Raw genomic sequence first — 115,343 nt, forward strand, 5'->3', positions numbered from 1 at the left:
GAAGGTGCGGCTGGATCACCTCCTTTCTATGGAGAATTGATGAACGCTGTTCATCAATATAAGTTTCCGTGTTTCGTTTTGTTCAGTTTTGAGAGAACTATCTCTCAGAAATAAATGTATGTTCTTTGAAAACTAGATAACAGTGTAGCTCATATTTTTTAATTTTAGTTTGGTTAAGTTAGAAAGGGCGCACGGTGGATGCCTTGACACTAGGAGTCGATGAAGGACGGGACTAACGCCGATATGCTTCGGGGAGCTGTAAGTAAGCTTTGATCCGAAGATTTCCGAATGGGGAAACCCACCATACGTAATGGTATGGTATCCTTATCTGAATACATAGGGTAAGGAAGACAGACCCAGGGAACTGAAACATCTAAGTACCTGGAGGAAGAGAAAGCAAATGCGATTTCCTGAGTAGCGGCGAGCGAAACGGAATCTAGCCCAAACCAAGAGGCTTGCCTCTTGGGGTTGTAGGACATTCTATACGGAGTTACAAAGGAACGAGGTAGACGAAGCAGTCTGGAAAGGCTCGTCACAGAGGGTAACAACCCCGTAGTCGAAACTTCGTTCTCTCTTGAATGTATCCTGAGTACGGCGGAACACGTGAAATTCCGTCGGAATCCGGGAGGACCATCTCCCAAGGCTAAATACTCCCTAGTGATCGATAGTGAACCAGTACCGTGAGGGAAAGGTGAAAAGCACCCCGGAAGGGGAGTGAAAGAGATCCTGAAACCGTGTGCCTACAAATAGTCAGAGCCCGTTAACGGGTGATGGCGTGCCTTTTGTAGAATGAACCGGCGAGTTACGATCCCGTGCGAGGTTAAGCTGAAGAGGCGGAGCCGTAGCGAAAGCGAGTCTGAATAGGGCGTTTAGTACGTGGTCGTAGACCCGAAACCAGGTGATCTACCCATGTCCAGGGTGAAGTTCAGGTAACACTGAATGGAGGCCCGAACCCACGCACGTTGAAAAGTGCGGGGATGAGGTGTGGGTAGCGGAGAAATTCCAATCGAACCTGGAGATAGCTGGTTCTCCCCGAAATAGCTTTAGGGCTAGCCTCAAGTGTTAGAGTCTTGGAGGTAGAGCACTGATTGGACTAGGGGTCCTCATCGGATTACCGAATTCAGTCAAACTCCGAATGCCAATGACTTATCCTTGGGAGTCAGACTGCGAGTGATAAGATCCGTAGTCAAAAGGGAAACAGCCCAGACCGCCAGCTAAGGTCCCAAAGTGTGTATTAAGTGGAAAAGGATGTGGAGTTGCTTAGACAACTAGGATGTTGGCTTAGAAGCAGCCACCATTTAAAGAGTGCGTAATAGCTCACTAGTCGAGTGACTCTGCGCCGAAAATGTACCGGGGCTAAATACACCACCGAAGCTGCGGATTGATACTTACGTATCAGTGGTAGGGGAGCGTTCTAAGGACAGTGAAGTCAGACCGGAAGGACTGGTGGAGTGCTTAGAAGTGAGAATGCCGGTATGAGTAGCGAAAGACGGGTGAGAATCCCGTCCACCGAATGCCTAAGGTTTCCTGAGGAAGGCTCGTCCGCTCAGGGTTAGTCAGGACCTAAGCCGAGGCCGACAGGCGTAGGCGATGGACAACAGGTTGATATTCCTGTACCACCTCTTTATCGTTTGAGCAATGGAGGGACGCAGAAGGATAGAAGAAGCGTGCGATTGGTTGTGCACGTCCAAGCAGTTAGGCTGATAAGTAGGCAAATCCGCTTATCGTGAAGGCTGAGCTGTGATGGGGAAGCTCCTTATGGAGCGAAGTCTTTGATTCCCCGCTGCCAAGAAAAGCTTCTAGCGAGATAAAAGGTGCCTGTACCGCAAACCGACACAGGTAGGCGAGGAGAGAATCCTAAGGTGAGCGAGAGAACTCTGGTTAAGGAACTCGGCAAAATGACCCCGTAACTTCGGGAGAAGGGGTGCTTTCTTAACGGAAAGCCGCAGTGAATAGGCCCAAGCGACTGTTTAGCAAAAACACAGGTCTCTGCGAAGCCGTAAGGCGAAGTATAGGGGCTGACACCTGCCCGGTGCTGGAAGGTTAAGGAGAGGGGTTAGCGCAAGCGAAGCTCTGAACTGAAGCCCCAGTAAACGGCGGCCGTAACTATAACGGTCCTAAGGTAGCGAAATTCCTTGTCGGGTAAGTTCCGACCCGCACGAAAGGTGTAACGATTTGGGCACTGTCTCAACCAGAGACTCGGTGAAATTATAGTACCTGTGAAGATGCAGGTTACCCGCGACAGGACGGAAAGACCCCGTGGAGCTTTACTGTAGCCTGATATTGAATTTTGGTACAGCTTGTACAGGATAGGCGGGAGCCTTTGAAGCCGGAGCGCTAGCTTCGGTGGAGGCGCTGGTGGGATACCGCCCTGGCTGTATTGAAATTCTAACCTACGGGTCTTATCGACCCGGGAGACAGTGTCAGGTGGGCAGTTTGACTGGGGCGGTCGCCTCCTAAAGTGTAACGGAGGCGCCCAAAGGTTCCCTCAGAATGGTTGGAAATCATTCGTAGAGTGCAAAGGCATAAGGGAGCTTGACTGCGAGACCTACAAGTCGAGCAGGGACGAAAGTCGGGCTTAGTGATCCGGTGGTTCCGCATGGAAGGGCCATCGCTCAACGGATAAAAGCTACCCCGGGGATAACAGGCTTATCTCCCCCAAGAGTCCACATCGACGGGGAGGTTTGGCACCTCGATGTCGGCTCATCGCATCCTGGGGCTGTAGTCGGTCCCAAGGGTTGGGCTGTTCGCCCATTAAAGCGGTACGCGAGCTGGGTTCAGAACGTCGTGAGACAGTTCGGTCCCTATCCGTCGTGGGCGTAGGAAATTTGAGAGGAGCTGTCCTTAGTACGAGAGGACCGGGATGGACGCACCGCTGGTGTACCAGTTGTTCTGCCAAGGGCATAGCTGGGTAGCTATGTGCGGAAGGGATAAGTGCTGAAAGCATCTAAGCATGAAGCCCCCCTCAAGATGAGATTTCCCATAGCGTAAGCTAGTAAGATCCCTGAAAGATGATCAGGTTGATAGGTTCGAGGTGGAAGCATGGTGACATGTGGAGCTGACGAATACTAATAGATCGAGGACTTAACCATATAATATGAAGCAAATGTTATCTAGTTTTGAAGGAATATATATTTGAAATTCCTGTTGACATTCTGAAAAGAATGTGTATAATAATAAAAGTCTGGTAATGATGGCAGAGAGGTCACACCCGTTCCCATACCGAACACGGAAGTTAAGCTCTCTAGCGCCGATGGTAGTTGGGGCCTTGCCCCTGTGAGAGTAGGACGTTGCCAGGCAAATGGAGGATTAGCTCAGCTGGGAGAGCACCTGCCTTACAAGCAGGGGGTCGGCGGTTCGATCCCGTCATCCTCCACCATATACGCCGGCTTAGCTCAATTGGTAGAGCAACTGACTTGTAATCAGTAGGTTGGGGGTTCAAGTCCTCTAGCCGGCACCAGTTTTTATTGTACGAGCCATTAGCTCAGTTGGTAGAGCATCTGACTTTTAATCAGAGGGTCGAAGGTTCGAGTCCTTCATGGCTCACCATTTATAATGTTTTGCGGGTGTGGCGGAATTGGCAGACGCACCAGACTTAGGATCTGGCGCCTTTGGCGTGGGGGTTCGACTCCCTTCACCCGCACTTTATAAACAAAATGAATTTCATATCGAGCGGAAGTAGTTCAGTGGTAGAATACAACCTTGCCAAGGTTGGGGTCGCGGGTTCGAATCCCGTCTTCCGCTCCAATTTACAATATGATATGCCGGGGTGGCGGAACAGGCAGACGCACAGGACTTAAAATCCTGCGGTGGGTGACCACCGTGCGGGTTCGACCCCCGCCCTCGGCACCATATGCGCCCGTAGCTCAATTGGATAGAGCGTTTGACTACGGATCAAAAGGTTAGGGGTTCGAGTCCTCTCGGGCGCGTTTTTCCTTCGGGAAGTGGCTCAGCTTGGTAGAGCACCTGGTTTGGGACCAGGGGGTCGCAGGTTCAAATCCTGTCTTCCCGATATTTTAAATATGGGGCCTTAGCTCAGCTGGGAGAGCGCCTGCCTTGCACGCAGGAGGTCAGCGGTTCGATCCCGCTAGGCTCCACCAAAAGTTCTTTGAAAACTGAACGAAACAAACAACGTGAAACGTCAATTTTTATTTTAGATGCTAGACAAACTAACTTTATTGGAGAGTTTGATCCTGGCTCAGGATGAACGCTGGCGGCGTGCCTAATACATGCAAGTCGAGCGAATGGATTAAGAGCTTGCTCTTATGAAGTTAGCGGCGGACGGGTGAGTAACACGTGGGTAACCTGCCCATAAGACTGGGATAACTCCGGGAAACCGGGGCTAATACCGGATAACATTTTGCACCGCATGGTGCGAAATTGAAAGGCGGCTTCGGCTGTCACTTATGGATGGACCCGCGTCGCATTAGCTAGTTGGTGAGGTAACGGCTCACCAAGGCAACGATGCGTAGCCGACCTGAGAGGGTGATCGGCCACACTGGGACTGAGACACGGCCCAGACTCCTACGGGAGGCAGCAGTAGGGAATCTTCCGCAATGGACGAAAGTCTGACGGAGCAACGCCGCGTGAGTGATGAAGGCTTTCGGGTCGTAAAACTCTGTTGTTAGGGAAGAACAAGTGCTAGTTGAATAAGCTGGCACCTTGACGGTACCTAACCAGAAAGCCACGGCTAACTACGTGCCAGCAGCCGCGGTAATACGTAGGTGGCAAGCGTTATCCGGAATTATTGGGCGTAAAGCGCGCGCAGGTGGTTTCTTAAGTCTGATGTGAAAGCCCACGGCTCAACCGTGGAGGGTCATTGGAAACTGGGAGACTTGAGTGCAGAAGAGGAAAGTGGAATTCCATGTGTAGCGGTGAAATGCGTAGAGATATGGAGGAACACCAGTGGCGAAGGCGACTTTCTGGTCTGTAACTGACACTGAGGCGCGAAAGCGTGGGGAGCAAACAGGATTAGATACCCTGGTAGTCCACGCCGTAAACGATGAGTGCTAAGTGTTAGAGGGTTTCCGCCCTTTAGTGCTGAAGTTAACGCATTAAGCACTCCGCCTGGGGAGTACGGCCGCAAGGCTGAAACTCAAAGGAATTGACGGGGGCCCGCACAAGCGGTGGAGCATGTGGTTTAATTCGAAGCAACGCGAAGAACCTTACCAGGTCTTGACATCCTCTGACAACCCTAGAGATAGGGCTTCCCCTTCGGGGGCAGAGTGACAGGTGGTGCATGGTTGTCGTCAGCTCGTGTCGTGAGATGTTGGGTTAAGTCCCGCAACGAGCGCAACCCTTGATCTTAGTTGCCATCATTAAGTTGGGCACTCTAAGGTGACTGCCGGTGACAAACCGGAGGAAGGTGGGGATGACGTCAAATCATCATGCCCCTTATGACCTGGGCTACACACGTGCTACAATGGACGGTACAAAGAGCTGCAAGACCGCGAGGTGGAGCTAATCTCATAAAACCGTTCTCAGTTCGGATTGTAGGCTGCAACTCGCCTACATGAAGCTGGAATCGCTAGTAATCGCGGATCAGCATGCCGCGGTGAATACGTTCCCGGGCCTTGTACACACCGCCCGTCACACCACGAGAGTTTGTAACACCCGAAGTCGGTGGGGTAACCTTTTGGAGCCAGCCGCCTAAGGTGGGACAGATGATTGGGGTGAAGTCGTAACAAGGTAGCCGTATCGGAAGGTGCGGCTGGATCACCTCCTTTCTATGGAGAATTGATGAACGCTGTTCATCAATATAAGTTTCCGTGTTTCGTTTTGTTCAGTTTTGAGAGAACTATCTCTCAGAAATAAATGTATGTTCTTTGAAAACTAGATAACAGTGTAGCTCATATTTTTTAATTTTAGTTTGGTTAAGTTAGAAAGGGCGCACGGTGGATGCCTTGACACTAGGAGTCGATGAAGGACGGGACTAACGCCGATATGCTTCGGGGAGCTGTAAGTAAGCTTTGATCCGAAGATTTCCGAATGGGGAAACCCACCATACGTAATGGTATGGTATCCTTATCTGAATACATAGGGTAAGGAAGACAGACCCAGGGAACTGAAACATCTAAGTACCTGGAGGAAGAGAAAGCAAATGCGATTTCCTGAGTAGCGGCGAGCGAAACGGAATCTAGCCCAAACCAAGAGGCTTGCCTCTTGGGGTTGTAGGACATTCTATACGGAGTTACAAAGGAACGAGGTAGACGAAGCAGTCTGGAAAGGCTCGTCACAGAGGGTAACAACCCCGTAGTCGAAACTTCGTTCTCTCTTGAATGTATCCTGAGTACGGCGGAACACGTGAAATTCCGTCGGAATCCGGGAGGACCATCTCCCAAGGCTAAATACTCCCTAGTGATCGATAGTGAACCAGTACCGTGAGGGAAAGGTGAAAAGCACCCCGGAAGGGGAGTGAAAGAGATCCTGAAACCGTGTGCCTACAAATAGTCAGAGCCCGTTAACGGGTGATGGCGTGCCTTTTGTAGAATGAACCGGCGAGTTACGATCCCGTGCGAGGTTAAGCTGAAGAGGCGGAGCCGTAGCGAAAGCGAGTCTGAATAGGGCGTTTAGTACGTGGTCGTAGACCCGAAACCAGGTGATCTACCCATGTCCAGGGTGAAGTTCAGGTAACACTGAATGGAGGCCCGAACCCACGCACGTTGAAAAGTGCGGGGATGAGGTGTGGGTAGCGGAGAAATTCCAATCGAACCTGGAGATAGCTGGTTCTCCCCGAAATAGCTTTAGGGCTAGCCTCAAGTGTTAGAGTCTTGGAGGTAGAGCACTGATTGGACTAGGGGTCCTCATCGGATTACCGAATTCAGTCAAACTCCGAATGCCAATGACTTATCCTTGGGAGTCAGACTGCGAGTGATAAGATCCGTAGTCAAAAGGGAAACAGCCCAGACCGCCAGCTAAGGTCCCAAAGTGTGTATTAAGTGGAAAAGGATGTGGAGTTGCTTAGACAACTAGGATGTTGGCTTAGAAGCAGCCACCATTTAAAGAGTGCGTAATAGCTCACTAGTCGAGTGACTCTGCGCCGAAAATGTACCGGGGCTAAATACACCACCGAAGCTGCGGATTGATACTTACGTATCAGTGGTAGGGGAGCGTTCTAAGGACAGTGAAGTCAGACCGGAAGGACTGGTGGAGTGCTTAGAAGTGAGAATGCCGGTATGAGTAGCGAAAGACGGGTGAGAATCCCGTCCACCGAATGCCTAAGGTTTCCTGAGGAAGGCTCGTCCGCTCAGGGTTAGTCAGGACCTAAGCCGAGGCCGACAGGCGTAGGCGATGGACAACAGGTTGATATTCCTGTACCACCTCTTTATCGTTTGAGCAATGGAGGGACGCAGAAGGATAGAAGAAGCGTGCGATTGGTTGTGCACGTCCAAGCAGTTAGGCTGATAAGTAGGCAAATCCGCTTATCGTGAAGGCTGAGCTGTGATGGGGAAGCTCCTTATGGAGCGAAGTCTTTGATTCCCCGCTGCCAAGAAAAGCTTCTAGCGAGATAAAAGGTGCCTGTACCGCAAACCGACACAGGTAGGCGAGGAGAGAATCCTAAGGTGAGCGAGAGAACTCTGGTTAAGGAACTCGGCAAAATGACCCCGTAACTTCGGGAGAAGGGGTGCTTTCTTAACGGAAAGCCGCAGTGAATAGGCCCAAGCGACTGTTTAGCAAAAACACAGGTCTCTGCGAAGCCGTAAGGCGAAGTATAGGGGCTGACACCTGCCCGGTGCTGGAAGGTTAAGGAGAGGGGTTAGCGCAAGCGAAGCTCTGAACTGAAGCCCCAGTAAACGGCGGCCGTAACTATAACGGTCCTAAGGTAGCGAAATTCCTTGTCGGGTAAGTTCCGACCCGCACGAAAGGTGTAACGATTTGGGCACTGTCTCAACCAGAGACTCGGTGAAATTATAGTACCTGTGAAGATGCAGGTTACCCGCGACAGGACGGAAAGACCCCGTGGAGCTTTACTGTAGCCTGATATTGAATTTTGGTACAGCTTGTACAGGATAGGCGGGAGCCTTTGAAGCCGGAGCGCTAGCTTCGGTGGAGGCGCTGGTGGGATACCGCCCTGGCTGTATTGAAATTCTAACCTACGGGTCTTATCGACCCGGGAGACAGTGTCAGGTGGGCAGTTTGACTGGGGCGGTCGCCTCCTAAAGTGTAACGGAGGCGCCCAAAGGTTCCCTCAGAATGGTTGGAAATCATTCGTAGAGTGCAAAGGCATAAGGGAGCTTGACTGCGAGACCTACAAGTCGAGCAGGGACGAAAGTCGGGCTTAGTGATCCGGTGGTTCCGCATGGAAGGGCCATCGCTCAACGGATAAAAGCTACCCCGGGGATAACAGGCTTATCTCCCCCAAGAGTCCACATCGACGGGGAGGTTTGGCACCTCGATGTCGGCTCATCGCATCCTGGGGCTGTAGTCGGTCCCAAGGGTTGGGCTGTTCGCCCATTAAAGCGGTACGCGAGCTGGGTTCAGAACGTCGTGAGACAGTTCGGTCCCTATCCGTCGTGGGCGTAGGAAATTTGAGAGGAGCTGTCCTTAGTACGAGAGGACCGGGATGGACGCACCGCTGGTGTACCAGTTGTTCTGCCAAGGGCATAGCTGGGTAGCTATGTGCGGAAGGGATAAGTGCTGAAAGCATCTAAGCATGAAGCCCCCCTCAAGATGAGATTTCCCATAGCGTAAGCTAGTAAGATCCCTGAAAGATGATCAGGTTGATAGGTTCGAGGTGGAAGCATGGTGACATGTGGAGCTGACGAATACTAATAGATCGAGGACTTAACCATATAATATGAAGCAAATGTTATCTAGTTTTGAAGGAATATGCCTTCAATAGTTTGGTGATGATGGCAGAGAGGTCACACCCGTTCCCATACCGAACACGGAAGTTAAGCTCTCTAGCGCCGATGGTAGTTGGGACCTTGTCCCTGTGAGAGTAGGACGTCGCCAAGCAAAAAAAGCACGAGTCAATTGACTCGTGCTTTTTTTGTATTACTATGCAATAAAACTGGGAAATTTATCTTGTTATATAAAATATGAACTCAGTGATTAAAGAACTAAAATTTTGGCTAGGATAGTGAAGAAGCAAAAGAGTTGCAAATTTCTTTAATACGTATATAATTAAAGTCAAAGATAGTCAAAGTCAATAAAGGTGGCGGATAAATGAGAAATATATCTGATATCATTGAGCAACATCTAAAGCAAGTTATTGACTTAAGCAATAATAATGTGATTGAGATTAAGAGAAATGAGATTGCGGACCGATTTGATTGTGTCCCATCTCAAATTAATTATGTAATCAATACTCGCTTTACGTTAGAAAGAGGGTTTGTCGTTGAAAGTAAACGAGGCGGCGGTGGTTACATTCGCATTATCAAAGTCAAATTGCATGACGATGTAGACATTATTGATCAAATGCTTCATATGATTGAGCATAGCATTGCGCAGGGAAATGCGGAAAGTATCATCATACGATTAGTAGAAGAAGATATTGTGACAAATCGGGAAGCAAAACTTATGCTGAGCGTATTAGATCGATCCGTATTATTAATGGATTTGCCTTCGCGGGATCAACTTAGGGCTCGAATATTATGCGCAATGTTGAGGACACTGAAATATAAATAAATACAGCTTTTGTTAAAAATGTTTTTAGCGGTATATCATTTTATCGTGAGGCTTTTTATAGGCGAGATTAAGTGAACAAAATAATCTAGTCACGTATAAAAAGTATCATGAATTAGATTGTTCCTATTGTGAAGGTGGGGATATAAGATGACTTGTCAAAATTGCAATGTAAGACCAGCAGCTTTACATTATACAAAAGTGATAAACGGACAAAAGACGGAAGTTCATCTTTGTGAGCAATGTGCAGAACAAAATGGCTATACGTCTTTCTTTCAATCACCACAACCTAGTTTTTCCTTTCATGACTTACTAGCTGGATTGCTACATGGAGAATCATCAATGTTTGAAAACCAAGAGGATAATTTTTTAGATACAAGGGTGTTACGGTGTTCAACTTGCAATATGACATATGAACAGTTTGCAAAAGTGGGACGCTTTGGATGCGCTTCGTGTTATGAGACATTTAAGGAACAACTAAAGCCCATGTTGAAGCGACTTCATGGTGGTTATACACAACATTGTGGAAAAATTCCAGAGCGTATGGGAGGAAATATTCATCTAAAGAAAGAATTAGATGAACTAAAATTAAAATTAAAGCAATGTGTACAGAAAGAAGAATTTGAGGAAGCAGCTCAAATTCGTGATCAAATTCGAAGTATTATAAATCAACTTAGTGGACATAGAAAGGGGGAATAATTCTATGTCACTAGATCGTATTATGAATGAAGCAATTAGTCCATGGATGAAGGGAGATGGCCCTGATTCTGATATTGTTTTAAGTAGTCGCATTCGCTTGGCTCGTAATTTAAAAGATTATCATTTCCCTACTATGCAGACAAACGAAGAAGCTAAGCAGATTACTAATTTATTTCAAAAGAAACTGGCAAATCGGAAAGTGAAATCTTTTGGGAGTTTTGAACTGTTAAAGATGAACGAACTAAATCCACTTCAGCGAAGAGTTTTAGTAGAAAAACATTTAATCAGTCCTAATCTTGCTGGAACAGAATTTGGTGCTTGTTTACTATCAGAAGATGAACATATAAGTGTGATGCTTAATGAAGAAGATCATGTGCGAATTCAATGTTTGCTCTCAGGATTGCAATTATCAGAGGCGCTACAACGCGCAAACAAAATGGATAATTGGATTGAAGGAGCAGTTGAATATGCTTTTGATGAAGCGCTTGGCTATATGACAAGTTGCCCCACAAATGTTGGAACGGGGTTACGGGCTTCGGTGATGATACATTTACCAGCACTTGTTTTGACGAAACGAATGAGTCGTATTATACAAGCAATTCAACAATTGGGTTTAGTCGTAAGAGGAATATACGGTGAAGGTAGCGAAGCCTTAGGTAATATATTTCAAATTTCTAATCAAATGACATTAGGAAAATCAGAAGAAGATATTCTAGCAGACTTAGAGAGTGTCGTTCATCAGCTTATACAACAAGAAAGAGTAGCTCGAGAATTGATTATGAAAAATTCAAGTATTGAACTTGAAGACCGAGTATATCGTTCTTACGGTATACTGGCCAATAGTCGATTAATTCAATCGGCAGAGGCGGCTACTTGTCTGTCAGATATGCGGCTAGGCATTGATCTTGGTTATATAAAAAATATATCAAGAAATATTTTAACCGAGTTGATGGTACTAACTCAGCCTGGAATTTTACAGCAATACGCGGGTGGCTCTTTGAGTCCAGAAGAAAGGGATTATCGAAGAGCAACATTAATACGTGAACGACTACGAATTGAACAAAATTGAGCGCAAGTAGGAGGCGATTTCTATGATGTTTGGAAGATTTACAGAACGAGCACAGAAAGTATTAGCTTTATCTCAAGAAGAGGCAATTCGCATTGGGCATAATAATATTGGAACAGAACATATTTTACTTGGGCTTGTACGCGAAGGTGAAGGAATTGCAGCTAAAGCGTTAATCGCCCTTGGATTAAGCCCGGAGAAGGTACAAAAAGAGGTAGAGGCATTGATTGGCCGTGGAACAGAGATGTCTCAAACGGTTCATTATACACCGCGTGCAAAAAAAGTAATTGAATTATCAATGGATGAGGCACGTAAACTTGGTCATTCTTATGTCGGAACAGAACATATTTTATTAGGATTGATTCGTGAAGGTGAAGGCGTTGCGGCGCGAGTATTAAATAACTTAGGTGTAAGTTTAAATAAAGCAAGACAGCAAGTATTACAGCTCCTTGGAAGCAATGAAGCTACATCAGGTCATCAAGGTGGTGCATCAGCAAATGCAAATACACCAACGCTTGATAGTCTAGCACGTGATTTAACGGTTGTGGCACGTGAAGGGCGCCTAGATCCTGTTATTGGCCGTAGTAAAGAGATTCAACGTGTTATTGAAGTACTGAGCCGCAGAACTAAGAATAACCCAGTATTGATCGGAGAACCTGGGGTAGGTAAAACGGCAATAGCTGAGGGCCTAGCACAGCAAATTGTAAATAATGAAGTTCCAGAAACATTACGTGATAAGCGTGTTATGACGTTAGATATGGGTACAGTTGTTGCTGGTACGAAGTATCGTGGTGAATTTGAAGACCGCTTAAAGAAAGTGATGGATGAAATTCGACAAGCGGGTAATATTATCTTGTTTATTGACGAACTTCATACATTAATTGGTGCAGGTGGTGCAGAAGGTGCGATTGACGCATCCAATATTTTAAAACCATCATTAGCACGTGGTGAATTGCAATGCATTGGAGCGACAACGTTAGATGAGTATCGTAAATACATTGAAAAAGATGCAGCGCTGGAAAGACGTTTCCAACCAATTCATGTTGATGAACCGAGCTTAGAAGAATCGATTCAAATTTTAAAAGGATTACGTGACCGTTACGAAGCGCATCATCGTGTTTCCATTACGGATGATGCAATTGATGCATCTGTAAAACTTTCAGATCGTTATATTACAGATCGCTTTTTGCCTGATAAAGCAATTGACTTAATCGATGAAGCAGCTTCAAAAGTACGCTTACGTTCTTATACAACACCACCAAATTTAAAAGAACTTGAAGTGAAGCTTGAAGAAATTCGAAAAGAAAAAGATGCAGCTGTACAGAGCCAAGAGTTTGAAAAGGCAGCTTCTTTACGCGATATGGAACAACGTTTACGTGAAAAGTTAGAAGATACAAAACGTCAGTGGAAAGAGCAGCAAGGAAAAGAAAACTCTGAAGTAACAGTAGAGGATATTGCAAATGTTGTTTCTACGTGGACGCGTATTCCAGTTTCTAAACTTGCACAAACAGAAACAAACAAATTATTGAATCTAGAATCCATTTTACATGACCGTGTAATTGGTCAAGATGAAGCTGTTATTGCGGTAGCGAAAGCAGTGCGCCGTGCACGAGCAGGTTTAAAAGATCCAAAACGTCCAATTGGTTCATTTATTTTCTTGGGACCCACTGGGGTAGGTAAAACCGAATTAGCAAGAGCGCTGGCGGAATCCATGTTTGGTGATGAAGATGCGATGATTCGGATTGATATGTCTGAGTACATGGAGAAACATTCTACTTCTCGCTTAGTTGGATCTCCTCCAGGGTATGTTGGGTACGAAGAGGGCGGTCAATTGACGGAAAAAGTTCGTCGTAAACCATATTCTGTCGTTCTATTAGATGAAGTAGAGAAGGCACATCCAGATGTATTTAACATCTTACTGCAGGTGTTAGAAGATGGCCGTTTAACAGATTCTAAAGGACGCACAGTGGATTTCCGTAATACAATTGTTATTATGACTTCTAACGTTGGTGCTGAGGCATTAAAACGTAATAAACATCTTGGTTTTAACGTACAAGATGAGAGCCGTGATTATTCGGATATGAAGGGTAAAGTAATGGATGAATTGAAAAAAGCATTTCGTCCAGAATTCTTAAACCGTATCGATGAAATCATTGTGTTCCATATGCTTGAGAAAAAACACATTCAGGAAATTGTAACGCTCATGGTGAATCAATTGGTGGGCCGTTTAAAAGAACAAGAAATTGAATTAGAGTTAACAAGCGCAGCGATTGAAGCGATTGCTGATCAAGGATTTGATCGTGAGTATGGTGCTCGGCCACTACGCCGAGCAATTCAAAAACATGTGGAAGATCGATTATCAGAAGAGCTTCTAAAAGGAGCAATTGAGAAAGGTCAAAAAGTTGTCTTCGATGCTGAAGGAGAATCATTTGTCATTCGTAGTGCAGAAAAGGTAAAATAAGTATAGACAAACGAAGAGGGCTAAATAATAGCCCTCTTTCTTGTACAAGAAGGATATATGTTTACATATGAAAGTGAAGTGAAGTAAAAAACAAGATGGCTAAAAAGAAAACGAAATTTATATGTCAAGAATGTGGTTATCAGTCACCAAAATATATGGGGAAGTGTCCTGGATGTGGGCAATGGAATACGCTTGTTGAAGAGATGGAACAAGTTGTATCCTCCCGTCGTATCAACTATGCAAATGCGATTCAAACGGAAGTAACGAAGCCAAGGCGTCTTACAGAGGTAGAAACAAAGTCAGAGGCACGAATTGAAACGAAATTTCAAGAATTTAATCGTGTGCTCGGTGGAGGAATTGTTGATGGTTCTCTCGTACTTATTGGAGGAGACCCTGGAATTGGGAAATCAACTTTATTACTACAAATATCATCGCAATTAGCAGATTCTGCGTATGATGTATTGTATATATCTGGTGAAGAATCAGCAAAACAAATTAAACTTCGTGCAGACCGTCTACATGTAAATGGAAATAACTTATTTGTTGTTTCAGAAACAGATTTACAGAGAATTGCAGCACATATCGACGAAATGAATCCTTCCTTTGTTGTCATTGATTCCATTCAAACTATTTATTTACCAGAAGTAACTTCAGCGCCAGGAAGTGTTTCACAAGTACGTGAATGTACAGCAGAACTGATGAAACTTGCAAAAACGAAAGGAATCCCGATTTTTATCGTAGGACATGTGACCAAAGAAGGCGCAATTGCAGGACCACGTATGTTAGAACATATGGTGGATGCGGTTCTTTATTTTGAAGGAGACCGTCATCACACATATCGTATATTGCGGGCGGTTAAAAATCGTTTTGGTTCTACAAATGAGATGGGTATATTTGAAATGAAGGAATTAGGTCTTGCAGAAGTATTAAATCCTTCAGAAATTTTTCTAGAAGAAAGACCAGTTGGAGTCGCTGGTTCTACAGTTGTTGCTTCCATGGAAGGGACAAGGCCAGTTTTAGTAGAAATACAAGCATTAATTTCTCCTACTAGTTTTGGAAATCCAAGAAGAATGGCTACAGGGATTGATCATAATCGTGTATCGCTTATTATGGCGGTACTAGAAAAAAGAGCAGGTTTATTATTACAAAACCAAGATGCGTATTTAAAGGTTGCTGGAGGGTTAAGATTGGATGAACCAGCAATTGATTTGGCGGTCGCTTTAAGTATTGCATCGAGTTTTCGAGATAAGTCAACTGCACCAACCGATGCGGTAATAGGAGAAGTTGGATTAACTGGCGAAATAAGAAGGGTATCGAGAATTGAACAACGAGTACAAGAAGCGGCTAAACTAGGGTTTCAACGTGCCATTATCCCACGAAAAAATTTAGGGGGTTGGACAATTCCGGATGGGATTGAAGTAGTTGGTGTTTCTAATTTAGGAGAGGCGCTTCGTTTGACATTAGGAGGCTAGGCTATGGAAGAAAACAAGCAACGTGTCAAAAAAAGTATGATTAATATTTTACAGCTTGTTGCACCAGGGACACCTTTGCGAGAAGGTATTGATAATGTACTTCGCGCGCAAACAGGTGGTTTAATTGTCCTTGGATATAATGATCAGATTAAAAGCATTGTTGATGGAGGATTTCACATTAATTGTGCATTCTCTCCCGCTAGTTTATACGAATTAGCAAAAATGGATGGAGCTCTTATTTTAAATGAGACGGGAAGTAAAATTTTGATTGCAAATGCACAACTGGTTCCCGAGTCATCTATTGATTCTATTGAAACAGGGATGCGCCATCGTACAGCAGAGCGCGTAGCGAAGCAAACAGGAAGTCTTGTAGTTGCTATTTCACAAAGACGTAACGTAATTACGCTATATCAGGGAAGTTTACGTTATACATTAAAAGATATAGGTGTTATTTTAACAAAGGCAAATCAGGCTATTCAAACTTTAGAAAAATATAAGGCAGTATGGAATGATGGTATTACGAACTTGGGTATTCTAGAATTTGAGGAAGTTGTTACAATGTCTGAAGTAGTCCATGTCCTACATAGCGTTGAGATGGTACTCCGTATTAAGAATGAAATTCTAAGTTATATTCATGAATTAGGAACAGAAGGCAGACTTATTCGTTTGCAGCTTACGGAGCTATTGGCAGATTTAGAAGCAGAAGCAGCACTATTAATTAAAGACTATTATCAAGAAAAGACGCAGGATCACTATCAAATTTTAAAAAAATTACAGGAACTTGCAAACGCGCAGCTTTTAGAAGATAGTGATTTAGTGAAATTACTTGGTTACCCGGGGCAAATGAGTTTAGAGGAAAGTGTTACACCGAGAGGATATAGGATTACAAGTAAAATTTCTAGGGTACCACCTCTTATTATTGAAAACTTGATCAATCGATTTAAAACATTGCAAGGTGTTTGTCGTGCGAGTATTAATGAGTTAGATGATGTAGAAGGAATTGGAGAAGTTCGGGCGAAAAAAATACGAGAAGGTTTAAAACGAATACAAGAGCATTTGTATATGAGTAGACACAATTAAGAATATTACATTGATTTCATAATATAACGACACTAACACATTTTTGGTATATGATATGTTATATTGGTAAATAAAACAATTTATGAAAAGACACGTCCGCTTTTGCATTCGGCGTTTTGATTAGCAAAACAATGGTTAATAATGAGTAGGAGGTGGTTGGATGTTAAGACGGATCGTACAGCTCTTCTTTTTAGTAATTGGAGGGGCGCTCGGGATTTATTTAATCCCGAAAGTTATTAATGTATTGGACATTGGTGCAGTACCTTTGCTTGAAGGTTCGTATGTTCGTGCAATTATTGGTGCAATTATTTTATTTTTAACAACATTTTGGCTCGTAGATTATATTGTTCAGCTTATTAAACATATTGAAGAAGCCCTTGTAAAGGCGCCAGTAACAGATGTTTTATTTGGTACGCTTGGATTAATTTCGGGTCTTATTGTTGCATATTTAATTTTGATACCAATTCGGGAGTTTACAATCCCGGTCATTAGCACTGTATTACAAATCTTCTTTACACTTTTACTTGGTTACTTAGGATTCCAAGTAGGATTTAAAAAGAGAAATGAATTGTTAGGGTTATTTACATTACCACAGCGCGGTGGTAAGAAGAAAAATAACAATAGTGGGAATGAAGAGGCTGAAGCAGAAACAGGGGTCGAAGAATCTTCTTCTCATTGGAAGATTCTTGATACAAGTGTAATTATCGATGGACGTATTGCGGATATTTGTCAAACAAAGTTTCTAGAAGGAACAATTGTGATTCCTCAATTTGTATTAGAAGAGTTACAACATATTGCCGATTCTTCTGATGCATTAAAGCGTAATCGAGGACGTAGAGGATTAGATATCTTAAATCGTATTCAAAAAGAGATGCCAATTCCAGTAGAGATTTATGAAGGTGATTTCGAAGACATTCAAGAAGTCGATAGCAAACTTGTGAAATTAGCGAAGATAACTGGTGGTACTGTTGTCACAAATGATTTTAATTTAAATAAAGTTTCTGAACTACAAGGAGTAACCGTTCTGAACATTAATGATTTAGCAAATGCAATCAAACCGGTTGTACTTCCAGGTGAAGAACTAAGCGTTTATGTTGTTAAAGATGGAAAAGAACAAAATCAAGGTGTTGCTTATTTAGATGATGGTACAATGATTGTAGTAGAAGATGGACGAGAATATGTTGGTTCACAACTTGATGTACTCGTTACGAGTGTACTACAAACATCTGCTGGTCGAATGATTTTTGCAAAGCGTAAGTTATTAGAAAAAGCATTATAAGTAGAGGATTATTAGCATGTATACATTAATTATTCCGGCTGCGGGCCAAGGAAAGCGAATGGGTGCTGGTAAAAATAAATTATTTTTGCTTATTAATGAAGTGCCTATTATTGTGCATACATTACGTGCCTTTGAAAAAGATGAGGCATGTAAAAATATTATTATGGCAATTAATAAAGAAGAACGCCCTTATTTTGAAGAGCTAATGCAGAGATATCCGATTCAGAAACGCGTACAGTTTATTCAAGGCGGGGCTGAAAGACAAGATAGTGTGTATAATGCACTTCAATATGTAGAAGAAGTCAAATATGTTCTTGTTCATGATGGAGCACGTCCGTTTGTAACAGAACAAATGATTCATGATGTATTGACTGAGGCAAAAGAGAAAGGTGCTTCCATTTGTGCAGTGCCTGTTAAGGATACAGTAAAGAGAGTAGAACAAGATAGCGTTGTTGAAACGGTTGAACGTTCTCAGCTTAGAGCAGTTCAAACACCACAAGGATTTGCTGTTCCACTTTTACTAGAAGCGCATCAAAGTGCAAAGCAAGGATGTTTTCTTGGTACCGACGATGCAAGTCTTGTAGAACGCATAGGAAAAGAAGTAGGCGTAGTAGAGGGGAGTTATTACAATATTAAAGTGACAACTCCAGAAGATTTATTAATTGCTGAAAGTTTCTTGCGTGTTCAGAAGGAACGATAGTGATGGTATAATATTAAGAAAAGCTCGGTAGCTACCGGGCTTTTCTTAATAGATTCATCGACATATGGTCATGAATTTCAGTAGTTTAGTTTGAGGAGGATGTAAAATGTTTCGAATTGGACAAGGCTTTGATGTACACGAATTTGCAGAAGGTAGACCGTTAATTATCGGTGGAATTACGATTCCTCATGAAAAAGGATTATTAGGTCACTCAGATGCAGATGTACTTTTACATACAATTGCTGATGCATGTTTAGGAGCAATTGCTGCAGGTGATATTGGGAAACATTTCCCAGATACAGATCCTGCTTTTAAAGATGCAGATTCAGCTGTGTTATTGCAAAAGGTTTGGGAGTTTGTGCGTGAGCAAGGGTATGAATTAGGTAATTTAGATTGTACAATTATCGCTCAGAAGCCAAAAATGGCACCATATATTGAAAGTATGCGGAAGCGTATTAGTAAATTGTTAGAAACTTCTATAGACAATGTTAATGTGAAGGCGACAACAACTGAAAAATTAGGATTCACAGGAAGAGAAGAAGGGATTGCTTCTCAAGCAGTTGTACTATTACAGAAAAAATAGTTGTTTTTAATTCGTAAGATGGATAATCATATTTTTTTGGTGTACAATTATAGAATGTGTTGACATTAGGAATGGAAGGTGTACCAATTATGGAAAAGCAAGTGAGAGTGCGCTATGCGCCAAGTCCAACAGGACACTTACATATCGGAAATGCGCGTACGGCATTATTTAATTATTTATTTGCTCGTCATCAAGATGGCAAGTTTATCATTCGTATTGAGGATACTGATGTAAAACGTAATGTTGCTGGCGGTGAAGAAAGCCAATTAAAATACTTGAAATGGCTCGGTATGGACTGGGATGAAGGTGTTGATGTTGGTGGTGAATATGGACCATATCGTCAAACAGAACGTTTAGATATTTATAAAAAGTTATATGAAGATTTACTAGAGCGTGGTTTGGCTTATAAATGCTATATGACAGAAGAAGAATTGGAAGCAGAGCGTGAAGGACAAATTGCTCGTGGTGAAACACCTCGTTATGCAGGTAATCACCGTGATTTAACAGAAGAAAAAATTAAACAATTTGAAGCAGAAGGTCGTATTCCAAGTATTCGTTTCCGTGTACCAGCTGACCGCGACTACACATTTAAGGATATCGTAAAAGATGAGGTTGCTTTCCACTCAAATGACTTTGGTGATTTCGTTATTGTGAAAAAAGATGGAATTCCAACTTATAATTTTGCGGTAGCAGTAGACGATCATTTAATGGAGATTACACACGTACTTCGTGGTGATGACCATATTTCTAACACCCCAAAGCAAATGATGATCTATGAAGCTTTCGGTTGGGATGTCCCTCAGTTCGGTCATATGACTTTAATTGTAAATGAAAGTCGTAAAAAGTTAAGTAAACGCGATGAATCTATTATTCAATTTATTGAGCAATATAAAGAGCTGGGATATCTTCCAGAAGCAATCTTTAACTTTATCGCATTGTTAGGTTGGTCACCAGTTGGTGAAGAGGAAATCTTCTCTAAAGATGAATTTATTGAAATGTTTGATGCAGCTCGTTTATCAAAATCACCTGCATTATTTGATTCTCAGAAACTAAAATGGATGAACAACCAGTACATGAAAAAGCAAGATTTAGATACTGTTGTTGCATTAAGTTTACCTCATTTAGTAAAAGCTGGTCGCGTAAGTGAAAACTTAAGTGAGCAAGAGCAAGCTTGGATTCGTGATGTAATTGCTTTATATCATGAGCAAATGAGTTTTGGTGCTGAAATTGTAGAGCTGTCTGAGATGTTCTTTAAAGATCATGTAGATTATGAGGAAGAAGGACAAGAAGTGTTGAAAGGCGAACAAGTACCTGAAGTACTTCGTGCTTTCGCTGCGGAATTAGAAGCTTTAGATGAAATGGAGCCAGCGGCGATTAAGAAGGCTATTAAAGCGGTCCAAAAAGAAACAGGACATAAAGGTAAAAACTTATTTATGCCAATTCGTGTTGCGACTACTGGTCAAACACATGGTCCAGAACTTCCAAATGCAATTGCACTTCTTGGGAAAGAAAAAGTTTTAAACCGTATTCTTAAAGTAATTGGTTAACATTTGACGAATTTAGAAATATAATAAGAATACATTAAAACCTAATATGGAAAAGCGACGAGAAGGAGAAGTAGACAATCAGGCTTTTTACAGAGAGAACCACCTTTTGGCTGGAAGTGGTTTATAAGCGGATTTTTGAAATGCCCCTTCGAGTCTTCTGCTGAACAACGAATAGTTTCGGGAAACGTAAGTAAGCAGGAGCGGTATAAACCGTTATCATGGATGAGTTTGAGGTTATATTTTAGCCTAAACAGAGTGGAACCGCGCTTGTAAGGCGTCTCTGTCAATTTGACAGAGGCGTCTTTTTTATACCATGTAAATAGGTATGGTATAAGTTTTTGTAGAGATGGATAAAGACTAGATAACAAGTAAGGGAATTCGTGGTAAATCGGTTCACTCGGAAAAGTAGCCCATAAAGGGGAGGGGACATCGATGTTTAAGAGGCTTCGAGAAGATATTGAAGTCGTTTTTGAACAAGATCCAGCGGCACGAAGTTATTTCGAAGTCATTTTAACTTACTCTGGATTACATGCAGTTTGGGCACACCGAATTGCACATGCTTTTTATAAGCGGAATTTTTTCTTCCTTGCACGTTGGATTTCACAAGTTAGTCGTTTTTTTACTGGGATTGAGATTCATCCAGGAGCCACAATTGGTCGCCGCTTTTTCATTGATCACGGTATGGGAGTTGTCATTGGGGAGACATGTGAAATTGGAGACAATGTAACAATTTATCAAGGAGTTACATTAGGGGGTACAGGGAAAGAAAAAGGAAAAAGGCATCCAACAATTCAAGATAATGTACTGATTGCAACTGGTGCAAAAGTACTCGGATCTATTACAGTTGGAGAGAATTCTAAAATTGGTGCAGGGTCTGTTGTATTGAAAGAAGTTCCTGCACATTCGACAGTTGTAGGTATACCTGGTCGTGTCGTAATTCAGAATGGAGTAAAGATAGGCCAGGAATTAAATCATTCAGATCTTCCGGATCCGATTTTCGATAAATTGAAAGTAATGGAAGCTGAACTCGAGAAATTAAAAAAGCAACTTGAAGTGAAAGTGGAAAGGAAGGATGAAAATGACTATTCACATTTATAATACGTTAACGCGTGAGAAAGAAGAGTTTGTTCCTTTAGAAGAAAATAAAGTGAAGATGTATGTATGCGGACCGACAGTATACAACTATATTCATATTGGAAATGCAAGACCACCTATGGTATTTGATACAGTGCGCCGCTACTTAGAGTACAAAGGGTATGATGTACAATATGTTTCTAACTTTACAGATGTAGATGATAAATTAATTAAAGCAGCAAATGAACTAGGAGAGGACGTTCCAACAATTGCAGATCGCTTTGTTGAAGCGTACTTTGAAGATGTAACTGCATTGGGTTGCAAACACGCTACGGTTCATCCTCGTGTAACAGAAAATATGGATATCATTATTGAATTTATTGAGGAACTTGTGAAAAAAGGATATGCATATGAATCTGAAGGCGATGTTTATTACAAAACGAAAGAATTTGAAGGTTACGGCAAATTGTCTCATCAACCAATTGCAGATTTACGTCATGGTGCACGTATTGAAGTTGGAGAAAAGAAACAAGATCCACTTGACTTTGCATTATGGAAAGCTGCGAAAGAAGGAGAAATCTTCTGGGAGAGCCCTTGGGGGAAAGGTCGTCCGGGATGGCACATTGAATGCTCTGCAATGGCAAGAAAATATTTAGGTGATACAATCGATATTCATGCTGGTGGTCAAGATTTAGCGTTCCCACACCATGAAAATGAGATTGCACAATCAGAAGCGTTGACGGGAAAAACATTTGCACGTTACTGGATGCATAATGGATATATTAATATTAACAATGAAAAAATGTCTAAATCATTAGGGAACTTCATTTTAGTTCATGACATTATTAAGCAATACGACCCGCAGTTAATTCGTTTCTTTATGCTATCTGTACATTATCGTCATCCAATCAACTTTAGTGAAGAGTTATTACACAGTACAAATAATGGATTAGAGCGAATTAAAACAGCATATGGTAACTTAAAGCACCGTATGGAAAGTAGCACAGATTTAACAGACCATAATGAAAAATGGTTAGTTGAAATAGAGAAATTCCAGTTAACGTTTGAAGAAGCAATGAACGATGATTTTAATACAGCAAATGCAATAACTGAATTGTATAATTTAGCAAATCATGCAAATCAATATCTATTGGAAGAACATACATCAAAAGCTGTAATTGAGGCGTATGTAAAACAGTTCGAAACGTTATTTGGTATTTTAGGATTAGAGTTAACAAAAGAAGAATTGCTTGATGAAGAAATTGAGGCATTAATTCAAAAACGTATTGAGGCTCGTCAAAACCGCGATTTTGCACTGTCTGATCAAATTCGTGATGATTTAAAAGAGCGTAATATTATTTTAGAAGATACCGCTCAAGGTACAAGATGGAAAAGAGGATAAACATGATTGATGCAAAGCAATTAAACAGCTTAGCGTTAGCATATATGGGTGATGCGGTGTATGAACAATATATCCGCTATCACCTCCTTCAAAAAGGAACGGTTCGTCCTAACCAATTACATCGTTTAGGGACAAGCTTTGTTTCGGCGAAAGCACAAGCGAAAGTTGTTTATCATTTACTAGAAACAGCATTTTTGACAGATGAAGAAGAAGCGGTCTTAAGAAGAGGACGTAATGCAAATTCGGGTTCTGTTCCTAAAAATACAGATGTGCAAACATATCGCTATAGCACTGCTTTTGAGGCATTGCTTGGATACCATTACTTATTGAACAATAGCGAAAGATTAGAAGAACTTGTATATAAAGCAATTGATGTTTTAGAAGCGAAGGAAGGGGGCGCATCAATATGAGTAGTGAATATATTATCGGACGTAACCCTGTAATTGAAGCGTTACGATCAGGAAGAGATATTAATAAGATTTGGATTGCAGAAGGTGCAGCTAAAGGACAAGTGCAAATTGTATTAGCATTAGCGAAAGAAAATAAAATTATTTTGCAACATGCACCAAAGAAAAAGTTAGACCAACTTGTTGAAGGGAACCATCAGGGAGTAATTGCACAAGTAGCTGCATATCAATATGCGGAATTAGAGGATTTATTTGAAGCAGCTGCTAAGCGTAATGAAGATCCATTCTTCTTAATCCTAGATGAAATTGAAGATCCGCATAATTTAGGTTCTATTATGCGTACGGCAGATGCAACAGGTGCTCACGGCATTATTATTCCGAAAAGAAGAGCTGTTGGGCTTACAGCATCAGTTGCGAAAGCTTCAACAGGAGCAATTGAATATATTCCTGTTGCTCGCGTGACAAACTTATCTCGAACAATTGATGATTTAAAAGAGCGCGGTCTTTGGATTGCGGGTACAGATGCAAGAGGGAAAACGGATTATCGTAATTTAGATGGTAATATGCCGGTTGGATTGGTAATTGGTAGTGAAGGAAAAGGGATGAGCCGTATTATTGGTGAAAAATGTGATTTCTTAATCAACTTGCCGATGGTTGGTAAAGTTACATCCTTAAATGCTTCAGTAGCTGCTAGTCTGTTAATGTACGAGGTATATCGCAAACGTCACCAGATTGGTGAGTAAAAATGAACGAGATTTTAATCGTCGATGGATACAACATTATTGGGGCTTGGGGAGATTTAAAACAATTACGGGATGTAGATTTGCAAGCATCAAGAGACGCGCTTATCGATAAGATGGCAGACTATCAGGGGTATACAGGAACAAGAGTGATGATCGTATTTGATGCTTATACGGTTCAAGGTATTGAAAAGAAGATGAAGCAATCACGTGTTGAAGTCATTTTCACAAGAAAAAATCAAACCGCGGATGAAAAAATCGAACAGCTTGCGATTGAACTTCGCAATATTAATACACAAATTTATGTTGCGACTTCTGATTATACAGAGCAGTGGGTTATTTTTGGACAAGGTGCACTGCGGAAATCAGCGCGTGAGCTGGAGTTAGAAGTAAAGATGATGGAACAACAAGTGCGCCATCAAACGCAAAAGGTAAAAGAGAAACAACCAGCTATGCGAACGATATTTAGTAAGGATATTACAGAAAAGTTAGAAAAATTAAGGCGAGGAGAGCGTTGAAGCATTGACGCTCTTCAAACGCTTACTGTATAATATTTCTAAATAAATAGCGGTCGGAGGGATCAGAGTGGAAACAGGCTTCGTAAGTACCAACAACGTTACGTTTCGCGATTTAGAGGATGAGGCAATAGTTGAGTTAGTTCGAAAAGGTAATATTGATGCTCTTGAGTATTTAATTCACAAGTACAAGAACTTTGTTCGTGCAAAATCAAGATCTTATTTTTTAGTAGGTGCCGATCGGGAAGATATTGTTCAAGAAGGTATGATCGGTTTATTTAAAGCTATTCGTGATTACAAAGAGGACAAGCTATCTTCTTTTAAAGCATTTGCTGAATTATGTATTACTCGTCAAATTATTACTGCTATTAAGACAGCAACGAGACAAAAGCATATTCCTTTAAATTCGTATGTTTCTTTGGATAAACCGATTTACGATGAGGAATCTGATCGTACGCTATTAGATGTTATTTCAGAAGCAAAGGTGACTGATCCTGAAGAGATGATTATTAGTCAGGAAGAATATACCGACATAGAACTAAAAATATCTGAATTATTAAGCGATTTAGAAAGAAAAGTTCTTTCTTTATACTTAGATGGTCGTTCTTATCAGGAAATTTCAGAGCAGTTAAATAGGCATGTAAAGTCTATTGATAATGCTCTACAGCGCGTGAAAAGAAAGCTTGAACGATATATGGAGATGAGAGAAAATACAACTCTAAATTCGTAGTGTATATTGCAGGAGTAAAATCATTCTCCTGCTTTCTTTTTGTGAGGTAGTAAGCGGCATGTCATTGACATTGTCTTTTATTGTATGATACATTTTTAGGGACATAATGTTACAAGGTTGGTGTAACAAATGAGGAAAAAAGTTGTACTCTCATGTGAAGAGTGTAAGAACCGAAACTACTCTACAATGAAAGATACGAGCTCAGTAGAGCGGCTTGAGATAAAGAAATTTTGTAAAACATGCAATATGCATACAGTTCATAAGGAAACAAAATAAATAATCGAAATAATAAACTGGAGGTCCCGTAAATGCGTTTGACGAACTTTTTCGGCGATGTAGGTCGCGAAATGAAAAAAGTAAGTTGGCCTAAGAAAGATGAATTACTCCGTTCAACAGCTACTGTTATTGCGACAGTTGTCTTTTTTGCAGTTTTCTTCGCAGTAGTTGACATGGGTATTTCTTCTTTAATTCGGTTAATTCTTGAATAAGAAGCACTTATCCATGATATAATGTTATTTATACGAACTGTGTAAAAGCCCGATGAACGGGTTTTTTCATTTGCGCAAAAAAATGTACGTCAGGGAGGGAAGGACGCTCGTCCTAAATGAATGGAAAAAAGTTGGTATGTTGTCCATACTTATTCTGGATATGAAAATAAAGTAAAAGCAAACCTAGAAAAACGTGTAGAATCAATGGGAATGCAGGATAAAATTTTCCGTGTTGTTGTTCCGGAAGAAGTAGAAGTAGAAATGAAAAACGGAAAAGAAAAATTAACAAAACGAAAAGTATTCCCGGGTTATGTATTAGTTGAACTAATTATGACTGATGATTCTTGGTATGTTGTTCGTAATACGCCAGGTGTAACAGGTTTTGTTGGATCTTCTGGATCAGGTTCAAAACCATCTCCTTTGTTAGAAGAGGAAGTTGTTACCATTATGAAGCATATGGGAATGGACAATGAAGTGGTTGATTTCGACTTTGAACTTCATGAAACAGTACGGGTTAATGAAGGACCATTCGCGAATTATACAGGTGCAATCGAAGAGATTGATATGGAAAAACAAAAAGTGAGAGTGCTTGTAGATATGTTTGGTCGTGAAACACCGGTCGAGCTCGATTTCCATCAAATTGAAAAATTATAAAATGAAACTTGAAATGAACTGTAAAAAGTGATAATATCTTTTAAGTCAGTACGTCTTCGGTAACGGAGACGTTTTTTGAAAAGATTTTATCGTTACAGATAAAATAGAAGTGGGAGGGCAAATCACTGCCCAATTGACCACATCACGGACTTAAGGAGGTGTGTCTCGTGGCTAAAAAGGTAATTAAAATGGTAAAACTTCAAATTCCTGCAGGTAAAGCTAACCCAGCTCCACCAGTTGGTCCAGCATTAGGACAAGCGGGTGTTAACATCATGGGCTTCTGTAAAGAGTTCAACGCTCGTACAGCAGATCAAGCTGGTCTTATCATTCCTGTTGAAATTACGGTATTCGAAGACCGTTCATTCACTTTCATTACTAAAACTCCTCCTGCTGCTGTTCTTCTTAAGAAAGTAGCTGGTATTGAGTCTGGTTCTGGTGAACCAAACCGTAATAAAGTGGCAACTGTTAAGCGTGATAAAGTACGCGAAATCGCTGAAACTAAAATGCCTGACTTAAACGCTGCTAGCGTAGAAGCTGCAATGCGTATGGTTGAAGGTACTGCACGCAGTATGGGTATCGTTATCGAAGACTAATTCGATTTGTTTTTTTGTAAAAAAGGTTGCGGGTCTGGAATTCCAATTCGCAACCTTTATTATCGTAAATGAGTATCGTTTTTAAATAAATGGATGGGCGCACATCCTCAGGGGATTCCCGAAACGAAGGCGTAAACGTGGGAGGTTATTCCGCTAAAACCACATTCAAGGAGGAAATAAACATGGCTAAAAGAGGTAAAAAGTACGTAGAAGCTGCAAAGCTTGTTGATCGTGCAACTGCTTACTCTGCAACAGAAGCAGTAGAATTAGTAAAGAAAACAAACACAGCTAAATTTGATGCAACTGTAGAAGCTGCATTCCGTTTAGGTGTTGACCCTAAGAAAGCTGACCAACAAATTCGTGGCGCAGTTGTTCTTCCACACGGTACTGGTAAAGTACAACGTGTATTAGTATTCGCTAAAGGCGAAAAAGCAAAAGAAGCTGAAGCTGCTGGCGCTGACTTCGTAGGCGATACTGATTACATCGGTAAAATCCAACAAGGTTGGTTCGATTTCGATGTAGTAGTAGCAACTCCTGACATGATGGGTGAAGTTGGTAAACTTGGTCGCGTATTAGGACCTAAAGGTTTAATGCCAAACCCTAAAACTGGAACAGTTACTTTCGATGTAACTAAAGCTGTTAACGAAATCAAAGCTGGTAAAGTTGAATACCGCGTTGATAAAGCTGGTAACATCCACGTTCCAATCGGTAAAGTATCTTTCGAAGATGCTAAATTAGTAGAAAACTTCAAAACAATTGCTGATACGCTAGTAAAAGCTAAACCAGCTGCTGCAAAAGGTACTTACATGAAGAATGCAACTGTTGCTTCTACAATGGGACCTGGCGTACGTGTAGACGTTTCTACAATCGCGTAAAAATTGGAAGTTGACTTCATAAAGAAGTTTTAATATAATCATTTATGTTGTGAATTTAAATAGTGTACCGTAGACAGTAGGTGCCAATTTGGCTTAATTTCCTACCTAGGTGTTAATATACGAAACGGAATTTTTTTCTGTGACTATATGCCTCCATGTCTACAACTGGGCATGGAGGTTTTTAGTGCACTTTCGGTACATCTTCTATATAATCTACAGGAGGTGTAATAACATGAGCAAAGCAATCGAAACTAAACAACAAGTTGTAACTGAAATCGCTGATAAACTTCGCGAAAGTAAATCTACAATCGTTGTTGACTACCGTGGTTTAACAGTATCTGAAGCAACTGAATTACGTAAAAACTTACGTGAAGCTGGCGTTGAGTTCAAAGTTTACAAAAACTCTTTAACTCGTCGTGCTGCAGAATCTGTTGAAATGGCTGAGTTAAACGAATTCTTAACAGGACCAAACGCAATCGCGTTCAGTAACGAGGATGTAGTTGCTCCTGCAAAAGTATTAAACGACTTCGCTAAAGATCATGAAGCTTTAGAAATTAAAGCGGGCGTAATCGAAGGTAAACTTGTATCACTTGATGAGGTTAAAGCTATCGCTACTCTTCCATCACGTGAAGGCTTACTTTCTATGCTTCTTAGCGTTCTTCAAGCTCCAATCCGTAACCTTGCACTTGCTACTAAAGCAGTTGCAGATCAAAAGGAAGAGCAAGGCGCTTAATTTTTTAAAAGATAATTACGTGTTATCGATAAAACAATACAAACCTATTTAAGGGAGGATATTTACAATGACTAAAGAACAAATCATTGAAGCAGTTAAATCTATGACTGTATTAGAACTTAACGACTTAGTAAAAGCTATCGAGGAAGAATTCGGCGTAACTGCTGCTGCTCCTGTAGCTGTTGTTGGTGGCGCTGGTGAAGCTGCTGCTGAGAAAACTGAATTTGACGTAGTACTTGAAAGTGCTGGAGCTCAAAAAATCAAAGTTATCAAAGTTGTTCGTGAAATCACTGGTCTTGGCTTAAAAGAAGCTAAAGAATTAGTTGACAACACTCCAAAAGCAATCAAAGAAGGCGCTTCTAAAGAAGAAGCTGAAGAAATGAAAGCTAAACTTGAAGAAGTTGGCGCTGCTGTAGAAGTTAAGTAATTAACTTTTGAAGCTTAAAAAAAGCTCGCTCTTATGCGGGCTTTTTTTTTAACTGTAAAGAAAAGAGGTGGCCATATGGCAGACCATTATTTTTCTAACGACCCTTCGAGCAAAAGTGATCGTAAACGATGGGAATATACATTGCGAGGATCTCGATTTGTTTTTTTATCTGACCATGGGGTGTTTTCGAAAAACGAGGTAGACTTTGGTTCTCGTCTTTTAATTGAAGCGTTTCAAATGCCAGATGTTCAAGGTGATGTGTTGGATGTTGGGTGTGGGTACGGTCCAATCGGTTTATCATTAGCGAAAGAGTGGCAAGGTCGTAACGTTCATATGGTGGATGTGAATGAAAGGGCGCTTGGGCTTGCGGAAGAAAACGCCGCTAATAACAAAATTGAAAATGTTCATATTTTCCAAAGTAGCGTCTATGAAAATGTGAACGGACAGTATGCTGCTATTCTATCTAATCCTCCGATTCGTGCTGGTAAGCATATCGTGCATGAAATTTTAGAAAAAGCTGTGGATCATCTAGTACCAGGTGGGGAGCTTTGGATTGTTATTCAAAAGAAACAAGGAGCACCATCCGCGCTAAAAAAACTAGAAGAATCATTTTCTGAAGTTGAGGTTGTAGAAAAGAAAAAAGGATATTATATCATAAAATCAAAAAAACGTTGACGGTTATTTTTGGCTATGTTAACATTATACAATGCCAATATATGATTTTCTGCGTTGAGAAAAATGTATATTTTTGTTTCTCTTGGAAAAGATAGTAAAATCAGCAGATTATGAAACAGAATGATGGTTTTCTTATAGAAGCCATTTTTCTTTTTTGAGCAGGTAGAAAGACTCAACGTATCTATCTTTGAGAGAAAAAGCTACGCTAATGGCGTTAGCTGTATTTATTTGTGATTTTGCACAAATTTTTTTGTGCATTTATAATACTCATGATTTGAGGGGTGAAGCAGTTGACAGGTCAACTAGTTCAATACGGACGCCACCGCCAACGAAGAAGTTATGCCCGTATTAGTGAAGTATTAGAGTTACCAAATCTTATCGAAATTCAAACCTCTTCTTATCAGTGGTTTCTTGATGAGGGTTTGCGAGAAATGTTCCAAGACATTTCTCCGATTGAAGACTTTACGGGAAATCTATCGCTTGAATTTATCGACTACAGCTTAGGTGAACCTAAATACTCTGTAGAAGAGTGTAAAGAGCGTGATGTGACGTATGCAGCACCACTTCGTGTGAAAGTTCGTCTAATCAATAAGGAAACTGGTGAAGTAAAAGAACAGGATGTGTTCATGGGAGATTTCCCACTCATGACAGAGACAGGAACATTCGTAATTAACGGTGCAGAACGTGTTATCGTTTCCCAGTTAGTTCGCTCTCCAAGCGTATACTATAGTGGCAAAGTGGATAAAAACGGAAAACGTGGTTTTACTGCTACTGTAATTCCAAACCGCGGAGCTTGGTTAGAGTATGAAACAGATGCTAAGGATGTTGTATATGTACGTATTGACCGTACGCGTAAACTTCCTGTAACTGTTTTGTTACGCGCATTAGGGTTTGGCTCTGATCAAGAAATCACCGAGCTTTTAGGTGATAACGAATACTTAAGCAATACGCTAGAAAAAGACAACACAGATAGCACAGAAAAAGCATTGCTTGAAATTTATGAGCGTCTACGTCCAGGTGAACCACCGACAGTAGAAAATGCGAAAAGCTTGCTTGTTTCTCGCTTCTTTGATCCAAAGCGCTACGATTTAGCAAATGTAGGCCGCTACAAGATCAACAAAAAGTTACACATTAAAAATAGATTGTTTAACCAACGTTTAGCTGAAACATTAGTGGATCCAGAAACTGGTGAAATTTTAGCGGCTGAAGGAACAATCTTAGATCGTCGTACATTAGATCGCATTTTACCTTACTTAGAGAAAAACATTGGATTCAAAACAGCGAAACCAATGGGTGGAGTGGTAGAAGGCGATGTTGAGCTGCAATCTATTAAGATCTATGCTCCAGAGTCAGATGGCGAACGTTCTATCAACGTAATTGGAAATGCAAATATCACTCGTGACGTAAAACATATCACACCAGGTGATATCCTTGCTTCTATTAGCTACTTCTTTAACCTACTATACAAAGTAGGAGATACAGATGATATTGACCATTTAGGAAATCGTCGTCTGCGTTCTGTAGGGGAGTTATTACAAAACCAATTCCGTATCGGTCTTTCTCGTATGGAACGTGTTGTTCGTGAGAGAATGTCGATTCAAGATACAAATGCAATTACACCGCAGGCGTTAATTAACATTCGTCCAGTTATTGCATCTATTAAAGAGTTCTTCGGAAGTTCTCAGTTATCTCAGTTCATGGACCAAACAAACCCATTAGCAGAGTTAACGCACAAACGAAGACTATCAGCATTAGGACCTGGTGGTTTAACACGTGAGCGTGCAGGCTTTGAAGTACGTGACGTTCACTACTCTCACTATGGTCGTATGTGTCCAATTGAAACACCAGAGGGACCAAACATCGGTTTGATCAACTCATTATCTTCATTCGCGAAAGTAAATGAGTTTGGTTTCATTGAAACTCCATACCGTCGTGTTGATCCGGAGACTGGTCGTGTAACGGGTCATGTTGATTACTTAACAGCAGACGAAGAAGATAACTATGTTGTAGCCCAAGCGAATATGAAATTATCTGAAGAAGGGGAATTCCTTGATGAAGATATCGTAGCTCGTTTCCGTGGTGAAAACATTGTCACAAATAGAGAACGCATCGACTACATGGATGTATCTCCAAAACAAGTAGTGTCGGCAGCGACAGCTTGTATTCCGTTCTTAGAAAACGATGACTCCAACCGTGCACTTATGGGTGCGAACATGCAACGTCAGGCGGTTCCGTTAATGAATCCGGAATCTCCGATTGTAGGTACAGGTATGGAGTACGTATCAGCAAAAGACTCAGGTGCTGCAGTAATCTGTAAACACCCAGGTGTTGTTGAACGCGTAGAAGCACGTGAAGTTTGGGTACGCCGTTATGTAGAAGTTGACGGTCAAAAAGTAAAAGGCGACTTAGATCGCTACAAAATGTTGAAATTCATTCGTTCTAACCAAGGAACTTGCTATAACCAACGTCCAATCGTAAGTGTTGGCGATCAAGTTGTAAAAGGTGAAATCCTTGCGGATGGTCCTTCTATGGAAAAAGGTGAACTAGCACTTGGACGTAACGTGCTTGTTGGCTTCATGACATGGGACGGTTATAACTACGAGGATGCGATCATTATGAGTGAGCGCCTTGTAAAAGACGATGTGTACACTTCGATCCATATTGAAGAATATGAATCAGAAGCTCGTGATACGAAGCTTGGACCAGAAGAAATTACACGTGATATCCCGAACGTTGGGGAGGATGCGCTTCGCAACCTTGACGAACGTGGTATTATTCGCATCGGTGCTGAAGTAAAAGACGGAGATCTACTTGTTGGTAAAGTAACACCAAAAGGTGTAACAGAATTAACAGCAGAGGAACGTTTATTACATGCAATCTTCGGTGAGAAAGCACGTGAAGTACGTGATACATCACTTCGTGTACCACACGGTGGTGGCGGTATTATCTTAGACGTAAAAGTATTTAACCGTGAAGATGGCGATGAATTGCCACCAGGTGTAAACCAACTTGTACGTGCATATATCGTTCAAAAACGTAAGATTTCTGAAGGTGACAAGATGGCCGGCCGTCACGGTAACAAAGGTGTTATCTCCCGTATTTTACCGGAAGAAGATATGCCATATTTACCAGACGGTACACCAATCGATATCATGTTGAACCCATTAGGGGTACCATCTCGTATGAATATCGGTCAGGTATTAGAGCTTCATCTTGGTATGGCAGCAAGATACCTTGGTATCCACGTTGCAACACCAGTATTCGATGGTGCTCGTGAGGAAGATGTATGGGGTACAATCGAAGAAGCTGGTATGGCAAATGACGCGAAAACAATCCTGTATGATGGACGTACTGGTGAACCATTCGACAACCGCGTGTCTGTTGGTGTCATGTATATGATCAAACTTGCGCACATGGTTGACGATAAACTTCATGCTCGTTCTACTGGACCATACTCACTTGTAACGCAGCAGCCTCTTGGAGGTAAAGCTCAGTTCGGTGGACAGCGTTTCGGTGAGATGGAGGTTTGGGCACTTGAAGCTTACGGTGCTGCTTATACTCTTCAAGAAATCTTAACCGTGAAGTCTGATGATGTTGTCGGTCGCGTTAAGACATATGAAGCAATTGTTAAAGGTGAAAATGTTCCAGAACCAGGCGTTCCAGAATCATTCAAAGTATTGATTAAAGAACTGCAAAGTTTAGGTATGGACGTTAAAATGATGTCTAGCGACGATACAGAAATTGAAATGCGTGATACGGAAGATGATGATGATCATCAATCAGCAGACAAATTGAATATCGAAGTTGAGACAACTAAGGAATAATTGGGATAACCTGTAGACTAAAAGGGAGGTAGGCCCCTTGATAGATGTAAATAACTTTGAATATATGAAGATTGGACTTGCTTCACCTGACAAGATTCGTTCTTGGTCATACGGTGAAGTTAAGAAACCAGAAACAATTAACTATCGTACGTTAAAGCCAGAAAAAGACGGCTTGTTCTGTGAGCGTATTTTCGGACCACAAAAGGACTGGGAATGTCATTGCGGAAAATATAAGCGTGTACGTTATAAAGGTGTAGTTTGTGATCGATGTGGCGTTGAAGTAACGCGTGCGAAAGTACGTCGTGAACGTATGGGTCATATTGAATTGGCTGCTCCTGTATCTCATATTTGGTATTTCAAAGGTATCCCGAGCCGCATGGGACTTGTCTTAGACATGTCCCCTCGCGCGCTTGAAGAAGTAATTTATTTCGCTTCTTATGTTGTAACAGAAAGTGGAGATACACCACTTGATAAGAAGCAATTGCTTTCTGAAAAAGAATACCGTGCATATCGTGATCGATATGGCAGCACATTCCAAGCTGCTATGGGCGCAGAAGCGATTAAGAAGCTATTACAAGACATCGATTTAGATAAAGAAGTAGACTTCTTAAAAGAAGAATTAAAAACAGCACAAGGACAACGTCGTACTCGTGCTATTAAACGTCTAGAAGTATTAGAAGCATTCCGTAACTCTGGCAATGAACCTTCTTGGATGATCTTAGATGTTCTACCAGTTATCCCACCAGAACTACGCCCAATGGTACAGTTAGATGGTGGACGTTTTGCAACTTCTGACTTAAATGACTTATACCGTCGTGTAATTAACCGTAACAACCGTTTAAAACGTCTATTGGACTTAGGTGCACCAAGCATCATCGTTCAAAACGAAAAACGTATGTTACAAGAAGCTGTAGACGCATTAATCGATAATGGTCGTCGTGGCCGTCCAGTTACTGGTCCGGGTAACCGTCCATTAAAATCGCTATCTCACATGCTAAAAGGTAAACAAGGACGTTTCCGTCAAAACTTATTAGGTAAACGTGTTGATTACTCTGGTCGTTCCGTTATCGTTGTAGGACCGAATTTAAAGATGTATCAATGTGGATTACCGAAAGAAATGGCGCTTGAACTGTTCAAACCTTTTGTTATGAAAGATTTAGTGGAAAAAGGATTAGCGCACAATATTAAGAGTGCAAAACGTAAAATCGAGCGTGTACAACCTGAAGTTTGGGATGTTTTAGAATCTGTAATTAAAGAGCACCCAGTACTTCTAAACCGTGCTCCAACGCTTCACCGTCTTGGTATCCAAGCGTTCGAACCTACATTAGTAGAAGGACGCGCAATCCGTCTTCATCCACTTGTATGTACTGCATACAATGCGGACTTTGATGGTGACCAAATGGCGGTTCACGTTCCGTTATCATCAGAAGCACAAGCGGAAGCTCGTCTTCTTATGTTAGCAGCACAAAACATCTTGAACCCGAAAGATGGAAAACCAGTTGTTACACCATCTCAGGATATGGTATTAGGTAACTATTACTTAACACTTGAGCGTGAGGGTGCAATTGGTGAAGGTATGGTGTTCAAAGATGCAAATGAAGCATTACTTGCATATCAAAATGGATATGTACATCTGCACACTCGTGTTGCAGTTGCAGCGAATTCAGTAAATAACAACGAAACATTTACTGAAGAGCAAAAGAGTAAGCTTCTATTAACAACAGTTGGTAAATTAATATTTAACGAAATCTTACCGAAGTCGTTCCCTTATATTAACGAACCGACAAATTCAAACCTTGAAAAAGAAACACCAGCGAAATATTTCGTTGAAAAAGGTGCGAACATTAAAGAAATTATTGCTAGTCGCGAAGAAGTGGCACCATTTAGCAAGAAAATTCTTGGTAACATCATTGCGGAAGTGTTTAAACGTTTCCAAATTACAGAAACGTCTCGCATGCTTGACCGTATGAAAAACTTAGGATTTAGATATTCTACAAAAGCTGGTATTACAGTTGGGGTAGCAGATATCCTTGTATTAGGTGAAAAAGATGAAATCCTCCACGAAGCACAAGCAAAAGTAGATAAAGTAATTAAACAATTCCGTCGCGGTTTAATCACGGAAGAAGAACGTTACGATCGCGTTATCTCCATTTGGAGTAATGCGAAAGATGTTATCCAAGGAAAGCTGATGAAATCCTTGAATAAACGCAACCCAATCTTCATGATGAGTGACTCTGGTGCCCGTGGTAACGCATCGAACTTCACTCAGCTTGCTGGTATGCGTGGTTTGATGGCCAACCCATCTGGACGTATCATCGAACTTCCAATCAAGTCAAGTTTCCGTGAAGGTTTAACAGTACTTGAGTACTTCATCTCTACGCACGGTGCGCGTAAAGGTCTTGCCGATACAGCACTTAAGACTGCCGATTCTGGTTACTTAACACGTCGTCTTGTAGACGTTGCACAAGATGTTATCGTTCGTGAAGACGATTGTGGAACAGATCGCGGCTTATTAATCGGTGCGATTAAAGAGGGTAATGAAGTAATTGAGTCATTATATGATCGTCTTGTAGGACGTTTTGCAAGAAAAACTGTAAAACATCCTGAAACAGGTGAAGTATTAGTTCGTGAAAATGAATTAATCACTGAAGATATCGCTCATATCGTTGAAAACTCAGGTGTTGAAACAGTACACATCCGTTCAGCGTTTACATGTAACACTCGCCACGGTGTATGTAAGAAATGTTACGGTCGTAACTTAGCTACTGGCACAGACGTAGAAGTAGGAGAAGCGGTAGGTATTATCGCAGCTCAATCTATCGGTGAACCAGGTACACAGTTAACGATGCGTACGTTCCATACAGGTGGGGTTGCCGGAGATGATATCACACAAGGTTTACCTCGTATCCAAGAGATCTTCGAAGCTCGTAATCCGAAAGGTCAGGCAGTTATCAGTGAAATCGACGGTGTTATCGCGGCGATTAACGATGTTAAAGATCGTCAAGAGGTAGTTGTACAGGGTGAGGTTGAAGCTCGCACATATGCAATTCCTTATGGTGCTCGTCTAAAAGTAGTCCTAGGACAACAAATTGGTCACGGAAAAGAGTTAACAGAAGGTTCTATTGATCCGAAAGAATTACTAAAAGTAACGGACATTACAGCAGTTCAAGAATACTTGTTACGTGAAGTTCAAAAAGTATACCGTATGCAAGGGGTAGAAATTGGTGACAAGCACGTAGAGGTAATGGTTCGCCAAATGCTTCGTAAAGTTCGTGTCATCGATGCGGGTGAAACAGATGTATTACCAGGAACATTACTGGATATCCACCAGTTTACTGATGCGAATGCAAAAGTGTTGTTAGAAGGTAAACAGCCAGCTACAGCACGACCAGTACTTCTTGGTATTACAAAAGCATCACTTGAAACAGATTCATTCTTATCTGCAGCGTCGTTCCAAGAAACAACTCGCGTTCTAACAGATGCAGCAATTAAAGGCAAACGCGATGAACTTCTAGGATTGAAAGAGAATGTTATTATCGGTAAACTGGTTCCAGCTGGAACTGGTATGAATCGTTATCGTAAAGTGGATCTTGTTAAAACAACACAAGAAGACATGAATGTAGAAAACGATGAAGTTTACGTGGAACAGTAAAATTTTCCGTCGTAAATTTTGTATAAAAACAGATAATCCTAGTTGACATTGTATGAGTCAAAATGTTACTATAAGCAAGGTTGCTCCTGAACGATGCTTTGGAGGATATGTATATGTCTTATCAAAAAGTATCAAATGCGGAAAATGTAATCGTTGGTCATAAACGAACATTGGAAGCAATTAAAAATGGTACAGTTAAAGAAGTTGTTATTGCAGAAGATGCTGACATGCGGTTAACCCATGTTATCGCTCGTACTGCACTGCAACATAACGTGCCCATAACCAAAGTTGAATCGGTTCGTAAGCTTGGTAAAGCTTCGGGGATTCAAGTGGGAGCTTCAGCAATAGGAATAATAAGTTAAAACTGTTTTTGTGAGGAGAGAGCATTTGCTCTCCCTTGCAAAAACTTTGTTTTCAACTAATAATGAACCACCTGGATATGTGGTCATACAAACATGCGAAGGGAGGATAAATCAAATGCCTACTATTAACCAATTAGTGAGAAATGGTCGTACTGATAAAGTATGGAAATCTAAATCACCTGCGTTAAACAAAGGTTTCAACTCTTTAAAGAAAAAATCAACTGATATCTCTGCACCTCAAAAACGTGGTGTATGTACTCGTGTTGGTACAATGACTCCAAAGAAACCGAACTCAGCGTTACGTAAATACGCTCGTGTACGTTTAACAAACGGTATCGAGGTTACTGCTTACATCCCAGGTATCGGTCATAACCTACAAGAGCATAGCGTAGTATTAATTCGCGGTGGTCGTGTAAAGGATTTACCGGGGGTACGTTACCACATCGTTCGTGGTGCGCTTGACACAGCTGGTGTTGACAAACGTATGCAAGGACGTTCTAAATATGGTACTAAGAGACCAAAACCTGCTAAAAAATAATAAATTTACAATGAAAGGAGGAACTCAATATGCCTCGTAAAGGACCTGTTGCGAAACGTGATGTGTTACCAGATCCAATGTACAATTCTAAACTAGTAACACGCCTAATCAACAAAATGATGGTTGACGGTAAAAAAGGTAAATCTCAAACAATTCTTTATAATGCGTTCGATATCGTTAGTGAACGTACTGGTAAAGAGCCAATGGAAGTATTCGAGCAAGCTCTTAAGAACATTATGCCTGTTCTTGAAGTACGCGCTCGTCGTGTTGGTGGTGCTAACTACCAAGTTCCAGTTGAGGTTCGTCCAGAACGCCGTACAACTTTAGGTCTTCGTTGGTTAGTAAACTACGCTCGTCTTCGTGGTGAAAAAACTATGGAAGAGCGTCTTGCTAACGAAATCTTAGATGCAGCTAACAACGCTGGTGCATCTGTTAAGAAACGTGAAGACACTCATAAAATGGCAGAAGCTAACAAAGCATTTGCTCATTACCGTTGGTAGGATTCAACGTAAAATAAATGTAAGCATAGACCGCTTTATTTGTCGCTTATGGAAGTGTGGAGAGGGAGAATGCCTCTCCCTTTCAATGGCGCTCGTTTTACATAATGAGAGCACTGGACATACTGACATGTGTAACAAAATAAAGTGGCTTTTTTTGCTACTTAAAATAAAAAATCCAATCCATATATGGAAGGAGCAAGACACCAAATGGGAAGAGAGTTCTCTTTAGAAAACACTCGTAATATTGGTATCATGGCTCACATCGATGCTGGTAAAACAACAGCAACTGAACGTATCCTGTACTACACAGGTCGTATTCATAAAATCGGTGAAACTCACGAAGGTGCATCTCAGATGGACTGGATGGAGCAAGAGCAAGAGCGTGGTATCACAATTACTTCTGCTGCAACTACAGCTCAATGGAAAGGTCACCGTGTAAACATCATTGACACTCCAGGACACGTAGACTTCACAGTAGAAGTAGAACGTTCTTTACGCGTACTTGATGGCGCAGTAGCAGTACTTGATGCACAATCTGGTGTAGAACCACAAACAGAAACTGTTTGGCGTCAGGCTACTACTTACGGCGTACCTCGTATCGTATTCGTTAACAAAATGGATAAAATCGGTGCTGATTTCTTATACTCTGTAGGAACAATCCATGATCGTTTACAAGCAAACGCACATCCAATTCAGTTACCAATCGGTGCTGAAGATGAGTTCAATGGTATCATTGACCTTGTTGAAGAGTGTGCTTACATGTACGGTAACGATTTAGGAACAGACATTCAACGTGTTGAAATTCCTGAAGAGCACAAAGAATTAGCTGAAGAATACCGTGGAAGACTTATTGAAGCGGTAGCTGAGCTTGATGAAGAAATGATGATGAAGTACCTAGAAGGTGAAGAAATCACTGTAGAAGAGCTTAAAGCTGGTATCCGTAAGGCTACAACTTCTGTAGAATTCTTCCCAGTAATCTGTGGTTCTGCATTCAAAAACAAAGGTGTTCAAATTCTGTTAGACGCAGTTATTGACTACTTACCATCTCCATTAGATGTACCTGCTATTAAAGGTATTCTTCCGGATACAGATGAAGAAGTAGAACGTAAGTCTAGCGATGAAGAACCATTCGCAGCTCTAGCATTCAAAATCATGACTGACCCTTATGTTGGTAAGTTAACGTTCTTCCGTGTGTACTCTGGTGTGTTAAACTCTGGATCATACGTGAAAAACTCAACTAAAGGTAAGCGTGAGCGTGTAGGTCGTATCCTACAAATGCACGCTAACAGCCGTGAAGAGATCTCAACAGTTTACGCTGGTGACATCGCTGCTGCTGTAGGTTTAAAAGATACTACTACTGGTGATACTCTTTGTGACGAGAAGAGCCTTGTTATCCTTGAGTCTATGGAATTCCCAGAGCCAGTTATCTCTGTAGCTATCGAACCAAAATCTAAAGCTGACCAAGATAAAATGGGTACAGCATTAGCTAAGCTTTCTGAAGAAGATCCAACATTCCGTGCTCACACTGACCAAGAAACTGGCCAAACAATCATCGCTGGTATGGGTGAACTTCACCTTGATATCATCGTTGACCGTATGCGCCGTGAATTCAAAGTTGAAGCAAACGTTGGTGCTCCTCAGGTAGCATACCGTGAAACTTTCCGCGCTGCTGCGAAAGTTGAAGGTAAGTTCGCTCGTCAATCTGGTGGTCGTGGACAATTCGGTCACGTTTGGATTGAGTTTGAACCTAACGAAGAAGGTAAAGGATTCGAATTCGAAAACAAGATCGTCGGTGGTGTTGTTCCACGTGAATACATCCCAGCTGTAGGAGCAGGTCTTGAAGATGCACTTAAAAATGGTGTACTTGCTGGATATCCACTAGTAGACATTAAAGCTGCATTAGTTGACGGATCTTACCATGATGTTGACTCCTCTGAGATGGCGTTCAAAATCGCTGCATCTATGGCACTTAAAGCTGCGGTTTCTAAATGTAGCCCAGTAATTCTTGAGCCAATGATGAAAGTTGAAGTTGTAATTCCTGAAGAGTACATGGGAGACATCATGGGTGACGTAACATCTCGTCGTGGACGTGTAGAAGGTATGGAAGCTCGCGGTAACGCACAAGTTGTTCGCGCTATGGTTCCACTTTCTGAAATGTTCGGTTATGCAACGTCATTACGTTCTAACACGCAAGGTCGTGGAACATTCTCTATGGTATTTGATCATTATGAAGAAGTACCAAAGTCTGTTTCAGAAGAAATTATCAAAAAAAATAAAGGTGAATAATTGATTTTTATCGATTGTTCAAGTATAACTACTTATGTAAGCTTAGAAAGTGGGACGCAAGTTTCACTTTCTAGTCTAAATATAAAATAACCTATATAACTTAAGGAGGAATTTAGAATGGCTAAAGCTAAATTCGAACGTTCTAAACCCCATGTTAACATCGGTACAATCGGCCACGTTGACCATGGTAAAACTACATTAACTGCTGCGATCACTACAGTACTTGCAAAAGCTGGTGGTGCTGAAGCACGCGGATACGATCAAATCGACGCTGCTCCAGAAGAAAGAGAGCGCGGTATCACAATCTCAACTGCACACGTTGAGTACGAAACTGAAACTCGTCACTATGCACACGTTGACTGCCCAGGACACGCTGACTATGTTAAAAACATGATCACTGGTGCTGCTCAAATGGACGGCGGTATCTTAGTAGTATCTGCTGCTGATGGTCCAATGCCACAAACTCGTGAGCACATCCTTCTTTCTCGTCAAGTAGGTGTACCTTACATCGTTGTATTCTTAAACAAATGCGACATGGTAGACGACGAAGAATTATTAGAATTAGTAGAAATGGAAGTTCGCGATCTATTATCTGAATACGACTTCCCAGGCGATGATATCCCTGTAGTTAAAGGTTCTGCTCTTAAAGCTCTTGAAGGAGAAGCTGAGTGGGAAGCTAAAATCGTTGAGTTAATGGCTGAAGTTGATGCTTACATCCCAACTCCAGAACGTGACACTGACAAACCATTCTTAATGCCTATCGAGGACGTATTCTCTATCACAGGTCGTGGTACAGTTGCTACTGGTCGTGTAGAGCGTGGAGTAGTTAAAGTTGGTGACGTAGTAGAAATCATCGGTCTTGCTGAAGAGAACGCTTCTACAACTGTAACTGGTGTTGAAATGTTCCGTAAGCTTCTTGACCAAGCTCAAGCTGGTGACAACATCGGTGCTCTACTTCGTGGGGTTGCTCGTGAAGAAATCCAACGTGGACAAGTTCTTGCTAAAACTGGCTCTGTAAAAGCTCACGCTAAATTCAAAGCTGAAGTTTACGTTTTATCTAAAGAAGAAGGTGGACGTCACACTCCATTCTTCGCTAACTACCGTCCACAATTCTACTTCCGTACAACTGACGTAACTGGAATCATCCAATTACCAGAAGGTACTGAAATGGTAATGCCTGGCGACAACATCGAAATGACTGTTGAACTTATCGCTCCAATCGCAGTTGAAGAGGGAACTAAGTTCTCTATCCGTGAAGGCGGACGTACTGTAGGTGCTGGTGTAGTTGCTACAATCATCGCTGAGTAATCTTTAAATAGATTCGAAAAAACCCGAGGGATTCTCCCTTGGGTTTTTTTATATTATTTATAATAGAAGAAAGAGTGTTTTCTAGTTTTTGACGAGTTTCTTCTATAGTATATAAATTAGAAAATAAAGAATCCAAAAACTGTAAAAGTATTTACCGCAGATGAAAACTTGAAATTCTTTAAAGTGCCATGTATAATAGCAAAAGTAGAGAAAAGCAGATGCAAACAAAAAGATGCTTGCATCTAGACGAATAACATTGTATAATAGACAATGTTGGTCTTTGACTGCGATGAAGTGGAAGGTTGCTGACACACCCGGCCGCTTTGCCATGGCATGGTGTGAGGAAATTTCCATGGAGAAGGTCTATTTTAGAAATAGGCGAACGAAGGAGGGAAAATAATGGCAAAAGAAAAAATTCGTATCCGTTTAAAAGCTTACGATCACCGTATTCTTGATCAGTCAGCTGAGAAAATTGTAGAAACAGCTAAGCGTTCTGGGGCAACAGTTTCTGGTCCGATCCCATTACCAACTGAAAAAACTGTTTACACAATTCTTCGTGCTGTTCATAAGTACAAAGATTCTCGTGAGCAATTCGAAATGCGCACGCACAAACGTCTAATTGACATCGTGAGCCCTACTCCACAAACAGTAGACTCATTAATGCGTTTAGACTTACCATCTGGTGTAGATATCGAAATCAAACTATAATTTATATAACTTAAAAATGTAGGAGGTGTAACTCATGACCAAAGGAATCTTAGGAAGAAAGATCGGTATGACTCAAGTATTTGCTGAAAACGGTGAGCTAATTCCTGTAACAGTAATCGCTGCGACTCCAAACGTTGTTCTTCAAAAGAAAACAACTGAAACTGATGGCTATAACGCAATTCAGTTAGGATTCGACGACAAACGTGAAAAATTAGCTAACAAACCTGAACAAGGTCACGTTGCTAAAGCATCTACTGCTCCTAAGCGCTTCATTCGCGAAATCCGCGATGCAGACGTGGACGGATTAGAGGTTGGTCAAGAGGTAAAAGTTGAAGTTTTCACTACAGGTGAAATCGTAGACGTAACAGGAATTTCTAAAGGTAAAGGTTTCCAAGGTGCTATTAAACGCCACGGACAATCTCGCGGACCAATGTCTCACGGTTCTCGTTATCACCGTCGTCCAGGTTCAATGGGCCCAGTTGCTCCGAACCGTGTATTCAAAGGCAAAAAACTTGCTGGACGTATGGGTGGAGACCAAGTTACGGTTCAAAACTTAGAAATCGTTCAAGTTGACGTTGAACGCAACTTATTATTAGTTAAAGGTAACGTTCCAGGTGCTAAGAAATCTCTTGTAGTTGTTCAAGGCGCTGTGAAGGCTAGTAAATAATTCACAATAGGAAGGAGGAATTCCAATGCCAAAAGTTACTGTATATAACCAAACTGGTTCACAGGTTGGTGAAATCGAATTAGCAGAAGCTATTTTCGGTATCGAACCAAATGAAGCTGTACTTTTCGAAGCTGTAATGATGCAACGTGCATCTTTACGTCAAGGTACACACAAAGTAAAAACTCGCTCTGAAGTACGTGGTGGTGGTCGTAAACCATGGCGTCAAAAAGGAACTGGACGTGCTCGTCAAGGTTCTATCCGCTCTCCTCAATGGCGCGGTGGTGGTACGGTATTCGGACCTACACCAAGAAGCTATGCTTACAAACTTCCTAAGAAAGTTCGTCGCTTAGCAATCAAATCTGCATTAGCTACTAAAGTAGTTGAGAACAACATTGTAGTTCTTGAAGACCTAGTGTTAAATGCACCGAAAACAAAAGACATGGTAGCAGTACTTAAAGGATTAGCTGTAGAGAAGAAAGCTCTTATCGTAACTGCTGATGCAAACGAAGCTGTAGAGTTATCTGCTCGCAACATTCCTGGAGTAACAGTAATCACTGCTGATGGCGTAAACGTTTTAGACGTGCTTCATCATGATAAGCTAATCATGACAAAAGCGGCAGTGGAAAAAGTAGAGGAGGTGCTTGCATAATGAGAGATCCTCGTGATATCATTAAGCGCCCAGTTATCACTGAACGTTCTATGGAAATGATGGCTGAAAAAAAATACACGTTCGATGTGGACGTTAAATCTAATAAAACAGAAGTTAAAGATGCTGTAGAAGCGATCTTTGGTGTTAAAGTAGAAAAAGTGAACATCATGAACTACAAGCCGAAAGCAAAACGCGTTGGTCGTCACGCTGGTTTTACTAGCCGTCGTCGTAAAGCAATCGTTAAGCTAACTGCTGACAGCAAAGAAATCGAAATCTTCCAAGGTGTTTAATTCTTACTAAAGAAGGAGGGAAATTGAGATGGCAATTAAAAAGTATAATCCAACTACTAACGGTCGTCGTAACATGACTACGAATGATTTCGCTGAAATCACGACTGACAGACCGGAAAAGTCTTTACTTGCTCCTTTAAGCAAAAAGGCTGGTCGTAATAACCAAGGTAAAATTACTGTACGTCACCAAGGTGGCGGACATAAGCGTCAATACCGTATCATCGACTTTAAGCGTAACAAAGATGGAATTCCAGGACGCGTTGCTACGATCGAATACGATCCAAACCGCTCTGCGAATATCGCATTAATTAACTACGTTGACGGTGAAAAACGTTACATTCTTGCTCCTAAAAACTTAGAAGTAGGTATGGAAATTATGTCTGGCGCTGATGCTGACATTAAAATCGGTAACGCATTACCATTAATCAACATTCCAGTAGGTACTGTTGTTCATAACATCGAGCTTAAACCAGGCCGTGGTGGACAATTAGTTCGTTCTGCTGGTACATCTGCACAAGTACTTGGTAAAGAAGGTAAATACGTTCTTGTACGTTTAACTTCTGGTGAAGTACGCCTAGTATTATCTGCTTGTCGTGCTACTGTAGGTCAAGTAGGTAACGAATCACATGAACTTATCAAAATCGGTAAAGCAGGTCGCTCTCGCTGGTTAGGTAAGCGCCCAACTGTTCGTGGTTCTGTAATGAACCCAGTTGATCACCCACACGGTGGTGGTGAAGGTCGCTCTCCAATCGGACGTAAGTCTCCAATGTCTCCATGGGGTAAACCAACTCTTGGATTCAAGACTCGTAAGAAAAATAAAGCGTCTGATAAATTCATCGTTCGTCGTCGTAAAAAATAATGGGGTTGTAGTACGGTTCACTTTTGGAACCGTACGGCAATCACGAAGGGAGGCACCACAATGGCTCGTAGCTTAAAAAAAGGACCATTTGTTGATGATCACTTAATGAATAAAGTTGCAAAGTTAAACGAAACTGAGCAAAAGCAAGTTGTTAAAACTTGGTCTCGTCGTTCAACAATCTTCCCTCAGTTCATTGGTCACACAATCGCTGTATATGACGGTCGCAAACACGTACCTGTATACATCACTGAGGACATGGTTGGCCACAAGTTAGGTGAATTCGCACCAACTCGTACGTACAAAGGTCATGATGCTGACGATAAGAAAACTAGAAGATAATGAGAGGAGGCACTTCAATGCAAGCTAAAGCAGTAGCGAGAACAGTTCGTATTGCTCCTCGTAAAGTTCGTTTAGTAGTAGACTTAATCCGAGGCAAGCAAGTGGGTGAAGCGATCGCTATCCTTAACCACACACCAAAAACTGCTTCTCCAGTTGTAGAGAAAGTTTTAAAATCTGCAATCGCAAACGCAGAGCATAACTACGAAATGGATGTAAACAACTTAGTTGTTGAAAAAGTTTTCGTTGACGAAGGTCCAACGTTAAAACGTTTCCGTCCACGTGCAATGGGTCGTGCAAGCCAAATTAACAAACGCACAAGCCACATCACAGTTGTGGTATCAGAAAAGAAGGAGGGATAATCGATGGGTCAAAAGGTTAATCCAGTCGGTCTTCGTGTCGGTGTTATTCGTGATTGGGAATCTCGCTGGTTCGCTGAGAAAGATTACGCTACACTTCTTCATGAAGACATCAAAATTCGTGAATACATCGCAGCTCGCTTAAAAGATTCTTCTGTTTCTAAAGTAGAAATCGAGCGTGCAGCAAATCGTGTAAATGTTACAATTCACACTGCAAAACCTGGTATGGTAATTGGTAAAGGTGGTACTGAAGTTGAAGCACTTCGTAAAGCTCTTAACCAATTAACAGGCAAGCGTGTACACATCAACATCTTAGAAGTTAAGAGAGCTGATCTTGACGCTAAATTAGTAGCGGAAAATATCGCTCGTCAATTAGAAAACCGTGTATCTTTCCGTCGTGCACAAAAGCAAGTTATTCAACGTGCTATGCGCGCAGGTGCTAAAGGTATTAAAACACAGGTTTCTGGTCGTCTTGGCGGAGCAGATATCGCTCGTGCAGAATCTTACAGTGAAGGAACTGTTCCACTTCATACACTTCGCGCTGATATTGACTATGCAACAGCTGAAGCTGATACAACATACGGTAAATTAGGCGTAAAAGTATGGATCTACCGTGGAGAAGTCCTTCCTACAAAAAAGAAAGCTTCTGAGGAAGGAGGAAAATAATATGTTAATGCCAAAACGCGTAAAATATCGTAGAGAGCATCGTGGTAAAATGCGTGGTCGTGCTAAAGGTGGTACGGAAATCGCATTTGGTGAGTTCGGTCTTCAAGCACAAGATGCTTCATGGATCACTAACCGTCAAATCGAAGCTGCTCGTCGTGCAATGACTCGTTACATGAAACGTGGCGGTAAAGTTTGGATTAAAATTTTCCCTTCTAAACCTTACACTGCAAAACCTCTTGAAGTACGTATGGGTTCCGGTAAAGGGGCACCAGAAGGCTGGGTAGCAGTAGTAAAACCTGGGAAAATTATGTTTGAAATCGCGGGTGTATCTGAAGAGGTAGCACGCGAAGCATTACGTCTTGCAGCTCACAAATTACCAGTGAAATGTAAATTCGTAAAACGTGAAGAAAATGGTGGTGAATCTAATGAAAACTAATGATATTCGTGAATTAACCACTGCCGAAATCGAAACAAAAGTTAAAGCGTTAAAGGAAGAGTTGTTTAACCTTCGCTTCCAACTTGCTACAGGACAATTAGAGAATCCAACACGCATCCGTGAAGTGCGTAAAGCGATCGCTCGTATGAAAACTGTAGTTCGTGAAAGAGAGATCGGAATTAATCGATAAATTGAGGGGAGGTTTGCAAAGTGAGCGAACGTAACCAACGCAAAGTTTATACTGGTCGTGTTGTATCTGACAAAATGGACAAAACGATTACAGTTTTAGTTGAAACTTACAAAACTCATTCCTTGTACGGAAAGCGCGTTAAGTATTCTAAGAAGTACAAAGCCCATGATGAGCAAAACCAAGCAAAAGTTGGCGATATCGTTAAAATCATGGAAACTCGCCCGCTTTCTGCTACTAAGCGTTTCCGTTTAGTTGAAATCGTTGAAGAAGCGGTTATTATCTAAATAGACGAATCGGAATTTTAAGTCCGAAGGGAGGTTTCATAACATGATCCAACAAGAATCTCGTTTGAAAGTTGCTGACAACTCTGGTGCACGTGAACTTTTAACAATTAAGGTATTAGGCGGCTCTGGTCGTAAATATGCTAACATCGGTGATATTATCGTTGCTACGGTAAAACAAGCAACACCAGGTGGCGTTGTTAAAAAAGGTGACGTTGTTAAAGCAGTAGTAGTACGTACGAAGAGCGGTGCTCGTCGTCCAGATGGTTCTTACATCCGTTTTGATGAAAACGCAGCTGTTATCATTAAAGATGACAAGAGCCCACGCGGTACTCGTATCTTCGGACCAGTAGCTCGTGAACTACGTGATAGCAACTTCATGAAGATCGTTTCTTTAGCTCCAGAAGTTCTATAATTTGAGGTATTGCCTTGCTAAGGAGGTGCAGAATTAAGATGCATGTAAAAAAAGGTGATAAAGTACAGGTAATCACTGGTAAAGACAAAGGAAAACAAGGTGTTATCCTTGTTGCTTTCCCAAAGCAAAACCGTGTTATCGTTGAGGGTGTTAACATCGTTAAGAAGCACTCTAAGCCATCTCAATTAAATCCACAAGGTGGAATCATCACGAAAGAAGCACCTATTCACGTGTCTAATGTTATGCCATTAGATCCGAAAACAGGTGAACCTACTCGTGTAGGTTACAAAGTGGAAGATGGTAAAAAAGTTCGTATTGCAAAAAAATCTGGTGAATTATTAGATAAATAATTTTCTTAAGAAAGGAGGTCACTTCATTGAATCGCCTTAAAGAGAAGTTCCAAAAGGAAATTACTCCTGCTCTAATGAGCAAGTTTAACTATAAATCTGTAATGCAAGTACCGAAGATCGAAAAGATCGTTATCAACACTGGTGTTGGTGATGCGGTAGCAAACTCTAAAGCATTAGACAATGCTGTAGAAGAATTAACTCAAATCGCAGGTCAAAAGCCTGTAATCACTCGTGCTAAAAAATCTATCGCTGGTTTCCGTCTACGTGAAGGTATGCCAATCGGAGCGAAAGTTACTTTACGCGGTGAGCAAATGTATGAGTTCTTCGACAAATTAGTATCTGTTTCTTTACCACGTGTACGTGATTTCCGTGGTGTATCTAAGAAATCTTTCGATGGTCGTGGTAACTATACATTAGGTGTTAAAGAGCAACTTATTTTCCCTGAGATCGATTATGATAAAGTAAGCAAAGTCCGCGGTATGGACATCGTAATCGTTACTACAGCGAACACTGACGAAGAAGCTCGTGAACTTTTAACACAATTCGGTATGCCATTCCAAAAATAATGGAAGCCAACGCTAAGTAGAGGAGGCGAAAACGTGGCTAAAAAATCTATGATTGCGAAACAAAAGCGTACTCCTAAGTTTAAAGTACAAGAGTATACACGTTGCGAGCGCTGCGGTCGTCCGCATTCTGTATACCGCAAATTTAAACTTTGCCGTATTTGTTTCCGTGAACTTGCATATAAAGGTCAAATTCCTGGTGTTAAAAAAGCTAGTTGGTAAAACCCACAAATGGGAAGGAGGTAAAACACATGGTGATGACAGATCCAATTGCAGATATGCTTACTCGCATCCGTAATGCGAACATGGTACGTCATGAGAAATTAGAGGTTCCTGCTTCTAAAATCAAAAAAGAGATCGCTGAACTTTTAAAACGTGAAGGTTTCATTCGTGATGTAGAATACATCGAGGATAACAAACAAGGTATCCTTCGTATTTTCCTGAAATATGGTGCAAACAATGAACGTGTAATCACTGGATTAAAACGTATCAGTAAGCCTGGCTTACGCGTTTACGCTAAAGCTGACGAAGTACCACGTGTACTTAACGGATTAGGTATCGCTCTTGTTTCTACATCTAAGGGAGTAATGACGGACAAAGACGCTCGTCAGTTACAAACAGGTGGAGAAGTAGTAGCATACGTTTGGTAATTAATATTGAAACGAACGGAGGTGTGACAACATGTCTCGTATTGGTAAAAAGATTCTTGAAATCCCTGCAGGTGTTACTATCACAGTAACAGAAAACAATACTGTAACAGTAAAAGGACCTAAAGGTGAATTAACTCGTACATTCAATGCTGATATGTCTATCAAAATTGAAGAAAACATCCTAACAGTAGAGCGTCCATCTGAACAGAAGGAACACCGTGCATTACATGGTACAACTCGTGCTTTACTAGGAAACATGGTTGAAGGTGTAACTACAGGTTTCACTCGTGGACTTGAATTAATCGGGGTTGGTTACCGTGCTCAAAAACAAGGTAACAAACTTGTATTAAGCGTAGGTTACTCTCATCCAGTTGAAATGACTCCTGAAGCGGGTCTTGAAGTTGAAGTTCCTGCTCCAACTAAGATCGTGATTAAAGGTATCGACAAGCAACGTGTTGGCGAATTCGCTGCTAACGTTCGTGCTGTACGTGCTCCAGAACCTTACAAAGGTAAAGGAATTCGTTACGAAGGCGAAGTTGTTCGTCGTAAAGAAGGTAAAACTGCTAAGTAAGCCCGTTAGGTGAAAGAAAGGAGTGACAAGAATGATCACTAAAGCTGATAAAAATGCGACTCGTAAGAAAAGACATGCACGTGTACGTGCTAAACTTACTGGTACTGCAGAACGTCCACGTTTAAACGTATTCCGTTCTAATCAACACATTTACGCTCAAGTTATTGATGATGTGAATGGTGTAACATTAGTAAGTGCATCTACTCTTGATAAAGACCTTGCTCTTAACGGTACAGGCAACACTGAAGCTGCTACGAAAGTTGGCGAATTAGTTGCTAAGCGTGCTGTAGAGAAGGGTGTTAAAGAAGTAGTATTTGATCGCGGTGGTTATTTATACCATGGCCGTGTTAAAGCTCTAGCTGAAGCTGCTCGTGAGGCTGGATTACAATTTTAATGGTCAAAGGAGGGAAAATTGATGCGTCGCATTGACCCAAGTAAATTAGAACTTGAAGAACGTGTAGTTACGATAAACCGTGTTGCGAAAGTTGTTAAGGGTGGTCGTCGTTTCCGCTTTGCTGCACTAGTTGTAGTTGGTGATAAAAACGGTCATGTTGGATTCGGTACTGGTAAAGCTCAAGAGGTACCTGATGCTATTCGCAAAGCTATCGAAGATGCTAAGAAAAACTTAATCGAAGTACCATTAGTTGGTACATCAATTCCACACGAAATCATCGGACATTTCGGAGCTGGTGAAGTATTCCTAAAACCTGCTGCTGAAGGTACTGGAGTAATCGCTGGTGGACCTGTTCGTGCGGTTCTTGAATTAGCTGGTGTACAAGATATTCTTTCGAAATCTCTTGGTTCTAACACACCAATTAACATGATTCGCGCTACTGTGAACGGATTAAGCGAACTTAAGCGTGCTGAAGATGTTGCAAAATTACGCGGTAAATCTGTAGAAGAGCTACTAGGTTAAGAAGGAGGGAAAACAAATGGCGAAAAAGTTAGAAATTACCCTCACTCGTAGTGTAATTGGTCGTCCGCAAGATCAACGTGCGACTGTAGAAGCTTTAGGTCTTAAAAAGTTGAATTCAACTGTAGTTAAGGAAGAAACTCCTGCTATTCTTGGTATGATCAACAAAGTTTCTCACCTTGTAACTGTAAAAGAAGCTTAAGGATAACTCATTAATATAAGGAGGTGCCTGGGAATGAAACTTCATGAATTAAAACCTGCAGAAGGTTCTCGTAAAGTACGTAACCGTGTCGGTCGCGGTATCGGTTCTGGTAACGGTAAAACTGCTGGTAAAGGTCATAAAGGACAAAACGCACGTTCTGGCGGCGGTGTTCGTCTTGGCTTTGAAGGTGGTCAAACTCCATTATTCCGTCGTTTACCAAAACGCGGCTTCACAAACATTAACCGCAAAGAGTTTGCTATCGTAAACTTAGCGACGTTAAATCGTTTTGAAGATGGTACAGAAGTAACACCTGAATTATTGCTGGAAACTGGCGTTATCAGCAAATTAAACGACGGTGTTAAAGTTCTTGCAAGCGGAGCAGTTGAGAAAAAACTAACTGTTAAAGCGCACAAGTTCTCTTCAAGTGCTAAAGAAGCAATTGAAGCAGCTGGCGGAACAGTTGAGGTGATCTAATGTTTCGTACAATCTCCAACTTTATGCGCGTTGCTGAGATAAGACGTAAAATATTATTCACTTTAGCGATGTTAATCGTATTCAGGATTGGCACGTTTATCCCAGTGCCATTTACAAATGGAGACGTACTGAAAGCACAAGATCAGTTAAATGCATTAGGAATCCTTAATACATTTGGCGGTGGCGCTTTGAAAAACTTCTCCATCTTTGCGATGGGAATCATGCCGTATATTACAGCATCCATCATCGTGCAATTATTGCAGATGGATGTTGTTCCTAAATTTTCGGAATGGTCGAAGCAAGGCGAAATGGGCCGTCGTAAATTAACACAATTCACGCGTTACTTTACAATTGTTCTTGCGTTTATTCAGGGGTTTGGTATGTCAATCGGTTTTAACGGTATGGTAGGTGGGCAGTTAATTTTGAATCCAGGTTGGAGCACTTATTTATACATTGCTACGGTACTGACTGCTGGTACTGCATTTTTAATGTGGTTAGGTGAACAGATTACAGCTAAAGGTGTAGGGAATGGTATTTCCATCCTCATCTTTGCTGGTATTGCCGCAGCTATCCCAAGTGTAATATCTCAAGTGTATCAACAACAGTTTCAAAATGTCGGAGATCAACTGTTCATGAGTATCGTTAAAGTTGTATTGATATTACTAGCTGTGCTAGCAGTTGTTGTTGGAGTTATCTTCATTCAACAGGCTGTTAGAAAGATTCCAATTCAATATGCGAAGCGTGTAACAGGAGGAAATGGTAGTTATACTGGAGCACAAAACACACATTTACCTCTTAAGGTAAATAGTGCGGGTGTTATTCCAGTAATTTTTGCTGTTTCATTCTTGATTACGCCTCCAACTATTGCACAGTTCTTCCCGAAACATGATATATCGCAGTGGATTATCCAAAACTTTAACTATTCTCATCCAGTGGGAATGATTATATATGTTGCGCTCATTGTAGCCTTCACATATTTCTATGCATTTGTTCAGGTTAATCCAGAACAAATGTCAGAGAATCTAAACAAACAAGGTGGATATGTTCCTGGTATTCGTCCGGGTAAGAATACAGAGCAATATCTAACAAAAATCTTGTATCGTTTGACCTTTGTAGGATCTATTTTCCTAGCAGCGATTGCAATTCTACCAGTTATCTTTACGAAGCTGGGAAATCTTCCTCCATCTGCACAGATCGGTGGAACGAGTATGTTAATCGTTGTCGGCGTTGCTTTAGAAACAATGAAGCAGCTAGAAAGCCAACTGGTAAAACGCCATTACAAAGGGTTTATCAAGCAGTGAGTAAGTGGGAAGATGTGTCTTCCCTACATGCTCATTATGAGGGGGAACAAAGATGAACTTAATTTTAATGGGGCTTCCTGGTGCTGGTAAAGGTACACAAGCCGAACAGATTGTTGCCAAGTATAACATCCCTCACATCTCAACAGGAGATATGTTCCGTGCAGCGATGAAAGCTGAAACTGAACTTGGTTTACAAGCAAAATCTTTTATTGATAAAGGTGCGCTTGTACCAGATGAGGTTACAATTGGAATCGTTCGTGAACGTTTAAGCCAAGAAGACTGCGTGAAAGGCTTCTTATTAGACGGTTTTCCACGAACAGTTGCACAAGCATCTGCTCTTGAAGAGATTATGAAAGATCTTGGCAAAAAAATCGACTATGTTTTAAACATTAATGTGGATTCAGGATTGCTATTAAAACGTCTTACAGGCCGTCGCATTTGTAAAGAGTGCGGTGCGACTTACCACTTAGAATTCAATCCACCAGCAAAAGCTGATGTGTGCGATAAATGTGGTGGCGAATTATATCAACGCTCTGATGACAACGAAGAAACTGTAGCGAATCGTTTAGAGGTAAATATTAAGCAAACACAACCTTTGCTTGATTTCTATGAAGAGCTTGGTTACTTACAAAGCATTAATGGTGAGCAAGATATCAATAAAGTATTTGCTGATATCGATGTTCTCATCGGAGGCTTAGCGTAATGATCATTTGCAAAACTCCTCGCGAGATAGAAATCATGCGAGAAGCTGGCAGGATCGTTGCTTTAACTCATCAAGAGTTGAAAAAGCATATTACTCCAGGAATTACAACGAAAGAGCTCGATCAAATAGCGGAAAAGACGATTCGAAAATATGGTGCTACGCCATCTTTTAAAGGATACAATGGATTTCCGGGAAGCATCTGTGCTTCTGTAAATGAAGAGCTTGTACATGGGATTCCAGGAAGGCGCAAGCTCCAAGAGGGCGATATCATCAGTATCGATATTGGTGCGAAATACAATGGGTACCATGGAGATTCTGCATGGACGTATCCAGTAGGAAACATTTCTGAATCTGTTCAAAAGCTACTTGATGTCACAGAAAAATCGTTGTATCTTGGTCTAGAACAAATAAAACCAGGCGAGAGATTATCAAATGTCTCACATGCGATTCAAACGTATGTTGAAGATAATGGATTCTCGATCGTTAGGGAGTATGTTGGTCACGGAATCGGGCAAGACTTACATGAAGACCCTCAAATCCCGCACTATGGTCCACCAAATAAAGGTCCTAGATTAAAGCCGGGCATGGTCATCTGTGTTGAGCCGATGGTGAACCAAGGAAGACGATATGTAAAAACACTATCTGATGACTGGACAGTGGTAACGGTAGATGGTAAATGGTGTGCCCATTTTGAGCACACGATTGCTCTTACAGAAGCAGGATACGAAATCCTTACCACTTTATAAGTAGCTGGCTCTCCGGGATTTCAGAGCAGTGTAAAATGTTACTGATTTGAAGAAGGGAGAACTATTGAATGGCTAAAGATGATGTAATTGAAGTCGAAGGTACCGTTCTTGAAACGTTGCCAAATGCTATGTTCAAAGTAGAATTAGAGAATGGGCATGTCGTATTGGCTCACGTTTCTGGTAAAATCCGTATGAACTTCATTCGTATTTTACCAGGAGACAAAGTTACGGTAGAATTATCTCCGTACGATTTAAATCGTGGTCGTATTACGTACCGTTTTAAATAATATAGCACTCCGTAATCTTTAAGGAGGTTCGAGACATGAAAGTAAGACCGTCAGTTAAACCAATCTGCGAAAAATGTAAAGTTATTCGTAGACGTGGAAAAGTAATGGTTATTTGTGAAAACCCTAAACATAAACAAAAACAAGGTTAATCAGAAGGAGGTGCATTCAGAATGGCACGTATCGCAGGTGTAGATATTCCTCGTGACAAACGCGTTGTTATTTCTTTAACTTACGTATTCGGCATTGGTCGCACAACTGCTGAAAAAATTCTTGCTGAAGCTGGTGTTTCTGAAGAAACACGAGTTCGTGATTTAACGGAAGACGAATTAGGACGTATCCGTGATATCATCGATCGTATTAAAGTTGAGGGAGACCTTCGTCGTGAAGTATCACTTAACATTAAACGTCTAATGGAGATCGGTTCTTACCGTGGTCTTCGTCACCGTCGTGGTTTACCAGTTCGTGGTCAAAACTCTAAAAACAATGCTCGTACACGTAAAGGTCCACGTCGTACAGTAGCAAATAAAAAGAAATAATAAGTAAAGGAGGTTGAACTAACAATGGCACGTAAAACAAACACTCGTAAAAAACGTGTGAAAAAGAATATTGAAGCTGGTGTAGCTCATATTCGTTCTACTTTCAACAACACAATCGTAACACTTACAGATACTCACGGTAACGCGCTTTCTTGGTCTAGTGCTGGTGCACTTGGTTTCCGTGGATCTCGTAAATCTACTCCATTCGCTGCGCAAATGGCTGCTGAAACTGCTGCTAAAGTTGCAATGGAGCACGGTTTAAAAACTTTAGAGGTTACTGTAAAAGGTCCTGGTGCTGGTCGTGAAGCTGCAATTCGTGCTCTTCAAGCTGCAGGTCTAGAAGTAACAGCAATCAGAGATGTTACTCCAGTTCCTCATAATGGATGTCGTCCGCCAAAACGTCGTCGTGTTTAATTTTTCTGTATAGAATTTTCCCTTTTGTCTATAATGGATATGATGCATTATCGAGAAATTTCGTACAGAAACATCGCTTGTTGTGCACAATCGGGAACTGCCTAAGGGGGACTTTCGGTTAGACAGAGGTTTTTCCTTTGTTTAGCCGGGGTTTCGACGTTTTGAAGGAGGGTTTAGTTAATGATTGAAATTGAAAAACCGAAAATCGAAACGGTTGAACTTAACGAAGATGCTAAGTATGGTAAATTCGTGATTGAACCGCTTGAGCGTGGATATGGTACTACTTTGGGTAACTCCCTTCGTCGTATTCTTTTATCCTCACTCCCTGGTGCCGCTGTAACTGCTATCCAAATCGATGGCGTATTACACGAATTTTCAACAGTTGAGGGCGTAGTAGAAGACGTTACAACGATCATCTTAAACTTGAAAAAGTTAGCTCTTAAAATCTACTCTGAAGAAGAGAAGACGTTGGAAATCGATGTACAGGGCGAAGGTATTGTCACAGCTGCTGATATTACTCACGATAGTGATGTTGAAATCTTAAATCCAGATTTATACATTGCGACGTTAGCAAAGGATGCGCATTTCCGCGTGCGTTTAACTGCAAAGCGTGGCCGTGGGTATACGCCAGCTGATGCAAATAAAAGCGAAGATCAACCAATAGGAGTTATTCCTATTGATTCTATTTATACTCCAGTATCACGTGTGACTTACCAAGTGGAAAAGACACGTGTCGGACAAGTGGCAAATTATGATAAGCTTACGCTTGATGTATGGACGGATGGAAGCATCGGGCCAAAAGAAGCTATCTCTTTAGGTGCCAAAATCTTAACTGAGCATTTAAACATCTTCGTTGGTTTAACTGATGAAGCGCAAAATGCTGAGATTATGGTCGAGAAGGAAGAAGATCAAAAAGAAAAAGTTCTAGAGATGACTATTGAAGAACTTGATCTTTCTGTTCGTTCTTATAATTGCTTAAAACGTGCAGGAATTAATACTGTACAAGAGCTTGCGAACAAAACAGAAGAAGATATGATGAAAGTTCGTAACTTAGGACGTAAATCCTTAGAAGAAGTTAAGCATAAGCTTGAGGAATTAGGTTTAGGCTTACGTAAAGACGACTGAGGATTTAAACTCATCAACAAAGGAGGGAACTACGAATGGCATACAGAAAATTAGGCCGTACAAGTGCGCAACGTAAAGCTATGTTACGTGACTTAGCTACTGATTTAATTATCAACGAGCGCATCCAAACGACAGAAACTCGTGCAAAAGAACTTCGTTCTGTAGTGGAAAAAATGATCACTTTAGGTAAACGCGGAGATCTTCATGCTCGCCGTCAAGCTGCATCTTTCATCCGCAATGAAGTTGCTAATGCTGAGACTGGTCAAGATGCACTTCAAAAATTATTCGCTGATGTAGCTCCACGCTATGCTGAGCGTCAAGGCGGATACACTCGTATTGCAAAAATTGGTCCACGTCGCGGAGACGCAGCACCAATGGTAATTATCGAGTTAGTATAATGATGATTAAAAGGGCAGGACAGTTCTTTTCAAGTAACTGGTCATGGCCCTTTTTTTTTAAATATAGAAAATGGGCTAACTTGGTAAAGTAATGAGAGAGGGTGCCTTGCATTGAAAAAAGAGAAACTTCGCACGCAAAATATATCATTTCAATATCCCGGGGCAACTTTTTATGCATTAAAAGACGTATCATTCTCTTTATATGAGGGAGAATGGGTTTCTGTAATTGGACAAAATGGTTCAGGAAAGTCTACACTTGCAAAATTATTAAATGGATTATTTTTGCCGGAATCAGGAACGATTGTTGTAAATGATACAATGATTTTATCCGAAGAAACGGTATGGGATATTCGAAAACAAATTGGTATGGTATTTCAAAATCCAGACAATCAATTTGTTGGAACAACAGTGCAAGATGATGTTGTATTTGGTCTTGAGAATATCGGAATGCCTCGAGAGCAAATGGTAGAACGGATGAATCAAGCGCTAGAAATGGTCCGAATGGAAGAGTTTCTGAACGAAGAACCTCATTCATTATCCGGTGGGCAAAAGCAGCGTGTGGCGATTGCAGGTGTGCTAGCATTACAACCGTCTATTTTAATATTGGATGAAGCGACATCAATGTTAGATCCTCAAGGACGGCGTGAAGTAATTGAAACGGTTAGGAAGCTTGTTGATGCAAAAGGTATTACCGTGCTATCAATTACCCATGATTTGGAAGAGGCTGCACAGTCAGACCGTATTATCATTTTGAATCAGGGAGAAATATTAGAGGAAGGTACACCAGAGCAAATCTTTAAATCCTCTCGTATGCTTAGAGAAATCGGGCTAGATGTACCATTCTCAGTAAAAATAGCAGAATTATTAAAAAGAAATGAAATTCCACTGCAAAATACGCATCTTACAATGGAAAGCTTGGTGAACGAACTTTGGAGATTACATTCCAAACAGTAGAGCATCGTTATCAATATAAAACTCCATTTGAAAGACGCGCGCTTTATGATGTAAACGTGTCGTTTCCAAGTGGGGGGTATTATGCCATTATCGGTCATACTGGTTCGGGCAAATCAACGATGATTCAACATTTAAATGGTTTATTGCAGCCGACAAGTGGCACAGTCCAAATTGGAGAGCATTTAATTTCCTCGCAAAAAAAAGAGAAGAAATTAAAACCACTACGAAAAAAAGTAGGAGTTGTCTTTCAATTTCCAGAGCATCAGTTATTTGAAGAAACAGTTGAGAAGGATATTTGTTTTGGGCCCTCAAATTTTGGTGTATCTGAAGAGAAGGCGAAGCAAAGAGCGAGAGATGCGATCGAGCTTGTTGGATTGAACCCAGAATTATTAACTCGTTCTCCGTTTGAGTTAAGTGGTGGACAAATGAGACGTGTTGCGATAGCAGGTGTACTTGCTATGGAACCGGAAGTTCTTGTATTAGATGAACCGACAGCAGGACTTGATCCAAAAGGACAGCAAGAGTTGATGGAAATGTTTTATAAGCTTCATAAAGAGCAAGGGCTCACAGTAATCCTTGTTACCCATAATATGGAGGATGCCGCTAAGTATGCAGAGCAAATTGTAGTTATGCATAAAGGAACGGTCTTTTTGCAAGGAACAGCAGAGGAAGTATTTTCACATGCTGATGAATTAGAACAAATCGGTGTGGATCTTCCAATGTCTTTAAAGTATAAACGTGCAATTGAAGAGAAATTTGGTATTACGATTCCAAAGGCTACCTTATCTTTAGAGGATTTTACTCATGAAGTTGTACAGGTGTTACGAAAAGGTGGTCATGAATCATGCAGCAGTTGATTATTGGGAGATATATTCCAGGCAGGTCGCTCATTCATCAACTTGATCCACGTACGAAGCTGTTGATTGTCTTTTTATATGTATTTGTTGTCTTTTTAGCAAATAATGCGATTTCATATGGATTTTTATTTTTATATGCACTCATTGCTTTATTTTTTGCAAAAGTGCCGATTCGTTATGTACTTTCGGGCTTAAAACCAATCTTATGGATTTTTCTTTTTACATTTTTTCTGCATATTTTTACAAATAAAGAAGGGGATGTACTGCTTCAGCTTGGTTGGTTTTCGGTACATGAAAAAGGATTGGAACAAGGGATATATATTTCCATACGCTTTTTCGTCATTATTTTAATGACGACCTTATTGACGTTAACGACAACACCGATTGAAATTACTGATGGTATGGAGACGTTATTAAAGCCATTAAAGCGTATAAAGGTTCCTGTTCATGAAATCGCATTGATGATGTCTATTTCTCTTCGTTTTATTCCAACATTAATGGATGAAACGAGTAAAATTATGAAAGCACAAGCATCCCGTGGTATTGATTTTTCTAGTGGGCCGATAAAGGATCGATTAAAGGCGGTTATTTCTTTGCTTGTACCGCTTTTTATTAGTGCTTTTAAGCGTGCTGAGGACTTAGCGATTGCAATGGAAGCGCGTGGGTATCAAAGTGGTGAGGGACGTTCTAAATTTAGGCAGCTACGTTGGAAAACAAGTGATACGTTAACGATAGTAAGTTTACTTTGTTTAGCATGTATTCTAGCATGGGTGCGATCGTAATGGAGAATAGAGAAATGGAAAGAATAAAATGTACAGTTGCATATGATGGTATCAATTTTTGCGGTTATCAAATTCAACCGCAGCATCGTACTGTTCAACAAGAAATAGAGAAAGCTCTGCAAAAATTGCATAAAGGAGAGCTCGTTCGTGTTCAGGCATCAGGACGAACAGATTCTACGGTTCATGCAAGAGGACAGGTTATTCATTTTGACACACCGTTGTCTCTTGAAGAATGGCAATGGATGAATGCATTAAATACCATGCTGCCAGATGATATAGTTGCCTTGCAAGTAGAGAAAAAAACAGAAGATTTTCATGCACGCTATGGTGTTGAAAGAAAAGAATATCGCTATCGTGTATTATTATCTAAAAATGCTGATGTATTCCGTAGAAATTACGTATACCAGTATCCATATCCGCTTGAGATAGAATCTATAAGAAAAGCAATTCCTTATTTTATTGGAACACATGATTTCACTTCGTTTTGTTCGGCAAAAACTGACAAAAAGGATAAAGTGCGAACAATTTATGAAATAGATTTAATGGAACAAGATGATGAGTTGATTTTTCGTTTTGTAGGTAATGGATTTTTATATAATATGGTTCGAATTATTGTTGGTACACTACTTAGCGTAGGACAAGGGAAGATGGTTCCTGACAGCATTCCAGAGATTTTAAAAAAACAAGATCGTCGTTTTGCTGGGAAGATGGTGCCAGGGCACGGGCTTTATTTATGGCAGGTAAACTATAACAACTAATCCTGGTGTAACATTTGCTTGACATTAGAAACTCAAAAGGATATCATAACATATGGTATTGTTTCTAAAACCACGATTAGCCCCGGAAGGAAATCGTGTTTAAGATAAACAATAGATTTTTTCTATGGAAAAGATAACGAGGAGGGAAACACATGCGTACGACTTTTATGGCAAAAGCTAACGAAGTTGAGCGTAAATGGTATGTGGTTGACGCTGAAGGTCAAACTTTAGGTCGCCTTGCTAGTGAAGTAGCATCCATTTTACGTGGTAAAAACAAACCAACATTTACACCACACGTTGACACGGGTGATCATGTAATTATTATTAACGCTGAGAAAATTCATTTAACAGGTAATAAATTAAACGATAAAATTTACTACCGTCACACTAACCACCCAGGTGGACTTAAACAAAGAACAGCTCTAGAAATGCGTACAAACTACCCTGTACAAATGTTAGAGCTTGCAATTAAAGGCATGCTTCCAAAAGGACGTTTAGGACGTCAAGTGTCTAAAAAATTAAATGTGTATGCTGGAGCTGAGCATCCACACCAAGCACAAAAACCAGAAGTTTACGAACTTCGCGGATAATTAATTAAAGGAGGGCTTACATTGGCACAGGTACAATACTATGGTACTGGACGTCGTAAGAGTTCAGTAGCACGCGTACGCCTAGTTCCAGGCGAAGGACGCGTTATCATTAACGGTCGTGATTTTGAAAACTATATCCCATTTGCTGCATTACGTGAAGTAGTGAAACAACCTCTAGTTGCAACAGAAACTTTAGGTAACTACGATGTACTTGTAAACGTAAATGGTGGTGGATACACTGGTCAAGCTGGTGCTATTCGTCACGGTATTTCTCGCGCTTTATTAAAAGCTGACCCAGAATACCGTCTAACATTAAAACGTGCAGGTCTATTAACTCGTGACGCACGTATGAAAGAGCGTAAAAAATACGGTCTTAAAGGCGCACGTCGTGCACCTCAGTTCTCAAAACGTTAATTATCGACGTTTCAAAGGCTCTCAAGCTTTTTGCTTGGGGGTCTTTTTTTATGTGGAAAAGGGGTTTTGGTCACATTTTGATCACGAAAATATTTTTGGGTCACTCCTGGTCACCACAAATCATAGTTCAATTATTTTTGGGATTTTTGTGGTCTCTTTTAGGGTATCTGTTACATGTGTATAGATGTTCAACGTCATTTGTATATCAGAGTGACCCAATCGCTCTTGTACCTCCTTTATACCTGCGCCAGCTTTTTAGAGAAAAATTTAATTGTAGACCTTTGCTTCCTACTCAAGGAACTTAACGACTCCCCACCATGTTCCCCAAAAGTCTTGACTAACCACATATTCTTGAACTGTCCAAAATTCCTGATCATTGGAAGGGTCAATGCATGTTGCGCTGTAATCTCCCCATCGGTTCCGTCCCATGCCATCCGTTAAAAAGTAGGTAGCTTGTCCAGCTTGAAGCAAGGTAACTTGTTCTGTTGTGCCAGGTGCATCGCTTGCACGTCTTCCTGTGAAGAAGGCACTTGCAAATAGGTCTGTGGATGATCCGCTAAAACCGATTACCATATGGTTGGAGGAGTTGACGGCGAGAGAAGGATAATAATAGGAGTGTGTGCTGTGTTGAACTCGCCCCTGTTGAATTGGGGTGCTTATCTCCGGATCAATTTGATACCAAGAAACCTCTGCTCTGCTTCCGTCTTGGCTAGGTACAGTATGGGTTGTCCAAATTGTTTCATTACGATAAATAGCTTGCAAAAGGCGAGTATCTCCTGTGTCAATTAATTGAGGGGAGTCCTTTTGAAGAGCGCCTGGTATGACAGAGCCGCTAAGTGAAGCGATATTAATTTGTTGAAGTTGTGTCCAAAAAGGTATCCCGTTAGAAAATGATATTTGGTTTAGCTGCAAACTATCCAGACTGGCTAGTGAGATCAAGTACTGAACTGAAACATTTGGATCAAACACTTGAGTAGGCTGTGTTGTAAAAAATGCACCAGGCGGTTCATAGAACTCATACCAGGTCATGCTATCCATCGAGTACAGCTGACTCTTCTCGAACACCCAGATTTTAGTTGCCTGATAACTTCCCTCATTGTTGAACATGTTGGCAGTTACGTAGACATGAGTATTGTCCAGTCCTAAACTTGGATAGTCAGCCCAAGTATCTAACTGCATATTATTAAATATATCTGCATCAATTGCTCGGAATACCCAGTTAAATGGGTCTTCAGGATTCGACACGCCCACGAGCAGCCAGGAATTAGGAGAGCTTTCCCCCGCGAGCGAAATGATGAAGAACCGATTGGATAAATTGTCATAAAGGATTTTTGGGTCAAAAGCAAAAGTACCTTCTGTAATGACTCCAGTTGGGGTCCAAAAATCATCTAAAGTGGTAGTGGTAAGAACAGCACCATCCTCCTTTTGATTGATCGATATTCCTCCATTTACAACATTTACAACATGATTAAGACCAACTGCGCCCATTGTATCCGGCGGAAACCACCCGTTATAATCTACTCCTTTAAACTGTTTTATGATACTTGGAGCTGTGACATCGTCATTCTGTATAACCTTTTTTGGAAAAGGCGGTGTTTTCTGCCGTGGTAAAAAAGATTGTACACCTGGTGTGGGGAGGCATACTTTACTTCCCATAATAGAATTTGATTTAATATTTCCCAATTACAGAACATTCCTTTCATATTTTTTGCAATTTAAAATCGCTAATTTACTTTATTCATTCTGCAATCAAGCTGAAACGGCAAATATTCTAGAAACGTGTAAGAGATAAGAAAATATGTGTTTGTCCAATAAGTAGATGGACATTAATTAAGGAGTTAAGAGTAGTTAAAGGAGGGGGATATGGGGGAAAATCATTAGCATAGACCAGACTGCTTTTTGGCTGGGGTTTTTTATTATGTTTAATGGAGCTATATCAATCCATTTTGAGTTTTCAACATATAAGGCGCTGCCACAAAGAACAAAAGATAACTTGCACTTGTTTTCTCTTTTTGTTTTAATTCGTCATGGGGCAGAGGGAGGATCTGATCGCTTCTATGCATAGCTGGACGCGCTCTCTCACTTGAAAGGAAAGGTTTTATACCGGTTTTTTAATGTATTATATCTTGGAATATTTTAGTGCTACCTTCCTACGTATGCTTCATCTTTAGAAGTTTAGACTAATACGTATTAGGGAGGTTTATAAGTACTATGAATGTCATTGTTAGCTTACAAGAAAAACAAAAAGAAAAGCAGTTGAAATATGAACGGAAGATGCTTCGTGAATTATCATTAAAAACGCTAAGGTCCAATATTCGTGATGCCTTCGATATGAAAGAGTTGCACAGGCAGTATGAGGATTATTGTATTGAACTTGGAATTGAATCGTATTTATTAGGAGCAAGATATAGTAAATTTGGCTATTATGGTGAATCCTTTTTTGATGTGAAATATAGAGCTTTAGAAGAAGAGCAGCAATTAACGGAAATGTTGTTTCAATTTTTAACAAGCATGACCATGCGGGAGATAGAATCAAACGCTGAGGATTCGCTGTATGAATCCTGTGAACAATTTATTAGTTCATGGTGGCGTGAGGGCTACGAAAAGGGTGAAAGAAGATATCGTTTAAAGCTGCATTAAGAAGAGAAGCATAAACTTTCCTCTTGTCCCATATAAGTAATTAGAGGGACTAGCTGGAGGAGGAAAGGTATGAAGAGAATTCGGATTATCTCTTTTATGCTTGCTGCAGTTGTACTGTTTTTCTTGGTGAAACAAGAATTTCAAATTACAAAATCGTGGCGAGCTTGGAACTTACCCCTATCTGGGAAAGTAATTGTATTGGATGCCGGGCATGGTGGACCAGATGGAGGGGCGGTTGGTGGAAAAGATATTGTAGAAAAAGACATTACGCTTGAAATTACAAAAATGGTACAAGATTATTTACAAGAACAAGGTGCATTAGTTATTTTAACGCGAGAGGGAGATTATGATTTAGCTGACAAAGATACAAAGTCATATAGTAGGCGCAAAGCAGAGGATCTCAAAAAACGTGTAGAAATTATTAATAAGCCCGATGTTGACTTTTTTGCGAGCGTTCATTTAAATGCTTTGCCGAGTAGCGGGTCAAAAGGTGCACAAACGTTTTACTATCGCTCTTTAATTGAAAATGAACGAGCAGCGAAGTTTATACAGGCTGAATTACGAACGAGTCTAGAAAATACAAACCGTTCAGCTAAAACGATTTCTCATGTTTATTTGCTTAAGTATGCGAAAACACCGGGAGCTTTAATTGAGGCTGGATTTTTATCAAATGTGAATGAAAGATATATGTTGAATTCGGAGAAATATCAGCAAAAAGTGGCAGCTGCAATATACCGTGGAATACTACGTTATTTTACGGAAAAAGGAAATCCTCCTGAATAAGGAGGATTTTTTGAATCTCTCTTGTTAACGAAGTTTTCGGAAAATATGTTATACTGGAAATGTAAACGCATTTATTTTGAAAATGAAAATAAACAAACCCAATTTATGTAACATTACTTTATTTTTTCATACAGGGGGCTGGGCTGATTATGGTAACGAAAGAGCAGGTAGTGGAGGCGCTTGAAGGGATTGCGGATCCATTTCTACATAAAACGTTAAAAGAAACAAATGCAATTAAAGAGGTAACTGTAAAGCCTGAGAAAGAGCATGTCAGTGTTAAAATTGCAATTGTAAAAACAGGAACTGCTGAACAAATGCAATTGCAGGCTACTATTGTGAAGCTTGTGAAAGAGCTTGGAGCAGCAACGGTTGGCTTACGTTTTGCCGAATTTACAGAGGACGAATTGGCACAGTTTGCGCCGCCAGTGGAAGAGCAAGAAAGCCAATCTTTATTATCACCGCATTCTAAAACGACATTTTTAGCAGTTGCAAGTGGAAAAGGTGGAGTTGGTAAATCCACAGTTTCTGTAAACTTGGCCATTTCATTAGCTCGTTTAGGAAAGAAAGTTGGTATTATTGACGCTGATATATATGGCTTTAGTGTGCCTGATATGATGGGAATCGAAAAACGTCCAATCGTAAGAGGGGATAAAATTATTCCTGTGGAGCGTTTAGGGGTAAAAGTAATTTCGATGGGCTTCTTTGTAGAAGACAATGCTCCTGTTATTTGGAGAGGACCGATGCTTGGTAAAATGTTAAATCATTTTTTCACAGAGGTGGAATGGGGCGACTTAGACTATTTAGTATTAGATTTGCCACCAGGTACAGGAGATGTAGCTTTAGATGTTCATTCAATGCTACCATCTTGTAAAGAAATTATTGTAACAACGCCTCATCCAACAGCGGCCTTTGTAGCAGCTCGTGCAGGTGCTATGGCGCTCCGTACGGAACATAGTATTCTTGGGGTTGTTGAAAATATGGCTTACTTCGAAAGTAAAGCAACCGGTGAGAAAGAGTATGTGTTTGGAAAAGGCGGAGGAGATAAATTAGCCGCAGAATTACAAACAGATGTATTAGGACGAATTCCACTTCAACAACCAGATTGGAATAAAGAAGATTTTGCACCATCTGTATACGAGGACACACATAAAACAGGTGTCATCTATCGGACGATAGCTGAGCAAGTTATTGATAGAACATCAGTTAAACAAAAATAAACCTCTACGAGTAGAGAATTTCCCCGCCAAATATAGAGGTGGGGAAATTATTATGTGTAGAGATTTGTTTTATTTTTGTTCTTGTGATCCGCCTTTTCCGCCTTCTCCACCACCTTCTTTTTTCTCGGCTCCTCCACCTTTTTCGGCTTTTTCAATGCCTTTACTAATGATGTCAATCATCTTAGCTTGGAAGAGTGGGCTTTCAGCAGTTTCTGTTAATACTTGTTGCAAATATTGACGATACTCTTTGCTTTTCATTGTTTGTAGCATCATTTTCTCTACTTCGGGGTTTTTCATAATTTCTATAACGCCTGCTTGGTATTCTGGGTCTTTTAATAGGGTCTTCATTAAGGCTGTTTGTTCTTTTTCAATGCCTTTAGCAAATTTTGATGAAAACTCAGGATCTTTAAATAGTTTTTCCCAAAGCTGCTGCCCTTTTTCGGATACCATTGCATCTTCAATCGTTTTTTTGACCACAGTTTCATCTAATATAAGTGCTTGTTTCATTTTCTCATCTGTTAATACATCTTGAATTGCTTTCTTCCCTTGATCGGTTTTTAAAATATCGACAATCATTTTTTTGGTTTGGTCGTAATCTAATTCAGATTTCGCTTCTTTTCCTTGTGCACATGCAACAAGTACAGTAAAAAGAAGGGAAGAAACTAAAACGAGCAGCATCCGTTTCATTAGCTGGAGCTCCTTTCAACACAGTTCTCTTTTTTAATATAAATATCTTAGAGGAATTTATACATGTTCATGGCTAGCTTTTTGAAATTGTCATTGATACAATTTAAGTAGAAATATATCAATAATGGGGGATGGGTTGTGAATAGCCGAAAATGGGTACGACTATTTTTAACGACGTTGCTGCTTGGAGGAATCAGTACAATCCTGATTGGTTTTATTCTAGGATGGGACAAGTACGCAAAATTTTTTCAAAATTTTGACGTTAAAGAAATTTTAATGATTTCTTTTTGGTTACTTGGTGTAGGTTTTATTTTTAGTGTAATTAGTCAAATGGGGTTTTTTGCGTATTTAACGGTTCATCGTTTTGGACTAGGAATGTTCCGATCATCTTCTCTTTGGAGTGCAGTTCAGCTCATTTTTATTGCATTTGTACTGTTTGATTTTGTGTACTTAAGATCAGTACTCGTCGCAAATGGGGATGTTTCGTTAGGGAATAATATTCTGGTAGCTGGAATATTATTTATATTCGGAGCGATTGTAGCTTATATAAAGAGTAAAGAGACGAATAAAAAAGCGTTTGTACCTGCTTTATTCTTTATGGTCGTCGTAACAATTCTTGAATGGGTACCGGCGCTTCGTATTAATGATACTGATTGGTTATATTTAATGGTTATCCCACTTTTACTGTGTAATGCATATCAGTTACTCATATTACATCGTTTAATAGGGCAAAGAAGTAAGTCAGCTAGTTAAGAGGATAAGCGTGAAAAATGGTACAACATCTTTTGAGTGAGGTGTTGTACCATTTTTGATAGGGGGGATGTTTATTTCGTTATTTGTAAGCAATAAGAATCTGATTCGAAATTTAGGGAAACGAAAGAAAGTAGAAGATAGAGATTTTATTTTATGTCTTTACTTTTTGCATTTGTGTTAGAAATAAGTTGTGATACAGATACTTGCCCATAGCCATCACTTTTTAATTTCTGCAGGAGCAGCGGTAGAGATCTATTTGTTTGAAGTGCCGAATCCGAAGCATGTAATAAAATGATATCTCCACCTCGTAAATTGTTAGAAACCGTAGATACAATTTTATTTACACCAGGATTTTTCCAGTCGTTTGAATTATTACTCCAGTGTACAACAGTATATCCAAGAGAATCTGCTACTTTGAGAACTGTTTTATTAAATTCCCCGCTAGGAGGACGCAAGAGCTTGATTTGTTTTATTCCAAGTTTTGCAAAAACACCTTGTGAGCGTAAAAGATCTCTTCGTATCTCGTTCGCTTCCAAAGAAGTATAAGAGGTATAGTTATATCCCATACTCCCAATTTCGTGACCATCCTGTATAATTCGTTCAACAATATCGGGATGTCTTTCTGCCCATGCTGCAGAGAGGAAGAAAGTCGCATTTTTAATGTTTCTTTCTTTTAAAGTATCAAGAATAGGAATTGCCTTTTTATCTCCCCAACTAATATCGAATGTTAACGCAACCTGTTTTTTTGCGGTATCACCTTTGTAAATGACTTTTGGACCAGTAGCAGTTGAAAAAGCAGACTGATGAGAATATGTCTTTAGAAAGAGAAGCCATGCTGTAAATAAGGATAGTACAATAATTAAACTAATGTGCTTAAATTTACGTTTACTTGTTATAAAAAAGAAAAACATAATACTCCGCCCCTTTGTCCAATCCTTTTCAGTTACTTATATGCTTAAAAAGTTGAAAAGAGAACTGAAAGATTAACATTATAGGAAATGGATATAATGGACGATATAGTATGAGTTTCGATTTTAGTGGTTATGAGTAATTGTTGAGGTGATAGTTTGTTTGGGATTATGATTACAAAAGAAGAACAGAAAGAAATAGAATATTTATTGAAGAGGGAACTAGATGAGCTTTTATTTGATTTTGCAGACGAGAGAATACATGATGTCGTAAAAAAAACAATGGAAGAAAGATATAAAATTATTTTTTGTTTGTTTCGAAGAGTAGCAAATGCGGAAGAGTGCACACGTTATGTAAGGAAAAGAATTTTTTATTAAAAAGTGTTGACGATATGATTTAATATATGGTAAATTAATAACCGTCGCTGATGCGAGAAACGCAGAAAGCGAAAAAAAGAAATTGAAAAACTTAGTTGACATTGAAATATGAAAGTGTTAACATAAGGAAGTCGCAAATGAGCGACAAACGAGTTCTTTGAAAACTGAACGAAACAAACAACGTGAAACGTCAATTTTTATTTTAGATGCTAGACAAACTAACTTTATTGGAGAGTTTGATCCTGGCTCAGGATGAACGCTGGCGGCGTGCCTAATACATGCAAGTCGAGCGAATGGATTAAGAGCTTGCTCTTATGAAGTTAGCGGCGGACGGGTGAGTAACACGTGGGTAACCTGCCCATAAGACTGGGATAACTCCGGGAAACCGGGGCTAATACCGGATAACATTTTGCGCTGCATGGCGCGAAATTGAAAGGCGGCTTCGGCTGTCACTTATGGATGGACCCGCGTCGCATTAGCTAGTTGGTGAGGTAACGGCTCACCAAGGCAACGATGCGTAGCCGACCTGAGAGGGTGATCGGCCACACTGGGACTGAGACACGGCCCAGACTCCTACGGGAGGCAGCAGTAGGGAATCTTCCGCAATGGACGAAAGTCTGACGGAGCAACGCCGCGTGAGTGATGAAGGCTTTCGGGTCGTAAAACTCTGTTGTTAGGGAAGAACAAGTGCTAGTTGAATAAGCTGGCACCTTGACGGTACCTAACCAGAAAGCCACGGCTAACTACGTGCCAGCAGCCGCGGTAATACGTAGGTGGCAAGCGTTATCCGGAATTATTGGGCGTAAAGCGCGCGCAGGTGGTTTCTTAAGTCTGATGTGAAAGCCCACGGCTCAACCGTGGAGGGTCATTGGAAACTGGGAGACTTGAGTGCAGAAGAGGAAAGTGGAATTCCATGTGTAGCGGTGAAATGCGTAGAGATATGGAGGAACACCAGTGGCGAAGGCGACTTTCTGGTCTGTAACTGACACTGAGGCGCGAAAGCGTGGGGAGCAAACAGGATTAGATACCCTGGTAGTCCACGCCGTAAACGATGAGTGCTAAGTGTTAGAGGGTTTCCGCCCTTTAGTGCTGAAGTTAACGCATTAAGCACTCCGCCTGGGGAGTACGGCCGCAAGGCTGAAACTCAAAGGAATTGACGGGGGCCCGCACAAGCGGTGGAGCATGTGGTTTAATTCGAAGCAACGCGAAGAACCTTACCAGGTCTTGACATCCTCTGACAACCCTAGAGATAGGGCTTCCCCTTCGGGGGCAGAGTGACAGGTGGTGCATGGTTGTCGTCAGCTCGTGTCGTGAGATGTTGGGTTAAGTCCCGCAACGAGCGCAACCCTTGATCTTAGTTGCCATCATTAAGTTGGGCACTCTAAGGTGACTGCCGGTGACAAACCGGAGGAAGGTGGGGATGACGTCAAATCATCATGCCCCTTATGACCTGGGCTACACACGTGCTACAATGGACGGTACAAAGAGCTGCAAGACCGCGAGGTGGAGCTAATCTCATAAAACCGTTCTCAGTTCGGATTGTAGGCTGCAACTCGCCTACATGAAGCTGGAATCGCTAGTAATCGCGGATCAGCATGCCGCGGTGAATACGTTCCCGGGCCTTGTACACACCGCCCGTCACACCACGAGAGTTTGTAACACCCGAAGTCGGTGGGGTAACCTTTTGGAGCCAGCCGCCTAAGGTGGGACAGATGATTGGGGTGAAGTCGTAACAAGGTAGCCGTATCGGAAGGTGCGGCTGGATCACCTCCTTTCTATGGAGAATTGATGAACGCTGTTCATCAATATAAGTTTCCGTGTTTCGTTTTGTTCAGTTTTGAGAGAACTATCTCTCAGAAATAAATGTATGTTCTTTGAAAACTAGATAACAGTGTAGCTCATATTTTTTAATTTTAGTTTGGTTAAGTTAGAAAGGGCGCACGGTGGATGCCTTGACACTAGGAGTCGATGAAGGACGGGACTAACGCCGATATGCTTCGGGGAGCTGTAAGTAAGCTTTGATCCGAAGATTTCCGAATGGGGAAACCCACCATACGTAATGGTATGGTATCCTTATCTGAATACATAGGGTAAGGAAGACAGACCCAGGGAACTGAAACATCTAAGTACCTGGAGGAAGAGAAAGCAAATGCGATTTCCTGAGTAGCGGCGAGCGAAACGGAATCTAGCCCAAACCAAGAGGCTTGCCTCTTGGGGTTGTAGGACATTCTATACGGAGTTACAAAGGAACGAGGTAGACGAAGCAGTCTGGAAAGGCTCGTCACAGAGGGTAACAACCCCGTAGTCGAAACTTCGTTCTCTCTTGAATGTATCCTGAGTACGGCGGAACACGTGAAATTCCGTCGGAATCCGGGAGGACCATCTCCCAAGGCTAAATACTCCCTAGTGATCGATAGTGAACCAGTACCGTGAGGGAAAGGTGAAAAGCACCCCGGAAGGGGAGTGAAAGAGATCCTGAAACCGTGTGCCTACAAATAGTCAGAGCCCGTTAACGGGTGATGGCGTGCCTTTTGTAGAATGAACCGGCGAGTTACGATCCCGTGCGAGGTTAAGCTGAAGAGGCGGAGCCGTAGCGAAAGCGAGTCTGAATAGGGCGTTTAGTACGTGGTCGTAGACCCGAAACCAGGTGATCTACCCATGTCCAGGGTGAAGTTCAGGTAACACTGAATGGAGGCCCGAACCCACGCACGTTGAAAAGTGCGGGGATGAGGTGTGGGTAGCGGAGAAATTCCAATCGAACCTGGAGATAGCTGGTTCTCCCCGAAATAGCTTTAGGGCTAGCCTCAAGTGTTAGAGTCTTGGAGGTAGAGCACTGATTGGACTAGGGGTCCTCATCGGATTACCGAATTCAGTCAAACTCCGAATGCCAATGACTTATCCTTGGGAGTCAGACTGCGAGTGATAAGATCCGTAGTCAAAAGGGAAACAGCCCAGACCGCCAGCTAAGGTCCCAAAGTGTGTATTAAGTGGAAAAGGATGTGGAGTTGCTTAGACAACTAGGATGTTGGCTTAGAAGCAGCCACCATTTAAAGAGTGCGTAATAGCTCACTAGTCGAGTGACTCTGCGCCGAAAATGTACCGGGGCTAAATACACCACCGAAGCTGCGGATTGATACTTACGTATCAGTGGTAGGGGAGCGTTCTAAGGACAGTGAAGTCAGACCGGAAGGACTGGTGGAGTGCTTAGAAGTGAGAATGCCGGTATGAGTAGCGAAAGACGGGTGAGAATCCCGTCCACCGAATGCCTAAGGTTTCCTGAGGAAGGCTCGTCCGCTCAGGGTTAGTCAGGACCTAAGCCGAGGCCGACAGGCGTAGGCGATGGACAACAGGTTGATATTCCTGTACCACCTCTTTATCGTTTGAGCAATGGAGGGACGCAGAAGGATAGAAGAAGCGTGCGATTGGTTGTGCACGTCCAAGCAGTTAGGCTGATAAGTAGGCAAATCCGCTTATCGTGAAGGCTGAGCTGTGATGGGGAAGCTCCTTATGGAGCGAAGTCTTTGATTCCCCGCTGCCAAGAAAAGCTTCTAGCGAGATAAAAGGTGCCTGTACCGCAAACCGACACAGGTAGGCGAGGAGAGAATCCTAAGGTGAGCGAGAGAACTCTGGTTAAGGAACTCGGCAAAATGACCCCGTAACTTCGGGAGAAGGGGTGCTTTCTTAACGGAAAGCCGCAGTGAATAGGCCCAAGCGACTGTTTAGCAAAAACACAGGTCTCTGCGAAGCCGTAAGGCGAAGTATAGGGGCTGACACCTGCCCGGTGCTGGAAGGTTAAGGAGAGGGGTTAGCGCAAGCGAAGCTCTGAACTGAAGCCCCAGTAAACGGCGGCCGTAACTATAACGGTCCTAAGGTAGCGAAATTCCTTGTCGGGTAAGTTCCGACCCGCACGAAAGGTGTAACGATTTGGGCACTGTCTCAACCAGAGACTCGGTGAAATTATAGTACCTGTGAAGATGCAGGTTACCCGCGACAGGACGGAAAGACCCCGTGGAGCTTTACTGTAGCCTGATATTGAATTTTGGTACAGCTTGTACAGGATAGGCGGGAGCCTTTGAAGCCGGAGCGCTAGCTTCGGTGGAGGCGCTGGTGGGATACCGCCCTGGCTGTATTGAAATTCTAACCTACGGGTCTTATCGACCCGGGAGACAGTGTCAGGTGGGCAGTTTGACTGGGGCGGTCGCCTCCTAAAGTGTAACGGAGGCGCCCAAAGGTTCCCTCAGAATGGTTGGAAATCATTCGTAGAGTGCAAAGGCATAAGGGAGCTTGACTGCGAGACCTACAAGTCGAGCAGGGACGAAAGTCGGGCTTAGTGATCCGGTGGTTCCGCATGGAAGGGCCATCGCTCAACGGATAAAAGCTACCCCGGGGATAACAGGCTTATCTCCCCCAAGAGTCCACATCGACGGGGAGGTTTGGCACCTCGATGTCGGCTCATCGCATCCTGGGGCTGTAGTCGGTCCCAAGGGTTGGGCTGTTCGCCCATTAAAGCGGTACGCGAGCTGGGTTCAGAACGTCGTGAGACAGTTCGGTCCCTATCCGTCGTGGGCGTAGGAAATTTGAGAGGAGCTGTCCTTAGTACGAGAGGACCGGGATGGACGCACCGCTGGTGTACCAGTTGTTCTGCCAAGGGCATAGCTGGGTAGCTATGTGCGGAAGGGATAAGTGCTGAAAGCATCTAAGCATGAAGCCCCCCTCAAGATGAGATTTCCCATAGCGTAAGCTAGTAAGATCCCTGAAAGATGATCAGGTTGATAGGTTCGAGGTGGAAGCATGGTGACATGTGGAGCTGACGAATACTAATAGATCGAGGACTTAACCATATAATATGAAGCAAATGTTATCTAGTTTTGAAGGAATATATATTTGAAATTCCTTTTGACATTCTGAAAAGAATGTGTATAATAATAAAAGTCTGGTAATGATGGCAGAGAGGTCACACCCGTTCCCATACCGAACACGGAAGTTAAGCTCTCTAGCGCCGATGGTAGTTGGGACCTTGTCCCTGTGAGAGTAGGACGTTGCCAGGCTAATATTATTCCGCAGTAGCTCAGTGGTAGAGCTATCGGCTGTTAACCGATCGGTCGTAGGTTCGAGTCCTACCTGCGGAGCCATTATGCTTCCATAGCTCAGCTGGTAGAGCACTTCCATGGTAAGGAAGAGGTCACCGGTTCAAGCCCGGTTGGAAGCTTGCGAACAGTATTACAACTTTTTGGCCCGTTGGTCAAGTGGTTAAGACACCGCCCTTTCACGGCGGTAACACGGGTTCGAATCCCGTACGGGTCACCACTTTTGGAGGATTAGCTCAGCTGGGAGAGCACCTGCCTTACAAGCAGGGGGTCGGCGGTTCGATCCCGTCATCCTCCACCATATATAGTTTATAATGTCGGAGGGGTAGCGAAGTGGCTAAACGCGGCGGACTGTAAATCCGCTCCTTCGGGTTCGGCAGTTCGAATCTGCCCCCCTCCACCATTTTAAAAAAACAACCTGATAAAGGTTTATTTTTTTGAAAAGACAAGCATACTAGTAAATATTAATGGGCTATAGCCAAGCGGTAAGGCAACGGACTTTGACTCCGTCATGCGCTGGTTCGAATCCAGCTAGCCCAGCCATTTACGAGCCATTAGCTCAGTTGGTAGAGCATCTGACTTTTAATCAGAGGGTCGAAGGTTCGAGTCCTTCATGGCTCACCATTTTCGCGGAAGTAGTTCAGTGGTAGAATACAACCTTGCCAAGGTTGGGGTCGCGGGTTCGAATCCCGTCTTCCGCTTTTTTACTTCGGGGCCTTAGCTCAGCTGGGAGAGCGCCTGCCTTGCACGCAGGAGGTCAGCGGTTCGATCCCGCTAGGCTCCATTATAAATTAGAAAAAACCTTACATCTTTTGATGTAAGGTTTTTTGTTTATTCTGCTTTAATAAGGACAAGTTTCCATTTATTTCGTTTACAATAGAAAAATAGAGTAAAATATAAGGTTTGAATTAAAGCGTGTGTGGATACGGGGGAAGGGAGGAATAGGTGTTGAAAATTGTTATTGCATCTGATTCATATAAAGAAAGCTTACGAGCGATAGAAGTATGTAAGGCCATTGAAAAAGGGTTTACTAAAGTTTTTCCTGAAGCTGAGTATGTGAAACTTCCAATTGGAGATGGAGGAGAAGGTACCGTTCAATCTCTTGTTGATGCTACAGGAGGAAAGATCATTCAACTTTACGTAACAGGTCCACTTGGTGAACGTGTAGATGCATTCTACGGTATTTCTCAAGATAAAAGAACAGCGTTTATTGAAATGGCAGCAGCGTCGGGGTTGCATCATGTTCCGGTTGAACAGCGAAACCCTCTCATCACCACAACAAAAGGAACGGGGGAGCTTATATTAGATGCCTTAGATAAAGGTGTACAGCATATTATTTTAGGGCTTGGCGGAAGTGCTACGAACGATGGAGGGACAGGCATGCTCTCAGCCCTAGGTGTAAGGTTTTTAAGGAAAGATGGACGAATAATAGAACCTGTCGGTGAAAATTTACATTTTATTGATTCTTTAGACTTAGCTAAGTTGGATTCTCGTTTAGCGCATGTGAAAATAGAAGCGGCATGTGATGTAGACAATCCTTTAACAGGACAAAAAGGAGCATCCTTTGTATTTGCAAAGCAAAAAGGAGCAAATCCAGAAATGATCACGCAGTTAGATGATAATTTAAAGCATTATGCCTATGTATTAAAACGGCATGTACACATTGATGTGGAAGAGATACCGGGTGCAGGAGCTGGGGGAGGATTAGGGGCTGCAGTTGTTGCTGTACTACAAGGTCAATTAAGAAAGGGAATTGAAATTGTATTAGACTATACAAATTTTGATGAACATATAAAAGAAGCAACTCTTGTTCTTACAGGTGAAGGAAGGATAGATGTGCAAACCGCTTATGGAAAAGCACCGGTTGGGGTTGCTAAACGTGCAAAGAGACTACATATACCTGTTATAGCTATTGGGGGTTCTGTACTTTCGAATCACATTTCAGTTTATAAAGAAGGAATAGATGCTGTGTTTGCTGCCACATCAAGTCCAATGACACTAGAGGAAGCATATATAGCAGCAAGAGAAAATATTGAAATGACTGCGCGGAATATCGCATCTGTATGGAAAATAGCTTCAGGAAAACGTCTCTAATTATAGGGGACGTTTTATTTTTCACTATTTATGTGTACATGTGTAATGAGATTTTTTAGAAAACGGTTTATTTTATACATAAAACAGACGAAAAATATAGATTTCTACGTAGATATTAGTGAATGAGGTGTATATACATACAAAAAAATGTCGAGTTGAGTCAGAGTATATAAAAGATTTAAAATATTTAGTGAAGGCATAAAAGGGGGAGACTATCTATGAAGAAAGAAATTTCAATCGTTGGAGTTCCAATGGACTTAGGACAGATGCGTCGTGGAGTTGATATGGGTCCAAGTGCAATTCGTTATGCGGGAGTAATTGAAAGAATTCAAAACATCGGATATGACGTAGAAGATATTGGGGATATTTGTATCAAGAGAGAAAAAGAAGTAGCTGAAAATACAAATTTAAGAAACCTTACACAAGTTGCAAAAGTTTGTGATGAATTAGCAGGTAAGGTTGATCATATTATAGAAGAAGGTCGTTTTCCACTTGTACTAGGTGGCGATCATAGTATTGCAATTGGGACACTTGCAGGAGTAGCAAAGCATTATAAAAATTTAGGTGTAATTTGGTATGATGCACACGGTGATTTAAATACAGAAGAAACGTCACCGTCTGGAAATATTCATGGTATGTCACTTGCAGCAAGCTTAGGTTATGGTCATCCTTCATTAGTGAATTTATACGAGGCGTATCCGAAAGTGAAAAAGGAAAACGTCGTTATCATTGGTGCACGTGCATTAGATGAGGGAGAAAAAGACTTCATCCGCGATGAAGGAATTAAAGTATTTACAATGCATGAAATTGATCGTATGGGTATGACTGCGGTTATGGAAGAAACAATTGCATACTTATCACATACAGATGGTGTTCATTTATCATTAGATTTAGATGGACTAGATCCACATGATGCACCAGGAGTGGGAACACCTGTAATTGGTGGACTATCCTATCGTGAAAGTCATTTAGCAATGGAAATGCTAGCGGAGGCTGATATTATTACATCAGCTGAGTTTGTGGAAGTAAATACGATTTTAGATGAGAAAAACAGAACAGCAACAACAGCGGTAGCTTTAATGGGTTCTTTATTCGGTGAAAAACTAAAATAAATGTAAGACAAACGACGACTAATTATATTTAGATAATAGGTGTTTAAGTTAATAAAATCAAAGGGATGAACAAATTGGATATGTACAATCTGTTCATCCCTTTTTATTGTCTTGTTAAAATATAGTATATGGTATCGGGAGTTTTCTAATGAATACTCCCCCACTTCACTTCGTTTGAAGTAGGGGTACTCTTTCGGTAATATCTGATAGAGAAACGATTGTGTTGTGTCCGTTAAGTTGCCTATTTTTTATGTAATTGTTTTTAAAACTTGTTACACTGTTTATGAAGGTATTTGTTAAATAATGATAGCAGGAACTATGGACTTGGAGGTGATATATGTGAAGAAATATAAAATAGGAGAAGTAGGCAAGGAATTTGGAGTTTCGATAGATGCGTTAAGGTTTTATGAAAAGAAAGGCTTCTTAAAACCACAAAAAGATAAAGATACTGGTTTTAGATTTTATACATATGAAGATTTTGGAATATTTTTAGCCATTAAAAATTTTCGTCAAATGGGGTTTCATGTTAAAGAAATTGGATCTATTTTTAATGGTTTAGAATTAGATGCCATGATAGAAAAATGCAATGACAAAATAACTGAAAAAGAAGAAACAATAAAAAAGTTGGAATTAGAAATAAAACAAATTAATGAGTTTATGGGCTTATTAAAAAAATATAAAAAAGAAGATAGACAATGGTTTATAGAGTCAACTGAAACCTATTATCTTCTAAGACATATTCATTTAGATAAAGGAACATTATGTGTAAATCCTCTGTTAAAAGAATGGCTATCATTTTTGCCAACAGTCTATCCAGCACTATACATTCCACTTGAACAATATAAACTGAAAACGATTTGTAACAGTTATTGGGTAATGGCTATCCCTGAAGTGAAAATGAGGGAATACGAATTGCCTATGGATGAATCAGTTTTACAAGTAGATATGGGAGAGTGTTTGAATTATTTATATGAAAAAGATGCGAACGAACCCTTATCCAACCTAATTTTAGAAGAGCCATTACATATCATAGAGAACCTTGGCTATAATCTTAACGGGGATATTTTATGTCGATACGTTTGTGAGACAAAAGAGCAAGAGAGAATAATTGAACATTATATCATTATGATTCCTATTATAAGTAAAGGTAAAAAGTAAAGTAGGTATAGATTTTCTTGTTTCTATGGGAACTATCTAACTTTTTCCGAGTGAAATTGGCAAATAAGCCTTGATATAACTAGAAAAGGTAGAAATCCACTATTCAAATATGTATTTTAAAGGAATTTGACTAACTGTTGTAAAGAGACAACTCAATATATTCAATGATTAGCACTTAATTTGTTGGTGTGAAAGGTGAGAACATTAAAAAACAGTAGTTCAAACGTAATTGAACTACTGTTTTTTTTGATAACTGAAAAGCATGTACTTTTCAGCTCGCATTCAATTCATTTTATGTATATAGAAAATTTAAGGTAAACAAAATTCCAAAAAGATATTGACCCTGGTCTTAGACCATATTTTATAGTGAACTTGTAATGAAAGCGCTTTTAATAATAGTGAATAATGGAGGTAATAAGTATGAAAAAGATCGTTCTTTTATGTAATGCAGGTATGTCTACGAGTATGTTGATGAACAAAATGAGAGGATATGCAGAAGAAACAAACTATGAATGTGAAATTAATGCTTATCCATTAGCTGAAGCAAAGCATGTTGGACAAACGGCAGACATTATTTTATTAGGACCTCAAGTTCGATATGCCTTAAATACTGTGAAAGGTCAATTACCAGGAAAGCTTATTGAAGTAATTGATATGTCAGCTTATGGCATGTTAGACGGAAAAAAAGTAATGGAGCAGGTGAAAACCATTCTAGGTAATTAAAAGTTTATACACTGGGAGCGTTTAACGAGCTTTATACGATTTATGTCAGTTATGAAAAGTACATATTTTGAGGGAGGTCATTTTCTGAAAAAGATAAGGGAATTTCCAATTTTATGTATGGTAGTAGGGAGCTTGGCAGGTGGCTTGGTGCTTTCAGGATGTTCATCAGAAAGCAAAGATAAGACTTTAAAAGAATCAGATGTAACACTTATAACGAATGTTCTTCCGTATGGGGAAGTAGGCTCTGCCTTCGTTTGTGACTTTGGAGATACAGTAGATAGCTCAAAATTACCAAAAGATAGTTTTGAAGTTGAGGTGGAAGTGAATGGGAAACCTCAAAATAGAACGATAACTAAAGTTTATACAAATAATAAAGCTGAGGTATCAGAGGCTTCAAAAGATGGACAATACGTTGTGATCGAATTAGATGAAAACGATAAAAATGCATCTACCTCAACATTTAATGAAGAAAAATTCTTAAGTACAAGAGATAACTTGGATTATAAGTTAACTCTTACGAAAGAAATTAAAACAAAAGAAGGTGCAACTTTTAAAGCATCCGAACAGAAAAATAAAATTTCAAATGTAGTTACTCCTGTTGTAGACGATTTTAAAAAAGGAGTATACCAAGATGCTTCTGGAAGCAAAATGCAATATAGACTTTTTGAACCTAAAAAAGAACCTAACAAAAAATATCCACTAGTCTTATTTTTACATGGATCAGGTGAACGAGGAAATGACAACTATATGCAAGTAGTAGGAAATGAGGGCGCTGTAGTATGGGCTAATTCAGAACAGCAAAAGAAGAACCCTGCATATGTACTAGCTCCTCAGGTTGAAGCAGCTGAAACTCTTACAGCATATTGGACCGAGGAACCTAACTATACTACTATGTTTAATTTACTGAAAGAAACCATCGATAAATATAATATTGATAAAAATCGCATCTATGTTGTTGGTATGTCCAATGGCGGAATTGGGACATGGAATATTATTAAGAAAAACCCGGATCTTTTCGCAGCTGCTGTTCCGATTTGCGGAATAGGAAATTTGGAGAATACACTTCCTAGTAATTATGAACCGGTAAAAGATACTTCAGTATTCAAGAATATTAAAGATATGCCAATTTGGGTCTTCCATGCAGAAGATGATCCGTTGGTTGATGTGAGATATAGCAGAGATGCTGTACAAGCTATTAAAGAACTGGGTGGTTCTTCAATCAAATATACAGAATATCCAACTGGAATCGTTAAACCAACGGGACACTTCTCTTGGGTACCAGCTTTGCAGGATAAAGAGATGGTCAATTGGTTGTTTAATCAGTCAAAATAATTTTTAAATATCTTCATTATAAAAATATCATTCTACTCATGTGAGTGGTGCATGCCTATTTTTATAAGCCCATAAGGAGATTTCATGATGAGTAAAAAAATATTATCAATTTGCTTGTTAATTTCTTTAACGGTTTCATTATTTGGATGTTCAGCAAATGAAGGCCAAAAAGTGAAAGAGAAAAAAGAAGAAAAACCTGTTGAACTTTATTTGGTAAGGCATGGAGAAACGATGCTGAATACGACTGATAGAGTACAGGGGTGGGCTGACGCACCTCTTACTAAAGATGGAATTGAAGTGGCAGAGTACCTTGGTAAAGGTTTGAAAGGAGTACAATTTGAAAAAGTGTATAGCAGTGATAGTGGACGCGCTGTAGAAACTGCAAAGATCGTGCTAGATCAAAACAAAAATAAAAACATAGATATCGTCCAACGCAAAAACTTGCGGGAAGTATGTTTTGGTGAGTTTGAAGGAGAACTGAATCATACTTTTTACGAGACACTTGCAAAAGCTAATAATATGACATTAGAGGAATTTAGGAATAATTTCGATGTTGATATTATGCTTAATACTGCAGCTAAGATTGATAAAAGTAAACAGGCCGAAAGTGCGGAAGTAGTTTCAAAAAGAGTAAGAAAAGAAATCGATAAAATTGTAGAAGAAGTAGCTAAAGAGGGAGGCGGTAATGCACTTGTTGTATCACATGGAATATCGTTAATGGCGCTGTTATATACAATCTCTCCTGAATCACTTAATAATCTTGATGGTGGTCTAGATAATGCAAGTGTTTCAAAAGTTGTATATAAAGATGGTAAATATACAGTTCAATCTGTAAACGATATGAGCTATGTTGAAAAAGGAAAAGCGAAAACGAATTAAAATCTAAAAATATGGGTGGTAAGCATGAAGTTTTTAGAGATGACGAGAAACGGACTAGAACGAATAATTACACCACTGACAAATTATCTCGGAAATAGCAAAGTCGTCAACGCGATTACATCAGGGATGATGCTGACAATTCCTGTTACTATCGGTGTTACATTATTCGCTATTTTAGGTAACTTGCCGTTTAAATGGTGGAAAGACCTAATTAATCAAGCTGGTCTATATACACATATGCAGGATATGATCAGTGCAACATTGAGCTTGTTAGCGGTTTATATGGTTGTAATTATTGCTTATTCTTATGCGAAAGAAGAAGGCATGAATGGAATGGTAGCTGGCGTAATTGCATTAGGTAGTTTCCTATGCTTAATGCCAATGTCTGTCAAGGTAGGAGAAGAACAGATCCCGGCTATTCTCACTCAATATTTAGGAAGTGACGGAATATTTGTAGCAATGTTTGTTGGTGTTTTGACCAGTAAACTTTACTGTGCATTAACAAGGAAAAATATTGGAGTGAAATTACCGGAATCAGTACCACCTATGGTAGCTGATGCAATTAATCCCGTATTTATTTCCATCATTATCTTTACCATCATTTTCTTTGTCAGAGTGATATTTGGTTATACTCCATATGAAAATATCTTTAATTTTGTTGGGCAAGTTATTTCACTACCTGTAAAAGTAATTGGATCTTCTGTTTGGTCGGTTATTGGTATATTTACGTTTATGAATTTATGTTGGTTCTTTGGTTTACATCCAGCACCAATTATAAATGTATGGTATAGCGCGACTGCTCCTCTATTTACAGCAGCCATTACAGCTTTTGCTTCAGGAACACCTGTTTCTGAAATCCCTTATTTAGCATTTAGCCTTATGCATTTTGCGGTTACGGTTGGTGGAACAGGAAATACATTAGGTTTAGCTATAAATATGTTATTTGCGAAATCAGAACAATATAAATCACTCGGAAAAATCGGTATTGTACCAAATATCTTCAATATCAATGAACCGATTGTCTTTGGATTGCCACTTGTTCTAAATCCAATCTATTTTATTCCATTGGTAACATCTTCATTAGTTGGTGGATTAATCGGCATTATATTCCTAGGTATGACGGGGATGCTGTCTAACTATAATCCACTAATAGAATTACCATGGGTAACACCTGCGCCTTTTGCAGCTTATGTTTCTGGTGGATGGTTACTTCTTTTAATGACCATTACCATCATTATTTCTCAGATTTTATTATATTATCCGTTCTTTAAAATTGGAGATAAGAAAGCTTATGAGGCAGAACAAAAAGCAGCAACAAATAACTAATAATACTAAGTATGAAATGTGTATTTAAAAAATAAAAATGTGTTGGAGGAAGAGTCATGGAACAACATGAATATATTGTATTTCAAATTATATCTGCAGTAGGTAGTGCTCGTTCATCATATATTGAAGCAGTACAAGAAGCGAAAAAGGGTGATTTCGAACGGGCAAAAGAATTGATCGAAGAAGGTGCTGAATCTTTTATTCAAGGGCATAAGGCACATGCTGGACTAATTAGTAAAGAAGCAAGTGGGGAAAAAGTAGAAGTAAGTTTATTATTAGCTCATGCTGAAGATCAACTTATGAGTGCAGAAGGATTTAAGATAATAGCAGAAGAGTTTATTAGTGTTTATGAAAAAATTTCAGAAAAACAATGATTATTAATCTATGGATAAATAAGGTGGATAATTAAATTTGGTAAGGAAAGGTAAGAATATGCTTAAGACTACATTTAAAAAAGACTTTTTATGGGGAGCTTCCACAAGTGCTTACCAAGTAGAGGGTGCCTATAATGAAGATGGAAAAGGGCTTTCTATTCAAGATATGAAAGCTATTCCTGAAGACACATCTGATTTTAAAGTTTGTAGTGACCATTATCATAACTTTAAAGAAGATATAAGGCTTTTTTCCGAACTAGGATTAAAAACTTATCGCTTTTCCATAGCTTGGACACGTATTCTTCCAAGTGGTGTGGGAGAAATAAATGAAAAGGGCGTTATGTTCTATAGTAATTTAATTGATGAATTACTGAAACATAAGATAATACCACTAGTGACGATGTATCATTTTGATTTGCCGTATGAATTGGAGAAAAATGGTGGGTGGAGCAATCGTTCTACCATTGATGCTTTTGTGAATTATTGTGAAATTCTTTTTGAACGTTTTGGTGATCGGGTTAAGCATTGGCTAACAATTAATGAGCAAAATATGATGATTTTACATGGTGGAGCGATTGGTACATCTATATTATCTCAAAAAGAGTTATATCAACAAAATCATCATATGCTCTTAGCAGAGGCTAAAGTTACTAACTTATGTCATCAGATGATACCGGATGCTAAAATTGGGCCGGCACCCAATATTAGCTATGTTTATCCTAAAACATGTAAACCTAATGATATTATTGCAGCTCAAAATTGTAATGCAATTCGAAATTGGCTATATCTAGATATGGCTGTACATGGACGTTATAACAAAACAGCTTGGAATTTTATGAAAAGAAAAAATATCGAACCTGTCATATTAGATGGAGATATGGAGATTTTATCTAGCTCGAAACCGGATTATATTGCTTTTAACTATTACTCTTCAATAACCGTTAGTGAGTATGATGAGAATTTTGTAATTGATAGCGGTGGTGATCAACAAATTGAAGTAGGTGAAGAAGGTTTCTTTATGGGTGATGATAATGAATATCTGGAATTAACAGACTTCGGATGGGAGATTGATCCAATTGGCTTCCGTGTTACATTAAGAGAAGTTAGCGATCGTTATAATCTACCTATTATTGTTACAGAGAATGGAATAGGTGCATATGATCAGGTTAATGAAGACGGCTCAGTTCATGATGATTATCGAATTGAGTACTTAAGTAAACATATAGAACAAATGGAATTGGCGATTGTAGATGGCGTGGATGTCATAGGTTATTGTCCATGGGCAGCAATTGATTTAATTTCTACTCATCAAGGTTTTAGGAAAAGATATGGTTTTATATATGTAAATCGTGGTGAAAATGATTTAAAAGACTTAAGAAGAATAAAGAAAAAGAGTTTTTATTGGTATAAAACAGTTATCTCATCTAATGGTAAAGAACGCTAAAGTATAAAACACCTCTACCACAGTGCTCAGCACTGTGGTAGAGGTGTTTTATATGGAAGTGTATCCTTGCTATTCTTATCAACATCCATCTCTGAAACTTTCATAAGAAGGCTTTCCTTATTATGCATCTTTAATCGTATCTCACCCGAAAATGTTTACAGGTTATTATTGTTGCTTTAAGATCTTCACACGCAGACTCTATCTCTCCATATAAAAACAAATGTACCTATCTGCATTTTATAGTATTTACTACACTCAACTTCTATTTAAATACAAAAGGATAATTAGCTCCTAGAATAGAATGACTCTCCTGTTTTACCTGTTACCTGAATTTAATGAAACGTTTCTTTTTTTATTTTAAAATAAGAGTATAATAATAAGTTATATTATACTGACGTATAATAAAGTTTGATATATTACCAATTTATACCACGATGATACCGTCGTTTGTAATTGTCGTTTCTTTCATGTATGGTATAATTAACTAGTTGTTGTAAATACATACATATAGAGCAGAATAATAATATTTCAGTATATGGATAAAATTGCTCATAAGTAGGAGGAAGGGTTAGCATGCCTTTTGGAGATATGAACTTTTTGAAATATCTCAGTACGATATTAGATATCGCCGTTGTGTGGTTTGTTATATATAAGCTAATTCATGTAATCCGAGGTACAAAAGCTGTTCAACTTTTGAAAGGGATTACAGTTATTATTATCGTCCGTATATTAAGTTATTTATTTGAGTTGCATACGTTGCAGTGGCTCACGGACCAAGCTTTGACATGGGGATTCCTAGCAGTGATTATTATTTTTCAACCTGAGCTTAGAAGAGCGCTTGAACAATTAGGAAGAGGAAGTTTGTTCTCCCGTGCAATTGGTCAGGAAGAAGAAGAGTATGAAATCGTTGCGAATGCTGTGGCAAAGGCAACTGAATATATGGGTAAACGACGCATTGGTGCGCTTATTACATTATCTAGAGAGACTGGGATGGGAGATTATGTAGAAACCGGGATTCCTTTAAATGCTAATGTGTCATCAGAACTGCTTATTAATATCTTTATCCCCAATACACCGCTTCATGATGGAGCGGTTATTATGCAAGGGAATACGATTAAAGCAGCAGCTTGTTACTTACCATTATCGGAAAGTCCGTTCATATCAAAAGAACTAGGAACGCGTCACCGAGCTGCGATGGGAGTTAGTGAAGTAACTGATAGCATTACAGTGGTTGTATCAGAAGAAACAGGTCAAATTTCTTTAACTAAAAATGGGGAATTACATCGTGATTTAAAAGTCGAACAGTTGAAAGAGATGCTTTTAGCAGAGTTCAGTGGGAATGTGAAGACAACTTCTTCATCTTTATGGAATTGGAATTGGAGGAGAAAGCGTCATGGATAAGCTGATGGAGAACCACTGGTTTTTAAAAGGAATTTCATTACTATTGGCGTTAATGCTTTACATGTCAACGAATTTGTCGGATAAAAACATGACAGAGAATAAGAATGCATCACCTTTTCCAACAAGTGATATAACAGAAACAGTGTCTAACATTGTAGTAGCAGTAAACTATGATGAAGATAAATATATTGTAAGTGGTATTCCAAAGTATGTAAAAGTAAAATTGGAAGGACCCAAAAACGTAATTACTGCAGCAAGGTCACAACGTGAGTTTGGTGTATCTGTAGATTTACGTGGATATTCTACAGGAACATACGAAGTGCCTTTAAAGTATACCGGGATGGAAAATAACTTAAAAGTAACGGTTCAACCGGCGAAAGTTAAAGTTACAATCCAAAGTAAGGCGAAGAAGTCATTTCCTGTGGAAGTGAAGTATTCGAATGAGAGTCAAATGCCAGGAGGTAGTATGGTTGAAAAGCCGACTATTAAACCAGGAACTGTTGAGGTTATTGGTACAGAAGAGGAGCTAGCAAAAGTTGCTCTTGTCAGGGCATATGTTGATTTGAAGGGGATAACAAAAACAGTAACAAAGACAGCCGAAATTGTACTATATGATGAAGATGGTAAGAAACTAGACTTACAAACAACACCTTCTAAAGTAAGTGTTACGATCCCAGTTTCAAATCCAACTACGACAAATAATATTGAAAAAACTGTGCCACTAACTTATTCAAAAAAAGGAAGTGTACCTGAAGGGTTAGCTGTTACAAAAATCGGTATCGAACCAAATGAAGTGACAATATCAGGACCAAAAGATGTTTTGGACACTATAAAGTCCTTGGAGGGCGTCGAAGTAGATCTTAGTAAAATTACGGAATCTACAACATTCGATGCCTCTGTTTTATTACCGAAAGGTGTAACAAATGTAAACCCTAGTCAAGTGAAAGTTTCCGTCGAAGTACAAAAGCAAAAAAATACAAAGCATAAGACAATAGAGGGCATTTCTATACGAAAAAATGGATTGTCAGATGAATTCACCTTACAATTGCTTTCTCCACAAGGTGGAAAGATAAGCGTTGATATTTCAGGAGAAGCCAGTATAGTAGATAAAATAACAGCAGAACAAATAACAGCGTCAATTAATCTACAAAATCTATCTTCTGGGACGCACGATATTCCAATTCAGGTTAGCGGCCCTAATAATGTTTCAATAGAGACAAAACAAAAAAATGCAAAGGTAACCCTTGTAAAAAAAGAAAATTCAGAGCAAGAAGTACAAGGAAGGCCAGAACAACCAGAACAACCAGATTCACCAGAAGACAAAGAGAATGAAATAGAAAAACCAAATGAGCAAGACAAGGAACAAGGCAAACAGAATGAAGTAGAAAATCAAAAAGAGCAAGAAAAAGGAGCGAATAGCAATGGGTAAATATTTTGGTACAGATGGTGTGCGCGGTGTCGCGAATGAGGAATTGACGCCTGAACTAGCATTTAAAATTGGACGTTTTGGAGGATATGTATTAACAAAAGATATAGATCGTCCAAAAGTTATTATTGGCCGAGATACACGTGTATCTGGTCACATGTTAGAAGGTGCATTAGTAGCAGGTCTATTATCAACTGGAGCAGAAGTTATGCGTCTTGGTGTTATTTCAACTCCTGGGGTTGCGTATTTAACAAAGGCGCTAGATGCACAAGCGGGTGTTATGATTTCAGCATCTCATAACCCAGTGCAAGATAACGGAATTAAATTTTTTGGCTCAGATGGATTTAAACTAACTGATGAACAAGAAGCAGAAATTGAAGCTTTATTAGATAAAGAAGTAGATGAATTACCACGTCCGACAGGAACAGAGCTTGGACAAGTGAACGATTACTTCGAAGGTGGACAAAAGTATTTACAATACATTAAACAAACTGTAGAAGAAGACTTCTCTGGTTTACATATTGCTTTAGATTGTGCACACGGAGCAACGTCTTCTTTAGCACCATATTTATTCGCAGACTTAGAAGCTGACATCTCCACGATGGGAACATCACCAAACGGTATGAACATTAACGAGGGTGTTGGCTCTACACATCCAGAAGGTTTAGCTGAACTAGTAAAAGAAAAAGGTGCGGATATTGGACTTGCATTTGATGGCGATGGAGACCGTTTAATTGCAGTAGATGAAAAAGGAAACATTGTTGATGGCGATCAAATTATGTACATTTGTGCGAAATATATGAAAGAAACTGGTCAGTTAAAACATAACACAGTTGTTTCAACTGTTATGAGTAACTTAGGATTCTATAAAGCACTAGAAGCAAACGGTATTACAAGTAATAAGACAGCAGTTGGTGATCGCTACGTAATGGAAGAAATGAAGCGCGGCGGTTATAATCTTGGTGGGGAACAATCTGGTCATATTATCTTACTTGATTACATTACAACTGGAGACGGAATGTTAAGTGCGCTTCAACTTGTAAATATTATGAAGATGACGAAAAAGCCATTGTCTGAGCTTGCGAGTGAAATGACAAAGTTCCCTCAACTATTAGTAAACGTTCGTGTAACGGATAAAAAACTAGCATTAGAAAATGAAAAAATTAAAGAAATTATTCGTGTGGTGGAAGAAGAAATGAACGGAGACGGCCGTATTCTTGTTCGTCCTTCTGGAACAGAACCACTTATTCGTGTAATGGCAGAAGCACCAACACAAGAAATTTGTGATGGATATGTACATCGCATTGTAGAAGTTGTGAAAGCTGAAGTTGGAGCTGAATAATTAGCTGATTTTATATGAAAAAGGAGCACGATTTGTGCTCTTTTTTCATATGTTTTATAGACAATGAAAAAATTTCATTGACGGTTTATGTTGTTTGTTATAAGATGGTCTTGTTCTTTTTCTCAAAGTAAATATAAGGAATTATAAAAGCGCCAGAACTACAAGTTGTGTAGTTGACGAGGAGGAGTTTTATCGAGATTTCGGCGGATGACTCCCGGTTGTTCATCACAACCGAAAGCTTTTACTTAAATCACCAAGGTGACTCGGTGGACAAAGGTAAAGGTTTGATGAGAGAAAAGGAACGGATGAATACTAGCTGTATAAGTATATACGGACTGAAACCCAATCGAGAGGAAGGTGAAAGCCGTTACAGACTTACAGGGCTAGCAATATGTAATCCGTTTTTTATATTTAAATAATGAATGGGATCGGACTATGTCGTTACATGTTCGCAGAGCAATGTAAGCATTTGTAACGGCGACTAAACATGTGTGGAATCGTAGGATTTATTGGAGAGCAAGATGCAAAGGAAATTTTATTAAAAGGTTTAGAGAAACTAGAATACCGCGGATATGATTCAGCAGGTATTGCAGTACAGGCAGAGAACGGTATTGTTGTATACAAAGAAAAAGGCCGTATTGCAAAACTTCGTGAAATCGTAGACGAGAACGTGGCAGCAAGCGTGGGAATCGGTCACACACGCTGGGCTACACATGGTGTTCCAAGCACTGTAAACGCACATCCGCATCAAAGTACATCAAAGCGCTTTACGCTAGTTCATAATGGTGTAATTGAAAACTATGAATTAGTGAAAAAAGAATATCTTCAAGATGTAACGTTTGTAAGTGAGACTGATACAGAAGTTATCGTACAGCTTATGGAACAGCAAGTAAGCACAGGGTTAAGTGTAGAAGATGCATTCCGTAAAACGTTATCCATTTTACATGGTTCTTATGCGATTGGATTACTTGATGCTGAAAATCCAAACATGATTTATGTTGCTAAAAACAAAAGCCCGCTATTAGTAGGTGTTGGTGACAACTTTAATGTTGTTGCGAGCGACGCAATGGCGATGTTACAAGTTACAGATCAATTTATCGAATTAATGGATAAAGAAATGGTAATTGTAACACAAGAAAGCATTACAATTAAAAACTTACAAGGTGAAACGATTGAACGTGCACCGTTTACAGCGGAATTAGATGCAAGTGATATTGAAAAAGGAACATATCCTCATTTCATGCTTAAAGAAATTGATGAGCAACCACTTGTAATCCGTAATATCATTCAAAAATATCAAAATGAAAATGGCGAAATCGAATTAGATGGAGACATCCGTAATGCGATTTTAGATAGCGATCGTATTTATATTATTGCATGTGGAACAAGTTACCATGCTGGTCTTGTTGGAAAGCAATTTATCGAGAAGTTTGCAAAAGTACCTGTAGAAGTACACGTAGCAAGTGAATTCTCTTACAATATGCCATTATTAACAGAAAGACCATTCTTCATTTACATTTCACAAAGTGGTGAAACTGCAGATAGCCGTGCAGTACTTGTACAAACAAATGAAATGGGTCATAAAGCATTAACAATTACAAACGTACCAGGTTCTACGCTTTCTCGTGAAGCTGACTATACACTACCTCTATATGCAGGGCCAGAAATCGCAGTTGCTTCTACGAAAGCTTACACAGCTCAACTTGCAGTGCTTTCAATCCTAGCAGCTGATATTGCGAAAGCAAAAGGCGAAGTTCTTGATTTTGATTTAACACACGAACTAGGTCTTGTAGCGAATGCAATGGTAGTACTTTGTGATCAAAAAGAAGAAATGGATGCACTTGCAAAACAATTTTTAGCAACAACACGCAACTGTTTCTTCATTGGACGCAGCGTAGACTTCTTCGTAGGATTAGAAGGTGCGTTAAAGCTAAAAGAAATTTCTTATATCCAAGCAGAAGGATTTGCTGGTGGAGAATTAAAACACGGTACAATCGCGCTAATTGAACAAGGTACACCAGTTATCGCACTTGCTACGCAAGAGCACGTAAACCTTGGAATTCGCGGTAACGTAAAAGAAGTAGTAGCACGTGGAGCAAACCCATGTATCATATCAATGAAAGGCTTAGAAATGGAAGGCGACAGCTTCGTACTACCAGCTGTACATGAAGCATTAGCACCGCTTGTAGCAGTTGTTCCATTACAACTTATCTCATACTACGCAGCGCTTCACCGCGAGTGTGATGTTGATAAGCCTCGTAACTTAGCTAAGTCTGTTACTGTTGAGTAGGAGATTGGGAAATTAATAATTGTATTGTAGATTTGAAATAAAGTTGCACTGTTTTCACCCCTTTAGATATGATTATCTAAAGGGGTGTTTTTATGTCGAAAAGAAAAAGAATATCTGCGATCGAACAGTGGATTAAACAAGGTCGAGGAACCGGTATGGAGTAGATTATAAACCTTGGTTAAAGATTCAAGATGTATCTTCAAAGGGTCGTTCAACTCGTTTAAAAGGAATAAAAACAAACAGACAGCATGAATTTCTGTCGGATTTGGGGAAAAATATATTTATTTAACTGAATAATTGGACAAGTTAGATTACTAGACATTAAGAGGGGGTTTATTAATGAAAATGAATGAAAAAACATATCTAAGTATAGAAGAGATTATTTCATTGCCAACCTTATCAGATACAAACATAAGTGATGATGGCAAAAACGTAGCATTTGTCAAGAAGACAGCTAACTGGAAAGACAATAAATATAGGAATCATGTATGGATATATGAAAAAGATAAGGGGCAGAGTTATCCATTAACAACTAAGGATATAGATAGTACATACCCATTATGGTCTCCAGATTCTAGGAATATCGCATACCTTAGCCCAGTTGGTGACGGGGATAATAAGAAAAATCAGATCTTTGTTAAGTCAATAGATGGTTATAGTGGGGTTCAAATTACTGATGAGAAAGAAGGGGTCAGTAAATTCAAATGGGAGTCTACTGGCAAGGGTTTTTATTATGTTGCACAGTCAAAAGAATCTGAGGTGATAAAGAAACGTAAGGAACTATATGGAAATTTCCATCATATAGGTAAGGAATACCAGAATAATTGTTTATATTACATTGAAATAGAAAAAGTGATACAAAATGATAAATATGAACACGAAAATAGCGTTGTTTATCAACTAACTGATGGGAAGGATTTTCATATCCATGAATTTGATATTTCAAATGATGGGAAAAAGGTTGTATTTATGGCTACACCAAGCTCAGATATGGAAGATTATATTAATGGAGATCTATACATACTAGATATTAAAGCTGGAGAGCTACAAAAGATGAATATAGATAAGTTGTTGGGAGGGAGCGTTTGCTTTTCTCCTGAAGGAAGCAAAATATGTTACTCAGCAAGCATAAGGGAGAAGGATTACTATAAGACCCATATACAAGACAGTACATTAGAGATATATGATATTAATAATGGAGAGCTAATTCAACCTTTAACAGATTTTGATAGTACGGTTATTCCATTACGGTGGACAGCTAGAGGAATTTTAATTAGATGGCAGAATAAAACGAATTATCTTATTGGGTTGCTATCTGAGGATGGCACTGTGGAAATGTTAAACGAAAAAGTAGATAGCTTTATAATGGATGCTTCTATAACAAGAGATGGAAATCATATATCCTATAATAAGGCTATAACAAATGAAACCTTTGAAATCTATTTAGACGATAAAAAAATAACGAATGAAAATAGCTTTTTCAAAGGAAAGCTTAAAAGTAACAGGGAGATAATCTCATGGCAAAGTAGTGATGGTCTTGAAATAGAGGGAGTTTTATCAACCCCAGTAGAGTTTGACGCAAATAAAAAATATCCCTTATTAGTGGTAATCCATGGTGGTCCGGCTTGGGCGTCCTTTCCAATATTTTCAGACTGTTTTAATGAGAAATATCCTATTGAACAGTTTATCGAAAAAGGCTTTATAGTTTTAGAACCAAACTACAGGGGAAGTTCTGGTTATGGTAATGAATTCTTAAAAGCAAACTATAGAAAACTGGGAATTGCTAACTACGATGATGTTATATCTGGAGTGGATAAACTAGTTGACAAAGGGATTGCAGATAAAGATAGAGTAGGGGTTATGGGATGGAGCAACGGGGGATATATATCAGCTTTCTGTTCTACATTTAGTAGTAGATTTAAAGCTATTTCAGTTGGAGGTGGCATTACTAATTGGAGTACCCATTATGTAAATACAGATATACCTTACTTTATTAGGATGTATTTAGGAAATAATCCATGGAATGATCCAGAGATATATACTAAAACATCACCAATGGAATATATTAAATCAGCCTGTACTCCCACCTTAATCCAACATGGTGAAAAGGATGCAAGAGTTCCAACTCCAAATGCATATGAGCTATATCAAGGGTTAAGGGATATGGAAGTTGATACAGAATTAATTATATTTAAAGGAATGGCATATAGTTCTGATCAGCCAGGAATTAATGTGGCTATTATGAAGCAGAATTTGATGTGGTTTTCACACTATATTCTTGGAGAAAGTATGAAAGATTTTAGGGTTTTATGATTAATATTGGATTTATTAATAAGGGGGTTTTTAAATGACGCCAGGACAAATTGTTAGAAAATTTTTTGAAGAAGTACGTTCGGGGAATAATCCTGACTATTCAAATCAATTAATGGCAGAAAAAGTATTGGCACATCAAATTGTATCTGAAGAAGAACAAACAGTTTGCAGAACTCCTAAAGATTATGCTGAACATGTAAGAGAGATGATTGAAGTATATGGTAATTTTTCTTTAGAAATTCAAGAGTTTTTAGTACAAGGAAGTAAAGTATATGTACGTTGGAAACAAGTAGGTACACACCTAGGAGAAATCGATGGATATCAACCTACAGGACTCCCAATAATTCAAATGGCAAGTGCGGTGTATAGAATAGACGATGGGAAAATTTCAGAGTATTGGATTCAAATTGATAGGTCAGGAATTCAAAATCAATTAGAGTTCAATAAAAATATGCAGTAGTTAAATTTTAAGAGTATTAGAAAAATAAAGCACTAAACAAAACTTGTTAACAAAATCTTGTTAAGCGGAGTGCTTCTGTTGAATAAGGGGTACAAAACGATTAAACTTTTTTTAAAAAGAATCATTCAAATTAAAACAAGAAGAGCATGTTTTGATCGATCTTTTTTTTTAATACGCTCTTTTCTTTTGTTCGTTTATTTAAACTTTATTTTAAAGCTACATGTATTGTAGAGTGACAATAAAGTCGTTTAAATATAGAAGTTCAACATCCGTTTGCTTAGTATTAAAACAAGTGAACGGATGCTTTTGTTTTTTAAGAGTGAGAGCAGTGAAAATTACGGTATAATAATTGGAATCTTTTAAAGCAGATTTAAAGTGATATGCTCCCCATTAGGTAGACGGATAAAAAATAAAAATCTGTTTATCTAAGGGGAGTATTTTTACTGTCTACTTGATAGGGGGTAGTTTGCTTTTTTGGTAGATTCTTCTTGTTTATTATGGATTAAAAGCTTATGAGGTGATTTTTATTAACTACTCTTTTACAAAAACTATTTCTCGATCTAAAATGCTCTTTAATTGAATATTGGAATATAACATAATAGTCCTCATCTTAATTTTTTAAAAAGGGAGAATAGAAAGAAAAGTATGATATATTTATGATGTCCAATCATTTTTAAGAGAGATGGGGAGAAGAACAATGGAAAATCAAAGAGTTGAAAATAAGGAACTAACGATTTTTAACCACATTGGAAACACAATTGTAACAGAAGATAGAGAAATCCAAATTATTTCAAGATTAGAAGAGCCTCTTATTGTCGTGTTAGAAAATGTATTAAGTGATGAAGAGTGTGAAACGTTAATTGAAATGTCTAAAAATAAAATGAAACGTTCTAAAATTGGTGTTTCGCGTGAAATAAATAACATTCGGACGAGTAGTGGTACGTTTTTAGAAGAAAGTGAGGTCGTTACTAGAATTGAAAGACGAATCGCTTCAATTATGAATGTTCCTGTTGAAAATGGGGAAGGGTTACATATTTTAAAGTATACAGTTGGTCAAGAATATAAAGCGCATTATGATTTTTTTGCAGAAAACAGTGCGGCAGCAAACAATAATCGTATTAGTACCCTTGTCATGTACTTAAATCATGTAGAAGAAGGCGGAGAGACTGTCTTTCCCAAACTCAATCTTTCTGTATCTCCGAAAAAAGGAATGGCGGTATATTTCGAATATTTTTATCAGGATGCATCATTAAACAAGCTCACTCTACATGGCGGTGAACCTGTTATTAAAGGTGAAAAATGGGTTGCGACGCAATGGATAAGAAAAAGACCTTTGTATTAAGATAGCGCTCAATTACAAGTTTGTTATCGTTTTCTGACTTCTTGTTTAGTTAAGAAAAGGGAGCGATTGTTAGCAACACAGATAGAAACGGAAAAGTAAAGTGATAGAGACTCTATCGCTTTTTTCATTTCGTTATATAGAAAAGTACGATATACTTGACGTACATCAATGCTGTAACTATAATTGTTACAATTTAGAGCTTATAATAGAAAGGGTGAATGATGGAAGTGAATGAAATTAATCACGATGTATATAAACCTGTAAAAGCCAACAGGTTATGGATGATTCTTGTATTAGGGACATTAACAGCAATCGGGCCATTGTCCATTGACATGTACTTGCCTTCGTTGCCAAAATTAACGAATGATTTACAAACAAATGCTTCTCTTGCTCAGCTTACTTTAACAGCATGTTTATTAGGGCTTTCGGTTGGACAATTATTTGTTGGCTCAATTAGTGACATTTATGGACGGCGTAAACCGCTTATTATTGCTCTTATTATGTATGTTGTATCTTCTTTACTTTGTGCGGTTGCGCCATCTATTTGGAGTCTAGTTCTTTTACGTTTCTTACAAGGGGCTTCAGGTTCAGCTGGTATTGTTATATCTCGTGCGATGGTACGTGATATGTACTCAGGTTCTGAGATGACAAAATTTTTCTCACTGCTTATGTTAGTAAACGGAGCAGCACCAATTTTAGCGCCAATTATTGGAGGACAATTGTTACAATTTACCTCGTGGCGTGGAGTTTTTATCGTCCTTGGAACGATAAGTATATTTATGTTAGTATCCGCTACGTTTGTGTTACGTGAGACATTACCTCTTGAAGAGAGGGAAACAGGCGGTTTAGTAGGAACATTAGCGACATATAGGAATTTGCGGAAAGATCGCTTATTTATGGGGTATGCCTTGTCGCAGGGCTTAGTGTCAGCGGCAATGTTTGCTTATATTTCTGGTTCTCCGTTTGTGTTGCAAAATATATACGGGGCATCACCGCAAGAATTTAGCGTATTCTTTGCTATTAATGGTATTGGTATTATTATTGCCAGCCAAATTACCGGCCGTTTGGCAGGGAAGCTAAGTGAGAAAACTTTATTTGTAGCTGGCATTGGAATTGCAGCTGCTGGTGGTATCTCCTTACTTCTCACAATTGTATTAGGAATTGGATTAATTGGTGTTTTATGTTCATTATTCCTTGTTGTATCAAGCGTTGGGGTTGTATCAACGACAGGTTTTTCACTAGCGATGAAAAATCAAAAACAAGCTGCTGGAACAGCTTCAGCGTTGCTTGGATTGTTACAGTTTATTTCTGGAGCGCTTGTTGCGCCTTTAGTAGGGATTGGAGGCAGTAATACAGCACTTCCTATGGGAATTGTGATTGCTTTATGTGAAGTGGGAGCAGTTTTATGTTATATCTTTATGGCAAAGCCTAGTGAAAAGAAGTTTGCACTGCAAGAAAAGCAAGATTTAGAGGGATAAAAAAAGCTGCAACGTATGGTTGCAGCTTTTTTATTGTTTCTGAACGAACAAGTAACCAAATAAAATATGGTTCACCAATAAAGGCTGTAAAGATCTTGGTTGAAATGTGAATATATAGAATCTAAAAAATTGCATTATTCGATAAATTAATTGTTTTTGTTCACTTATTTCCTTATAATGGATATGGAATCTAACTTATGGAATTCTTTGTATTTTATTATTCAATGAAACTATGAAATCCATAAACTAGAACAAAAATGAGATAAGGAGTGTTAGTATGCTGAAGAAAGTAAGTGCCGTAACTCTTGTATCACTTTTAGCTTTTTCTCCTGTTGTGGCGTTGGCGGCACCTGAGGAAGTTGTAAAAGAAGCACAGATGCAAAATCAAGAAAAGGTAACTACAAAGCAAAATGACATCAAGAATCCGACAGTAAACGGTGAGCAAGTACAGCAGAAACAAGGTAATACGGAAGTAAAGAAAGAAGAATCTAAAGATGTACAACAACAAGAGAAGACAGGCTCACAAAAACAACAGCCTGCTCCAGAGAAGAAAGTCGAACCAGTAAAAGAAGCTGAAAAAGAACAAAAGAACGAGTCGAATGTGAAGAGTGAACCAGAAAAAACAGAAGCTGCAAATCAATCAAAACCAGCAAATACACCTCCAGCAGGAGAAGTAAAAAAGAATACTCAGATATCTACTGCTGAATTGAGTGGGAGTGTGGCAGGCAAAGCGAAATGGGATGCAGAAAAAAATCATTATGTATTAGATGTCACTGCAACTGTGACGAATAATTCAAAAGAAAAGGTAAGTGGTGTATATCTTGGTGTTGCTATCCCTAAGGGACTAGATGGAGAATTTAAAGATGTTCGTTTATTAGAACTTGAAGATGGTTCTCAAGCTATCGCACTGCCATTACCAGATATGGAACCGGGACAAACTGTTACAAAAAATGTGAAAATCCCTGTACTTGGAAATGTAGCTGGTAAAGAAGTAAATAAAGATCTCGAACTATATTTAATTGATAAAGAAGGATATGAACCTCTTGGTAAAATTAAAGGAAGTGCGAATATTGATTTTTCCGAGATGAATAAAGATTTACGTTTTGAAGGTAAGGCAAAAGCTACAACTTGTGTGCCGAGTTTAAAGGAAAACCAATTTACATTAGATTTCTTATTAACGACTCAAAATTTAACAATTGATGAGTTAAAGGGCTTTGATGTGCAAATTGATGTTCCACAAGATATTAAATTAACAATTCCAGATCATTATACACAAGGAGAAATTCCAGATTATCTAAAAGATGGTTCTTTGCAAGGTGGAACTGGTAAGGGAACAATGAACTTAGATATTAAATGGAATGGAAATACAGCAACAGTTCCAGTTAAAGCAATGGAAGGTGGAGAAGGATCCGCATTATATTTCCAAGTTGTTGGAGAAACAACTAAAGATTTAAAGGATTTAAAAGTTACATTTACAGCAAAACGTGGAGATCAAACAATTACAAAACAAGTAGCAATTGAGAAAGTAGAACAAAAGGACTGTAAGAAACAAGATAATAAGAATACAGGTGGAAATAATAATGGTGATGGTAAAGGGAATAGTGGCAACAAGCCTGGTACACAAGTACCAAATCCAAATCAGGTAAATAATCAACAAACAAAGGTTACACCAACACCGACACCAACAAATGTTATTACAACAACGAATGTAGATCATACAAAATCTCTTCCAAAAACAGGTGCTTCAAGTAGTGATAACTTATTGACATTACTTGGCGTTGTAATGCTTGCTGGTGGTGCTATTGTATATAAACGCAGTCGTACAACTGTTAATAAATAATAAGCGGTAAAAATACATATCTGATTTTTCCGTTTAAGAGAGCCCGGTATATTACCGGGTTTTTTATTGTTTTTTGAATGCATGATTTAATAGCTCTATATCATATTATTCATTTCTTCCGCTATTTCTGGAGTAATTAAAGTCTCACTTTATGGAGATACTGGCTATATAAAGTGACGATACTGTGACAAAAATGGTGATGTGTGTATAAAAATGGGATCATAAGTGCAAAGTTTGAATGGTTCTCGTTATAATAGCAAGTGGAGATAAGTAGTAGATGTAGATAAAAGGAGAGTAAGAGATGAAGAAAGTGTGGGGTATTGCCTTGCTTGGAAGCATGCTTCTTTTAGCAGGGTGTAATGGAAACAAGGATACAAAAGAACCAAAAGAAAAAGTAGAACAATCGGCAGAGCAGCAAGAAGATATGAAAGTATATCGTGATGTGCATAAGAAGTACGATGAGAAAATGAACAAAGAATTAAATGAAGCGGTAAAACTATGGGAAGAAGCAAAGGAAAAAGGCGGGAAGGCATTAGGGCACGCGCAGTTTAAAGAAGATGTTCAAAGGGTAACGAAAAGTATGCTAGAGGATATTGATCATATGCGTAAAGAAATTCGCGTGCCTAAGTCAAAAGAGCAAGAACATGAGCTATATGTTGGTTTCTTAAATGAGACAGAACAAGCAATGAAAAAGTTAGATAAATTAGCGAAAGATGAGGAATCATCATTAATTCGTGATATAGAAGTTCACTTTTCAACAGCTTCAACGTACTATAAACGTTTTCAAAAAGAAGCACAAAAATAACCTTGCGATGCGCAAGGTTATTTTTTCTTATTTCCATCCCCATCTTCATCCTCAGCTACTAGGATTTTTTGTTCCTCGTGAAATTCTGAAATTGTTTGGCCGGTAATGTTATCAAACGGGGTATAAAAGGAAGTGATATTTTTCTTTTTTACAAATAGTTTATAGAAGCCGATTACAACTAATATTACGATTGTTAATGGTAATCCTATAACTGCCATAAGTAATGGATCCATGGTTAATCTCCTTTCTATTCATTTCAATTATATTCTTATTTGCAAAAATCATCTGTATTTGATCTAGAATATGTTAGTGATTCTAAACCTAATTTACGATATGTGGTGAAAAAATAAAGAAGTAGGCAAAATCGCCTACTTCTTTATTTTACTTCCTTCTTATACTCTTTCTTCGTTCCATCTGAGAAAACAACTTCTAAATCGAATTTTTGGTAATCTTTATCAAGTTGAAATACGTCTACAACTTGATCAATCACTTCTTGGTCAGGTGTATTTTTATCAAATGTTAACTTTTGTAGAAGTGGACTGAGTTTGGCAATAGCTTTGTCACTTGTTAGTTTTACATCAGTCTTGTGATCCTCAATCTTTCCTTCCATCTTTTTGTCGGCACCTTTATTTTTGTACTCCGCTTCATAATCTTTCTTCGTATCTTGGTAGTCAGCATTTAGGTGAAAGTCGTTAAAGTTAAGTTTTAAGTCTTGAGGTGCTTCATTTTTAGCTTCGTCTGTTGTTTTCTTATCAGAAGTTGGAGTTTCCTTTTTTGGTGTAGTACAACCTGTTAACGCAGGTACTAGCATAAGTGCTAATAAAGCCGAAAGTAGAATTCTCATTATATATTCCTCCTTAGTGTATCGTTCCTTCTATATAAGTTTTTCCCATTTTTATGTAATTATGTATGTGTTTTGAATAAATTATTTCCCGTAATATATGCAGCGAGTGGTTATTTCAAAATAGCATTTGGTGATGGGAATTTAAAAAAGGATATTATTTCTCTATTATTTATAATTGTCACCACACAAATTGTAACTTTAATCGCTGTGGGGGGTATTCTTCTGATTAAAGAGACGCATAGTTAAAGAAGCATAAAGAAACAGGGTATCCTTCAAAAGGATACCCTGTTCTCTTATAATTGAAGCTTTACTAATGCGTCATTTTCTACACAGAAGTATGTTCCATAAGGGCTTTTTACAAATTTAGCAGGAACAAATTAGCGGTAAGAATAGCGTCATTATTCAAGATAGTATTTACATACGCTTTTTTGTTCATTGCTTGGTTAATAACATGTTGAGCATTTACGCTTCACTTTATTTTTCAATGTTAGCCCATTTGAAGTTAAGTGGTCCCGCAAAATCAACTTCAACCACTCCTTTTACATAGGAACGTTCTAAGTATGTTGTTCCATTTTGGTAAAGAGGAGAGACAACGGCATCTTTAAATAAGATTTTTTCTGCTTGTTTCAAGGCTTCCCAACGTGCCTTTTCATCACCAGCTAAGTCGGTTTTCACTTTTTGGATTAAGTCATCAAATTCTTTGTTGGAATAGTGATCTAAATTATATGGGTTATCAGTTGTAAATAACTCTAAGAATGTAATTGGATCAGCAAAATCAGGGCTCCAACCATCGATAGCAATATCATAATTTCCTTGTAATAATAATGTGACTTGTTGTTTGCGTGGCTGAGGCTTAATACTTACTGTTAATCCTTCTAAATTTTTCTCTAGCTGTTCTTTTAAATATTCACCAGTTTTTTTCGAAAGGTCATTATCGCTTGTTAATAATTCAATTGAAATTTTATCAGAACCTAATTCTTGTTTTGCTTGCTTCCAGGATTTTTGAGCATCTTTTGTATTTTCTTTCGTTAAATTGCCATTCTCCTCACGAAAATCTTTTCCATTTGGTCCCTTTGCAAAATTCTTTGGAACTAGAGAATAGGCAGGAAGAGAGCCATCATTTAAGAGAATATTTACAAATGCCTTTTTATCTATCGATTTATCAATAGCTTGGCGGACATTTATATTTTGTAACGTTTTATTTTTCTGGTTCATACGTACAAATTGTACCCCAACATCAGGACGTTCTTTAAAGTTACTATCTTTACGATATTTATCAACAAGATCAGATGTTAAAGTAAGTCGATCAATTTGTTTTGATTCATATAAGTTAACGGCTGTTGAATGGTCTTTGACAATATTAAAATTAATTTCTTCAAGTTTCACATTATTCTTATCCCAATAGTTGGTGTTTTTCTTGAATTTAAAGCTTTGTTCATGTTTCCAATCACTTAGTGTAAAGGCTCCATTATAGATAAGCTTATTATCTTCTAATGCATATTTATTACCTTGTGATTTAAAGAATTCTTCATTAATTGGTAAGAATGTTGGGAATGCAGTTAAGCTAATAAAGTATGGGACTGGACGCTCTAATTCAACTTCAAAAGTATGATCATTAATTGCTTTTACACCCAGCTGATCAGCCGGAAGCTCTTTACTATTAATTTTTTTTGCATTTTTTATATCAAAGAATAAAAATGCATATTCAGAAGCTGTTGCCGGGTCAACTGCACGTTGCCAAGCAAAAACGAAATCATTCGCTGTGACAGGTGTGCCATTTGACCATTTTGAATTTCGTAAATGAAATGTATATTTTGTCTTATCAGGACTTACCTCATGAGACTTTGCAACGCCAGGAACAGGCTTATTTCCTTCACCAAGGTTATATAAACCTTCAAATACGTTTCTCATTACTTGACTAGAGTCAGTATCTGTAGCGCGTGCAGTGTCCATTGTACGTATTTCTGTGCCAGTGGCTAAGTTCAATATTTGTTTATCAGGAGCTTTATCTTTTGCGTTTGCTCCGTTGGCCTCTTCTTTATAGCTACCGCATCCTGTTAATAAAATACTTGCTCCTAAAACAGATGCAACAGCAGGTACAAAATTTTTTTTCATGTAAAATTCCTCCCTAAATTGTTTGGGTATTAAAAAATGGTTAATGAACAACTTTGAGGGAAAGAAAAATTCCCTCTTTTCTTATCGAGAAAGAGGGAATTTTGTTTACAAGGCACGTACCTGTATATGAACGAAGTCCCTCATTCTATCTTTCAAGCATAATGCTTGCAGGAAGTGGCACAGTATTCAAAGTGAACCTGTTGCCGAGGTTTCAAAGGGCCAGTCCCTCCACCTCTCTTGATACAATGAGTAAACATAATTGTTCGTATTAATTTTTTGTTTCTTTGATTATTCAAAATCTTACACCTTGATGAATTGACTGTCAACGAAATGGAATATAGTTTAAATTTTCAGTTTTTTAAACAAGGACATAAAAAGGAAGAGCACTGTGGTCATATCCCCGTCAAGTAGACAATAATAAAAAGAGTTTTATGCCACGGCCTTTTCCCGATATTCTATCGGGGAAAGGCCGTGAAGTTTTTCTTGGAATCGCTCTTGATTGTAAAATGTGATATATTCTTGGATTGCTCGATAAGCTGTTTCATATGTTTTTGGACGCACTAAATACAACTTCTCTGTTTTTAAATGAGAGAAGAACGATTCAATACATGCATTGTCAAAACAGTTCCCTCGTCTAGAATGACTTCCCTTTATCTTTAATCGTTCTAACTGTTTTGCGTAACTTTTTGATGTATATTGAAATCCTTGATCAGAATGTAGAAGGGTTTTAGTAGTACGCTTGATTCCTTCTAACTGTTCTAATGTAGATAGTACAAGCGCTAAATCGTTTCGATGTGATAACTTCCATGCCACGATTTCATTGTTATACAAATCTAAGACAGCTGACAAATAAGCAAATTCTTCTCCAATTCTTATGTATGTAATATCTGTTACTAATTTTACATGTCTCTTATCCGCATAAAATTCTCGATTCAGATGGTTTTGAAACACAATCGATGCTTTCCTTCCGTAAAAAGGACGTTTTTTCCGAATCATAGAACGGATTCCTAATTCATGCATCAAACGTCTAACGCGTTTGTGATTCATATACATTCCTTCACGAATCAAAGCGCGGGTCATACGTTTGTATCCATAATACGGGTGTTTCCGATGGATAGATAAAATATGCTCTTTATGCCATGTATCTTTTTGACGGCGCAACGCTACATGGGAGCGGTTTTTTCGCCATTTGTAGTAGCCAGCTTTCGATACCTCGGCAATTTGTAATAACCAACGAAGAGGATATAATGTGCGTAGTCTATCGATAATCGAAAAACGTTCTTTCTTTAAGACCATTCCTTCCCGTGTAGATTTGGATTGCGCTTTTTTAAATATTCCACCTGTGCTTTCAAATAAGCATTTTCTTCTTCTATACTATTAAAATGCTTTCGCTTCCATATGCCACGTTGATCTTCAAACGATTGTCCTTTTTCGTAACGTTTCACCCATTCAACAATTTGAGCGTCACTTTTAATTCCTAACTGTGCTCGAATGAATTGTAATGTTTTTCCTTCCTCTAATCGAAGTCGAACGGCTTCTTGTTTTACTTCTTCTGTATATGTTTGAAATGATTGTCCTTTTTTCGCCATAAAAAAATCCCCTCCAGATAAACAGTATTGAGTCCATCATACCAGATGGACTCTTTTTTACTGTCTACCTAAATGGGATAATACCACTGTGTCATTACGCAGTGCTCACGTTTTTAAAGTCGAAATTATCAAGGCCTGGACTAATGCGGTGATTTTCATTTAATGAATTGCTTTCATATCTTCAGTGCTTAACAGCCTTTTCATGTCGTAATTATTTCCCACTAGCTTTTTTGTTTGTTGCTTCAATTGCTTGATGAAGCAATTTCGAAAAATTATATTCATATAAAACTTTTAAGCCCTCTGCAGTTGCACCACCTGGTGTTGTCACTTGTTCACGAAGCATAGCTGGGTCTTGATCCTGTTCTAGCATGGCAGCAGAGCCAGCAATCATTTGAATGACAAGGTGTTTTGCTGTTGTTTCATCGATTCCATAGTTTTTTGTTGCTTCAATTAAGCTTTCAGCAAAGTGGTAGAGGAAGGCAGGTGCACTTCCAGTAACAGCGGTAAGCTGATGAATTTCTTCTTCTGTGCAAAGCTGGGATGTGCCAATTCCTTTTAAGAGTAGTTGCAGTGTTTCTTGATGCTCTCCATTTAGGAAGTGCCCCATTGTATAAAGGGAAATAGACTTTCCAATCGTTGCTGCTGTATTTGGCATAATCCAGGCAACGGGTGTACCTTGAGGAAGTTTTTTTTCTAAATAAGATGGACCAATTCCCGCGGCAATTGTTACGACGAACTGATGGTTCAGAAGAGGTGATAATTCCGCTAATAACTGCTCATGTGCAGCTGGTGGTATCGCTAAAACAATAGTATCTACTGTTTTAATGCACGGTTTCCAATCATGTATAATTGAGATTCCGTATTTTTGTTTTAATTGCTCAAGTCTCTCTATGTTACTTCGATTGGATACAATAATTTCTTCGATGTGTTCATTACTTGTTTTAAGCAGTCCTACGAAGATTGCTTCCGCCATACGACCGGCACCAATAAATAAAATTCTATTTTTCTTTGGCATATCCTTTATTCCTTCCTGCTTAGAATATGGTATAAAAAACGATAACATTTTGGAGAGAGTGTTGTAAAAAGAAAAGTCTTATAAAGAGAGTTTCATAATGAATAATAGGAAACCCCCGAAGCAGATATGCTTCGAGGGTTTGATTCATAGCTTGTGTAATTATGCTTTTGTCATACCAAGTAGAACGGCACCACCGATAATTAAAACACTACCTAGTGCAATAAATACCATTTGGCGTTTCGTTTTCTTTTCTCCTAAGAAGACAATTGCACCGAATGTAGAGATAACGATACCAGTTTGAGATAATGGGAAACTTGTTGCTACTCCAACTCGTGGTAATGAAAGAAGTAAGAATAAGTTCCCTGTTCCCCATAGTAAACCAGACAATGTGTTACGAACTGCATATTTGTTAAACGGTTTATGTTTAGCTGTCAGTACCACTGCACCAACAAACATACCAACTGCTTGCGGTAAAATAGCAGACCAACCATCGATATTGTACCAACGAATGATAATTACATATACAAGGTAACCAAAAGTAGAAACAATTAAAGTTAAAAGTCCTTTTTTCAGTTGTCCCGGTGGCTGTGCATTTTCTTTATCATCTAATGAAGTAAAGACAACACCAATTACAATTAATAGAATTGCAATCGTTCCCATAATAATCGTAGTAGTAGTAGTCCACTCATGAAAAGCAATAACTCCAAAGATAGAAGTCGCAACAAGTTGCATACCAGTAGAAATCGTTACGGTTGTTGAAACACCTAGTTTTTCAACTGTTTTTAATTGATTTACTTGTCCTAAAGCCCAGAATAGACCTGAAATGAAGCCGACAATTAAGATTGTCATCGTTAAAGCAGGTTGAGTAAATACATACATGATTGTTGCGAAGAATAGAGCACCGATTGTCATACCCACTGTTTGGCTATATGCACCACCGCCCATTTTTACGCTTACTAATAAGATGTTTCCCCATGCAAGTGCAGGAAGAAGCGCTAATAAAATGTCCATTACAAGACTCCTTTCTTTTTGTTATACCGATATAATTAAGTTCGTTCTACCGATCGGTAATTTCCCACCTAGAAAGTAGAAGATTACCGATCGCTAAAACAGGATGAAGAATTTATGATATAAATGCGTTTTCATTTCTTCATCTTTTCAAACACCTTCATATGATAACAGGAAAGTGCCCTTTTTTGAAAGTAAATTCAAATAGAATGTATATTTCTATAAATATCAAGATTCTGTTATTTTTTTAAATAAAAAAAGACCTCAAATTTGAGGTCTTCTTTATAAAGGGGATTGGGGAAATAAAGTTGCTTAATTTTTTACTAATGGGAAGGGGGGGACAATCCAATTCCCATTAGCTTTACTTTATGACTTTATTATATAAAATACGGGTAATAGAAACTATCGAATTAGCTTACAGTAAGATTACAAATTTGTAAGGTGAGAACAAAGTATTTCATTCTACAAAATAGTTTATTTTTCGGGAAATAAAAAAGCAGCTTTTTGTCGAAAGCTACTTTAAAGAAGTGATTCTTTTATTAATGAATTGAATGCATAGTAAGAAAATGAGTGACATACCAACTGTTATGATAACTAGTGTCCAAGCTAACTGCATGTTACTTGCATCAATTGCCATATAAATGGCTGTAGGAATTGTTTGTGTTTTTCCTGGAATGTTACCAGCAAACATAAGTGTTGCTCCAAATTCCCCAAGTGCACGTACAAAGCTTAAGATCATTCCGCTAAGTAATGCGGGGAATGCCAGTGGCAATGTGATATGTACGAAGACTTGGTATTCACTAGCTCCAAGGTCACGGGCACCGTCCTCAATTTGCTCGTTTGCAATAGAAAACCCTGTCTTTGCCGATTGATACATAAGTGGGAATGAAACGATTGTTGAAGCGATGACAGCAGCCCACGATGTAAACATAATAGACTGTTGAAATAATGATTCAATCCACTTACCAACTGGGCTGTTATTCCCGAAAATAATAATGAGAAAAAAACCAATAACAGTTGGTGGAAGCACCATTGGTAATAGAAAAATAGTTTCTAACAACACTTTATAACGCCGCGAAGAGCGCGCTAACACTCGTCCAATAACTGTGCCGAAAATCATAACAATAATGGTAGCGAGTGCGGCCACTCGTAAAGAAAGAAAAACAGGCGACCAAAGTGTATCAAATGTCATAGTAGTTAAGGGAGGATTGTAAATCCATATTTTTTAAAGATAGATTGTGCATCTTTTGACTGTAAATATTCATAGAATGAAGTCGCCTCTTTCTTATGCTTGGATTCTTTTATAACTCCTGCAGGATAGTGGATAGGTTCATGAGAAATAGCGGGTGCTGCAGCAGCTATTTTTACTTTATTTGAAATAAGAGCATCAGTTTTGTATACAATACCAGCGTCTACATTACCTGTTTCTACATATGTTAACACTTGGCGGACGTCTTTTGTAAATACAATTTTGTTTTGTAGATCGTTCCATAGATTTTCATGTGTAAGAGAAGCCTTTGCGTATTTTCCAGCTGGTACGGATTCAGGTGTACCGATTGCTAATTTCTTTACTTTATCTTCTTTCAACTCTTGAAATGTTTTAATAGAGCTTTCTTTTGGAACGACTAAAACAAGTTCATTTCCAAGAAGATTTTTCCCCTCTTTTTCATTAATAATCCCTTTTTTTACAAGTGTTTGAAATTTATCTTCTGCTGCAGAGAAGAATAAATCAGCAGGGGCGCCTTGTTCAATCTGCTGCTGAAGTGCACCAGAACCGCCAAAGTTAAAGGAAAGCTTTATATTGGGTTCTTTTTGTTTATATTGTTTTTCGATTTCTTTGAAAGCATCTTGTAAACTTGCCGCTGCAGATATTGTAAGTTCAACTGTTTTGTTTTCTTTAGCATTTGTTTTTTCTTTCTTTTCTCCACTTGTACAAGCAGTGCTAAATATAAGAAGGAAAGAAAGCATGAATACCCCAATGTACCGTAATGTAAATTTGTTCATAAATAAAATCCCCTTTCTCTTTCTTCTGTTTAATTATAACTAATTATATTTAATTATAAATAGATATAATTAAATATAATGTGAAGTAAATCACTTTTTGAAAATATAGGAGAAATTTTCTTTCTTTGTTACAATGAAAAGAGAAAGTGAGGAATCGTCTATGGATCATCATTCCTACACAACGGAAGAAGTAGCAAACCGATTAAAAGTCTCAAAGTTAACAGTGTATGATTTAATTAAAAAAGGTGAACTCCCTTCTTACAGAGTTGGTAGACAAATGCGCATTGATGCAGCGGATTTAGAACAATATATTAAGCAAATGAAAACTGGGAAGATTCAAGATGTTTCTATAAAAATAGAGAAGAAGGATGGAAAAGCTTCCTGTGTCATTAGTGGTCAAGAGTTAACATTAGATATGCTAGCGAAGCATCTTGAAAGACTTTTACCAGGCTCTAGTATGCTCCGAGCTTATCAGGGGAGTTTAATAAGCTTAATTAAAATGTCTCAAGGAGAAGGAAGTATCGTTAGTTTACATTTGTTTGATGGTGATACAAGGGAATATAACATTCCGTATGTAAAACGAATTTTAGTTGGACAGCCTTGTATTGTCATAAACTTACTAGCAAGAAATGTAGGGTTTTATGTCCAAAAAGGAAATCCAAAAGGAATACAAACGTGGGTTGACTTGAATCATTCATCGATTCAATTTGTGAATCGTGAAAAAGGATCAGGAATTCGAGTGTTATTAGATGAACAAGTGAGAATTCAAAATATAGCGAAAGCAAATATTCGAGGATATGATTGGGAAGAGTCAAATCACATTGGAATTGCCTCGCAAATTGCTAACGGAAAAGCAGATGTTGGCGTAGGTTCAGAAAAGGTAGCGCAAATTGTGAATGTAGATTTTATTCCGCTGATGAAAGAACAATATGACTTGGTAATCTTAAAAAATAAAGAAAATGAACAACTTATTGAAGCAGTGAAAGAAATATTACAATCTACAGAATTTCAAAATGAACTGCGAGCAATTGGCGGATATGATATAAGTAACACAGGTCAAATTATATATGAAACAAATTGAAAAAGCTGCTTGTCTATATAAGACGAGCAGCTTTTTCTATATAAAGGGGATAGGGGAAACAATTTTATAAGACAAGTCCTTGAGCAAGTGCGTAAATAAAAGCTGTAAGAAGAGCTGCACCGCTTGCAAGTCCGATAAAGTCAAATTTGTTAAAAGTAATGTTGTTCATTGTAATCTCTCCTTATTTGTTTAATGTAGTCGCAACCGCTTTTGCATCGATCAGAGCGGATAGCACCATGCTCATTGTATTTAGAAATTTGTTTGTTTTCATTTTGTTCATCATGCGTATCCGCTCCTTTTCGAATGTTTGTTGTTGCCCTGTTTCTGTCTTAATTATATGAAATATAGGCAGGGGTAACTATCGAATTAGCTTACGTAAGAATTACAGTTTTGTAAGAAAAAAAGACATTCGTGTAAGAATGTCTCTTAAAGCATATTGATATGATGATGCTCTTCAATTGTTTTTAAAAAGCTACGCATTGAATTTGTCATATAGGCATCTTTCCGGCGTATAAAGACAGTTGAAATGCTCCCGTACTTTTCAGGGATCGGATGGCAGTGAACTTTGCCCATAGTAGAAAGATGCCTAACAGCCGATTGTGGTACAAGTGTAATCCCAAGGCCGAGTGCAACGCTATTTAAAATGGTCTCTAGTATGTTAAATTCCATAATTCTTTTTGGAAGCAATCCTTCATCTTTGAGCCAGCGTTCTAGTTTGGAACGATATCCACATCCTTGATTAAAGACAAGAAGTGGCGTTGTAATAAATTCCTCTATATGAAAAGCTTTATTTTGTGTGACGAGGACAAGTTGCTCTGTACAAACATCGTATTGTTCTAATAATGGATGTTTAATAGGGCCTGATATAAAAGCGCCATCTAATTGATGATCGATTACTTCTTTAATAAGCGCCTCTGTTAAACCAGCTTGCAGTGATAAATCGACATTTGGGTATTTTTTGTAATAGGAAGATAGGATAGTAGGTAACGTACGTACTGTTTCGACTGTACCGATTTTTAAAATGCCGGATGGAGTCTCATTATCTAGAAATACTTGTTTTAATTCTTCAATATCTTGCAAAATTTTATGAACGTAAACAAGCATTTTTCTGCCTTCTGCATTTAATGTCATCCCTTTTTTATGGCGATAAAAAAGGGGCGTTTTGAGCTCATTTTCTAATTGTTTAATGCGTGCTGTTACATTGGATTGTACATAATTCAGCTCTTTTGCTGCGTTGCTAACACTGCCGTGGTTTGCTACGCTTTGAAAGATTTGTAAGTCTCGTAATTCCACTACGTATTCCTCCTTGATGTTAACTATCATTATAAATGATAGTTAACATCATTTTGAATCATTTTACGTGATATATTTTTTCTTTTACAATTCTCATTGTGCAATGCATCAAGAGTTACATAGAAGCGGGGGATTACGGTGAGAAAAGGCCAAATGATGATAGGAGCGCTGGCATGTTTAATCGCAAGCATGTCATGGGGAGCAATGTTTCCAGTTGCAGATCATGCACTAGAGTATATAGATCCATTTTATTTTTCATTCATTCGTTACGGGGCAGTAACGATAGCGTTAGTTTTACTATTATTGATGAAAGAAGGCAAGAAGGCATTTCGTTTAGAAGGAAAAGGAAAGCTACTCATCTTCTTCGGAACAATGGCATTTACTGTATATAATGTACTTGTTTTCTTAGGCCAAATGTTGATGGGGAAACCTGGGGTTATGGTAGCATCTATTATGGAAGCACTTATGCCGATGATTTCAATTTGCATCTTATGGGGATATAAGCATATCAAACCGAAAAAATATATGATGACAGGTATGATCATAGCTTTTATTGGAGCTGTTTTTGTTATTACGAAAGGTGATATGAGTTTCTTTCTTACATTGAAAGATAATCTGTTTTCGTTAGCATTTATTTTTATCGGTGTTGTGGGATGGGTAGTTTATACGATGGGGGGTCAATCCTTTAGTGACTGGTCGACACTTCGCTATTCTACATTGACGTGTTTATTTGGGACAGCTGTAACAGGTGTCATAACGATGATAATTACAATGTTAGGATATGTGCTGGTACCGAGTATGGAAACGATTTCTATCGTTAAGTACGATTTATTGTTTATGATGACATTACCAGGTATTGTAGCACTGCTTACTTGGAACTACGGCGTGAAAATTTTATCATCTATAAACGGGATTCTATTTATTAACTTTGTGCCAATTACTACATTGGTCATTATGATGATACAAGGATATAAAATAACAATTTTTGATATAGTAGGAACACTGCTTGTTATTACAGCACTCATCCGAAATAATGTATGTCAGCGTAAAGAAGAAAATAAAAATAAGCATATTTTGCAAGAGGAGCAGTTACGCCAAGCTGTCTAATAGACAATGCATTTGGGGGATTTCTATATGTTAGAAAGTTTATTGTTTTTCTTTGCGGTTGGAATTGCCGGTGAGCTTGCAGCGATTAATCGAAATGGCCGTAAGAAGATAAAACAACAAGCAGAAATGATAAAATTGTTAAAAGAATTACATGAAAGAAAAGCATAATAAGAAAGACGACCGGGCATAGACGGTCGTCTTTCTTATTACTATTTATATAAAGGGGAAAGGGGACACAAATTTATATGAGCGTAGCAGCAAAAATGAAAGCTGTAAGAAGAGTCGCGCCGCTAGCTAATCCAATAAAATCTTGTTTGTTAAAAGTAATGTTATTCATAGATATTCTTTCCTTACTTGTTTAATGAATGAGTAACTGCTTTTGCATCGATCAGAGCGGAGAACATCATGCGTGTCTGCTCTTTTTCAAATGGTTGTTTGTTACTTTCTGACTTAATTGTATAAAATGTAGAGAGCAGTTACTATCGAATTAGCTTACAGAAAGATTACACTTTTGTAAGAATTAATTTTTACAAATTGTCACTTATTTTTAATACCAACTACTAAAACTTAGTGTTATAATTCTTGTAAGAGAATGATTAAACCTTTGATATGGAGAAAGGAACGAAACGAATGTATAAGCCAATTACATTTTCGTTGAAATATATATTTAAAACGGTTGGAAAAGTGGAGATTCAGGGGAAAGAAAAGTTACCTGAAGGAGGACCATATGTTGTTGCTTGTACACATACAAGCTTTATGGATGTTTTAATGTTAGCTGCAGGCATGTATCCGACAGAAATTCATTATATGGCGAAAAAAGAATTGTTTGAAAGCAAGTTTACAAATTGGTTTTTTAAGAATGTGAATGCTTTCCCAGTGGATCGTGCAAATCCAGGGCCAAGTACACTAAAAATTCCCTCCCGTTTATTAAAAGAAGGTAAAGTAGTAGGGATTTTTCCAAGTGGAACGAGATCAACAGAAGATGTTTCTTTGAAAGCGGGAGCTGTTACAATTGCAATGCGTTCTAATGTTCCGTTAGTGCCAGCTGCTTATGTGGGGCCCTCTAGTGTAAAAGAATTAATGAAAGGGAAAAGAGCACAATTGATTTTCGGTGATCCAATTCAAGCGGAAGTGGGAGAAACAGTGGATCGAAAAACAGCGATGAAAATGATGACGGATCAATTGAACGAAACATTTGAAAAATTAACAGAAACATTGAAAAAAAATAGCAAATAGGAAAAGACGACCGGGCATAGGCGGTCGTCTTTTCTATTACTATCTATATAAAGGAGAAGGGGACACAAAATTATATAAGCGTAGCAGCATAAATGAAAGCTGTAAGAAGAGCAGAGCCGCTAGCTAGTCCAATAAAGTCAAATTTGTTAAAAGTAATGTTGTTCATTATATTCTCTCCTTACTCGAATGTTTGTTGTTACTTTCTGACTTAATTGTATGGGATATAGAGAGTAGTCACTATCGAATTAGCTTACAGAAAGATTACATTTTTGTAAGAGATAATTCATTTTAGTAATCATTTTTATGATAAACTATATTGGTGGAATATTAAGGGAATTAAAAGGGGGAACATCATGGGAAAATTAAGTAAGAAAAAATACGGAGTATTAACTTGTATGGTTTTTGCATTAGGGATAAGTGGTTGTGGTGTAGAAAAAAAGAAAGAAGATGAAAATGCAAAAGCAAAAAAAGAGGTAGAAAAAGTAATTTCAGACCAAGTAAAAGCATTTAATCAGAAAGATACTGATGCTTATATGAAAACATATTCGAAAGATATATTTGTATACGATGCAATAAAAGAAGAGAATGAGAATTTATTAGATGAGTATGATGTCAAAATTACAATTGATCGGATGAAGGTTTTATCTATAAATGATAAATATGCAACAATAGAGGCAAAAACAACAGCTAAAAATAAGGATAAGAGTGTAGAGTATACAGATAATGTTGTAAAGACGCGCTTTGTATTAGAAAAGGAAAAGGATAAATGGGTCATTACAAGTCAAGGGATGTTAACTGCTGAGACATTGGATGGGGAGTCTTTATTAAAAGAGAGAACTAAAAAAGAATCTTAACATTAAAATGTGGAATAAAGAAAGAGGAAATCTAGTAATAGCGTGCATCTGAAAATGACAGAAAAATTCATATTGTTAATTAATTTTGAATTCTATAAAATAAAGGGGATTTAATATGAAAAAAGTAGTACATATAAAGTGGGGAATGTCGTTGTTAGCGGGTGTCTTATTACTTGGGACGATGGGATGTTCTACAAAAAGTAATGCGGAGCCTAAAGAGAGTAATGTAGAAAAAGAAGTGAAACAAGCATTAGAAGAGAATGTAGAAGCATTTAACAAAGAAGACTTGGACGGATATCTAGACACGCTTTCGAGTGAGGTTTATAGTTATGAAATTTCAAAAAAAACAACAAAACAGATGTTTGAAGCACTTGATTTAAAAGCCAGTTTAAAAAAGGTAAAAGTACTTTCTTATTCGGATGATTATGCAACTGTAGAAGTGAAACAAGAAACAAAGAGTAGAATGAAAAATGAGTATTATAAAGATAATGTAACTGAATCCGTGCATACACTTGATAAAGAGGGTAAAAAATGGAAAATAAAAAGTACGGCAATAAAATCGATAAAAACATTGGATGGAAAAGAAATTAAATCTCTAAATGAATTATTTTCAGCGAATGAAAATAAAGGTAGTACTAAAGGTAGTACAAGTTCTTCAAAATCTCCTGCTGCTCAAGATAAAGAAAAGGATAGTTTGAAGGAGAAAGGTAATCAAAATCAACCTCCTCAATCAATTGAAAGTATAAGAGCGAAATATGTCGAGAATGCCGACGTTATTAAAGGCGGAACAACTGTAAATGGAAATCGAATTGATTTTGAAGGATATACTGTACAAATTTTAGAAGGCGAATTTGATTATAAAAAATTAACTGGGGATCGAATTACACTAAAAGTAAGGATTGAGAATCGAACTGGACGGAAGATGGATACGTATCCAAACAGTACAGTTATTATACAAGATGGTAAAAAAATTCCTCCGTTAGACCGCGATAAGCTACCGAGAGTAAATGATGTATATGTTCAAGATGGTGAAGCAAAAGAGTATGTAATTAGTTTTCCAATGATCGAGGCAAAAGAGTTTGCTATTAAATTTGTAGCCGGAGCAACTTTTGAAGGTGATAAAAAAAGCCGATTTGAGGAGCATGTATTTCTCTATCAGCCTGAAAAAAAAGAGCAAGATAGCAAAAAGGATGTAAATACGTTATAAAATAAAAAAGATGAACGAGAGGATTCGTTCATCTTTTTTATTTTATAATTTGAGGAAGGCTCTTTATTAGTTTTTGTTTGATTCGTTTTGCAAAGGAGGGGCTTTTTCCCGATGTGGATATGCTTATTATATATTCATCACTGCGAATAACTGCGGGGGTATGAAAGGATGATTCTTTACCATCACTTACGACATTAATCCATTGAAATTCGTGTGCGGCCTGTTTAACCATCATATTTATATCATGGTGATTTGTAGCAGCGTAGACGAGGTGCGCATCTTTAATATCTTCTTCTGCAAATGTTTTTTGTTTCCATTTAATATAGGGAAGGGTCTTCATTTCTTCACAAATATTTGGGCTCACCACAGTGACAAAAGCTCCTGTGTTTTTTAATCCAGCTGCCTTTCGATATGCAATTTTTCCACCACCGATAATCACAACCTTTTTGCCCTGTAGATTACACATAATAGGATACATGTTATGCATATATGTATCCCTCCATTCGTTCTAATAAAGCGGCCTTCATGTAGGAATCAAATTGAAGACAATTACAAGTTGTAACGTTAGGGTATTTGTTTGCATACCGATTTATTTTCTGAAGTAATAAGCCGGTGAAAAGAAGATATGGCATGACATATACATGCCTTGCAGATGCT

General features: G+C 39.2%; 115 protein-coding genes, 18 tRNA genes, 9 rRNA genes, 3 pseudogenes, 1 riboswitch and 2 other annotated features (2 of these 148 running past the window's edge). Of the genes and pseudogenes, 127 read left to right on the plus strand and 18 right to left on the minus strand.

What is annotated here, in order from left to right; all coding sequences use genetic code 11:
* From QRY57_RS02075 to rpsI, 82 genes are all read left to right on the plus strand, one after another.
* A 16S ribosomal RNA gene (locus tag QRY57_RS02075) occupies nt 1-26 on the plus strand (it extends 1,525 nt beyond the left edge of the window).
* A 145-nt stretch (nt 27-171) separates the two neighbouring features.
* A 23S ribosomal RNA gene (locus QRY57_RS02080) occupies nt 172-3,092 on the plus strand.
* Between the two features lie 91 nt (nt 3,093-3,183).
* A 5S ribosomal RNA gene (gene rrf, locus QRY57_RS02085) occupies nt 3,184-3,299 on the plus strand.
* Between the two features lie 4 nt (nt 3,300-3,303).
* Nucleotides 3,304-3,379, plus strand: a tRNA-Val gene (locus tag QRY57_RS02090).
* A gap of 5 nt (nt 3,380-3,384) precedes the next feature.
* A tRNA-Thr gene (locus tag QRY57_RS02095) sits at nt 3,385-3,460 on the plus strand.
* A gap of 13 nt (nt 3,461-3,473) precedes the next feature.
* Nucleotides 3,474-3,549 (plus strand) — tRNA-Lys (locus QRY57_RS02100).
* Between the two features lie 13 nt (nt 3,550-3,562).
* Nucleotides 3,563-3,643 (plus strand) — tRNA-Leu (locus tag QRY57_RS02105).
* 29 nt (nt 3,644-3,672) lie between these two features.
* A tRNA-Gly gene (locus QRY57_RS02110) sits at nt 3,673-3,747 on the plus strand.
* A 16-nt stretch (nt 3,748-3,763) separates the two neighbouring features.
* Nucleotides 3,764-3,852 (plus strand) — tRNA-Leu (locus tag QRY57_RS02115).
* 3 nt (nt 3,853-3,855) lie between these two features.
* Nucleotides 3,856-3,929 (plus strand) — tRNA-Arg (locus QRY57_RS02120).
* A 9-nt stretch (nt 3,930-3,938) separates the two neighbouring features.
* Nucleotides 3,939-4,012 (plus strand) — tRNA-Pro (locus QRY57_RS02125).
* A gap of 12 nt (nt 4,013-4,024) precedes the next feature.
* Nucleotides 4,025-4,100: transfer RNA gene (locus QRY57_RS02130), tRNA-Ala, on the plus strand.
* Between the two features lie 75 nt (nt 4,101-4,175).
* Nucleotides 4,176-5,726 (plus strand): 16S ribosomal RNA (locus QRY57_RS02135).
* A gap of 145 nt (nt 5,727-5,871) precedes the next feature.
* Nucleotides 5,872-8,792: ribosomal RNA gene (locus tag QRY57_RS02140) — 23S ribosomal RNA — on the plus strand.
* 50 nt (nt 8,793-8,842) lie between these two features.
* Nucleotides 8,843-8,958 (plus strand): 5S ribosomal RNA (gene rrf / locus QRY57_RS02145).
* The 16S, 23S and 5S rRNA genes sit together here with 9 tRNA genes alongside, the layout of an rRNA operon.
* A gap of 210 nt (nt 8,959-9,168) precedes the next feature.
* On the plus strand, nt 9,169-9,630 hold the full coding sequence (locus QRY57_RS02150) for a CtsR family transcriptional regulator (RefSeq protein WP_286016582.1): 462 nt from the start codon (nt 9,169-9,171) through the stop codon (nt 9,628-9,630).
* Nucleotides 9,631-9,777: 147 nt separating this feature from the next.
* On the plus strand, nt 9,778-10,326 hold the full coding sequence (mcsA, locus tag QRY57_RS02155) for a protein-arginine kinase activator protein McsA (protein WP_026593142.1): 549 nt from the start codon (nt 9,778-9,780) through the stop codon (nt 10,324-10,326).
* Nucleotides 10,327-10,330: 4 nt separating this feature from the next.
* Nucleotides 10,331-11,395, plus strand: coding sequence for a protein-arginine kinase McsB (gene mcsB, locus QRY57_RS02160; protein WP_286016583.1), 1,065 nt, complete (start codon nt 10,331-10,333; stop codon nt 11,393-11,395).
* Nucleotides 11,396-11,417: 22 nt separating this feature from the next.
* Complete coding sequence (clpC, locus tag QRY57_RS02165) at nt 11,418-13,853, plus strand: ATP-dependent protease ATP-binding subunit ClpC (protein ID WP_286016584.1); 2,436 nt, start codon at nt 11,418-11,420, stop codon at nt 13,851-13,853.
* A gap of 95 nt (nt 13,854-13,948) precedes the next feature.
* The gene (gene radA / locus QRY57_RS02170) at nt 13,949-15,325 is read left to right on the plus strand and encodes a DNA repair protein RadA (RefSeq protein WP_026593145.1); all 1,377 of its coding nucleotides are present in this window, start codon (nt 13,949-13,951) and stop codon (nt 15,323-15,325) included.
* 3 nt (nt 15,326-15,328) lie between these two features.
* Nucleotides 15,329-16,405 carry a DNA integrity scanning diadenylate cyclase DisA gene (gene disA, locus QRY57_RS02175; protein WP_026593146.1) on the plus strand — a complete coding sequence of 359 codons (1,077 nt, stop codon included), beginning with the start codon at nt 15,329-15,331 and terminating at the stop codon, nt 16,403-16,405.
* A gap of 160 nt (nt 16,406-16,565) precedes the next feature.
* Nucleotides 16,566-17,684, plus strand: a complete 1,119-nt coding sequence (locus QRY57_RS02180; RefSeq protein WP_090694445.1) for a PIN/TRAM domain-containing protein — start codon at nt 16,566-16,568, stop codon at nt 17,682-17,684.
* 16 nt (nt 17,685-17,700) lie between these two features.
* Entirely contained in the window at nt 17,701-18,384 is a 684-nt protein-coding gene (gene ispD / locus QRY57_RS02185) for a 2-C-methyl-D-erythritol 4-phosphate cytidylyltransferase (RefSeq protein ID WP_208019191.1), read from the plus strand.
* A 106-nt stretch (nt 18,385-18,490) separates the two neighbouring features.
* The gene (gene ispF / locus QRY57_RS02190) at nt 18,491-18,967 is read left to right on the plus strand and encodes a 2-C-methyl-D-erythritol 2,4-cyclodiphosphate synthase (protein WP_286016585.1); all 477 of its coding nucleotides are present in this window, start codon (nt 18,491-18,493) and stop codon (nt 18,965-18,967) included.
* Nucleotides 18,968-19,056: 89 nt separating this feature from the next.
* Nucleotides 19,057-20,514 (plus strand): glutamate--tRNA ligase, encoded by a 1,458-nt coding sequence (gene gltX / locus QRY57_RS02195; RefSeq protein ID WP_286016586.1) that lies wholly within the window; start codon nt 19,057-19,059, stop codon nt 20,512-20,514.
* A gap of 48 nt (nt 20,515-20,562) precedes the next feature.
* Nucleotides 20,563-20,799: a binding site (T-box leader), on the plus strand.
* Between the two features lie 147 nt (nt 20,800-20,946).
* The gene (gene cysE, locus QRY57_RS02200; RefSeq protein WP_026593151.1) at nt 20,947-21,612 is read left to right on the plus strand and encodes a serine O-acetyltransferase; all 666 of its coding nucleotides are present in this window, start codon (nt 20,947-20,949) and stop codon (nt 21,610-21,612) included.
* Nucleotides 21,593-22,990: a cysteine--tRNA ligase gene (gene cysS / locus QRY57_RS02205; RefSeq protein WP_026593152.1), complete on the plus strand. Its 1,398-nt coding sequence runs from the start codon at nt 21,593-21,595 to the stop codon at nt 22,988-22,990. The genes cysE and cysS overlap by 20 nt, the downstream gene beginning before the upstream one ends.
* Nucleotides 22,991-22,992: 2 nt before the next feature.
* Nucleotides 22,993-23,400 carry a Mini-ribonuclease 3 gene (locus tag QRY57_RS02210; protein ID WP_026593153.1) on the plus strand — a complete coding sequence of 136 codons (408 nt, stop codon included), beginning with the start codon at nt 22,993-22,995 and terminating at the stop codon, nt 23,398-23,400.
* Nucleotides 23,397-24,140 carry a 23S rRNA (guanosine(2251)-2'-O)-methyltransferase RlmB gene (gene rlmB, locus QRY57_RS02215; protein ID WP_286016587.1) on the plus strand — a complete coding sequence of 248 codons (744 nt, stop codon included), beginning with the start codon at nt 23,397-23,399 and terminating at the stop codon, nt 24,138-24,140. Before QRY57_RS02210 ends, rlmB begins: the two co-directional genes overlap by 4 nt.
* Before the next feature lie 2 nt (nt 24,141-24,142).
* Nucleotides 24,143-24,655: an NYN domain-containing protein gene (locus QRY57_RS02220; RefSeq protein ID WP_026593155.1), complete on the plus strand. Its 513-nt coding sequence runs from the start codon at nt 24,143-24,145 to the stop codon at nt 24,653-24,655.
* A gap of 67 nt (nt 24,656-24,722) precedes the next feature.
* The gene (locus QRY57_RS02225; RefSeq protein ID WP_003194323.1) at nt 24,723-25,382 is read left to right on the plus strand and encodes an RNA polymerase factor sigma-70; all 660 of its coding nucleotides are present in this window, start codon (nt 24,723-24,725) and stop codon (nt 25,380-25,382) included.
* Nucleotides 25,383-25,511: 129 nt separating this feature from the next.
* Nucleotides 25,512-25,658, plus strand: a complete 147-nt coding sequence (rpmG, locus tag QRY57_RS02230; protein WP_002055487.1) for a 50S ribosomal protein L33 — start codon at nt 25,512-25,514, stop codon at nt 25,656-25,658.
* A 32-nt stretch (nt 25,659-25,690) separates the two neighbouring features.
* Complete coding sequence (gene secE, locus QRY57_RS02235; protein WP_026593156.1) at nt 25,691-25,870, plus strand: preprotein translocase subunit SecE; 180 nt, start codon at nt 25,691-25,693, stop codon at nt 25,868-25,870.
* 120 nt (nt 25,871-25,990) lie between these two features.
* A complete protein-coding gene (nusG, locus tag QRY57_RS02240; protein ID WP_000415795.1) occupies nt 25,991-26,524 on the plus strand; it encodes a transcription termination/antitermination protein NusG in 534 nt (177 codons plus the stop codon).
* A gap of 167 nt (nt 26,525-26,691) precedes the next feature.
* Nucleotides 26,692-27,117 carry a 50S ribosomal protein L11 gene (rplK, locus tag QRY57_RS02245; RefSeq protein WP_001085872.1) on the plus strand — a complete coding sequence of 142 codons (426 nt, stop codon included), beginning with the start codon at nt 26,692-26,694 and terminating at the stop codon, nt 27,115-27,117.
* A gap of 182 nt (nt 27,118-27,299) precedes the next feature.
* On the plus strand, nt 27,300-27,992 hold the full coding sequence (gene rplA / locus QRY57_RS02250; protein WP_026593157.1) for a 50S ribosomal protein L1: 693 nt from the start codon (nt 27,300-27,302) through the stop codon (nt 27,990-27,992).
* 49 nt (nt 27,993-28,041) lie between these two features.
* Nucleotides 28,042-28,185 (plus strand) — a sequence feature (ribosomal protein L10 leader region).
* Nucleotides 28,186-28,224: 39 nt separating this feature from the next.
* Nucleotides 28,225-28,725, plus strand: coding sequence for a 50S ribosomal protein L10 (rplJ, locus tag QRY57_RS02255; RefSeq protein WP_208019192.1), 501 nt, complete (start codon nt 28,225-28,227; stop codon nt 28,723-28,725).
* A gap of 67 nt (nt 28,726-28,792) precedes the next feature.
* Nucleotides 28,793-29,152 (plus strand): 50S ribosomal protein L7/L12, encoded by a 360-nt coding sequence (gene rplL, locus QRY57_RS02260; protein WP_006093113.1) that lies wholly within the window; start codon nt 28,793-28,795, stop codon nt 29,150-29,152.
* Nucleotides 29,153-29,227: 75 nt separating this feature from the next.
* Entirely contained in the window at nt 29,228-29,827 is a 600-nt protein-coding gene (locus tag QRY57_RS02265; RefSeq protein WP_090694438.1) for a class I SAM-dependent methyltransferase, read from the plus strand.
* Nucleotides 29,828-30,117: 290 nt separating this feature from the next.
* On the plus strand, nt 30,118-33,651 hold the full coding sequence (gene rpoB / locus QRY57_RS02270) for a DNA-directed RNA polymerase subunit beta (RefSeq protein WP_026593160.1): 3,534 nt from the start codon (nt 30,118-30,120) through the stop codon (nt 33,649-33,651).
* Between the two features lie 37 nt (nt 33,652-33,688).
* The gene (gene rpoC / locus QRY57_RS02275; protein ID WP_286016588.1) at nt 33,689-37,303 is read left to right on the plus strand and encodes a DNA-directed RNA polymerase subunit beta'; all 3,615 of its coding nucleotides are present in this window, start codon (nt 33,689-33,691) and stop codon (nt 37,301-37,303) included.
* Between the two features lie 113 nt (nt 37,304-37,416).
* Nucleotides 37,417-37,665 carry a ribosomal L7Ae/L30e/S12e/Gadd45 family protein gene (locus tag QRY57_RS02280; RefSeq protein WP_026593162.1) on the plus strand — a complete coding sequence of 83 codons (249 nt, stop codon included), beginning with the start codon at nt 37,417-37,419 and terminating at the stop codon, nt 37,663-37,665.
* A 115-nt stretch (nt 37,666-37,780) separates the two neighbouring features.
* Nucleotides 37,781-38,203 carry a 30S ribosomal protein S12 gene (rpsL, locus tag QRY57_RS02285; protein WP_001142341.1) on the plus strand — a complete coding sequence of 141 codons (423 nt, stop codon included), beginning with the start codon at nt 37,781-37,783 and terminating at the stop codon, nt 38,201-38,203.
* A 29-nt stretch (nt 38,204-38,232) separates the two neighbouring features.
* Complete coding sequence (gene rpsG / locus QRY57_RS02290) at nt 38,233-38,703, plus strand: 30S ribosomal protein S7 (protein WP_001137493.1); 471 nt, start codon at nt 38,233-38,235, stop codon at nt 38,701-38,703.
* Between the two features lie 207 nt (nt 38,704-38,910).
* On the plus strand, nt 38,911-40,989 hold the full coding sequence (fusA, locus tag QRY57_RS02295) for an elongation factor G (RefSeq protein WP_026593163.1): 2,079 nt from the start codon (nt 38,911-38,913) through the stop codon (nt 40,987-40,989).
* Nucleotides 40,990-41,106: 117 nt separating this feature from the next.
* Nucleotides 41,107-42,297 carry an elongation factor Tu gene (gene tuf, locus QRY57_RS02300; RefSeq protein WP_026593164.1) on the plus strand — a complete coding sequence of 397 codons (1,191 nt, stop codon included), beginning with the start codon at nt 41,107-41,109 and terminating at the stop codon, nt 42,295-42,297.
* Nucleotides 42,298-42,696: 399 nt separating this feature from the next.
* A complete protein-coding gene (rpsJ, locus tag QRY57_RS02305; RefSeq protein ID WP_001040596.1) occupies nt 42,697-43,005 on the plus strand; it encodes a 30S ribosomal protein S10 in 309 nt (102 codons plus the stop codon).
* Between the two features lie 34 nt (nt 43,006-43,039).
* Nucleotides 43,040-43,672 (plus strand): 50S ribosomal protein L3, encoded by a 633-nt coding sequence (gene rplC, locus QRY57_RS02310; protein WP_026593165.1) that lies wholly within the window; start codon nt 43,040-43,042, stop codon nt 43,670-43,672.
* A 25-nt stretch (nt 43,673-43,697) separates the two neighbouring features.
* The gene (rplD, locus tag QRY57_RS02315) at nt 43,698-44,321 is read left to right on the plus strand and encodes a 50S ribosomal protein L4 (protein ID WP_026593166.1); all 624 of its coding nucleotides are present in this window, start codon (nt 43,698-43,700) and stop codon (nt 44,319-44,321) included.
* On the plus strand, nt 44,321-44,611 hold the full coding sequence (gene rplW / locus QRY57_RS02320; protein WP_026593167.1) for a 50S ribosomal protein L23: 291 nt from the start codon (nt 44,321-44,323) through the stop codon (nt 44,609-44,611). Before rplD ends, rplW begins: the two co-directional genes overlap by 1 nt.
* Nucleotides 44,612-44,639: 28 nt before the next feature.
* Entirely contained in the window at nt 44,640-45,470 is an 831-nt protein-coding gene (gene rplB / locus QRY57_RS02325) for a 50S ribosomal protein L2 (protein WP_026593168.1), read from the plus strand.
* A 60-nt stretch (nt 45,471-45,530) separates the two neighbouring features.
* The gene (rpsS, locus tag QRY57_RS02330; protein ID WP_017150130.1) at nt 45,531-45,809 is read left to right on the plus strand and encodes a 30S ribosomal protein S19; all 279 of its coding nucleotides are present in this window, start codon (nt 45,531-45,533) and stop codon (nt 45,807-45,809) included.
* A gap of 17 nt (nt 45,810-45,826) precedes the next feature.
* Nucleotides 45,827-46,168 carry a 50S ribosomal protein L22 gene (gene rplV, locus QRY57_RS02335; protein ID WP_011983250.1) on the plus strand — a complete coding sequence of 114 codons (342 nt, stop codon included), beginning with the start codon at nt 45,827-45,829 and terminating at the stop codon, nt 46,166-46,168.
* Nucleotides 46,169-46,171: 3 nt separating this feature from the next.
* The gene (gene rpsC, locus QRY57_RS02340; protein WP_017150132.1) at nt 46,172-46,831 is read left to right on the plus strand and encodes a 30S ribosomal protein S3; all 660 of its coding nucleotides are present in this window, start codon (nt 46,172-46,174) and stop codon (nt 46,829-46,831) included.
* A 1-nt stretch (nt 46,832) separates the two neighbouring features.
* Complete coding sequence (gene rplP / locus QRY57_RS02345) at nt 46,833-47,267, plus strand: 50S ribosomal protein L16 (protein ID WP_026593169.1); 435 nt, start codon at nt 46,833-46,835, stop codon at nt 47,265-47,267.
* The gene (gene rpmC, locus QRY57_RS02350) at nt 47,257-47,457 is read left to right on the plus strand and encodes a 50S ribosomal protein L29 (RefSeq protein WP_000855718.1); all 201 of its coding nucleotides are present in this window, start codon (nt 47,257-47,259) and stop codon (nt 47,455-47,457) included. The genes rplP and rpmC overlap by 11 nt, the downstream gene beginning before the upstream one ends.
* A gap of 20 nt (nt 47,458-47,477) precedes the next feature.
* On the plus strand, nt 47,478-47,741 hold the full coding sequence (rpsQ, locus tag QRY57_RS02355) for a 30S ribosomal protein S17 (protein ID WP_011983253.1): 264 nt from the start codon (nt 47,478-47,480) through the stop codon (nt 47,739-47,741).
* Between the two features lie 43 nt (nt 47,742-47,784).
* The gene (gene rplN, locus QRY57_RS02360; RefSeq protein WP_011983254.1) at nt 47,785-48,153 is read left to right on the plus strand and encodes a 50S ribosomal protein L14; all 369 of its coding nucleotides are present in this window, start codon (nt 47,785-47,787) and stop codon (nt 48,151-48,153) included.
* A 38-nt stretch (nt 48,154-48,191) separates the two neighbouring features.
* Nucleotides 48,192-48,503: a 50S ribosomal protein L24 gene (gene rplX / locus QRY57_RS02365; RefSeq protein ID WP_026593170.1), complete on the plus strand. Its 312-nt coding sequence runs from the start codon at nt 48,192-48,194 to the stop codon at nt 48,501-48,503.
* Between the two features lie 26 nt (nt 48,504-48,529).
* Nucleotides 48,530-49,069: a 50S ribosomal protein L5 gene (gene rplE, locus QRY57_RS02370; RefSeq protein ID WP_017150134.1), complete on the plus strand. Its 540-nt coding sequence runs from the start codon at nt 48,530-48,532 to the stop codon at nt 49,067-49,069.
* Between the two features lie 33 nt (nt 49,070-49,102).
* Entirely contained in the window at nt 49,103-49,288 is a 186-nt protein-coding gene (rpsN, locus tag QRY57_RS02375) for a 30S ribosomal protein S14 (protein WP_001085700.1), read from the plus strand.
* Nucleotides 49,289-49,317: 29 nt separating this feature from the next.
* On the plus strand, nt 49,318-49,716 hold the full coding sequence (rpsH, locus tag QRY57_RS02380; RefSeq protein ID WP_000245511.1) for a 30S ribosomal protein S8: 399 nt from the start codon (nt 49,318-49,320) through the stop codon (nt 49,714-49,716).
* A gap of 31 nt (nt 49,717-49,747) precedes the next feature.
* Nucleotides 49,748-50,287 (plus strand): 50S ribosomal protein L6, encoded by a 540-nt coding sequence (gene rplF, locus QRY57_RS02385; protein WP_026593171.1) that lies wholly within the window; start codon nt 49,748-49,750, stop codon nt 50,285-50,287.
* A 31-nt stretch (nt 50,288-50,318) separates the two neighbouring features.
* Nucleotides 50,319-50,681, plus strand: a complete 363-nt coding sequence (rplR, locus tag QRY57_RS02390; RefSeq protein ID WP_017150136.1) for a 50S ribosomal protein L18 — start codon at nt 50,319-50,321, stop codon at nt 50,679-50,681.
* Nucleotides 50,682-50,702: 21 nt separating this feature from the next.
* Nucleotides 50,703-51,203, plus strand: coding sequence for a 30S ribosomal protein S5 (gene rpsE / locus QRY57_RS02395; RefSeq protein ID WP_017150137.1), 501 nt, complete (start codon nt 50,703-50,705; stop codon nt 51,201-51,203).
* Nucleotides 51,204-51,219: 16 nt separating this feature from the next.
* A complete protein-coding gene (gene rpmD, locus QRY57_RS02400; protein WP_001085234.1) occupies nt 51,220-51,402 on the plus strand; it encodes a 50S ribosomal protein L30 in 183 nt (60 codons plus the stop codon).
* Between the two features lie 33 nt (nt 51,403-51,435).
* Nucleotides 51,436-51,876, plus strand: coding sequence for a 50S ribosomal protein L15 (gene rplO, locus QRY57_RS02405; RefSeq protein ID WP_017150138.1), 441 nt, complete (start codon nt 51,436-51,438; stop codon nt 51,874-51,876).
* Nucleotides 51,876-53,177, plus strand: a complete 1,302-nt coding sequence (secY, locus tag QRY57_RS02410; RefSeq protein ID WP_026593172.1) for a preprotein translocase subunit SecY — start codon at nt 51,876-51,878, stop codon at nt 53,175-53,177. The genes rplO and secY overlap by 1 nt, the downstream gene beginning before the upstream one ends.
* A 52-nt stretch (nt 53,178-53,229) precedes the next feature.
* Nucleotides 53,230-53,880 carry an adenylate kinase gene (locus tag QRY57_RS02415; protein ID WP_026593173.1) on the plus strand — a complete coding sequence of 217 codons (651 nt, stop codon included), beginning with the start codon at nt 53,230-53,232 and terminating at the stop codon, nt 53,878-53,880.
* Nucleotides 53,880-54,626, plus strand: a complete 747-nt coding sequence (map, locus tag QRY57_RS02420) for a type I methionyl aminopeptidase (RefSeq protein ID WP_026593174.1) — start codon at nt 53,880-53,882, stop codon at nt 54,624-54,626. The genes QRY57_RS02415 and map overlap by 1 nt, the downstream gene beginning before the upstream one ends.
* A 68-nt stretch (nt 54,627-54,694) precedes the next feature.
* Nucleotides 54,695-54,913: a translation initiation factor IF-1 gene (gene infA / locus QRY57_RS02425; RefSeq protein ID WP_001029884.1), complete on the plus strand. Its 219-nt coding sequence runs from the start codon at nt 54,695-54,697 to the stop codon at nt 54,911-54,913.
* A 35-nt stretch (nt 54,914-54,948) separates the two neighbouring features.
* Nucleotides 54,949-55,062, plus strand: a complete 114-nt coding sequence (gene rpmJ / locus QRY57_RS02430; protein WP_000868344.1) for a 50S ribosomal protein L36 — start codon at nt 54,949-54,951, stop codon at nt 55,060-55,062.
* Nucleotides 55,063-55,083: 21 nt separating this feature from the next.
* Complete coding sequence (gene rpsM / locus QRY57_RS02435) at nt 55,084-55,449, plus strand: 30S ribosomal protein S13 (protein ID WP_000090789.1); 366 nt, start codon at nt 55,084-55,086, stop codon at nt 55,447-55,449.
* A gap of 24 nt (nt 55,450-55,473) precedes the next feature.
* Nucleotides 55,474-55,863 carry a 30S ribosomal protein S11 gene (gene rpsK, locus QRY57_RS02440; RefSeq protein WP_000101801.1) on the plus strand — a complete coding sequence of 130 codons (390 nt, stop codon included), beginning with the start codon at nt 55,474-55,476 and terminating at the stop codon, nt 55,861-55,863.
* Nucleotides 55,864-56,043: 180 nt separating this feature from the next.
* The gene (locus tag QRY57_RS02445; protein WP_000569645.1) at nt 56,044-56,988 is read left to right on the plus strand and encodes a DNA-directed RNA polymerase subunit alpha; all 945 of its coding nucleotides are present in this window, start codon (nt 56,044-56,046) and stop codon (nt 56,986-56,988) included.
* Between the two features lie 35 nt (nt 56,989-57,023).
* Nucleotides 57,024-57,386, plus strand: a complete 363-nt coding sequence (rplQ, locus tag QRY57_RS02450) for a 50S ribosomal protein L17 (protein WP_000331491.1) — start codon at nt 57,024-57,026, stop codon at nt 57,384-57,386.
* 111 nt (nt 57,387-57,497) lie between these two features.
* Nucleotides 57,498-58,340, plus strand: coding sequence for an energy-coupling factor ABC transporter ATP-binding protein (locus tag QRY57_RS02455; RefSeq protein WP_286016589.1), 843 nt, complete (start codon nt 57,498-57,500; stop codon nt 58,338-58,340).
* Nucleotides 58,316-59,197, plus strand: coding sequence for an energy-coupling factor ABC transporter ATP-binding protein (locus QRY57_RS02460; RefSeq protein ID WP_286016590.1), 882 nt, complete (start codon nt 58,316-58,318; stop codon nt 59,195-59,197). Before QRY57_RS02455 ends, QRY57_RS02460 begins: the two co-directional genes overlap by 25 nt.
* Nucleotides 59,185-59,979: an energy-coupling factor transporter transmembrane component T family protein gene (locus tag QRY57_RS02465; RefSeq protein WP_286016591.1), complete on the plus strand. Its 795-nt coding sequence runs from the start codon at nt 59,185-59,187 to the stop codon at nt 59,977-59,979. The genes QRY57_RS02460 and QRY57_RS02465 overlap by 13 nt, the downstream gene beginning before the upstream one ends.
* Before the next feature lie 14 nt (nt 59,980-59,993).
* Nucleotides 59,994-60,737, plus strand: coding sequence for a tRNA pseudouridine(38-40) synthase TruA (gene truA, locus QRY57_RS02470; RefSeq protein WP_349775667.1), 744 nt, complete (start codon nt 59,994-59,996; stop codon nt 60,735-60,737).
* 152 nt (nt 60,738-60,889) lie between these two features.
* Nucleotides 60,890-61,327, plus strand: a complete 438-nt coding sequence (gene rplM / locus QRY57_RS02475; RefSeq protein WP_001260793.1) for a 50S ribosomal protein L13 — start codon at nt 60,890-60,892, stop codon at nt 61,325-61,327.
* A 21-nt stretch (nt 61,328-61,348) separates the two neighbouring features.
* A complete protein-coding gene (gene rpsI, locus QRY57_RS02480) occupies nt 61,349-61,741 on the plus strand; it encodes a 30S ribosomal protein S9 (RefSeq protein WP_000079986.1) in 393 nt (130 codons plus the stop codon).
* 120 nt (nt 61,742-61,861) lie between these two features.
* Here the strand turns inward: rpsI and QRY57_RS02485 are convergent.
* Both QRY57_RS02485 and QRY57_RS02490 read right to left on the minus strand, forming a co-directional pair.
* Nucleotides 61,862-61,996, minus strand: a pseudogene (locus QRY57_RS02485) (tyrosine-type recombinase/integrase); the annotation flags it as partial.
* A gap of 33 nt (nt 61,997-62,029) precedes the next feature.
* Nucleotides 62,030-63,424 (minus strand): hypothetical protein, encoded by a 1,395-nt coding sequence (locus tag QRY57_RS02490; RefSeq protein WP_286016593.1) that lies wholly within the window; start codon nt 63,422-63,424, stop codon nt 62,030-62,032.
* Between the two features lie 235 nt (nt 63,425-63,659).
* Between QRY57_RS02490 and QRY57_RS02495 the strand changes: the two genes are divergently transcribed.
* From QRY57_RS02495 to QRY57_RS02510, 4 genes are all read left to right on the plus strand, one after another.
* Nucleotides 63,660-63,806 (plus strand): hypothetical protein, encoded by a 147-nt coding sequence (locus QRY57_RS02495; protein WP_286016594.1) that lies wholly within the window; start codon nt 63,660-63,662, stop codon nt 63,804-63,806.
* A gap of 146 nt (nt 63,807-63,952) precedes the next feature.
* On the plus strand, nt 63,953-64,381 hold the full coding sequence (locus QRY57_RS02500; protein ID WP_026593397.1) for a DUF2521 family protein: 429 nt from the start codon (nt 63,953-63,955) through the stop codon (nt 64,379-64,381).
* 69 nt (nt 64,382-64,450) lie between these two features.
* On the plus strand, nt 64,451-65,164 hold the full coding sequence (gene cwlD, locus QRY57_RS02505; RefSeq protein WP_026593396.1) for an N-acetylmuramoyl-L-alanine amidase CwlD: 714 nt from the start codon (nt 64,451-64,453) through the stop codon (nt 65,162-65,164).
* 149 nt (nt 65,165-65,313) lie between these two features.
* Complete coding sequence (locus QRY57_RS02510; RefSeq protein ID WP_090694419.1) at nt 65,314-66,381, plus strand: Mrp/NBP35 family ATP-binding protein; 1,068 nt, start codon at nt 65,314-65,316, stop codon at nt 66,379-66,381.
* A gap of 69 nt (nt 66,382-66,450) precedes the next feature.
* On the opposite strand, the gene gerD is transcribed toward QRY57_RS02510, so the two are convergent.
* Nucleotides 66,451-67,068 (minus strand): spore germination lipoprotein GerD, encoded by a 618-nt coding sequence (gene gerD / locus QRY57_RS02515; RefSeq protein ID WP_208019198.1) that lies wholly within the window; start codon nt 67,066-67,068, stop codon nt 66,451-66,453.
* 138 nt (nt 67,069-67,206) lie between these two features.
* On the opposite strand from gerD, the gene QRY57_RS02520 reads away from it, so the two are divergent.
* The gene (locus QRY57_RS02520) at nt 67,207-67,821 is read left to right on the plus strand and encodes a KinB-signaling pathway activation protein (protein ID WP_286016595.1); all 615 of its coding nucleotides are present in this window, start codon (nt 67,207-67,209) and stop codon (nt 67,819-67,821) included.
* A gap of 146 nt (nt 67,822-67,967) precedes the next feature.
* On the opposite strand, the gene pdaB is transcribed toward QRY57_RS02520, so the two are convergent.
* Entirely contained in the window at nt 67,968-68,732 is a 765-nt protein-coding gene (pdaB, locus tag QRY57_RS02525) for a polysaccharide deacetylase family sporulation protein PdaB (RefSeq protein WP_026593392.1), read from the minus strand.
* Between the two features lie 156 nt (nt 68,733-68,888).
* Between pdaB and QRY57_RS02530 the strand changes: the two genes are divergently transcribed.
* From QRY57_RS02530 to QRY57_RS02685, 34 genes and pseudogenes are all read left to right on the plus strand, one after another.
* Complete coding sequence (locus QRY57_RS02530; RefSeq protein ID WP_090694416.1) at nt 68,889-69,107, plus strand: hypothetical protein; 219 nt, start codon at nt 68,889-68,891, stop codon at nt 69,105-69,107.
* A 224-nt stretch (nt 69,108-69,331) separates the two neighbouring features.
* Nucleotides 69,332-70,882: ribosomal RNA gene (locus QRY57_RS02535) — 16S ribosomal RNA — on the plus strand.
* Nucleotides 70,883-71,027: 145 nt separating this feature from the next.
* Nucleotides 71,028-73,948: ribosomal RNA gene (locus tag QRY57_RS02540) — 23S ribosomal RNA — on the plus strand.
* A 91-nt stretch (nt 73,949-74,039) separates the two neighbouring features.
* Nucleotides 74,040-74,155 (plus strand): 5S ribosomal RNA (rrf, locus tag QRY57_RS02545).
* Between the two features lie 9 nt (nt 74,156-74,164).
* Nucleotides 74,165-74,239: transfer RNA gene (locus QRY57_RS02550), tRNA-Asn, on the plus strand.
* A 4-nt stretch (nt 74,240-74,243) separates the two neighbouring features.
* A tRNA-Thr gene (locus QRY57_RS02555) sits at nt 74,244-74,316 on the plus strand.
* 23 nt (nt 74,317-74,339) lie between these two features.
* A tRNA-Glu gene (locus tag QRY57_RS02560) sits at nt 74,340-74,414 on the plus strand.
* Between the two features lie 5 nt (nt 74,415-74,419).
* Nucleotides 74,420-74,495 (plus strand) — tRNA-Val (locus QRY57_RS02565).
* A gap of 18 nt (nt 74,496-74,513) precedes the next feature.
* Nucleotides 74,514-74,597, plus strand: a tRNA-Tyr gene (locus tag QRY57_RS02570).
* A gap of 65 nt (nt 74,598-74,662) precedes the next feature.
* A tRNA-Gln gene (locus tag QRY57_RS02575) sits at nt 74,663-74,737 on the plus strand.
* 5 nt (nt 74,738-74,742) lie between these two features.
* Nucleotides 74,743-74,818, plus strand: a tRNA-Lys gene (locus QRY57_RS02580).
* A 5-nt stretch (nt 74,819-74,823) separates the two neighbouring features.
* Nucleotides 74,824-74,895, plus strand: a tRNA-Gly gene (locus tag QRY57_RS02585).
* Between the two features lie 10 nt (nt 74,896-74,905).
* Nucleotides 74,906-74,978 (plus strand) — tRNA-Ala (locus QRY57_RS02590).
* A 164-nt stretch (nt 74,979-75,142) separates the two neighbouring features.
* Complete coding sequence (locus tag QRY57_RS02595; RefSeq protein WP_286016596.1) at nt 75,143-76,288, plus strand: glycerate kinase; 1,146 nt, start codon at nt 75,143-75,145, stop codon at nt 76,286-76,288.
* A gap of 218 nt (nt 76,289-76,506) precedes the next feature.
* Nucleotides 76,507-77,400, plus strand: a complete 894-nt coding sequence (gene rocF / locus QRY57_RS02600) for an arginase (RefSeq protein WP_026592701.1) — start codon at nt 76,507-76,509, stop codon at nt 77,398-77,400.
* A gap of 339 nt (nt 77,401-77,739) precedes the next feature.
* The gene (locus QRY57_RS02605; RefSeq protein ID WP_286016597.1) at nt 77,740-78,558 is read left to right on the plus strand and encodes a MerR family transcriptional regulator; all 819 of its coding nucleotides are present in this window, start codon (nt 77,740-77,742) and stop codon (nt 78,556-78,558) included.
* A gap of 420 nt (nt 78,559-78,978) precedes the next feature.
* On the plus strand, nt 78,979-79,281 hold the full coding sequence (locus QRY57_RS02610; RefSeq protein ID WP_286016598.1) for a PTS sugar transporter subunit IIB: 303 nt from the start codon (nt 78,979-78,981) through the stop codon (nt 79,279-79,281).
* A gap of 42 nt (nt 79,282-79,323) precedes the next feature.
* Nucleotides 79,324-80,613: a prolyl oligopeptidase family serine peptidase gene (locus tag QRY57_RS02615; RefSeq protein WP_349775668.1), complete on the plus strand. Its 1,290-nt coding sequence runs from the start codon at nt 79,324-79,326 to the stop codon at nt 80,611-80,613.
* An 87-nt stretch (nt 80,614-80,700) separates the two neighbouring features.
* Nucleotides 80,701-81,492, plus strand: coding sequence for a histidine phosphatase family protein (locus QRY57_RS02620; protein ID WP_286017801.1), 792 nt, complete (start codon nt 80,701-80,703; stop codon nt 81,490-81,492).
* A gap of 24 nt (nt 81,493-81,516) precedes the next feature.
* The gene (locus tag QRY57_RS02625) at nt 81,517-82,818 is read left to right on the plus strand and encodes a PTS sugar transporter subunit IIC (RefSeq protein ID WP_286016600.1); all 1,302 of its coding nucleotides are present in this window, start codon (nt 81,517-81,519) and stop codon (nt 82,816-82,818) included.
* Nucleotides 82,819-82,874: 56 nt separating this feature from the next.
* Nucleotides 82,875-83,192 carry a PTS sugar transporter subunit IIA gene (locus QRY57_RS02630; protein ID WP_098303095.1) on the plus strand — a complete coding sequence of 106 codons (318 nt, stop codon included), beginning with the start codon at nt 82,875-82,877 and terminating at the stop codon, nt 83,190-83,192.
* A 58-nt stretch (nt 83,193-83,250) separates the two neighbouring features.
* Nucleotides 83,251-84,636 (plus strand): glycoside hydrolase family 1 protein, encoded by a 1,386-nt coding sequence (locus QRY57_RS02635; protein ID WP_286016601.1) that lies wholly within the window; start codon nt 83,251-83,253, stop codon nt 84,634-84,636.
* 573 nt (nt 84,637-85,209) lie between these two features.
* Nucleotides 85,210-86,037: a diadenylate cyclase CdaA gene (gene cdaA / locus QRY57_RS02640; protein ID WP_026592708.1), complete on the plus strand. Its 828-nt coding sequence runs from the start codon at nt 85,210-85,212 to the stop codon at nt 86,035-86,037.
* Nucleotides 86,030-87,466, plus strand: coding sequence for a CdaR family protein (locus QRY57_RS02645; protein WP_286016602.1), 1,437 nt, complete (start codon nt 86,030-86,032; stop codon nt 87,464-87,466). The genes cdaA and QRY57_RS02645 overlap by 8 nt, the downstream gene beginning before the upstream one ends.
* A complete protein-coding gene (glmM, locus tag QRY57_RS02650) occupies nt 87,459-88,805 on the plus strand; it encodes a phosphoglucosamine mutase (protein ID WP_098303096.1) in 1,347 nt (448 codons plus the stop codon). Before QRY57_RS02645 ends, glmM begins: the two co-directional genes overlap by 8 nt.
* 287 nt (nt 88,806-89,092) lie before the next feature.
* Nucleotides 89,093-89,280 (plus strand): annotated as a pseudogene (locus tag QRY57_RS26965) (hypothetical protein).
* 12 nt (nt 89,281-89,292) lie between these two features.
* Nucleotides 89,293-91,095, plus strand: a complete 1,803-nt coding sequence (glmS, locus tag QRY57_RS02655; RefSeq protein WP_090694018.1) for a glutamine--fructose-6-phosphate transaminase (isomerizing) — start codon at nt 89,293-89,295, stop codon at nt 91,093-91,095.
* Nucleotides 91,096-91,187: 92 nt separating this feature from the next.
* Nucleotides 91,188-91,378: pseudogene (locus QRY57_RS26970) on the plus strand (TnsA endonuclease N-terminal domain-containing protein); the annotation flags it as partial.
* Between the two features lie 56 nt (nt 91,379-91,434).
* On the plus strand, nt 91,435-93,408 hold the full coding sequence (locus QRY57_RS02660) for a S9 family peptidase (RefSeq protein ID WP_286016603.1): 1,974 nt from the start codon (nt 91,435-91,437) through the stop codon (nt 93,406-93,408).
* 34 nt (nt 93,409-93,442) lie between these two features.
* Nucleotides 93,443-93,868, plus strand: coding sequence for an ester cyclase (locus tag QRY57_RS02665; protein WP_286016604.1), 426 nt, complete (start codon nt 93,443-93,445; stop codon nt 93,866-93,868).
* A 682-nt stretch (nt 93,869-94,550) separates the two neighbouring features.
* Nucleotides 94,551-95,210, plus strand: a complete 660-nt coding sequence (locus tag QRY57_RS02670; protein WP_026592714.1) for a 2OG-Fe(II) oxygenase — start codon at nt 94,551-94,553, stop codon at nt 95,208-95,210.
* Between the two features lie 218 nt (nt 95,211-95,428).
* The gene (locus QRY57_RS02675) at nt 95,429-96,688 is read left to right on the plus strand and encodes a multidrug effflux MFS transporter (protein WP_286016605.1); all 1,260 of its coding nucleotides are present in this window, start codon (nt 95,429-95,431) and stop codon (nt 96,686-96,688) included.
* A gap of 277 nt (nt 96,689-96,965) precedes the next feature.
* Nucleotides 96,966-98,528, plus strand: a complete 1,563-nt coding sequence (locus QRY57_RS02680; RefSeq protein ID WP_286016606.1) for an LPXTG cell wall anchor domain-containing protein — start codon at nt 96,966-96,968, stop codon at nt 98,526-98,528.
* 301 nt (nt 98,529-98,829) lie between these two features.
* Nucleotides 98,830-99,333 (plus strand): hypothetical protein, encoded by a 504-nt coding sequence (locus QRY57_RS02685; RefSeq protein WP_208018976.1) that lies wholly within the window; start codon nt 98,830-98,832, stop codon nt 99,331-99,333.
* A gap of 17 nt (nt 99,334-99,350) precedes the next feature.
* Here QRY57_RS02685 and QRY57_RS02690 read toward each other — a convergent pair whose 3' ends face one another.
* The 8 genes from QRY57_RS02690 to modA all read right to left on the minus strand — a co-directional run bounded on the left by QRY57_RS02690 (nt 99,351) and on the right by modA (nt 107,908).
* Nucleotides 99,351-99,566 carry a DUF3951 domain-containing protein gene (locus tag QRY57_RS02690; protein WP_286016607.1) on the minus strand — a complete coding sequence of 72 codons (216 nt, stop codon included), beginning with the start codon at nt 99,564-99,566 and terminating at the stop codon, nt 99,351-99,353.
* 143 nt (nt 99,567-99,709) lie between these two features.
* Nucleotides 99,710-100,177: a YusW family protein gene (locus tag QRY57_RS02695; protein WP_026592719.1), complete on the minus strand. Its 468-nt coding sequence runs from the start codon at nt 100,175-100,177 to the stop codon at nt 99,710-99,712.
* A 474-nt stretch (nt 100,178-100,651) separates the two neighbouring features.
* Nucleotides 100,652-102,292, minus strand: a complete 1,641-nt coding sequence (locus QRY57_RS02700; protein WP_286016608.1) for a peptide ABC transporter substrate-binding protein — start codon at nt 102,290-102,292, stop codon at nt 100,652-100,654.
* Between the two features lie 142 nt (nt 102,293-102,434).
* Nucleotides 102,435-102,539: riboswitch (SAM riboswitch) on the minus strand.
* Between the two features lie 182 nt (nt 102,540-102,721).
* A protein-coding gene (locus QRY57_RS02705; RefSeq protein WP_286015426.1) for an IS3 family transposase occupies nt 102,722-103,881 on the minus strand; the annotation gives its coding sequence in 2 pieces (ribosomal slippage) (nt 102,722-103,623 and nt 103,623-103,881; 1,161 coding nt in all).
* Nucleotides 103,882-104,092: 211 nt separating this feature from the next.
* Complete coding sequence (gene proC / locus QRY57_RS02710) at nt 104,093-104,896, minus strand: pyrroline-5-carboxylate reductase (RefSeq protein WP_286016609.1); 804 nt, start codon at nt 104,894-104,896, stop codon at nt 104,093-104,095.
* A 159-nt stretch (nt 104,897-105,055) separates the two neighbouring features.
* Nucleotides 105,056-105,907 (minus strand): GRP family sugar transporter, encoded by an 852-nt coding sequence (locus tag QRY57_RS02715; RefSeq protein ID WP_026592722.1) that lies wholly within the window; start codon nt 105,905-105,907, stop codon nt 105,056-105,058.
* Nucleotides 105,908-106,418: 511 nt separating this feature from the next.
* Nucleotides 106,419-107,096 (minus strand): molybdate ABC transporter permease subunit, encoded by a 678-nt coding sequence (gene modB, locus QRY57_RS02720; RefSeq protein WP_286016610.1) that lies wholly within the window; start codon nt 107,094-107,096, stop codon nt 106,419-106,421.
* A gap of 5 nt (nt 107,097-107,101) precedes the next feature.
* Nucleotides 107,102-107,908: a molybdate ABC transporter substrate-binding protein gene (modA, locus tag QRY57_RS02725; RefSeq protein WP_026592724.1), complete on the minus strand. Its 807-nt coding sequence runs from the start codon at nt 107,906-107,908 to the stop codon at nt 107,102-107,104.
* 133 nt (nt 107,909-108,041) lie between these two features.
* Between modA and QRY57_RS02730 the strand changes: the two genes are divergently transcribed.
* On the plus strand, nt 108,042-108,989 hold the full coding sequence (locus QRY57_RS02730) for a helix-turn-helix transcriptional regulator (RefSeq protein WP_286016611.1): 948 nt from the start codon (nt 108,042-108,044) through the stop codon (nt 108,987-108,989).
* A 64-nt stretch (nt 108,990-109,053) separates the two neighbouring features.
* Here QRY57_RS02730 and QRY57_RS02735 read toward each other — a convergent pair whose 3' ends face one another.
* Entirely contained in the window at nt 109,054-109,158 is a 105-nt protein-coding gene (locus QRY57_RS02735; protein WP_081811066.1) for a DUF3948 family protein, read from the minus strand.
* Nucleotides 109,159-109,415: 257 nt separating this feature from the next.
* Nucleotides 109,416-110,282 (minus strand): LysR family transcriptional regulator, encoded by an 867-nt coding sequence (locus QRY57_RS02740; protein ID WP_208018969.1) that lies wholly within the window; start codon nt 110,280-110,282, stop codon nt 109,416-109,418.
* 138 nt (nt 110,283-110,420) lie between these two features.
* Between QRY57_RS02740 and QRY57_RS02745 the strand changes: the two genes are divergently transcribed.
* Together QRY57_RS02745 and QRY57_RS02750 are read left to right on the plus strand one after the other, a co-directional pair.
* Nucleotides 110,421-111,389 carry a DMT family transporter gene (locus QRY57_RS02745; protein ID WP_286016612.1) on the plus strand — a complete coding sequence of 323 codons (969 nt, stop codon included), beginning with the start codon at nt 110,421-110,423 and terminating at the stop codon, nt 111,387-111,389.
* Between the two features lie 27 nt (nt 111,390-111,416).
* Nucleotides 111,417-111,557: a YrzO family protein gene (locus QRY57_RS02750; RefSeq protein WP_081811067.1), complete on the plus strand. Its 141-nt coding sequence runs from the start codon at nt 111,417-111,419 to the stop codon at nt 111,555-111,557.
* 73 nt (nt 111,558-111,630) lie between these two features.
* On the opposite strand, the gene QRY57_RS02755 is transcribed toward QRY57_RS02750, so the two are convergent.
* A complete protein-coding gene (locus tag QRY57_RS02755; protein ID WP_286016613.1) occupies nt 111,631-111,726 on the minus strand; it encodes a DUF3948 family protein in 96 nt (31 codons plus the stop codon).
* A gap of 293 nt (nt 111,727-112,019) precedes the next feature.
* On the opposite strand from QRY57_RS02755, the gene QRY57_RS02760 reads away from it, so the two are divergent.
* Complete coding sequence (locus QRY57_RS02760) at nt 112,020-112,625, plus strand: lysophospholipid acyltransferase family protein (protein ID WP_026592728.1); 606 nt, start codon at nt 112,020-112,022, stop codon at nt 112,623-112,625.
* Nucleotides 112,626-112,695: 70 nt separating this feature from the next.
* Here QRY57_RS02760 and QRY57_RS02765 read toward each other — a convergent pair whose 3' ends face one another.
* Nucleotides 112,696-112,791, minus strand: coding sequence for a DUF3948 family protein (locus QRY57_RS02765; protein WP_090694043.1), 96 nt, complete (start codon nt 112,789-112,791; stop codon nt 112,696-112,698).
* 187 nt (nt 112,792-112,978) lie between these two features.
* On the opposite strand from QRY57_RS02765, the gene QRY57_RS02770 reads away from it, so the two are divergent.
* Together QRY57_RS02770 and QRY57_RS02775 are read left to right on the plus strand one after the other, a co-directional pair.
* Nucleotides 112,979-113,479, plus strand: a complete 501-nt coding sequence (locus QRY57_RS02770; protein ID WP_090694046.1) for a YybH family protein — start codon at nt 112,979-112,981, stop codon at nt 113,477-113,479.
* A gap of 115 nt (nt 113,480-113,594) precedes the next feature.
* Nucleotides 113,595-114,686: a hypothetical protein gene (locus QRY57_RS02775; protein ID WP_026592730.1), complete on the plus strand. Its 1,092-nt coding sequence runs from the start codon at nt 113,595-113,597 to the stop codon at nt 114,684-114,686.
* A 37-nt stretch (nt 114,687-114,723) separates the two neighbouring features.
* Here QRY57_RS02775 and QRY57_RS02780 read toward each other — a convergent pair whose 3' ends face one another.
* Complete coding sequence (locus tag QRY57_RS02780) at nt 114,724-115,173, minus strand: precorrin-2 dehydrogenase (RefSeq protein ID WP_286016614.1); 450 nt, start codon at nt 115,171-115,173, stop codon at nt 114,724-114,726.
* Nucleotides 115,166-115,343 carry the 3' end of a sirohydrochlorin chelatase gene (locus QRY57_RS02785; protein ID WP_286016615.1) on the minus strand. 533 nt of this gene lie beyond the right edge of the window, so the window shows 178 of its 711 coding nt (coding positions 534-711); the start codon falls outside the window, past its right edge; its stop codon occupies nt 115,166-115,168. The genes QRY57_RS02780 and QRY57_RS02785 overlap by 8 nt, the downstream gene beginning before the upstream one ends.

It is taken from the genome of Bacillus arachidis, from assembly GCF_030285945.1.
GTDB lineage: Bacteria > Bacillota > Bacilli > Bacillales > Bacillaceae_G > Bacillus_A > Bacillus_A arachidis.

Bases quoted from the DNA above. Each gene is read 5' to 3' on its own strand.
- rpsE (WP_017150137.1), top strand. From the start codon at position 50,703: ATGCGTCGCATTGACCCAAGTAAATTAGAACTTGAAGAACGTGTAGTT.
- truA (WP_349775667.1), top strand. From the start codon at position 59,994: ATGGAAAGAATAAAATGTACAGTTGCATATGATGGTATCAATTTTTGC.
- QRY57_RS02700 (WP_286016608.1), bottom strand. From the start codon at position 102,292: ATGAAAAAAAATTTTGTACCTGCTGTTGCATCTGTTTTAGGAGCAAGT.
- QRY57_RS02510 (WP_090694419.1), top strand. From the start codon at position 65,314: ATGGTAACGAAAGAGCAGGTAGTGGAGGCGCTTGAAGGGATTGCGGAT.
- cwlD (WP_026593396.1), top strand. From the start codon at position 64,451: ATGAAGAGAATTCGGATTATCTCTTTTATGCTTGCTGCAGTTGTACTG.
- mcsA (WP_026593142.1), top strand. From the start codon at position 9,778: ATGACTTGTCAAAATTGCAATGTAAGACCAGCAGCTTTACATTATACA.
- QRY57_RS02210 (WP_026593153.1), top strand. From the start codon at position 22,993: ATGATTGATGCAAAGCAATTAAACAGCTTAGCGTTAGCATATATGGGT.
- rplR (WP_017150136.1), top strand. From the start codon at position 50,319: ATGATCACTAAAGCTGATAAAAATGCGACTCGTAAGAAAAGACATGCA.
- ispD (WP_208019191.1), top strand. From the start codon at position 17,701: ATGTATACATTAATTATTCCGGCTGCGGGCCAAGGAAAGCGAATGGGT.
- QRY57_RS02630 (WP_098303095.1), top strand. From the start codon at position 82,875: ATGGAACAACATGAATATATTGTATTTCAAATTATATCTGCAGTAGGT.
- QRY57_RS02635 (WP_286016601.1), top strand. From the start codon at position 83,251: ATGCTTAAGACTACATTTAAAAAAGACTTTTTATGGGGAGCTTCCACA.
- rpsM (WP_000090789.1), top strand. From the start codon at position 55,084: ATGGCACGTATCGCAGGTGTAGATATTCCTCGTGACAAACGCGTTGTT.
- rplQ (WP_000331491.1), top strand. From the start codon at position 57,024: ATGGCATACAGAAAATTAGGCCGTACAAGTGCGCAACGTAAAGCTATG.
- gerD (WP_208019198.1), bottom strand. From the start codon at position 67,068: ATGAAACGGATGCTGCTCGTTTTAGTTTCTTCCCTTCTTTTTACTGTA.
- nusG (WP_000415795.1), top strand. From the start codon at position 25,991: ATGGAAAAAAGTTGGTATGTTGTCCATACTTATTCTGGATATGAAAAT.
- rplF (WP_026593171.1), top strand. From the start codon at position 49,748: ATGTCTCGTATTGGTAAAAAGATTCTTGAAATCCCTGCAGGTGTTACT.
- rplJ (WP_208019192.1), top strand. From the start codon at position 28,225: ATGAGCAAAGCAATCGAAACTAAACAACAAGTTGTAACTGAAATCGCT.
- rpsL (WP_001142341.1), top strand. From the start codon at position 37,781: ATGCCTACTATTAACCAATTAGTGAGAAATGGTCGTACTGATAAAGTA.
- rpmG (WP_002055487.1), top strand. From the start codon at position 25,512: ATGAGGAAAAAAGTTGTACTCTCATGTGAAGAGTGTAAGAACCGAAAC.
- rplL (WP_006093113.1), top strand. From the start codon at position 28,793: ATGACTAAAGAACAAATCATTGAAGCAGTTAAATCTATGACTGTATTA.
- QRY57_RS02780 (WP_286016614.1), bottom strand. From the start codon at position 115,173: ATGCATAACATGTATCCTATTATGTGTAATCTACAGGGCAAAAAGGTT.
- QRY57_RS02765 (WP_090694043.1), bottom strand. From the start codon at position 112,791: ATGAACAACATTACTTTTAACAAATTTGACTTTATTGGACTAGCTAGC.
- QRY57_RS02500 (WP_026593397.1), top strand. From the start codon at position 63,953: ATGAATGTCATTGTTAGCTTACAAGAAAAACAAAAAGAAAAGCAGTTG.
- cdaA (WP_026592708.1), top strand. From the start codon at position 85,210: ATGCCTTTTGGAGATATGAACTTTTTGAAATATCTCAGTACGATATTA.
- QRY57_RS02685 (WP_208018976.1), top strand. From the start codon at position 98,830: ATGAAGAAAGTGTGGGGTATTGCCTTGCTTGGAAGCATGCTTCTTTTA.
- QRY57_RS02610 (WP_286016598.1), top strand. From the start codon at position 78,979: ATGAAAAAGATCGTTCTTTTATGTAATGCAGGTATGTCTACGAGTATG.
- QRY57_RS02735 (WP_081811066.1), bottom strand. From the start codon at position 109,158: ATGAACAACATTACTTTTAACAAATTTGACTTTATCGGACTTGCAAGC.
- QRY57_RS02680 (WP_286016606.1), top strand. From the start codon at position 96,966: ATGCTGAAGAAAGTAAGTGCCGTAACTCTTGTATCACTTTTAGCTTTT.
- rplD (WP_026593166.1), top strand. From the start codon at position 43,698: ATGCCAAAAGTTACTGTATATAACCAAACTGGTTCACAGGTTGGTGAA.
- rplC (WP_026593165.1), top strand. From the start codon at position 43,040: ATGACCAAAGGAATCTTAGGAAGAAAGATCGGTATGACTCAAGTATTT.
- rplB (WP_026593168.1), top strand. From the start codon at position 44,640: ATGGCAATTAAAAAGTATAATCCAACTACTAACGGTCGTCGTAACATG.
- rocF (WP_026592701.1), top strand. From the start codon at position 76,507: ATGAAGAAAGAAATTTCAATCGTTGGAGTTCCAATGGACTTAGGACAG.
- QRY57_RS02615 (WP_349775668.1), top strand. From the start codon at position 79,324: ATGTCAGTTATGAAAAGTACATATTTTGAGGGAGGTCATTTTCTGAAA.
- rplO (WP_017150138.1), top strand. From the start codon at position 51,436: ATGAAACTTCATGAATTAAAACCTGCAGAAGGTTCTCGTAAAGTACGT.
- cysE (WP_026593151.1), top strand. From the start codon at position 20,947: ATGTTTAAGAGGCTTCGAGAAGATATTGAAGTCGTTTTTGAACAAGAT.
- QRY57_RS02665 (WP_286016604.1), top strand. From the start codon at position 93,443: ATGACGCCAGGACAAATTGTTAGAAAATTTTTTGAAGAAGTACGTTCG.
- QRY57_RS02675 (WP_286016605.1), top strand. From the start codon at position 95,429: ATGATGGAAGTGAATGAAATTAATCACGATGTATATAAACCTGTAAAA.
- rplX (WP_026593170.1), top strand. From the start codon at position 48,192: ATGCATGTAAAAAAAGGTGATAAAGTACAGGTAATCACTGGTAAAGAC.
- QRY57_RS02660 (WP_286016603.1), top strand. From the start codon at position 91,435: ATGAAAATGAATGAAAAAACATATCTAAGTATAGAAGAGATTATTTCA.
- rpsJ (WP_001040596.1), top strand. From the start codon at position 42,697: ATGGCAAAAGAAAAAATTCGTATCCGTTTAAAAGCTTACGATCACCGT.
- proC (WP_286016609.1), bottom strand. From the start codon at position 104,896: ATGCCAAAGAAAAATAGAATTTTATTTATTGGTGCCGGTCGTATGGCG.
- QRY57_RS02465 (WP_286016591.1), top strand. From the start codon at position 59,185: ATGCAGCAGTTGATTATTGGGAGATATATTCCAGGCAGGTCGCTCATT.
- secE (WP_026593156.1), top strand. From the start codon at position 25,691: ATGCGTTTGACGAACTTTTTCGGCGATGTAGGTCGCGAAATGAAAAAA.
- pdaB (WP_026593392.1), bottom strand. From the start codon at position 68,732: ATGTTTTTCTTTTTTATAACAAGTAAACGTAAATTTAAGCACATTAGT.
- tuf (WP_026593164.1), top strand. From the start codon at position 41,107: ATGGCTAAAGCTAAATTCGAACGTTCTAAACCCCATGTTAACATCGGT.
- QRY57_RS02690 (WP_286016607.1), bottom strand. From the start codon at position 99,566: ATGGATCCATTACTTATGGCAGTTATAGGATTACCATTAACAATCGTA.
- modA (WP_026592724.1), bottom strand. From the start codon at position 107,908: ATGAACAAATTTACATTACGGTACATTGGGGTATTCATGCTTTCTTTC.
- rplV (WP_011983250.1), top strand. From the start codon at position 45,827: ATGCAAGCTAAAGCAGTAGCGAGAACAGTTCGTATTGCTCCTCGTAAA.
- rplM (WP_001260793.1), top strand. From the start codon at position 60,890: ATGCGTACGACTTTTATGGCAAAAGCTAACGAAGTTGAGCGTAAATGG.
- rplN (WP_011983254.1), top strand. From the start codon at position 47,785: ATGATCCAACAAGAATCTCGTTTGAAAGTTGCTGACAACTCTGGTGCA.
- clpC (WP_286016584.1), top strand. From the start codon at position 11,418: ATGATGTTTGGAAGATTTACAGAACGAGCACAGAAAGTATTAGCTTTA.
- QRY57_RS02280 (WP_026593162.1), top strand. From the start codon at position 37,417: ATGTCTTATCAAAAAGTATCAAATGCGGAAAATGTAATCGTTGGTCAT.
- glmS (WP_090694018.1), top strand. From the start codon at position 89,293: ATGTGTGGAATCGTAGGATTTATTGGAGAGCAAGATGCAAAGGAAATT.
- QRY57_RS02265 (WP_090694438.1), top strand. From the start codon at position 29,228: ATGGCAGACCATTATTTTTCTAACGACCCTTCGAGCAAAAGTGATCGT.
- QRY57_RS02775 (WP_026592730.1), top strand. From the start codon at position 113,595: ATGAAAAAAGTAGTACATATAAAGTGGGGAATGTCGTTGTTAGCGGGT.
- ispF (WP_286016585.1), top strand. From the start codon at position 18,491: ATGTTTCGAATTGGACAAGGCTTTGATGTACACGAATTTGCAGAAGGT.
- fusA (WP_026593163.1), top strand. From the start codon at position 38,911: ATGGGAAGAGAGTTCTCTTTAGAAAACACTCGTAATATTGGTATCATG.
- QRY57_RS02715 (WP_026592722.1), bottom strand. From the start codon at position 105,907: ATGGACATTTTATTAGCGCTTCTTCCTGCACTTGCATGGGGAAACATC.
- rplW (WP_026593167.1), top strand. From the start codon at position 44,321: ATGAGAGATCCTCGTGATATCATTAAGCGCCCAGTTATCACTGAACGT.
- QRY57_RS02620 (WP_286017801.1), top strand. From the start codon at position 80,701: ATGAGTAAAAAAATATTATCAATTTGCTTGTTAATTTCTTTAACGGTT.
- map (WP_026593174.1), top strand. From the start codon at position 53,880: ATGATCATTTGCAAAACTCCTCGCGAGATAGAAATCATGCGAGAAGCT.
- QRY57_RS02220 (WP_026593155.1), top strand. From the start codon at position 24,143: ATGAACGAGATTTTAATCGTCGATGGATACAACATTATTGGGGCTTGG.
- QRY57_RS02150 (WP_286016582.1), top strand. From the start codon at position 9,169: ATGAGAAATATATCTGATATCATTGAGCAACATCTAAAGCAAGTTATT.
- rpsG (WP_001137493.1), top strand. From the start codon at position 38,233: ATGCCTCGTAAAGGACCTGTTGCGAAACGTGATGTGTTACCAGATCCA.
- QRY57_RS02180 (WP_090694445.1), top strand. From the start codon at position 16,566: ATGTTAAGACGGATCGTACAGCTCTTCTTTTTAGTAATTGGAGGGGCG.
- rpsK (WP_000101801.1), top strand. From the start codon at position 55,474: ATGGCACGTAAAACAAACACTCGTAAAAAACGTGTGAAAAAGAATATT.
- QRY57_RS02750 (WP_081811067.1), top strand. From the start codon at position 111,417: ATGTTAGAAAGTTTATTGTTTTTCTTTGCGGTTGGAATTGCCGGTGAG.
- QRY57_RS02415 (WP_026593173.1), top strand. From the start codon at position 53,230: ATGAACTTAATTTTAATGGGGCTTCCTGGTGCTGGTAAAGGTACACAA.
- rpsH (WP_000245511.1), top strand. From the start codon at position 49,318: ATGGTGATGACAGATCCAATTGCAGATATGCTTACTCGCATCCGTAAT.
- QRY57_RS02770 (WP_090694046.1), top strand. From the start codon at position 112,979: ATGGGAAAATTAAGTAAGAAAAAATACGGAGTATTAACTTGTATGGTT.
- modB (WP_286016610.1), bottom strand. From the start codon at position 107,096: ATGACATTTGATACACTTTGGTCGCCTGTTTTTCTTTCTTTACGAGTG.
- QRY57_RS02645 (WP_286016602.1), top strand. From the start codon at position 86,030: ATGGATAAGCTGATGGAGAACCACTGGTTTTTAAAAGGAATTTCATTA.
- rplP (WP_026593169.1), top strand. From the start codon at position 46,833: ATGTTAATGCCAAAACGCGTAAAATATCGTAGAGAGCATCGTGGTAAA.
- cysS (WP_026593152.1), top strand. From the start codon at position 21,593: ATGACTATTCACATTTATAATACGTTAACGCGTGAGAAAGAAGAGTTT.
- gltX (WP_286016586.1), top strand. From the start codon at position 19,057: ATGGAAAAGCAAGTGAGAGTGCGCTATGCGCCAAGTCCAACAGGACAC.
- QRY57_RS02445 (WP_000569645.1), top strand. From the start codon at position 56,044: ATGATTGAAATTGAAAAACCGAAAATCGAAACGGTTGAACTTAACGAA.
- radA (WP_026593145.1), top strand. From the start codon at position 13,949: ATGGCTAAAAAGAAAACGAAATTTATATGTCAAGAATGTGGTTATCAG.
- QRY57_RS02755 (WP_286016613.1), bottom strand. From the start codon at position 111,726: ATGAATAACATTACTTTTAACAAACAAGATTTTATTGGATTAGCTAGC.
- rpmD (WP_001085234.1), top strand. From the start codon at position 51,220: ATGGCGAAAAAGTTAGAAATTACCCTCACTCGTAGTGTAATTGGTCGT.
- QRY57_RS02625 (WP_286016600.1), top strand. From the start codon at position 81,517: ATGAAGTTTTTAGAGATGACGAGAAACGGACTAGAACGAATAATTACA.
- rpmJ (WP_000868344.1), top strand. From the start codon at position 54,949: ATGAAAGTAAGACCGTCAGTTAAACCAATCTGCGAAAAATGTAAAGTT.
- QRY57_RS02495 (WP_286016594.1), top strand. From the start codon at position 63,660: ATGTTTAATGGAGCTATATCAATCCATTTTGAGTTTTCAACATATAAG.
- rlmB (WP_286016587.1), top strand. From the start codon at position 23,397: ATGAGTAGTGAATATATTATCGGACGTAACCCTGTAATTGAAGCGTTA.
- QRY57_RS02730 (WP_286016611.1), top strand. From the start codon at position 108,042: ATGAAAAGAGAAAGTGAGGAATCGTCTATGGATCATCATTCCTACACA.
- rpsS (WP_017150130.1), top strand. From the start codon at position 45,531: ATGGCTCGTAGCTTAAAAAAAGGACCATTTGTTGATGATCACTTAATG.
- disA (WP_026593146.1), top strand. From the start codon at position 15,329: ATGGAAGAAAACAAGCAACGTGTCAAAAAAAGTATGATTAATATTTTA.
- QRY57_RS02760 (WP_026592728.1), top strand. From the start codon at position 112,020: ATGTATAAGCCAATTACATTTTCGTTGAAATATATATTTAAAACGGTT.
- rplA (WP_026593157.1), top strand. From the start codon at position 27,300: ATGGCTAAAAGAGGTAAAAAGTACGTAGAAGCTGCAAAGCTTGTTGAT.
- rpsC (WP_017150132.1), top strand. From the start codon at position 46,172: ATGGGTCAAAAGGTTAATCCAGTCGGTCTTCGTGTCGGTGTTATTCGT.
- QRY57_RS02670 (WP_026592714.1), top strand. From the start codon at position 94,551: ATGGGGAGAAGAACAATGGAAAATCAAAGAGTTGAAAATAAGGAACTA.
- infA (WP_001029884.1), top strand. From the start codon at position 54,695: ATGGCTAAAGATGATGTAATTGAAGTCGAAGGTACCGTTCTTGAAACG.
- QRY57_RS02695 (WP_026592719.1), bottom strand. From the start codon at position 100,177: ATGAGAATTCTACTTTCGGCTTTATTAGCACTTATGCTAGTACCTGCG.
- secY (WP_026593172.1), top strand. From the start codon at position 51,876: ATGTTTCGTACAATCTCCAACTTTATGCGCGTTGCTGAGATAAGACGT.
- glmM (WP_098303096.1), top strand. From the start codon at position 87,459: ATGGGTAAATATTTTGGTACAGATGGTGTGCGCGGTGTCGCGAATGAG.
- rpmC (WP_000855718.1), top strand. From the start codon at position 47,257: ATGAAAACTAATGATATTCGTGAATTAACCACTGCCGAAATCGAAACA.
- mcsB (WP_286016583.1), top strand. From the start codon at position 10,331: ATGTCACTAGATCGTATTATGAATGAAGCAATTAGTCCATGGATGAAG.